111 protein-coding genes, 3 tRNA genes, 1 pseudogene and 2 riboswitches (1 of these 117 cut by a window edge) are annotated in these 115343 nt (G+C 55.6%); of the genes and pseudogenes, 69 read left to right on the plus strand and 46 right to left on the minus strand.

Annotated elements, in window-relative coordinates:
- From M2119_RS03025 to M2119_RS03050, 6 genes are all read left to right on the plus strand, one after another.
- Positions 1-107, plus strand: the 3' portion of a protein-coding gene (locus M2119_RS03025; protein WP_280803483.1) for a DUF3817 domain-containing protein. The gene continues 412 nt to the left of window position 1, outside the view; 107 of the gene's 519 nt are visible here — the last part of the coding sequence; its start codon lies beyond the left edge, outside the window; it ends in the stop codon at positions 105-107.
- A complete protein-coding gene (guaA, locus tag M2119_RS03030; protein WP_280803484.1) occupies positions 104-1669 on the plus strand; it encodes a glutamine-hydrolyzing GMP synthase in 1566 nt (521 codons plus the stop codon). Before M2119_RS03025 ends, guaA begins: the two co-directional genes overlap by 4 nt.
- Positions 1670-1780: 111 nt before the next feature.
- The gene (locus M2119_RS03035) at positions 1781-2101 is read left to right on the plus strand and encodes a nucleotide pyrophosphohydrolase (protein ID WP_280803485.1); all 321 of its coding nucleotides are present in this window, start codon (positions 1781-1783) and stop codon (positions 2099-2101) included.
- Positions 2088-3821: a DUF2075 domain-containing protein gene (locus M2119_RS03040; RefSeq protein ID WP_280803486.1), complete on the plus strand. Its 1734-nt coding sequence runs from the start codon at positions 2088-2090 to the stop codon at positions 3819-3821. Before M2119_RS03035 ends, M2119_RS03040 begins: the two co-directional genes overlap by 14 nt.
- Positions 3818-4324 (plus strand): hypothetical protein, encoded by a 507-nt coding sequence (locus tag M2119_RS03045; protein ID WP_280803487.1) that lies wholly within the window; start codon positions 3818-3820, stop codon positions 4322-4324. The genes M2119_RS03040 and M2119_RS03045 overlap by 4 nt, the downstream gene beginning before the upstream one ends.
- Positions 4324-4938, plus strand: coding sequence for a BglII/BstYI family type II restriction endonuclease (locus M2119_RS03050; RefSeq protein ID WP_280803488.1), 615 nt, complete (start codon positions 4324-4326; stop codon positions 4936-4938). Before M2119_RS03045 ends, M2119_RS03050 begins: the two co-directional genes overlap by 1 nt.
- Here the strand turns inward: M2119_RS03050 and dcm are convergent.
- Positions 4935-6221 (minus strand): DNA (cytosine-5-)-methyltransferase, encoded by a 1287-nt coding sequence (gene dcm, locus M2119_RS03055; protein ID WP_280803489.1) that lies wholly within the window; start codon positions 6219-6221, stop codon positions 4935-4937. The two genes, M2119_RS03050 and dcm, sit on opposite strands and share 4 nt — an antisense overlap.
- 137 nt (positions 6222-6358) lie before the next feature.
- On the opposite strand from dcm, the gene M2119_RS03060 reads away from it, so the two are divergent.
- Genes M2119_RS03060 through M2119_RS03075 form a run of 4 tightly spaced genes read left to right on the plus strand, consistent with a single transcriptional unit; the run spans position 6359 to position 11061 of the window.
- Entirely contained in the window at positions 6359-8449 is a 2091-nt protein-coding gene (locus M2119_RS03060; protein ID WP_280803490.1) for a DEAD/DEAH box helicase family protein, read from the plus strand.
- The gene (locus tag M2119_RS03065; RefSeq protein ID WP_280803491.1) at positions 8446-8628 is read left to right on the plus strand and encodes a hypothetical protein; all 183 of its coding nucleotides are present in this window, start codon (positions 8446-8448) and stop codon (positions 8626-8628) included. The genes M2119_RS03060 and M2119_RS03065 overlap by 4 nt, the downstream gene beginning before the upstream one ends.
- Positions 8609-10621, plus strand: coding sequence for an AAA family ATPase (locus tag M2119_RS03070; RefSeq protein WP_280803492.1), 2013 nt, complete (start codon positions 8609-8611; stop codon positions 10619-10621). Before M2119_RS03065 ends, M2119_RS03070 begins: the two co-directional genes overlap by 20 nt.
- Positions 10621-11061 carry a hypothetical protein gene (locus tag M2119_RS03075; RefSeq protein ID WP_280803493.1) on the plus strand — a complete coding sequence of 147 codons (441 nt, stop codon included), beginning with the start codon at positions 10621-10623 and terminating at the stop codon, positions 11059-11061. Before M2119_RS03070 ends, M2119_RS03075 begins: the two co-directional genes overlap by 1 nt.
- On the opposite strand, the gene M2119_RS03080 is transcribed toward M2119_RS03075, so the two are convergent.
- The 6 genes from M2119_RS03080 to M2119_RS03105 all read right to left on the minus strand — a co-directional run bounded on the left by M2119_RS03080 (position 11049) and on the right by M2119_RS03105 (position 14735).
- Entirely contained in the window at positions 11049-11603 is a 555-nt protein-coding gene (locus M2119_RS03080) for a hypothetical protein (protein ID WP_280803494.1), read from the minus strand. The two genes, M2119_RS03075 and M2119_RS03080, sit on opposite strands and share 13 nt — an antisense overlap.
- A gap of 192 nt (positions 11604-11795) precedes the next feature.
- A complete protein-coding gene (locus tag M2119_RS03085; RefSeq protein WP_280803495.1) occupies positions 11796-12269 on the minus strand; it encodes an NYN domain-containing protein in 474 nt (157 codons plus the stop codon).
- A gap of 143 nt (positions 12270-12412) precedes the next feature.
- Positions 12413-12898 (minus strand): hypothetical protein, encoded by a 486-nt coding sequence (locus M2119_RS03090; RefSeq protein ID WP_280803496.1) that lies wholly within the window; start codon positions 12896-12898, stop codon positions 12413-12415.
- A gap of 66 nt (positions 12899-12964) precedes the next feature.
- A complete protein-coding gene (locus M2119_RS03095) occupies positions 12965-13513 on the minus strand; it encodes a hypothetical protein (RefSeq protein ID WP_280803497.1) in 549 nt (182 codons plus the stop codon).
- Between the two features lie 27 nt (positions 13514-13540).
- Positions 13541-13867, minus strand: a complete 327-nt coding sequence (locus tag M2119_RS03100; RefSeq protein ID WP_280803498.1) for a hypothetical protein — start codon at positions 13865-13867, stop codon at positions 13541-13543.
- Between the two features lie 115 nt (positions 13868-13982).
- Positions 13983-14735, minus strand: coding sequence for a hypothetical protein (locus M2119_RS03105; protein WP_280803499.1), 753 nt, complete (start codon positions 14733-14735; stop codon positions 13983-13985).
- 42 nt (positions 14736-14777) lie between these two features.
- Positions 14778-14896, minus strand: a riboswitch (SAM riboswitch).
- 155 nt (positions 14897-15051) lie between these two features.
- Here M2119_RS03105 and M2119_RS03110 point away from each other — a divergent pair.
- Together M2119_RS03110 and M2119_RS03115 are read left to right on the plus strand one after the other, a co-directional pair.
- On the plus strand, positions 15052-16071 hold the full coding sequence (locus tag M2119_RS03110) for a hypothetical protein (protein ID WP_280803500.1): 1020 nt from the start codon (positions 15052-15054) through the stop codon (positions 16069-16071).
- A complete protein-coding gene (locus tag M2119_RS03115; RefSeq protein WP_280803501.1) occupies positions 16071-17012 on the plus strand; it encodes a hypothetical protein in 942 nt (313 codons plus the stop codon). Before M2119_RS03110 ends, M2119_RS03115 begins: the two co-directional genes overlap by 1 nt.
- Before the next feature lie 71 nt (positions 17013-17083).
- On the opposite strand, the gene M2119_RS03120 is transcribed toward M2119_RS03115, so the two are convergent.
- Complete coding sequence (locus tag M2119_RS03120) at positions 17084-17443, minus strand: hypothetical protein (protein ID WP_280803502.1); 360 nt, start codon at positions 17441-17443, stop codon at positions 17084-17086.
- Between the two features lie 262 nt (positions 17444-17705).
- Between M2119_RS03120 and M2119_RS03125 the strand changes: the two genes are divergently transcribed.
- On the plus strand, positions 17706-19361 hold the full coding sequence (locus tag M2119_RS03125) for an alpha/beta fold hydrolase (RefSeq protein ID WP_280803503.1): 1656 nt from the start codon (positions 17706-17708) through the stop codon (positions 19359-19361).
- A gap of 115 nt (positions 19362-19476) precedes the next feature.
- Positions 19477-19863 carry a hypothetical protein gene (locus M2119_RS03130; RefSeq protein ID WP_280803504.1) on the plus strand — a complete coding sequence of 129 codons (387 nt, stop codon included), beginning with the start codon at positions 19477-19479 and terminating at the stop codon, positions 19861-19863.
- 282 nt (positions 19864-20145) lie between these two features.
- Here the strand turns inward: M2119_RS03130 and M2119_RS03135 are convergent, their stop codons facing one another.
- The 3 genes from M2119_RS03135 to M2119_RS03145 form a co-directional block, all read right to left on the minus strand.
- Positions 20146-20418 (minus strand): hypothetical protein, encoded by a 273-nt coding sequence (locus M2119_RS03135; protein WP_280803505.1) that lies wholly within the window; start codon positions 20416-20418, stop codon positions 20146-20148.
- A 359-nt stretch (positions 20419-20777) separates the two neighbouring features.
- Positions 20778-21167 (minus strand): hypothetical protein, encoded by a 390-nt coding sequence (locus M2119_RS03140; RefSeq protein WP_280803506.1) that lies wholly within the window; start codon positions 21165-21167, stop codon positions 20778-20780.
- A gap of 114 nt (positions 21168-21281) precedes the next feature.
- A complete protein-coding gene (locus M2119_RS03145) occupies positions 21282-22076 on the minus strand; it encodes a Bax inhibitor-1/YccA family protein (protein WP_280803507.1) in 795 nt (264 codons plus the stop codon).
- A 164-nt stretch (positions 22077-22240) separates the two neighbouring features.
- Here M2119_RS03145 and M2119_RS03150 point away from each other — a divergent pair, with 164 nt between their 5' ends.
- Together M2119_RS03150 and M2119_RS03155 are read left to right on the plus strand one after the other, a co-directional pair.
- Complete coding sequence (locus M2119_RS03150; protein WP_280803508.1) at positions 22241-23239, plus strand: glycerophosphodiester phosphodiesterase family protein; 999 nt, start codon at positions 22241-22243, stop codon at positions 23237-23239.
- Between the two features lie 12 nt (positions 23240-23251).
- On the plus strand, positions 23252-25579 hold the full coding sequence (locus M2119_RS03155) for an ATP-dependent helicase (RefSeq protein WP_280803509.1): 2328 nt from the start codon (positions 23252-23254) through the stop codon (positions 25577-25579).
- A 34-nt stretch (positions 25580-25613) separates the two neighbouring features.
- Here the strand turns inward: M2119_RS03155 and M2119_RS03160 are convergent, their stop codons facing one another.
- Positions 25614-26336 carry a VIT1/CCC1 transporter family protein gene (locus M2119_RS03160; RefSeq protein ID WP_280803510.1) on the minus strand — a complete coding sequence of 241 codons (723 nt, stop codon included), beginning with the start codon at positions 26334-26336 and terminating at the stop codon, positions 25614-25616.
- 187 nt (positions 26337-26523) lie between these two features.
- On the opposite strand from M2119_RS03160, the gene sucC reads away from it, so the two are divergent.
- From sucC to ddaH, 7 genes are all read left to right on the plus strand, one after another.
- Positions 26524-27687, plus strand: coding sequence for an ADP-forming succinate--CoA ligase subunit beta (gene sucC / locus M2119_RS03165; protein WP_280803511.1), 1164 nt, complete (start codon positions 26524-26526; stop codon positions 27685-27687).
- A gap of 28 nt (positions 27688-27715) precedes the next feature.
- Positions 27716-28603: a succinate--CoA ligase subunit alpha gene (gene sucD, locus M2119_RS03170; protein ID WP_280803512.1), complete on the plus strand. Its 888-nt coding sequence runs from the start codon at positions 27716-27718 to the stop codon at positions 28601-28603.
- Between the two features lie 168 nt (positions 28604-28771).
- On the plus strand, positions 28772-30097 hold the full coding sequence (locus M2119_RS03175) for a hypothetical protein (protein ID WP_280803513.1): 1326 nt from the start codon (positions 28772-28774) through the stop codon (positions 30095-30097).
- 9 nt (positions 30098-30106) lie between these two features.
- Positions 30107-31378 carry a cell division protein PerM gene (locus M2119_RS03180; RefSeq protein WP_280803514.1) on the plus strand — a complete coding sequence of 424 codons (1272 nt, stop codon included), beginning with the start codon at positions 30107-30109 and terminating at the stop codon, positions 31376-31378.
- Positions 31379-31401: 23 nt separating this feature from the next.
- Positions 31402-31992, plus strand: a complete 591-nt coding sequence (purN, locus tag M2119_RS03185; RefSeq protein WP_280803515.1) for a phosphoribosylglycinamide formyltransferase — start codon at positions 31402-31404, stop codon at positions 31990-31992.
- Positions 31992-33590, plus strand: a complete 1599-nt coding sequence (gene purH / locus M2119_RS03190; RefSeq protein ID WP_280803516.1) for a bifunctional phosphoribosylaminoimidazolecarboxamide formyltransferase/IMP cyclohydrolase — start codon at positions 31992-31994, stop codon at positions 33588-33590. Before purN ends, purH begins: the two co-directional genes overlap by 1 nt.
- A 14-nt stretch (positions 33591-33604) precedes the next feature.
- Positions 33605-34801 (plus strand): dimethylargininase, encoded by a 1197-nt coding sequence (ddaH, locus tag M2119_RS03195; protein ID WP_280803517.1) that lies wholly within the window; start codon positions 33605-33607, stop codon positions 34799-34801.
- A gap of 57 nt (positions 34802-34858) precedes the next feature.
- On the opposite strand, the gene M2119_RS03200 is transcribed toward ddaH, so the two are convergent.
- Positions 34859-35311, minus strand: a complete 453-nt coding sequence (locus tag M2119_RS03200; RefSeq protein WP_280803518.1) for a GNAT family N-acetyltransferase — start codon at positions 35309-35311, stop codon at positions 34859-34861.
- A gap of 377 nt (positions 35312-35688) precedes the next feature.
- Here M2119_RS03200 and M2119_RS03205 point away from each other — a divergent pair, with 377 nt between their 5' ends.
- Positions 35689-37578: a heavy metal translocating P-type ATPase gene (locus M2119_RS03205; protein WP_280803519.1), complete on the plus strand. Its 1890-nt coding sequence runs from the start codon at positions 35689-35691 to the stop codon at positions 37576-37578.
- Here M2119_RS03205 and M2119_RS03210 read toward each other — a convergent pair.
- The 5 genes from M2119_RS03210 to purU all read right to left on the minus strand — a co-directional run bounded on the left by M2119_RS03210 (position 37487) and on the right by purU (position 42061).
- Positions 37487-38248 (minus strand): FAD:protein FMN transferase, encoded by a 762-nt coding sequence (locus M2119_RS03210; RefSeq protein ID WP_280803520.1) that lies wholly within the window; start codon positions 38246-38248, stop codon positions 37487-37489. The genes M2119_RS03205 and M2119_RS03210 overlap by 92 nt on opposite strands.
- Positions 38249-38250: 2 nt before the next feature.
- A complete protein-coding gene (locus M2119_RS03215) occupies positions 38251-38787 on the minus strand; it encodes an FMN-binding protein (protein ID WP_280803521.1) in 537 nt (178 codons plus the stop codon).
- Entirely contained in the window at positions 38787-40202 is a 1416-nt protein-coding gene (locus M2119_RS03220) for a ferredoxin reductase family protein (protein ID WP_280803522.1), read from the minus strand. Before M2119_RS03220 ends, M2119_RS03215 begins: the two co-directional genes overlap by 1 nt.
- Before the next feature lie 126 nt (positions 40203-40328).
- Positions 40329-41117: a dioxygenase family protein gene (locus M2119_RS03225; protein WP_280803523.1), complete on the minus strand. Its 789-nt coding sequence runs from the start codon at positions 41115-41117 to the stop codon at positions 40329-40331.
- 89 nt (positions 41118-41206) lie between these two features.
- A complete protein-coding gene (gene purU / locus M2119_RS03230) occupies positions 41207-42061 on the minus strand; it encodes a formyltetrahydrofolate deformylase (RefSeq protein ID WP_280803524.1) in 855 nt (284 codons plus the stop codon).
- 33 nt (positions 42062-42094) lie between these two features.
- Positions 42095-42179, plus strand: a riboswitch (ZMP/ZTP riboswitch).
- A 48-nt stretch (positions 42180-42227) separates the two neighbouring features.
- Between purU and glyA the strand changes: the two genes are divergently transcribed.
- Both glyA and M2119_RS03240 read left to right on the plus strand, forming a co-directional pair.
- Entirely contained in the window at positions 42228-43508 is a 1281-nt protein-coding gene (gene glyA / locus M2119_RS03235) for a serine hydroxymethyltransferase (protein WP_280803525.1), read from the plus strand.
- On the plus strand, positions 43502-44383 hold the full coding sequence (locus M2119_RS03240) for a bifunctional methylenetetrahydrofolate dehydrogenase/methenyltetrahydrofolate cyclohydrolase (protein ID WP_280803526.1): 882 nt from the start codon (positions 43502-43504) through the stop codon (positions 44381-44383). The genes glyA and M2119_RS03240 overlap by 7 nt, the downstream gene beginning before the upstream one ends.
- 18 nt (positions 44384-44401) lie before the next feature.
- Here M2119_RS03240 and M2119_RS03245 read toward each other — a convergent pair whose 3' ends face one another.
- From M2119_RS03245 to M2119_RS03260, 4 genes are all read right to left on the minus strand, one after another.
- Positions 44402-44644, minus strand: a complete 243-nt coding sequence (locus M2119_RS03245; RefSeq protein WP_280803527.1) for a toxin — start codon at positions 44642-44644, stop codon at positions 44402-44404.
- Positions 44641-44904: a ribbon-helix-helix domain-containing protein gene (locus tag M2119_RS03250; RefSeq protein WP_280803528.1), complete on the minus strand. Its 264-nt coding sequence runs from the start codon at positions 44902-44904 to the stop codon at positions 44641-44643. The genes M2119_RS03245 and M2119_RS03250 overlap by 4 nt, the downstream gene beginning before the upstream one ends.
- Before the next feature lie 77 nt (positions 44905-44981).
- Positions 44982-45521, minus strand: coding sequence for a gamma carbonic anhydrase family protein (locus M2119_RS03255; RefSeq protein ID WP_280803529.1), 540 nt, complete (start codon positions 45519-45521; stop codon positions 44982-44984).
- A gap of 17 nt (positions 45522-45538) precedes the next feature.
- Positions 45539-47086: a glycosyltransferase gene (locus M2119_RS03260; RefSeq protein ID WP_280803530.1), complete on the minus strand. Its 1548-nt coding sequence runs from the start codon at positions 47084-47086 to the stop codon at positions 45539-45541.
- A gap of 61 nt (positions 47087-47147) precedes the next feature.
- Between M2119_RS03260 and M2119_RS03265 the strand changes: the two genes are divergently transcribed.
- The 5 genes from M2119_RS03265 (at position 47148) to M2119_RS03285 (ending at position 52032) form a co-directional block, all read left to right on the plus strand.
- Positions 47148-48347 (plus strand): CapA family protein, encoded by a 1200-nt coding sequence (locus tag M2119_RS03265; RefSeq protein WP_280803531.1) that lies wholly within the window; start codon positions 47148-47150, stop codon positions 48345-48347.
- A gap of 67 nt (positions 48348-48414) precedes the next feature.
- The gene (locus tag M2119_RS03270) at positions 48415-49461 is read left to right on the plus strand and encodes an LLM class flavin-dependent oxidoreductase (RefSeq protein ID WP_280803532.1); all 1047 of its coding nucleotides are present in this window, start codon (positions 48415-48417) and stop codon (positions 49459-49461) included.
- 77 nt (positions 49462-49538) lie between these two features.
- Complete coding sequence (locus tag M2119_RS03275) at positions 49539-50243, plus strand: hypothetical protein (protein ID WP_280803533.1); 705 nt, start codon at positions 49539-49541, stop codon at positions 50241-50243.
- A gap of 108 nt (positions 50244-50351) precedes the next feature.
- Positions 50352-51335 (plus strand): pirin family protein, encoded by a 984-nt coding sequence (locus M2119_RS03280; protein ID WP_280803534.1) that lies wholly within the window; start codon positions 50352-50354, stop codon positions 51333-51335.
- Between the two features lie 55 nt (positions 51336-51390).
- Complete coding sequence (locus M2119_RS03285; protein WP_280803535.1) at positions 51391-52032, plus strand: DUF998 domain-containing protein; 642 nt, start codon at positions 51391-51393, stop codon at positions 52030-52032.
- 42 nt (positions 52033-52074) lie between these two features.
- On the opposite strand, the gene M2119_RS03290 is transcribed toward M2119_RS03285, so the two are convergent.
- The 4 genes from M2119_RS03290 to M2119_RS03305 form a co-directional block, all read right to left on the minus strand.
- Positions 52075-52148 (minus strand) — tRNA-Lys (locus tag M2119_RS03290).
- Positions 52149-52196: 48 nt separating this feature from the next.
- Positions 52197-53807, minus strand: coding sequence for a sialidase family protein (locus tag M2119_RS03295; RefSeq protein ID WP_280803536.1), 1611 nt, complete (start codon positions 53805-53807; stop codon positions 52197-52199).
- Entirely contained in the window at positions 53804-55489 is a 1686-nt protein-coding gene (locus M2119_RS03300) for a hypothetical protein (RefSeq protein WP_280803537.1), read from the minus strand. Before M2119_RS03300 ends, M2119_RS03295 begins: the two co-directional genes overlap by 4 nt.
- Positions 55473-56117, minus strand: a complete 645-nt coding sequence (locus M2119_RS03305) for a response regulator transcription factor (protein ID WP_280803538.1) — start codon at positions 56115-56117, stop codon at positions 55473-55475. Before M2119_RS03305 ends, M2119_RS03300 begins: the two co-directional genes overlap by 17 nt.
- A gap of 153 nt (positions 56118-56270) precedes the next feature.
- Here M2119_RS03305 and M2119_RS03310 point away from each other — a divergent pair, with 153 nt between their 5' ends.
- The gene (locus tag M2119_RS03310; protein WP_280803539.1) at positions 56271-57458 is read left to right on the plus strand and encodes an LPXTG cell wall anchor domain-containing protein; all 1188 of its coding nucleotides are present in this window, start codon (positions 56271-56273) and stop codon (positions 57456-57458) included.
- 70 nt (positions 57459-57528) lie between these two features.
- On the opposite strand, the gene M2119_RS03315 is transcribed toward M2119_RS03310, so the two are convergent.
- Together M2119_RS03315 and M2119_RS03320 are read right to left on the minus strand one after the other, a co-directional pair.
- Entirely contained in the window at positions 57529-58227 is a 699-nt protein-coding gene (locus M2119_RS03315) for a disulfide bond formation protein B (RefSeq protein ID WP_280803540.1), read from the minus strand.
- Entirely contained in the window at positions 58227-58385 is a 159-nt protein-coding gene (locus M2119_RS03320; protein ID WP_280803541.1) for a DUF5993 family protein, read from the minus strand. The genes M2119_RS03315 and M2119_RS03320 overlap by 1 nt, the downstream gene beginning before the upstream one ends.
- Positions 58386-58417: 32 nt before the next feature.
- On the opposite strand from M2119_RS03320, the gene M2119_RS03325 reads away from it, so the two are divergent.
- Positions 58418-59047 carry a DNA-directed RNA polymerase subunit beta gene (locus M2119_RS03325; RefSeq protein WP_280803542.1) on the plus strand — a complete coding sequence of 210 codons (630 nt, stop codon included), beginning with the start codon at positions 58418-58420 and terminating at the stop codon, positions 59045-59047.
- A 115-nt stretch (positions 59048-59162) separates the two neighbouring features.
- On the opposite strand, the gene M2119_RS03330 is transcribed toward M2119_RS03325, so the two are convergent.
- Genes M2119_RS03330 through M2119_RS03340 form a run of 3 tightly spaced genes read right to left on the minus strand, consistent with a single transcriptional unit; the run spans position 59163 to position 62996 of the window.
- Positions 59163-60113 carry an NUDIX hydrolase gene (locus tag M2119_RS03330; RefSeq protein ID WP_348520939.1) on the minus strand — a complete coding sequence of 317 codons (951 nt, stop codon included), beginning with the start codon at positions 60111-60113 and terminating at the stop codon, positions 59163-59165.
- On the minus strand, positions 60110-62269 hold the full coding sequence (locus M2119_RS03335; RefSeq protein ID WP_280803543.1) for an RNA degradosome polyphosphate kinase: 2160 nt from the start codon (positions 62267-62269) through the stop codon (positions 60110-60112). The genes M2119_RS03330 and M2119_RS03335 overlap by 4 nt, the downstream gene beginning before the upstream one ends.
- Positions 62270-62306: 37 nt before the next feature.
- On the minus strand, positions 62307-62996 hold the full coding sequence (locus tag M2119_RS03340; protein WP_280803544.1) for a winged helix-turn-helix transcriptional regulator: 690 nt from the start codon (positions 62994-62996) through the stop codon (positions 62307-62309).
- A gap of 247 nt (positions 62997-63243) precedes the next feature.
- On the opposite strand from M2119_RS03340, the gene M2119_RS03345 reads away from it, so the two are divergent.
- Entirely contained in the window at positions 63244-64392 is a 1149-nt protein-coding gene (locus tag M2119_RS03345) for a YgfZ/GcvT domain-containing protein (protein WP_280803545.1), read from the plus strand.
- On the opposite strand, the gene M2119_RS03350 is transcribed toward M2119_RS03345, so the two are convergent.
- Positions 64389-65201, minus strand: a complete 813-nt coding sequence (locus M2119_RS03350) for a class I SAM-dependent methyltransferase (RefSeq protein WP_280803546.1) — start codon at positions 65199-65201, stop codon at positions 64389-64391. The genes M2119_RS03345 and M2119_RS03350 overlap by 4 nt on opposite strands.
- A 33-nt stretch (positions 65202-65234) precedes the next feature.
- Here M2119_RS03350 and M2119_RS03355 point away from each other — a divergent pair, with 33 nt between their 5' ends.
- On the plus strand, positions 65235-65984 hold the full coding sequence (locus tag M2119_RS03355) for a phosphoglyceromutase (RefSeq protein ID WP_280803547.1): 750 nt from the start codon (positions 65235-65237) through the stop codon (positions 65982-65984).
- Between the two features lie 70 nt (positions 65985-66054).
- On the opposite strand, the gene M2119_RS03360 is transcribed toward M2119_RS03355, so the two are convergent.
- On the minus strand, positions 66055-66549 hold the full coding sequence (locus M2119_RS03360; protein ID WP_280803548.1) for a DNA modification methylase: 495 nt from the start codon (positions 66547-66549) through the stop codon (positions 66055-66057).
- A gap of 189 nt (positions 66550-66738) precedes the next feature.
- Here M2119_RS03360 and M2119_RS03365 point away from each other — a divergent pair, with 189 nt between their 5' ends.
- The 11 genes from M2119_RS03365 to groL all read left to right on the plus strand — a co-directional run bounded on the left by M2119_RS03365 (position 66739) and on the right by groL (position 76030).
- Positions 66739-67221 (plus strand): CarD family transcriptional regulator, encoded by a 483-nt coding sequence (locus tag M2119_RS03365; protein WP_110234421.1) that lies wholly within the window; start codon positions 66739-66741, stop codon positions 67219-67221.
- Between the two features lie 28 nt (positions 67222-67249).
- Positions 67250-68425, plus strand: a complete 1176-nt coding sequence (ispD, locus tag M2119_RS03370) for a 2-C-methyl-D-erythritol 4-phosphate cytidylyltransferase (protein ID WP_280803549.1) — start codon at positions 67250-67252, stop codon at positions 68423-68425.
- Positions 68426-68450: 25 nt separating this feature from the next.
- Positions 68451-69857: a cysteine--tRNA ligase gene (gene cysS, locus M2119_RS03375; RefSeq protein WP_280803550.1), complete on the plus strand. Its 1407-nt coding sequence runs from the start codon at positions 68451-68453 to the stop codon at positions 69855-69857.
- Entirely contained in the window at positions 69847-70842 is a 996-nt protein-coding gene (gene rlmB, locus M2119_RS03380; protein ID WP_280803551.1) for a 23S rRNA (guanosine(2251)-2'-O)-methyltransferase RlmB, read from the plus strand. The genes cysS and rlmB overlap by 11 nt, the downstream gene beginning before the upstream one ends.
- An 81-nt stretch (positions 70843-70923) precedes the next feature.
- Positions 70924-71835 (plus strand): DsbA family protein, encoded by a 912-nt coding sequence (locus M2119_RS03385; RefSeq protein WP_280803552.1) that lies wholly within the window; start codon positions 70924-70926, stop codon positions 71833-71835.
- 36 nt (positions 71836-71871) lie between these two features.
- Positions 71872-71944 (plus strand) — tRNA-Thr (locus M2119_RS03390).
- Position 71945: 1 nt separating this feature from the next.
- Positions 71946-72212, plus strand: a complete 267-nt coding sequence (locus M2119_RS03395; RefSeq protein ID WP_280803553.1) for a DUF3263 domain-containing protein — start codon at positions 71946-71948, stop codon at positions 72210-72212.
- A gap of 4 nt (positions 72213-72216) precedes the next feature.
- A complete protein-coding gene (locus M2119_RS03400) occupies positions 72217-72765 on the plus strand; it encodes a LytR C-terminal domain-containing protein (protein WP_280803554.1) in 549 nt (182 codons plus the stop codon).
- 128 nt (positions 72766-72893) lie between these two features.
- Positions 72894-73097 carry a cold-shock protein gene (locus M2119_RS03405; RefSeq protein ID WP_110234406.1) on the plus strand — a complete coding sequence of 68 codons (204 nt, stop codon included), beginning with the start codon at positions 72894-72896 and terminating at the stop codon, positions 73095-73097.
- Positions 73098-73167: 70 nt separating this feature from the next.
- Complete coding sequence (locus tag M2119_RS03410) at positions 73168-74208, plus strand: DUF3048 domain-containing protein (RefSeq protein ID WP_280803555.1); 1041 nt, start codon at positions 73168-73170, stop codon at positions 74206-74208.
- Between the two features lie 202 nt (positions 74209-74410).
- A complete protein-coding gene (gene groL, locus M2119_RS03415; protein ID WP_280803556.1) occupies positions 74411-76030 on the plus strand; it encodes a chaperonin GroEL in 1620 nt (539 codons plus the stop codon).
- Positions 76031-76106: 76 nt separating this feature from the next.
- On the opposite strand, the gene M2119_RS03420 is transcribed toward groL, so the two are convergent.
- The 6 genes from M2119_RS03420 to M2119_RS03445 all read right to left on the minus strand — a co-directional run bounded on the left by M2119_RS03420 (position 76107) and on the right by M2119_RS03445 (position 82610).
- Entirely contained in the window at positions 76107-76397 is a 291-nt protein-coding gene (locus tag M2119_RS03420) for a WXG100 family type VII secretion target (protein WP_280803557.1), read from the minus strand.
- Between the two features lie 140 nt (positions 76398-76537).
- Positions 76538-77989: a sensor histidine kinase gene (locus M2119_RS03425; RefSeq protein ID WP_280803558.1), complete on the minus strand. Its 1452-nt coding sequence runs from the start codon at positions 77987-77989 to the stop codon at positions 76538-76540.
- A gap of 92 nt (positions 77990-78081) precedes the next feature.
- On the minus strand, positions 78082-78774 hold the full coding sequence (locus M2119_RS03430) for a response regulator transcription factor (protein ID WP_280803559.1): 693 nt from the start codon (positions 78772-78774) through the stop codon (positions 78082-78084).
- 123 nt (positions 78775-78897) lie between these two features.
- Positions 78898-80532: a DNA repair helicase XPB gene (locus M2119_RS03435; protein WP_280803560.1), complete on the minus strand. Its 1635-nt coding sequence runs from the start codon at positions 80530-80532 to the stop codon at positions 78898-78900.
- A gap of 49 nt (positions 80533-80581) precedes the next feature.
- Positions 80582-82321, minus strand: a complete 1740-nt coding sequence (locus tag M2119_RS03440; protein WP_280803561.1) for a helicase-associated domain-containing protein — start codon at positions 82319-82321, stop codon at positions 80582-80584.
- A gap of 25 nt (positions 82322-82346) precedes the next feature.
- The gene (locus tag M2119_RS03445) at positions 82347-82610 is read right to left on the minus strand and encodes a hypothetical protein (protein ID WP_280803562.1); all 264 of its coding nucleotides are present in this window, start codon (positions 82608-82610) and stop codon (positions 82347-82349) included.
- Between the two features lie 69 nt (positions 82611-82679).
- Between M2119_RS03445 and M2119_RS03450 the strand changes: the two genes are divergently transcribed.
- Positions 82680-83060, plus strand: coding sequence for a cold-shock protein (locus tag M2119_RS03450; RefSeq protein ID WP_280803563.1), 381 nt, complete (start codon positions 82680-82682; stop codon positions 83058-83060).
- The gene (locus M2119_RS03455) at positions 83053-83679 is read left to right on the plus strand and encodes a DUF3027 domain-containing protein (RefSeq protein WP_280803564.1); all 627 of its coding nucleotides are present in this window, start codon (positions 83053-83055) and stop codon (positions 83677-83679) included. Before M2119_RS03450 ends, M2119_RS03455 begins: the two co-directional genes overlap by 8 nt.
- On the opposite strand, the gene serC is transcribed toward M2119_RS03455, so the two are convergent.
- Entirely contained in the window at positions 83676-84788 is a 1113-nt protein-coding gene (gene serC / locus M2119_RS03460) for a phosphoserine transaminase (protein WP_280803565.1), read from the minus strand. The two genes, M2119_RS03455 and serC, sit on opposite strands and share 4 nt — an antisense overlap.
- A gap of 65 nt (positions 84789-84853) precedes the next feature.
- Between serC and M2119_RS03465 the strand changes: the two genes are divergently transcribed.
- The 5 genes from M2119_RS03465 to M2119_RS03485 all read left to right on the plus strand — a co-directional run bounded on the left by M2119_RS03465 (position 84854) and on the right by M2119_RS03485 (position 88029).
- Positions 84854-85552 carry a metal-dependent transcriptional regulator gene (locus tag M2119_RS03465; protein ID WP_280803566.1) on the plus strand — a complete coding sequence of 233 codons (699 nt, stop codon included), beginning with the start codon at positions 84854-84856 and terminating at the stop codon, positions 85550-85552.
- Positions 85553-85768: 216 nt separating this feature from the next.
- Complete coding sequence (locus tag M2119_RS03470) at positions 85769-86551, plus strand: hypothetical protein (RefSeq protein WP_280803567.1); 783 nt, start codon at positions 85769-85771, stop codon at positions 86549-86551.
- Between the two features lie 299 nt (positions 86552-86850).
- Positions 86851-87348 (plus strand): HNH endonuclease, encoded by a 498-nt coding sequence (locus tag M2119_RS03475; RefSeq protein WP_280803568.1) that lies wholly within the window; start codon positions 86851-86853, stop codon positions 87346-87348.
- 28 nt (positions 87349-87376) lie between these two features.
- Positions 87377-87448, plus strand: a tRNA-Arg gene (locus tag M2119_RS03480).
- A 122-nt stretch (positions 87449-87570) separates the two neighbouring features.
- A complete protein-coding gene (locus M2119_RS03485) occupies positions 87571-88029 on the plus strand; it encodes a prevent-host-death protein (protein ID WP_280803569.1) in 459 nt (152 codons plus the stop codon).
- An 8-nt stretch (positions 88030-88037) separates the two neighbouring features.
- Here M2119_RS03485 and M2119_RS03490 read toward each other — a convergent pair whose 3' ends face one another.
- On the minus strand, positions 88038-88871 hold the full coding sequence (locus tag M2119_RS03490) for a hypothetical protein (RefSeq protein ID WP_280803570.1): 834 nt from the start codon (positions 88869-88871) through the stop codon (positions 88038-88040).
- Positions 88872-89044: 173 nt separating this feature from the next.
- On the opposite strand from M2119_RS03490, the gene M2119_RS03495 reads away from it, so the two are divergent.
- The 5 genes and pseudogenes from M2119_RS03495 (at position 89045) to M2119_RS03515 (ending at position 97562) form a co-directional block, all read left to right on the plus strand.
- Complete coding sequence (locus M2119_RS03495) at positions 89045-89545, plus strand: NYN domain-containing protein (RefSeq protein ID WP_280803571.1); 501 nt, start codon at positions 89045-89047, stop codon at positions 89543-89545.
- The gene (locus tag M2119_RS03500; RefSeq protein ID WP_280803572.1) at positions 89542-91578 is read left to right on the plus strand and encodes an N-6 DNA methylase; all 2037 of its coding nucleotides are present in this window, start codon (positions 89542-89544) and stop codon (positions 91576-91578) included. Before M2119_RS03495 ends, M2119_RS03500 begins: the two co-directional genes overlap by 4 nt.
- Positions 91579-91669: 91 nt before the next feature.
- Positions 91670-93239 (plus strand): annotated as a pseudogene (locus tag M2119_RS03505) (N-6 DNA methylase).
- A complete protein-coding gene (locus M2119_RS03510) occupies positions 93232-94434 on the plus strand; it encodes a restriction endonuclease subunit S (RefSeq protein ID WP_280803573.1) in 1203 nt (400 codons plus the stop codon). The pseudogene M2119_RS03505 and the gene M2119_RS03510 overlap by 8 nt, the downstream one beginning before the upstream one ends.
- Positions 94434-97562, plus strand: a complete 3129-nt coding sequence (locus tag M2119_RS03515; protein WP_280803574.1) for a type I restriction endonuclease subunit R — start codon at positions 94434-94436, stop codon at positions 97560-97562. Before M2119_RS03510 ends, M2119_RS03515 begins: the two co-directional genes overlap by 1 nt.
- A 1-nt stretch (position 97563) precedes the next feature.
- Here the strand turns inward: M2119_RS03515 and M2119_RS03520 are convergent, their stop codons facing one another.
- Together M2119_RS03520 and M2119_RS03525 are read right to left on the minus strand one after the other, a co-directional pair.
- Positions 97564-98886, minus strand: coding sequence for a hypothetical protein (locus tag M2119_RS03520; protein ID WP_280803575.1), 1323 nt, complete (start codon positions 98884-98886; stop codon positions 97564-97566).
- 20 nt (positions 98887-98906) lie between these two features.
- Positions 98907-99068: a hypothetical protein gene (locus tag M2119_RS03525; protein WP_110234363.1), complete on the minus strand. Its 162-nt coding sequence runs from the start codon at positions 99066-99068 to the stop codon at positions 98907-98909.
- 109 nt (positions 99069-99177) lie between these two features.
- Here M2119_RS03525 and M2119_RS03530 point away from each other — a divergent pair, with 109 nt between their 5' ends.
- The 5 genes from M2119_RS03530 to M2119_RS03550 all read left to right on the plus strand — a co-directional run bounded on the left by M2119_RS03530 (position 99178) and on the right by M2119_RS03550 (position 106118).
- Positions 99178-100005, plus strand: a complete 828-nt coding sequence (locus tag M2119_RS03530) for a hypothetical protein (RefSeq protein WP_280803576.1) — start codon at positions 99178-99180, stop codon at positions 100003-100005.
- A 2-nt stretch (positions 100006-100007) separates the two neighbouring features.
- Positions 100008-100553 (plus strand): DUF6036 family nucleotidyltransferase, encoded by a 546-nt coding sequence (locus M2119_RS03535; protein ID WP_280803577.1) that lies wholly within the window; start codon positions 100008-100010, stop codon positions 100551-100553.
- Positions 100554-100580: 27 nt separating this feature from the next.
- A complete protein-coding gene (gene rlmN, locus M2119_RS03540; protein WP_280803578.1) occupies positions 100581-101825 on the plus strand; it encodes a 23S rRNA (adenine(2503)-C(2))-methyltransferase RlmN in 1245 nt (414 codons plus the stop codon).
- Between the two features lie 70 nt (positions 101826-101895).
- Complete coding sequence (locus M2119_RS03545; RefSeq protein ID WP_348520940.1) at positions 101896-105921, plus strand: AAA family ATPase; 4026 nt, start codon at positions 101896-101898, stop codon at positions 105919-105921.
- A complete protein-coding gene (locus tag M2119_RS03550) occupies positions 105921-106118 on the plus strand; it encodes a hypothetical protein (protein WP_280803579.1) in 198 nt (65 codons plus the stop codon). The genes M2119_RS03545 and M2119_RS03550 overlap by 1 nt, the downstream gene beginning before the upstream one ends.
- A 6-nt stretch (positions 106119-106124) precedes the next feature.
- Here the strand turns inward: M2119_RS03550 and M2119_RS03555 are convergent, their stop codons facing one another.
- Positions 106125-106355: an FmdB family zinc ribbon protein gene (locus M2119_RS03555; protein ID WP_280803580.1), complete on the minus strand. Its 231-nt coding sequence runs from the start codon at positions 106353-106355 to the stop codon at positions 106125-106127.
- 26 nt (positions 106356-106381) lie between these two features.
- Positions 106382-106963 carry a 5-formyltetrahydrofolate cyclo-ligase gene (locus M2119_RS03560; protein WP_280803581.1) on the minus strand — a complete coding sequence of 194 codons (582 nt, stop codon included), beginning with the start codon at positions 106961-106963 and terminating at the stop codon, positions 106382-106384.
- A 55-nt stretch (positions 106964-107018) separates the two neighbouring features.
- On the opposite strand from M2119_RS03560, the gene M2119_RS03565 reads away from it, so the two are divergent.
- From M2119_RS03565 to M2119_RS03585, 5 genes are all read left to right on the plus strand, one after another.
- The gene (locus M2119_RS03565) at positions 107019-107657 is read left to right on the plus strand and encodes a GNAT family N-acetyltransferase (RefSeq protein ID WP_280803582.1); all 639 of its coding nucleotides are present in this window, start codon (positions 107019-107021) and stop codon (positions 107655-107657) included.
- A gap of 72 nt (positions 107658-107729) precedes the next feature.
- A complete protein-coding gene (locus M2119_RS03570; protein WP_280803583.1) occupies positions 107730-108620 on the plus strand; it encodes a hypothetical protein in 891 nt (296 codons plus the stop codon).
- A 39-nt stretch (positions 108621-108659) separates the two neighbouring features.
- Positions 108660-109433: an SDR family oxidoreductase gene (locus M2119_RS03575; RefSeq protein WP_280803584.1), complete on the plus strand. Its 774-nt coding sequence runs from the start codon at positions 108660-108662 to the stop codon at positions 109431-109433.
- Positions 109434-109435: 2 nt separating this feature from the next.
- Positions 109436-110074, plus strand: coding sequence for a pyridoxamine 5'-phosphate oxidase (pdxH, locus tag M2119_RS03580; protein ID WP_280803585.1), 639 nt, complete (start codon positions 109436-109438; stop codon positions 110072-110074).
- A 9-nt stretch (positions 110075-110083) separates the two neighbouring features.
- Entirely contained in the window at positions 110084-111226 is a 1143-nt protein-coding gene (locus M2119_RS03585) for a MalY/PatB family protein (protein ID WP_280803586.1), read from the plus strand.
- Between the two features lie 20 nt (positions 111227-111246).
- On the opposite strand, the gene M2119_RS03590 is transcribed toward M2119_RS03585, so the two are convergent.
- Positions 111247-112452 (minus strand): MFS transporter, encoded by a 1206-nt coding sequence (locus tag M2119_RS03590; protein WP_280803587.1) that lies wholly within the window; start codon positions 112450-112452, stop codon positions 111247-111249.
- A 239-nt stretch (positions 112453-112691) separates the two neighbouring features.
- Between M2119_RS03590 and M2119_RS03595 the strand changes: the two genes are divergently transcribed.
- A complete protein-coding gene (locus M2119_RS03595; protein ID WP_280804446.1) occupies positions 112692-115193 on the plus strand; it encodes a ribonucleoside-diphosphate reductase subunit alpha in 2502 nt (833 codons plus the stop codon).
- The last annotated feature ends 150 nt before the right edge of the window (positions 115194-115343 follow it).

Raw genomic sequence — 115343 nt, forward strand, 5'->3', positions numbered from 1 at the left:
TCCCCGTGCTGTCCTTCATCGTTGAAAGCATTTATGCAAAGCAGGTGGTGGCTTTTCTTGCGCAGCAGAAAACCCCGACCGACCCAGTAAAAGGAGAGGCCGCGTGACGCAGCCCCAGCCCGTACTCGTCGTTGACTTCGGCGCCCAGTACGCACAACTCATTGCCCGCCGAGTTCGCGAAGCAGGTGTCTACTCCGAGATTGTTCCTCACTCCATCAGCGCAGCTGAGGTCTCTGCCAAGAACCCTGTGGGTATCGTGCTCTCCGGTGGACCCTCTAGCGTCTATGAACCGGGCTCTCCCACCCTGGACCCCGCCATTCTCGAACTGGGTATTCCTGTCTTCGGCATTTGCTACGGTTTCCAGGTCATGGCCCAAGCCTTGGGTGGCACCGTCGCCCAGACCGGTGGCCGTGAGTATGGCGCCACCGACATGACCATCCAGGCTGATCACGCCCTCGTGGGCGGTCAGCCTCAAGCCCAAACCGTCTGGATGAGCCATGGCGACCAGGTCGCCACCGCCCCCGCCGGTTTCACCGTCGTCGCCTCCACCGAGGCCACCCCCGTGGCCGCCTTTGCGAACGACGAACGTCACCTCTACGGCGTGCAGTGGCACCCCGAGGTCAAGCACTCTGAGTGCGGTCAGGACCTGCTTGAGAACTTCCTGCACAAATGCGCTGGCCTCCCCGCGGACTGGAACAGCGAGAGCGTCATCGAGACCCAGGTCGCTGCTATCCGTGCCCAGGTCGGCAGGGGTCGTGTGATCTGTGGACTCTCCGGTGGCGTGGACTCCGCCGTAGCTGCCGCCATAGTTCACAAGGCTGTCGGTGACCAACTGGTCTGTGTCTTTGTTGACCACGGTTTGCTCCGCCAGGACGAACGCCGTCAGGTCGAAGAAGACTATGTCAAGGCCACCGGCATTCGCCTCGTCACCGTCGACGTGCGCGAGCAGTTCTTGAACGCCCTGGCCGGGGTCAGCGACCCCGAGACCAAGCGCAAGATTATTGGCCGCGAATTCATTCGCACCTTCGAACAAGCAGAACGCGACCTCATGGCCGAAGCTGCTGCTGATGGGGAACCCATCAAGTTCTTGGTTCAAGGAACCCTCTACCCTGACGTGGTCGAATCCGGTGGCGGCACTGGCACGGCCAACATCAAGAGCCACCACAACGTGGGTGGTCTTCCTGAAGACCTCCAGTTCGAACTGGTCGAGCCATTACGTGCCCTGTTCAAGGACGAAGTCCGTGCCATTGGCCGTGAGCTGGGTCTGCCCCACGAAATCGTGGGACGCCAGCCCTTCCCCGGACCCGGTCTCGGTATTCGTATCGTCGGTGAAATCACTCAGGAACGTCTGGATCTCTTGCGTGAAGCAGACGCCATCGTGCGTCACGAGCTCACCGCAGCGGGCCTCGACGACGAGATCTGGCAGTGCCCTGTCGTTCTGTTGGCAGACGTCCGCTCCGTCGGTGTCATGGGAGACGGTCGCACCTACGGTCACCCCATCGTCCTGCGCCCCGTCTCGTCCGAAGACGCCATGACCGCCGACTGGACGCGTCTGCCCTACGACCTGCTGGCCAAGATCTCTAACCGCATTACCAATGAGGTTGCCGGCGTGAACCGCGTCGTGCTGGATGTCACCAGCAAGCCACCAGGGACTATTGAGTGGGAATAGTTTCCCGAACACAAACGCCTGGGTTTTCCTAGGCTTTTGTTTTTAAACCATGTGTTTTTGGCTTTCCTGTGCATCAGACGGCCTGTGATTGTTCTGCGCTAAGTTTGGAATATGGAACAACGCGATGTGATTCAAGCTCTGCGTGAGTTTGTTCTCGAGCGTGATTGGGGTCAGTTCCACACTCCAGAGAATCTCGCGAAAAGCGTGAGCATTGAAGCTGCTGAACTTCTGGAGAATTATCAGTGGGGAAACCCAGCCAACCTTGAAAATGTTCAAGATGAATTGGCTGATGTGTTGACCTACTGCCTACTTTTGGCAGACAAACTGGGTATGGACCCCTATGAAATAGTCCTAGAAAAGCTGGCTAAAACTCGACAGAAATACCCTGTTGAGAAAGCGCGGGGGCGCAGCGATAAATATGACCAGCTTTAACATCGAGCGACTACCTTTCAACAAGGACGCTGTCGGCGTGTGGGCTGAAGCCGACACACGCCACAAGAACTGGCCCGTTGTTTACACAATCGAAGACACCGATGAGATTTACATTGGTGAATCCACCAATGTGGCCAACCGCATGTTTCAACACCTTGCTGTTGAACAACGACAGCACCTCAAGAAGATTATGGTCATCCTCGATGACCGATTCAATAAGTCTGTTTGTTTAGACCTCGAGTCACAGCTGATTCGCTATCTCGCTGCTGACAGCAAATACAAGGTTCTGAACGGGAACCACGGCATCACAGATGCCGACTATTACGACCGGGATAAATACCGAGAAACGTTCAACGAGCTCTTTGAGGAACTACTGCAAGAAGGGGTCTTCACGCGAAGCATCCCTGACATTGTCAACAGCGACCTCTTCAAGTTCTCACCATTCAAGGCTCTCAATACAGATCAATCTGTTGCCATTGAAGGTGTGCTTGAGAAACTCTTTGATGATCTCGAGAACAAGACAGATACCCCCATCGTCATCCAGGGAGACCCCGGCACAGGTAAGACAATCGTTGCCGTCTATCTCATGAAGCTCTTGGTCGACATTGCGAAAAGTCAGCCTGATGTGCAGCTGGACAGTGACTCCATGTTCTCTGACTTCTTCCAACAGGGTTACCGTGAACAGCTCACAGACTTCACCATCGGGTTGGTGATTCCGCAACAGTCATTGCGGAAGTCCATTGAGAAGGTCTTTGCCAAGACACCTGGGCTCTCGAAGTCGATGGTGCTCAGTCCTTTTGATGCTGGTGCTTCGAAGGAGCACTTCGACCTTCTTATCGTTGATGAGTCACACCGACTAGGGCAGCGATCCAACCAGCCTTCTGCTGCGCAAAACAAGAAGTTCACCGATATCAACACCGCTTTGTTCGGTAATGATGACTTGTCGTGGACACAACTTGATTGGATCAAGGCCAAGAGCACTCACCAGCTCTACTTGTTGGACTCAGCACAAAGCGTGAAGCCTGCAGACCTCCCTGCAGAGGTCACAAAGGCCCTTGTGGAACAAGCCCGAAACGCAAACAGTTTCTTCCGTCTGGTCTCCCAGATGCGCGTGGCGGGAGGCACGGACTACATCGAGTTCATTGGCCGGGTGTTTGCCGGAACACAACAAGGTCCGGAAGTCTTCGGAAACTATGAACTGCGTTTCTTTGACGACATTGCAGAGATGCGCCAAGCAATCTTCGAGAAAGACAAAGAAGTAGGTCTTTCTCGAATGATTGCTGGCTATGCCTGGCCGTGGGCGAGCAAGAACGACCCGAGTGCCGTGGACATCCAGATCGGGGACGACGGTCTCACCTGGAACAGAACGGCAACTGACTGGATCAACTCTCCAACCTCACTCGAAGAGGTTGGTTCAATCCACACGGTTCAGGGCTATGACCTGAATTACGCGGGAGTCATAATTGGGCCAGACCTCGGATATGACCCAATAACCAAGAAAGTCGTCTTTCATCGTGAGAATTATCACGATAAGAAGGGCAAAGAAAACAACCCCAGGCTCGGTATCGAGTACTCAGATGAAGATCTTCTCAACTACGTAGTCAATATTTATCGGGTTCTATTGACTCGTGGGATCAAGGGGACATTTGTGTATGTTTGTGATTACAACTTGAAAGTCATGCTCAAAAGATACTTTTCGTATAACAAAGGTGAAATTTGATTAATTGGCATACCTTCCCAAAATCTGCACAAACTACCCCAACTGTTGTTGCTGTTGTGAAGGCTTTTGAGAAGAACGATAAAAGCATTAGTTCGGAATCAAACCAGTTGCCCTCAGATGGAGTGCTTCGAGAATTGCGGACGGACTTGGAGTCAATTGGTTTCCAAATTGAGAAAGATAAAACTTCCGAAGGCAAGATAAAGTTGCCGGTTTTATTTGGACTAAATGGAAAAGTGGAGAAATCCTTTGAAGCAGACGGCTATCACCCCGGCGAAAAAATAGTCTTGGAAGTTGAAGCAGGACGTGGGGTTACAAATTACCAATTCCTAAAAGACTTATTTCAAGCATGCATGATGCAAAACGCTGAGCACTTGGTTGTTTCCGTTAGAAACGATTACAGAGGCAGTGGAGATTTTGCAAAGGTAGTGAATTTTTTTGAAACTTTGTATGCTTCGGGTCGACTTACGCTACCTTTAGCGTCCATAACGATTATTGGTTATTGATGAAATTTGTAACTTTCTCACATAAACAAGGTGTTGAGCTTTTCAACACATCGCCTCGTTATCAGCACCAGTGGGATGAAGTTGAAGCAGCAATTTCAAACGTCAGCGATACAGACATCATTGAATATTTTGAGAACAATTTTTCGGGTGGACAAAAATCGCTCTCACATGCAATAAATGCATTACTTAAGAAAGAATTCATCGAATTCGGTTGGCACCCTGAGAGTTATATTTTCGGTGAGAGTGAGTACCAGACTTCTCGCTGGAGGCTTGACTTCGCTAAAGATGATGTCTCTATCGAGGTTGGTTTTAACCACGGTGGATCGGTTGCCTGGAACCTTATCAAGCCAGTGTTGGCTAGTCAGCTAAACCATGTTCAAAAGGCAATTCAGACTGAAGTCGGGGTCATAATTACGGCAACTCGTGAGCTTCAAATTGCCGGGGGTTTTGATAATGCAATAGGTACTTTCGAAGACTACGTACATTACCTCAAGCCGTTACAAGGAGTCCTAAACGTTCCGATGGTGATTGTTGGCTTATTGCCCCCAGAGTCATTCAAAATTCAGCACACAACAACTAATCGCCGAACGACTGGGTCAATTCAGAAGTTCTAAACGTTAACCAGAGACCAGTCGTCTGCGAGTTGTTTCCCAATACGTTCCACAACTCCAACCACAAGAGCGTTTCCCATAAAGAATGCGCGCTTTACGTCAGAAATTATTTCACCGTTATTTCCGGTTGACGTCCAGTTATCCGGGAACCCGTTGAGGCGTTCGAGTTCTATAGGAACAAGACGACGGAATCTGCCGTCTTTGGTTTGAATGATGTGCTTGAAACGAGAAGCGGAGGAGCCACCTTCACCTGTGAGAATGGTCCTGGAAGGGTTGCTTTGCAGATCAGGGAAAGCCATAGATCCTTCAGCGTAGAAGTATTTTGTCCCACTGGCTTTGTGAGTGCGCTCTTCGCGCTTTGCACCCTTGAGGTATTTCCAATTAGGGAGTTGTTCTTCTGAAACAAAATATTCGGAAGGAACTTCTTCATCGGGTAGCAGAACACTTCCGAGTGAGCCCAAGTTCTGTTCTGCGGCGGACACATCCGAAGTAAATACGTGCCGGTTAACCATGTAGCCGCATTTCTTGAATGGACTGAACTTTCCGCCCAAGTCGAAGTTTGCAGTTAGCTCTGAAAGGTCCCCCTCGAGCTGAAATTCGGAAACAAGTGAACCTGTTGGAATTGATTTCACAGGAAGAGCTTTTGCAATTGTGCTTTCGCTATCTAAGAAAGTTGCTGGCTCAGATATTTGCGGTCTCCCGAAAACAGAGACGTCCTTGGCGACGATGAAAACACGTTTACGGCGCTGTGGGAAGCCATACTCAGCTGCATTAATTACGCGCCATTCAACAAAATAACCTGCGTCACTCATTGAAGCGAGCATGATTGCGAAGTCGCGTCCTCTTTGGCTTGCGGGCGACTTGAGGAGCCGGTCAACGTTTTCTAAGAAGACGATAGGTGGTCGATTAGCTTCGACAAGTCTCAGAATCTCCCACCACAAAACTCCCTTTTTACCTTTTAGTCCAGCTGAGCTGGAAAGGGTCTTTGCCACCGAATAGTCCTGGCAAGGGAATCCGCCAACAACCATAGTCGTCTTAGGAATTACTCGTTTGCCTGAAATGTACTCGTCAAGAACAACAGCGATGTCTTCGTTTGTGTGACCTTCATCACCAAACCGCGCTGAGTAGACCGAGGATGCATGTTGAGTCTTAGTCGAGGGTTCCCACTGGTTCGAGAAGGAAGTCTTCCATCCGCTGCGTGAAAGACCGATACGAAAACCACCAACGCCCGCAAATAGTTCGCTAACAGTCCCAATCGGGTTCTGTGGCTCGATGTAATCGCTCAAAAGTTATTCCTTTAGATGTGTTCTTCAAACGTACTTGATCCGAGAAGAAAACATGAGATCCGCGCCGAGGAAGTCTTGATGTCAGTGGTGTGTATTTATATTCAATACAGCATTTAGAATTACCAGAGGGGGTGAGAATGTCGAAACAAAGTGGTTTTGAATTTCTAGAGTTTGACCAAACATACGATCCTGGGGTTGCCGGGGTCGATGTGGTTGAAAATTTTTATAGCCCCGTACTTCGAGAAGCAGTCCAATATGACCGTGCTGCGGGATATTTTTCCTCGCGAGTATTTGCGAGCGTTGCTAGGGGAATAGCTGGAATCGTTGAAAAACGCGGGAAAATTCGCCTAGTAACGAGCCATGCGTTTACTCCAAGCGATACGAAAAACTTGCAAGATTATTTTGCTGATGATGAGTTTGCATCGAAGCTCTTTTCAGAATTTGAAGATTCATACTCTCATTTAGGAGATGTCGCTGGCGCCATTGCTAAAGATCATGTCGCAGCAATGTGTTGGATGCTCCGCGAAGGACTATTAGAAATAAAAATTATTGTTCCGATTGGAGCTGACTTAACTGCTTTATCCCCAGCAGAGATAGACAAATTTCACCCTAAATTCGGAATATTGACTGACGAATTCGGGCAAAAAATTGCATTTTCGGGTTCCGTCAACGAAACGGAAAGTGCTTGGAACCGAAATATAGAAAACATCGATATATATCGGGAATGGGTTGAAGGCCAAGCAGGCTATGTAGCTCCGAAAATCAGAAGATTCGAGAACTATTGGAATAACGAGAATCTTGGTGGGTGGGCATGTATCGATTTACCGAGTGCCGTCAAAGACAAAATTGTAAGTGCCTTTGCCCCGGAGGACTTCCCCACAAGCTTGTCAGCAAATGTTGATCCAACATCCTTACCCGGTGGATTAAGGCCATATCAACTTGAAGCAGTTGAGTCATGGAAGCGACTTGGTCGCAGAGGTTTCCTCGAGATGGCAACCGGTACAGGTAAAACCCGAACAGCAAAACACTGTATTCAAAGCTGTTATGAGCTCGGGAAAATTCTCACTCTTGTGGTTGTGCCTTACAAACATATTGGCGATCAATGGGTAACTGAACTCGCAGAAATTGGCGCAAGGTTAATCGAAGGGGATTGGAAGTCGGAATTCTCTGAGTTACTGCTTGATGCCGACATGGGAAGATTCGAAAATCTAACGCTAGTAGTGGTGAAAAACACCGCTTCTAAGCCAGATTTTGTATCAAGAATTGAAGAACTTTCATCAAGCTTTAATCACACTTTATTAGTCGGAGACGAGGTTCACTGGCTCGGTGCCACTGCATTCCAGGCAGCGCTTCTTCCCTTTGCTGATTTTAGATTAGGGCTAAGTGCGACTCCAGAAAGATATTTTGACGAAGAAGGGACAGGAGTTCTTTATCGCTACTTTGGAGAGACAGCCTATAGTTTCGATATCACCCGTGCACTTGCCTATAAAACACCAGCAGGAGAAGCAATTCTCACCCCCTACGAGTATCACCCTAGATTTGTTTCTCTTTCAGAAGATGAAATGACCGAGTACCGACTCCTTTCAAAAAAGATTGCTTCGATTATGGGTAGCTCCGAATCGAAAAGAATTGACTCAGATCAACTCGAAGCTTTGCTCATCAAACGGTCGAACATTAGTAAGTCCGCTTCGGCGAAGATTCCAGCTCTAAGAGAAGTCCTTCTGCAATTTTCGGGGAACCTTACTCAGTGTTTGATCTATTGCTCAGATTTTAACCAGATGGAGAGTGCTGGTGAAGTATTGAGTGAATTAGGGATTGATGCTCAACGAATTACTGGCCGGGAGAGCGCTAGTAAATCAGCCAAATATGGAAATATCTCTGAACGCCAGCACATAATTGACAATTTTGCCAAAGGAAATCTTGACGTGCTTTTGGCTATAGATTGCCTCGACGAAGGGGTAGATATTCCTTCTGCAAGAGTTGGAATCATTCTTGCAAGTTCTGGTAATGCAAAAGAATTTATTCAAAGGCGGGGGCGTTTGATGAGGACCTTTCCAGGTAAGCAGCTCGCTCAAATCTTTGACATCTGTGTTTTACCAAACGATAACGATGAACTCATTAAGTCAATTAGAGATGTTGAGCTAAAACGAATAGAAGAGTTCGCAAAAGACGCGATAAACGAATTACAGGTTCTTGATGAAACTGCTTTCTTAAGGGGAGAAGAATGATTGGCAAGGCAAAAAGGTTAACTGAATTTGTTGAGGAATCAGAATTCCCGCAACATGTAAAAGAGGCACTCCTAACCGCAATCCAATTAGAAGTTTCAGGATCTGGTATTTCGGAGTTTTCTAAGCTTGTCGCGAAGTATTCGTCAGAAGGGGCAGCTCGTGAAGATTCAGAAGCTTGATATCCATAACTTCGGAATCCTTGCCGACGTATCGTTCGATTTCAGCGAGCCTAGTGGGAACTTCGCATTCGTGAATGGAAGAAACGGTCGCGGCAAAACATCACTACTCTGGGCCCTCAAATGGTGTCTACTCGGGGAAAACCCACCTAAATCCTTTGTTTCTACCTGGAAAATCGCCAATTCAAAAGTGGGTAGTACTTTTCCAGTAGAAGTTGAGATGGATCTCTTACTTGACGATGGTGAATCCACTGCAAGTGTTAGAAGGAGCCAACTTTTCGAAGTTATTGATTCAAACACCGCAAGGCCATTAGGCGAGGTCGATCTCTCAGTGAAAAGCCGGGATTCTTCTGGATTTCTTACGACTCCAGAGGTTTTTCCTGCAGTCTGGCTAGAAAAACATTTCCCCGTCAGGCTGAAGAATTTCTTCTTATTTGATGGCGAACTAATGAAGAATTTCTTTGATGTCAAAGTCCAAACCGCAGTTGCAGACTCCGTTCGCGAAATTGCTGGTGTTGATCTTTTCGAATCTATAGCTAACAAACTTGACGGAATACACGGCACTTTAAATTCCAAAATTGCCAAATTGGCTGGTAGCAAAGCACAACTTGCTGAAGAAAAATACTCTAGAGAGTCAAAACTCTTAAATCTGTTGGTTACTGAGCGTGACGTAAAAGAAGCAGAACTTGTTCAAGCCAAAGAAGAGCATCGAGTCATAATGGATGCCAGAAAAAATAGTGAGCTAACACTTGATCAAGCGAAGCGGGCTCAGGAATTATTGAAATTAATTGAGGAGACTCAAGCAAACAGACAAATTGCCACCGAAGAATTTGGTAAAGAAGCTCTAAGAAGAGGATTGGTTGCCCTTTTCCATAAATCCTTCAACTCAGTTGATGAAGAGTATGAACGAGCAAAGGCTGCAGGAATTCAAGTACCTCCGAAATTCGAGCCATCTGAGGTAAAGACCCTATTAGTTAGCGGGACTTGTATATGTGGAACTCACTTCAAGGAAGGTTCTTCAGAAGAAAAATGCTTGAGTCAGTTAATTAGCGACTCAACAACAGCTAGCCAGATAGGCAAAATACTTGCAGAGACTTCTAGAGAAATTGAGTCTTTAAGGGCAGCAATTCCAGAAGGACGAGCTCTAATTCAAGTTCGAAATGACAAAATCAAACAACTTGCAGGAGAGTATGAACGCCTGAAGAAAGAACAAAACGAACTGAGCGGTGTAGCCACCAATTCAGAGCTCCTTGCTGCTGGCGACTTGGCTCGCAAGCAGAACCTACTTGAAAGTTCAATTGATGATCTTCAAAGAGACTTGGGAGGGCTCAAAGCTCAAATAGAGCGTCAAAGCCCTGCAGTCGAGAGGCTGTACAGGGAATTCGAAAAGGCATCAGTTGGTGAAGGTGGTGTTAGAGAACTTCAAGATGAAGCTGCATTCTCACTAGAGCTCGCTACAGCGGCGAGAAAGATTCACAGTATTGCTCTCGCAATGGTGCGTGAGCGACTCGAGAATGTAATGAACGATAAAATTTCAACAATTATTTCTAAGGAATTTAGAACAGAAATTACTGCAAACTTTGAGGTTCAAACCCTTGACTCCAATGGATTAATTGCTGGTTTGTCAGAAGGTCAAGAAATGATGAAGGCCTACATATTCGCCATTGCGCTTAGAGAAGTTATGGATTTAGGTTTTCCTCTCGTAGTTGATACTCCATTTGGCCGGCTTGACGCTTACCATCGTGAGGAACTTTCAAAATCACTTGTTCAACTTGTTGAGAAAGAAATTTCTGTCAGTAACAGACAAGTGATTTTTCTGATGCACGATGAGGAATACACTCCGTACACCAGGAAGAATTTCATTGAAGCGAGCCCTTTGGAGACTTACCTTGCATGGGAAGTTGAATCGAAAAAATCAATTTCTGGTATCGGAATAGACCCTGTCTGGTATGAAATTGGCGCTTGGAAAGATTACAAGGCAGGAAAAATCAAATAATGGAAATCACATCTAAACGTTCGGCATTTTCCTGGGATCCTGAGTTTCGACCTTTCGTAGACGATTTAAGAGATTTCCTTAGATTCAAAGAAGGCGGCCGTCCAGGCAACCCTGAGACATTCATGATTTGTCTTGCTGTGGGCTTTGATTCTGGCGTGAAGAGAGATGTTCCCCCCAGGAAATCCGATTCGATGCGCGTAGCAGACTTGAAAAAAGACCAATTTGCAATGATGAGAGCAGTAGCACTTCGCGAAACAAAGGATTCAAGTGTTTTGCTAAATGATGATGATGTTTTTGATATCGCCGAGCAATACGCAGCAGGAGGATTAATGCTCCTTGCGCAGAAAGCAAAAGAGGGTGGAGATTTCAGGCTCGATCTAATTCGAATGTTTGCTGCCGCTTCAACATCTGCCGCAAACCTTGAAGCTCAAGGCGAGTGAAGCTCTAGGACAACAAGTGGGTTCTTAACCAACTGAAAGTATGCACCTCGAAATGATTCAGCATATTCTGAAGCATCTGCATACGCTTTGTCCCAGCCCCCTAAATTAAGGGTTTCACGGGACAAGCAAACCATTACTCCGGTAGTTTCTTGCGCCGCAGAATTTGTTGAGAAAAAGTTATTTGCAAGTTCAACCTTCAACAAATTAGTTCCAATGGCTTCTCTGTTATTGAGACAAAGAACAATTGAAATAACGTGCTTGCCACAACTGCATGATCCCATTCCGTCCAATTTCAAAATGGATTTTTGGCTTACTCCCGTGCTTGGGCTGACTGTGGCAACTTTTCCCCAGGAAATTCTTGTTTTGCTTAAGCGTCCGTCCTCAAGAGCTTTTTGAATTCCTCTTGTCCTGTTTCCCAATAGCTCAGGCAAACTCATATTTTCAAAGATTGAACTCAACTCAGAAATGATTGGTTCGAAACAAGTCTGATTTTTTGGAGCCCATGGGTTGAGAACAATTTGCTGGACATACACACTCTGCATACATTCATCATGCACGAAGTTGAAGAACTACATTTCGAAAAGAACAAGAAGTTTTCAAATTGATTCCTTGATTCATTTTTGTTGTTTTTCAAGCTGCGCCAGCACCGCAGCCTGATTCCACAGAGTGTTTCGGCGGCTTCTCCATTTTGACAAATATTAAGAACAAGTAGAGTTTTGAGACTATTTGCTGGGCTAAGCTGCCAGACTAAAGTCTTTTCCTGTGTATAGCGCTGTATCTTTACATGCTGATTGAAGAACGGCACTGACGAAAACAGCGCGGGCAAAGACCCTGACCTTCACACCCAAGTTTTGGAGTGCTTCAGCTGCTTCGGCAAATATGTGGTCCCCGGAAGCGAACACAACTTTGTCATAGCGCTTTTCAACATTCTCTTCGTAGGCAATTTCGAGAAGTGCACGGTCCGCACCGTCGTGACCTGGCAACCACACGGTGCGAGCCCCTGGCCAGCCGAACGCTGACTCAAGTAGGTTCTGAGAACTACTTGAAGCGACAACGATGTGTGCATCTGCAGGTACATTATTTGCTTTTAGGTAGAAGGTGCGAAAGCGAGCAATGTCTGCTGCTTTAACCTGCCCTGTGCCTAGCTCGTTTTCGATATCGATCAGGTGCAGTTCGCGATTAGCGGTGTTGATGTGACGAATATTCATGTGGATTCCCCTCCGGTTGATGTTGTGACATCAACCTACGGAGACCCACTGACATTCAAACCTCTGACCTATCCCTGAGAGCTTTAAGTAGTTGTGCCTCCTGCAACTTTCAATGCAGGAGGCACAACTGTTTGAATAACTCGTTACTTCTTCCTAGCTAGGTAGATCAACCTGCCACCCAGGCTTGCCATCAGGCCCACGATGATGAAAAGCAGCCCAGTCATCAAGCCCAACACTGTAAGCATCGTGTTCTGAGCTTTGATGAGGTCTTGGGACATTTGCGACAGAGCTTCTGTTTGGTCAGCGACAACCTTCACCATGTCTTTGATTGCCCATTGAGCAGTGACTTGTTGCTGGTAAACGGTGTCTGAGCCCGCTTCGTTTAACACAAAGTCTTCTTGAACATTCGTAGCCGCTTCAGAGCCAGAATAGTTGTGTGATTTGATGCTGTCAGTTGTGTTGGAAACAGCGTAGACAGCCATCAACGTGAATATAAAGGCCAGAGCAACGGGTACCACAAGCCTTAATATTTTGAGCTTGTCTCGGGGTTCCTTTGTTTTCTTTGTTTGATGAATTGCTTCTAATTTTTCCTGTATTACTCCGTCTTCTGTTTTCTTTTCTGTTGCCATGGGTTCCCCCTCTATTTGTGGTCTCGCAATCTGTGAGACCAAGGTCTGTGTGTATCTGATGTATTGCTAAGGATGGAGCAGGTTGCTTTTATCTAGTTCCCCAGGTCGTTTGCGAATGATGATGTTCTTGACCCACATGGAAACTACTGCGCCCTGCACCTCAATCGGGATGACGAGGGTTTCTCTCCAGAGTTGAGGGTCTTTCACTCCCCGAGCCGAGAGTGTTCCACCGACCCCATCAAGTACAAGGCTGAACTCGGGACTTTCGTGTTGGAGTTGCTTGACCAGGCCTTTGAAGATTGTGGCCTGTGCTGAGCGGGCCTTGTTCCAGATTGCATACTGCTGAGGATTGTTCTTCCTACTGGGCCAACCTGTCTCTTCCATCATGGTTTGAGCAGCCAGCATGGCAGGCAAAATCTGATCTATTTCAAACATGACCGTGGTTTTTGCATTTCGATCACGGTATTCGGCGGGAACGGCAACAGCGTCCGCAACAATCGAGGGTGTCTCGAAGCGGCGCACAAGTTTGTATTCCCCAACGGGCCGCCAGCCGGTGCTGACTCCAAAGGTGAAGTCTTTCAATCCATACAGTTCTTCATCTGACCAGACAGTCATTGTTCCCCTCCTTCATGGGATGAATAGTTATGAGTAACCCGATTCCCATTCGTAGAGGGTCACGGTGATGGCTGCGTCATCCCACGCGCCACTTCGTATCTGAGAAGTTATTGCTTCGATGTCTTCTTTGTGTCTCCAGAGATCCAAACTGTAGTTTTGGATCTCTTCTCGGTTGAGATCAACGAATTGCTTCAGAGTGAGCTTGGCAATCCAGTCGGTGTAACTAGGGACATCAACTCGAGTAAAGAGAGGGTTCCCGGTCAGAGGCCGAGGGTTCCACCACCACAGCTCTCTCGAAAAGAGGTTTTTGTTGTTGGCGTCTTTCACGACAAGCGATGTTCCCAGTGCAGGCATTTTTGGCCTCCTTGCCCTCCGGTAATTCCAGACTCACATGACCCACTGACATTTGAGGTGCTGTTCGCTGCCAGGAAGTAATCCCTTCAGCGAACAGCACTTGCGCAAAACAGCGTTACTGGCCTGTTTGAGGCGCAGTACTAATCCAATGCGGTTCAAGCAGTCCCTTGGTCAGCTCAACTGAATCTTCACCTGCTCGGTAACGCTCTAGCCAGTGCGTCCACTGCTGAGCATCCAGCCGGACGTACTGGATATTGCGCAGACCCCACGTTGTGGTGATGAGGGTGTTGGTGTGATCTCGTTTGTGGAACTTCCTCACGTGGGTGTTGAGCACGACGAACTCTTCGGGAGTGAAGCCCGCAGCTCGGAACTCGAGAGCCAAGTCGATCCAGGTCTTACTGTTGGTCATGCCCGTCTTTCGGGCATGGTTGTTATGCAAGCCCATGACGGTGGCACCAAGGAACTGAGGCGGGAACCTTAGAGTGGCCGTGGTCCATTCTCTGCGTTCCTGTTCGGTGCAGTCATCCCAGGGATCTGTTGGTTCCTGGTTCCTGTCCAGGTTTCTCTTGTATTCCGCAATGTCCACCAGGGTGGTGCGTTGCAAGAGCCACTCATAGGCGGTCAGGCCGCGGTCGTCCCAGTATCTGGCCACCGCCACCCAGAGCCTGTTCATGACAATGCCGTCACGGTCATAGAGCTGCATGTTTTGGAGCTTGCCGTTGATGTTGAGATCTGTGGGTGGGTTATCCAACAGAGCGTTGCTCCACAGCCTGCGCTCGTGCGGAAGGATGGGTCCCCAGAGTTCTTCTCTAAGCTGACGCAGTTCCCTGGAGAGGGATCCTGCGCTGCTGTTTTCGGGTGCGAACATTGCTGCCTCCTTGTGGCGTGATGGAGGCAGATAGTTCTGCACTCCATTGACTTATATGTCCGCTGATGCGGACATATCCGTTCTTCCCCTAGGGCACCCCACTCAATGGTTAGAGGGTTGCCGGATAGCAAGCTAGGTACTTGGCGCTATCACTCTGGAACGTGGAATTGAGTATGGCACAGGGTGCGGACAGTCTGAAAAGCGGTGGCTCAGACGGTTCTACAATGACTGGCAAATTCTGTGAATCGGGTGTGATTTGCTCCACATTTAGGGAGCCACGTGTCAAATCTAGACTTTTGGTCTATAGAGTGTGCTTATGGGGAAATCAAAAATACTAATGGGGGTTACGGCTCTCGTGCTGGGGCTCGGATTGCCGCTTACCGTTGCCGCTTCGGCATTTGCAGAGGAAGGGACATGGTCGTTCGTAACACCTAACGGTGCTGTTGTCCCGATTCAAACAGCTGAAGATGGTTCACAATTCTGGGATTTTCAAGTTGAAGGAACCGGCAGCTATATCGGGAGTTGGTCGAGGAAAACCGGCAGATGGACTTCCGGCAATGAGGCGTTGACGGCGGCAAATAACTATAGAAGCTGCTACACAAACGCCAAGGAAAGCTACGTAAATCGATTTGATACCTATGACGCCTTCAACAACGCTGCAACGACTCAAGGAAAAGACAATGAGGATGGTTCACATTCATGGTGGGTTGAAGGTGACGCGGAGATAGACGTGGCTTTTGCAGCGTGTGAAGAAAATACAGAGTGGAGTAACGCCCAGGTCACCTCTTCGAAGGACGAGGCAACCGGGATAACAACTTTTCATGTGCCGCTCAGCGTTTATGGCTCAGGAACCCACTCGTTATTCATTCAAAATTTGTATTATCCCGACGACACATTCGGCATGTCCTGCAAATCTCGAACGTGGGACGGTGGGGGCAAAGCATCAATGGGTTGTGAATACTCCGAAGGGTATTTCGAGCGAATTACTGTCAATGTGGAATATCCCATGGCAGATTCCGGGCATGTAGTTGCGGGGCCACAAGTGACACGGGACACGTGGTTTGACCAGGGGGTCTACTCGGATCTCACTCCAATTGATTGGAACTTCTTTGGAAACTTTCAAAAATTTGCTGGCCCCGTAGCAGCTACGTTAGGCGTGACCTCGGTCTTTGCTGTTCTCATTGCATTGCCCACAGCGCTTGTGGAATCGAGCTTAGAAGCCAATCACGGACGCGTGGAGAGTTTGTTACGAAAGTACATGCCTGGATATAAGCGCAGACAAGAAAAAATGAACACCGATTCTCAGCAGAATGACTCGAACACGGGGGAGAAATAATGGAGCGTCGATTAGAGAAATACGGAGATCCGCTCTTCACTGAACGTGAATCGGTTGACCTCAAGGCAACCTCACCAGAACTGCCCCAACCGCTCCCCAAAGAGAAGTTCAAATTTACATTCTTTGGTCAGATGTACGGTTTCCCCGCATTTCTCATTGTCGTGTTGGGTGCGATCATCGCGGGATTTAGCGACCCCGGTTTCGGGTGGAATGAGAAATCTGTTCGTCTCCTTATCTCATTCTTCGGCGTATTTATTTTGCTCAACTACGGTGGAGCAACTATTCGCGGCTGGGTAGTGAAGCGGCCCGAGCGAGGATTCTTCCCCCGCGTAGCCGCACGTCCGGTCTACCTGTTATTTCTGATTGTCACGATGTTTTTTGCTCGAGCAACAGGTATAGAGCCAGCTTTGGTTTTCGGTTCTGTGTTAGCGCTTGATTATGGTCTGAACACCACTCCCGTGAAATCGAAACATGCGGGCGGAGCCGCTCTAGCAGGCGCCATCTATGCAGCTGTTCTTGGCGTAGGCGCGTGGCTACTTTATAGCTCCCTCGCGGTAAGCCCTGTGCAGACCGTTATTCCTTGGAACCTGGTCCCCAGTGCTGGGGAAGTTGATTTCTATTCCATCGCGGTTTACGGGAACGTCGCTGCTGGAGAATTCCTCTCCATTCTGACCATTGCTGCTTTAGCGTCGCTCCCCATTGGTCTTTTGCCATTCCGCTTCTTAGAGGGAATCAACATTTGGCGATGGAGCAAAGTTGCCTGGGTGTTCATCTATGCAGTCGGGGTGTCAATTTACAGCCTTGTCCTTATGTCACTGCCGCAATCGTGGAAAGAAATTTCAGTGCCATTCGCCTGGTGGGTTGCCATATATTTCATTTATTCGGCAATCGCGCTCGGCATTTGGGCATATTTTCGTTTCACCAAACCAGAAGCACGATAACTTCTCGGCTGATCGAATATGCAACGCAAAAGTGGAGGGCCCCTCAGGGGGCCCTCCACTTGTTTGTAACGTTAGTTACCCAAAGAGCAATTGATATTCACTGAAATTTGCATGCCACCGTCTGCGCTAACTGATTCAGAGTTATCGACACAGTTTGGTTCAGCAGCGGGTGCTGGCGGCAGCGGTTCTGCAGCAGGAACTTCGACCACAGGTGCAGGTGCAGGTTCAGGCGCAGGTGGTTCTGGTGCAGGCTGCTCTGCAACGGGGGGCGCCTCAACTGCAGGTTGTTCTGTTGTGGTCACAAGCACGGGACCCTGAGTGTTTTTGGGCGACGCATTTTGTTCTAGCTGGCAACCGGTTAGTGCCAACAGGGTTATCAAGCCTGTAGTTATGGCAGCAACTGCCTTGAACTGTGTTTTGTTGTGTGTCATTGTGACATCCCCCATCGTTATTAGACTTTTAGTCTAATTCGAGAGGTGGGTCTCAAACTGTGAATGCCCTGAGTACATTTTCGTCAAACACTGTGATGCACAATCAATACATTCGGTGCACTGAGTATTCCCAGAAGTTTTGCTCTTTGATAACGAGCGCGATTCATTATTGGGTCCGCTTATTTCGTAGTGTCCGTCCCCACTGACAGACTGATGTTCTGACATAGTCAGCATGTTCGTTAGCCAGAGATTCGGGGGAGTCATGCGTCAAGGAATACAGGCTGTAGGTCTCAGCGTTGTAGGGGTTGTTGTTCTAGCAGGGTTATCAGGATGCACTGCTGCCCCCACCCTCGATTCCTACCTGTCCCAGGAGGTGAGCTGGTCTTCCTGTGATGCCGAGCTGCTCTCTCCTGCAGAGATGCAGGGTGAGGTGTTTACGGCTGCGTTGGATGCTGGGGAAGTGTCCTGTGCACATGTTCGCGTTCCTGCCACCTATGCCGGGGAGTCCACGGGGGCAGAGTTTGACCTGCAGCTCATGCGGGTAGGTTCTGCGGATGCCGACATGGGAACAGTGTTTATCAACCCCGGTGGCCCGGGAGGGTCGGGTGTGGAGCAGGTGCAGTATTCCGAATTCCCTGCAGAACTGTTGGACCACTATTCGTTTATTGGCTTTGATCCCCGGGGAGTCAACTTCTCTCCTTTCTCGGATGGACGAGAGATTCGCTGTGATGACGAAGCTGATCTGGTGACTTACTTCACCGGAGAAGTGTCCCCGTCGACGGTGGCGGAGTATGAAGAGAACGTTGTGATGAGCAATGAGGTCATCACCGCCTGTGAAGAAGCGAACCCTCTGTGGTGGACGCTGTCCACCGCCAATGTCGTGCAAGACCTCGAGGTGCTGCGCAGCGTGGTGACCGGGGATGCGCCGTTGAACTTCATCGGGTCTTCGTATGGCACCACCATTGCCGGTGCTTATGCCACCGAATTTCCTGAGCATGTGGGCAAGGTGGTGCTCGATTCCCCCACCACCGTGGACGATGATCTCATCGCCTCGGCGGCAGAAGATGCTGCCGGGAACGAAGCCAAGCTGCGGTTATATCTGCAGGGCTATGCCGACTATGCCGGGATCAGCTTTGACGAGGCGTTCGCTCGTCTGATGGAAATGAAGCAGCTCGCTGATGAGGATCAGCTCATTGGCTTTGCCGGTATCGAACCGAATCCCGAGTATGAAACAGCGATGGTGAGTTCGGAGGCACTGTTTCTCCACGGTATTCAGTCGTTGAACTACTATCCCGAAGCTGACGCCCTGGAGGCGTTCAACATCGCCATGGACAATCTGATCTCGGACCGCTGGAATGCAACCTTTGAGTGGATTGCCCTGGATATGGACGGCTATGACGCCGATGGTTTAGAGGGTGGCACCCTGGAAGACAAGACCATTATTCGCTCCAACGAGTATGAAATTATGTCCATTGTTAACGCGATGGACTATTCACCCGACGAGCTTTCGGCAGAAGATGAGGACCGGCTCGAAGCAGCCCTGGTAGAGGCAGCACCGCTGTGGAGTCAGCTCACGGAGGATGCGTCCGGGTTCGAGTATGACGGGGAGGAAGAATTCCTCGACTGGGCGAGCTTCGCCCGCGAGGATGATTCCATTCCTGATCCACCCACCACTCCCGTGCCACGCAGCAATACCTCGGGGAAGCAACTGCTCATTATTGGGTCGCTCTATGAATCCGTGACGCCCTATTCCTTTGCCCAAGACACCGCAGAACTATTTAAGTCACCGTTGATCACGGTGGAAACGGGTGTGCATGCACCTGCTGCGGGATACAACAACGCGTGTATCAACGACGTGCTCATTCGCTATTTCGTTTCGCAGGAGAACATTCAGAGTGTGACCTGTCCTGAGGAGTAATGCCGTTCACTTCGTGTGAAACAACCTGCCTTCACAGGCATTGAGCTCGCCGTATTCTCCACAGTGTGGGGTGCTCGTGGATTTGTGGTGCTCCTGCGTCTTTACTGTGGCGCGCATGGTGTTCGAATCCTTTGCGCATGTTCCGGTAACTGAAGAGCTCTTGCGGCACGTCTGGGAGGGGGAAGAAGATCTTTCCAAGGGTGGACACAGAAGTGGTTTAGGCCGTGAGGGTAAAACTGAATTTCCAGCACATTGGTTACGAATAGATATGGAGAAGGCAATCCGCACGATTCTTGAGAAACCACAGTTCGTGGGTCATTACGGAAATGTCGTCGTTCTTGGCAGCAAAGTCAGAGGAATTATTGTGCTGGTCAAACTCAAGATGAAAAAGAATGTCCTATTTGTAGAAACTGCTTTTCCTGACTCAGGACCTGGGGTTGTTCGAATAGAGAGAGGCGTCCCCAGGGAAATTCCACTCAACAATTACATCTTGGAGGCGTAAAATGCACCGTATGGACGAATGCACGCTTGTGGCACATGCACTGAGGGACTACCTGAGGCCCTTCATTGGGCCGGTCGAGATGCAGTTCATTGATATGTCGATGAACGCTGGTGAACCCTATTCAGCCATATCGACTTCCTTGGGGATTGCACAGCACTTCTCAGTGGCTATTCCACCCATTTTTATTCCAAGAATCCAACAACTACCTGGTTGGAACGAATCTGATCTTGACGTTCTATCCGAACAGTTCGCTAGTTTGCCCACGTGGTGGGAACTAGCTTCTTAGTCATGCTCTTCGTGGTTCCATTCGGCATCAGGGTTGAAGCCTGAGCCGTATTGGGTTTCGGGATAGCCGGTCATGGGAGAGTAACCGTGGGGGCCGTTGTAGTAGTCGCCGTTGTTCATGCCGTCAATGTCATCTGAGGTAGGCGGTGTCCTGGTTACGGTGGTCGGGGTACCCCGCAGTGCTTTGCCGATGGCAAAGATGAAGGCAAAGAAGCCCCAGATAATGAGTACGGCTGCCCCCAAGAGCAGTAGTCCGAAGAAGATGTCCATGTGTTGTTCCCTCCAGAATTCACTCTAGGTAGCACCACGGACAGGGGGAGGTTCATCCTGATGTCCGTGGGTGCTGGGAAGCTCACTGTCGTGACGGGGAATCGGTATCGGGGGGCTCTGCTGAAACCGCCGGGGAACCGTCACCAGTGAGGGGTGATCAATGATCATCCCTCACTGCAGAAAAGATTCTCCATCTTGAGAATCTGACAGATGAAGAGGTAACAGAGTTCACAACTGACTTCTCACACGTTCCCTGCTGGTTTCAATGAGCTTCTTAGCAGCTCATGGACGAGAACCTAAATCCCGGTGGCCAGCAGTGGTTCTCAGATATACAGATAACTACTCGTGGTTGCTCTTCGTTAGTTCAGCGCCACCAGCAACGTGCACACCGTACTCACGAGGAGAACAGGAACCCAGAGGTTCCGTTCTTTCTTACTGCGTGAGATCGAGTTCATGATCAGTCCCACCAGGGTGAAGGCAAACCATGCCCAGTTCACGACGGTGTTCCAGTCTGGGCTGAGGAGCGGTGTGAGAACTCCTGCTTGGGCCAAGTAGTGGCCTGCTTGGGCCAGCATGATCACGGCGGAGACGGCTGCGCCGATCCGCAGTGATCGGGGGAGCACGCCTGTGTTCTGACCACCCATGGTGTATTCGCCCCAGGGAGCGCCAGAAGCGATGGCTATCTGAAAGACAGTCACCCCGAGCGAGATCACGACCTGGAGCAGTGCGGCAACGGCAACAGCGTTCATGTTCACAGTTTAGGGAGCGGTGTTGTGGTTCTAGGTGGGCCTCAAGCTTCCCGACAAACGTCATGGCCCCCACCTGGTGGTAGAGGCCATGACGTGTTCAGTGGTGCTTCGTTGTTAGTTGCGGCTCAGTGCCAACATCTGAAGAATCTGCATGTAGAGCCAGATCACGGTGACCATGATGCTGAAGGCACCAGTCCAGGCGAACTTCGCAGGGGCCTTGTTGTTCACTCCACGCTGGATCATGTCGAAGTCAAGAACCAGGGAGTAGGCAGCTAGCAGAATCACGATGGGGCCAATGAGTAGACCCAGGGGAATTCCGAAGATCTCAACACTGTTGAGGCCGAACTGGCCGGTGGTGGCACCAAACATGGACATCACCAGGCTGACCAGGCTGAAGACCACGTAGGCCACGATGCCGATGAGGAAGATCTTGGTGGCACGAGCGGAAGCGCGGATCTTGCCGCTAGCAAACAGTGCCAGCGTGACACCGACGACCACGATGGTGGCAATCACGGCCTGGGCAACAATGCCACTCCACTGGGCATCGAAGATAAGGGAGATGGCACCGAGCAAGAAACCTTCGAGCAGTGCGTAAGCGAGGATCAGTGCGGGTACTGGCTCCTTCTTGAAAATGTTGACCATAGCCAGCACGAAGCCACCGATAGCGGCGAAGGTGACAATACCCATACCCAGGGAAGGGTTGGCGGTGGTGATGGTCCAGCCACCCACAGCACCCAGGATCAGCACGGCGAAGGAGATGAAGGACTTCGCAATAGTTGCTTCGTAGGTCAGTGCCTTTTCGGGTGCACGGTTCGCAGAAGGTGCATCGTAGAGAGCCTGGAGTTCTTCAGCGGTGGCGTTAGGCGAGAAGGCCTTGCTGCCGTTGAATGCGGGGTTCTTAACAGCCATGACGGTTGTTTATCCTTTCGGGAAGTTGAGCACCGTGAAGTGCTACCTCCACGATACCGAGTGGGGGTGGTGTGTTTCCCGAGTATTTGCTGTGTTTTTCCCTGTTCGTTCAGCGCGAAAACAACTCTTCACCATACGTGTGCACACCATGGCATCCTTGAAACATGGCCACTTCCCCCCTCGTGATCGCTCACCGCGGTGCTAGTGGCTATCACCCCGAACACACTCGCGCTGCCTATGACAGCGCGATCGCGATGGGTGCAGACGCCATTGAGCCAGACTTGGTTATCTCCAAAGATGGCGTGCTCATCATTCGTCACGAGAATGAGATCTCCGGCACGACCGATATTGCCGAGCGGCCAGAGTTTGCTGATCGCCGGACCACCAAGGTGGTTGACGGCGAGGAGCTCACGGGCTGGTTCACCGAAGACTTCACCTGGGCAGAGCTTGCCACGCTCACCTGCAAGGAACGTTTACCTCTCCTGCGTCCCGAGAATGCGAAACAGGATGGGCAGTTCGGAATTCTGCGCTTTGTGGATCTGCTCGACATAGCCGACCAGGCTGGACATGACTTCACATTGGTGGTGGAGATTAAACACCCCACGTATTTTGCCGGCTTGGGTTATAGCTTCGAGGGTCTGATTCTGCAGGACCTCTTTGTGGCCGGCTGGAAACAGAACGATCCCCGCCTCATTATGGAGAGCTTTGAAAAGAGCATCATTGTTCGGCTCAAGGAACTGGGCATTGGCGCCCAGCACTTTTACATCTTGGATCACAACCATGTCGCTTTCGACGAGCTGGTGTGGTCCCGCTCAGAAGGCGTTCCCCCGATTAGTAATGAGGATGAATTCTCCGATGCCGGCTTGGAAGCCTTCTCGGGACGTCTCGATGGCGTGGCTTTAGCCACCAGCATGATCTTTGACGGCAGCGCAGTAGAACTCGAGCACGGCCGTGCACTGGTGCAGAAGATGCACGACTTGGGGCTCAAAGTCTTTGTCTGGACGCTGCGGGCAGAAAATGAGTTCTTGCCCGTGCACTATAAAAATCTCGAACTGCCCGGGTCATATGGCAACTGGCAGGACTACTTCAGTCATGTGTGGGATCTGGGCATTGATGGTGTCTTCTCGGACCAGCCCGATCTGGCTGTCCGTATGCGCCCGTAGACTTGACGGGCTATGACTGAGCTTTCTTCTGCCGATCCGCTGCTGAATGGATTGAACCCCCAACAGCGCGAAGCTGTGGAGTATCGCGGCCCTGCTTTGCTCATCGTGGCGGGTGCTGGGTCGGGTAAAACAAGCGTGCTTACCCGCCGCATTGCTTCTCTCATTCGCGGCCGGGAAGCATGGCCGAGCCAGATTCTGGCCATTACCTTCACGAACAAAGCAGCCGCTGAAATGCGCGAACGTGCCGAGCAGATGCTCGGCGCAGCTACGGAAGGGATGTGGATCTCAACCTTCCACTCCAGCTGCGTACGCATTCTGCGCCGGGAAGCCGAGAACTTTGGGTTTACGAAAGCATTCACCATCTATGACTCGCACGATTCCCGCACGCTGATTAAGCGACTCATTAAAGAAACTGAAGCAGACACGTATGGGCTCTCTGTCTCGGGCGTCGCAGGGAAGATTTCCCGGCTCAAGAACGAGCTAACAGATGTAGACAGCTATTCGCGGAACGCCAATGTGAACGACCCCACCGAGGTGAAGTTCCTCGAGATCTTCCGCGGCTACACCCGCGCTCTGCAGGCAGCGAACGCCTTCGACTTTGATGACCTCATTGCGCAGACAGTGTTCTTGTTCCGGGCGTTCCCGCACGTGGCCGACCACTACCGCAAGCAGTTCCGCCACGTCATGGTGGACGAGTACCAGGACACCAACCACGCGCAGTATGCGCTGATTCACGAGCTCACCCGGGAATGTGCCGATGGCACTCCCGGTGGCTCGCTCACCGTGGTCGGTGACTCGGACCAGTCCATCTATGCCTTCCGTGGCGCTGATATTCGCAACATCTCCGAATTCGAGCGCGACTTTAAGGGCGCGCACGTGGTGATGCTCGAGCAGAACTACCGCTCTACTCAGACGATTCTGTCTGCGGCCAACTCGGTCATCTCGAACAACTTTGACCGCAAGGACAAGAAACTCTGGACTGATGTGGGAGACGGCGACCTCATTGTGGGCTTCACCGGCTACTCCGCCCACGATGAGGCCCAATTCGTCGTTGATGAAATCAGTGCCCTGCATGCCCAAGGCATGGGCTACAACGAGATGGCGGTGTTCTATCGCACCAACTCGCAGACTCGTGCGTTGGAAGAAATCTTTATTCGCTCGGCCCTGCCGTATCGCATTCTGGGTGGCACCAAGTTCTACGAACGCGCAGAAATCAAAGATGTTCTGGGGTATTTGGTCACCATTGCCAACCCGGCAGATTCATTGGCAGTGCGCCGTATTCTGAACACCCCCAAGCGGGGCATTGGGCCGGCCACCGAGACCGGCCTACAGAACTACGCGGACACTAACCAGATCACGCTGCGCGAAGCGTTGCGCTCAGCGGACTCTCTGGGGTTGGGGCCTAAGGTTTCCGGCGCGATCGCCAAGCTGTCAGGCCTCATTGATGAGGCCACGGCTCTGGCGGAGTCGGGCCCCGTGGCCGATGTGCTCACCAGAATTCTTGAAGAGACCGGCTATGTGGATCTGCTGCGCGCAACCCGTGACCCGCAAGACGAAGCCCGCGCCGAGAACGTGGAAGAACTTCTGGCGGTGACCAAGGAATTCGATAAGAACAACCCTGAGGGCACCCTCATTGACTTCCTCACCGAGGTCTCTCTTGTGGCGGCTGCCGATGAGCTCGACGATGCCAGTGGCACCGTCTCGCTCATGACCCTGCATACCGCCAAGGGTCTGGAATACAACGCCGTCTTTATTACCGGCGTCGAAGAAGAGCTCTTGCCCCACCGGATGTCTGCGGGGGAACCCGGTGGCCCGGCTGAGGAACGACGCCTTTTCTATGTGGGCATTACCCGTGCCCGCAAGCGCCTGTTTGTGTCTTTAGCCATGAGCCGTGCGCAGTTTGGGCAGACCAACGTGGCCATGCCGAGCCGCTACCTGCAAGAAATCCCCACCGAGCTGATCGAATGGCGCCAGTCACCGGGCATGGCTAATGGCCGTGATGGATACCAGTCCCGTGCCCTCAACGCCCGTGGCTCCCGCTATGACGGTGGCTTTGGCTCTGGTGAACTCGGCGGCTGGGGCAGCACCGAGGGCGGCTGGAACTCGCTCGAAGCATCGCCCAAGCCGAAAACCGAATGGGCCAACCGTGTGACCAACAAGATCCGCGACAACGGTGACCTGGAGCTCGTCGCCGGGGATCGTATTTCTCACGCTGACTTTGGTGAAGGAACAGTGAACCAAATCACTGGTGAAGGCGCCAAGCGCGTGGCCCACGTGAAGTTTGATTCCGCCGGCGCCAAGAAACTCCTGATCAAGATCGCTCCGATCGAGAAGCTCTAACACCTCACTTACGTGAGCTGGCTGGATCTCTGCCTCAGAGTGCTACCCCGCCGCCGATGAGCGTTCCGATCAGGTAGGTAATCCCGAGGGCTACTGCTCCACCAATGGTCACGCGCAGGATCGCACGAGGCATGGGTGCGCCACCGATGTAGGCGCCCACACCTCCGGTGAGGGCGAGGGCCACAAGGGTGGCCGCAATGGTGACACCAATCTTGTAGGGCTCAGGGGTCAGCAAAACAGCCAGTAGAGGCAGGATTGCACCAAGGAAGAAGGAGACTGCCGAGGAGATCGCTGCGTGGATGGGGTTGGTCAGGTCGTCCTGGTCAATGCCAAGCTCCACCTCGAGGTGAGTTTTGAGCGCATCCTTCTCGGTCATCTCCACAGCAACAAGGCGTGCCGTGGTGGGCTTGAGGCCTTTATCTATATAGAGCTCGACGAGTTCTTCGAGTTCTGCTTCCGGGAACATATCGAGTTCGCGCTGTTCCTTGTTGACCCAGGCCAGTTCGGAGTCACGCTGGCTGGAGACAGAAACATATTCCCCGAGTGCCATCGAGATGGCACCCGCGGTCAAACCGGCGATACCGGTCAACAGAATGGCGGCCGGGTCGCTGGTTGCCGCGGCCACACCCACGACCAGCGCCGCGATGGAGACAATGCCGTCATTGGCGCCGAGAACACCGGCACGAAGCCAGTTCAGTTTGGCGTTGGAGGCTGCATCATGGGGCTCAAAACCGTGTTCGAGTGTGGGTTCCGTCATGTCTCTAGCTAAACAGGTTATGAATTCCTCTGCTAGCGAGGTTTGCCTTACCTGTGCCGCGGTGACATCTGGTTTAAAACGCGCTAAAGTCGAACTGGTCAATTTATCTTGATATCAAGTTACTTTTAACTGTCGGGGAATTGACAACACCACTTATTTGAACGCTCAACGCGGATGAGGACATCACGTGGATCTTTACGAATACCAAGCCAGGGACCTATTCGAGAGCTACGGTGTTCCCGTGCTCGCTGGCATCATTGCAGACACTCCCGCTGAGGCTCGCGCCGCAGCAGAAAAGCTGGGCGGCGTTGTCGTCGTCAAGGCTCAGGTCAAGGTCGGCGGCCGCGGTAAGGCGGGCGGCGTCAAGGTCGCGAAGTCCCCTGAGGAAGCTGAAGAAGCAGCCAAGGCCATTCTGGGTCTGGACATCAAGGGCCACGTGGTCAAGCGCGTCATGGTTGCCGCGGGTGCCCGCATTGCCGAAGAGTTCTACTTCTCCGTGCTGCTGGACCGTGCCAACCGCTCCTACCTCTCGCTGACCTCCTACGAGGGCGGCATGGAGATCGAAATTCTCGCAGTAGAGCGCCCCGAGGCACTGGCTCGTATTGAAGTCAACCCCATCAAGGGCATCGACTTGGCTGAAGCCAAGCGCATCGCCGTGGAAGCCAAGTTCCCTGCCGAGCTCGTGGACAGGGTTGCTCCTGTCTTTGTGAAGCTCTACGAGGTTTACACCGGCGAAGACGCCACCCTGGTTGAGGTCAACCCCCTCGTGCTCACCGAAGAAGGCGACATCATCGCTCTCGACGGCAAGGTCTCGCTCGATGAGAACGCCGAATTCCGTCACGAGAACCACGCAGCCCTTGAAGACAAGGCTGCTGCTGACCCCCTCGAGGCCAAGGCCAAAGCTGCAGACCTCAACTACGTCAAGCTCGACGGTGAAGTCGGAATTATCGGTAACGGTGCAGGTCTCGTGATGAGCACCCTCGACGTTGTTGCTTACGCCGGCGAAAAGCACGGTGGCGTCAAGCCCGCGAACTTCCTCGACATCGGTGGTGGAGCTTCTGCTGCTGTCATGGCTGCTGGTCTCGACGTGATCCTCGGTGACCCTCAGGTCAAGAGCGTGTTCGTCAACGTCTTCGGCGGCATCACCGCCTGTGACGCGGTAGCCAACGGTATTGTCCAGGCGCTCGAGACTCTCGGGTCTGCCGCGAACAAGCCCCTCGTTGTTCGCCTCGACGGCAACAACGTCGACGAGGGTCGTCGTATCCTCGCCGAGGCAAACCACCCTCTCGTAACCATCGCAGACAGCATGGATGACGGCGCCGACAAGGCCGCCGCACTCGCCGCCCGCTAAGCCCCCACGACTACTCAAGGAAAAGACAATGTCAATCTTTCTGAACAAAGACTCCAAGGTCATCGTGCAGGGCATCACCGGTGGTGAGGGCTCCAAGCACACCGCTCGTATGCTCGCAGCTGGCACCCAGATCGTCGGTGGCGTGAACGCTCGCAAGGCCGGCACGACCGTCACCCACGGTGACGTCGAGCTTCCCGTGTTCGCCACCGTTGCGGAAGCAATGGCCGCAACCGGTGCTGATGTTTCGATCGCCTTCGTGCCCCCCGCATTCTCCAAGGATGCTGTCATCGAAGCAATCGACGCCGAGATTCCTCTGCTCGTGGTCATCACCGAAGGTATTCCTGTGCAGGACTCCGCTGAGTTCTGGGCATATGCCAAGGACAAGGGTGGCAAGACCCGCATCATTGGTCCTAACTGCCCCGGCATCATCACTCCTGGTGAAGCACTGGTCGGTATTACCCCTGCCAACATCACCGGCAAGGGCCCCATCGGTCTGGTGTCCAAGTCCGGTACCTTGACCTACCAAATGATGTTCGAGCTGCGCGACCTCGGCTTCTCGACCGCCATTGGTATTGGTGGAGACCCCATCATCGGCACCACGCACATCGATGCACTCGCTGCATTCGAGGCTGACCCCGAGACCAAGGCCATCGTCATGATCGGTGAAATCGGTGGTGACGCGGAAGAGCGTGCCGCAGACTTCATCAAGGCGAACGTGACCAAGCCTGTTGTGGGCTATGTCGCGGGCTTCACTGCTCCCGAGGGAAAGACCATGGGTCACGCCGGTGCGATCGTCTCCGGTTCTGCCGGAACAGCTCAGGCCAAGAAGGAAGCCCTCGAGGCTGCCGGCGTCAAGGTGGGCAAGACTCCTTCGGAGGCTGCTCGCTTGATGCGCGAAATCATGGCAAACCTGTAATACATAGTTCTCATCAGCTCAGGGCGTTCTCCATTCGGGGGACGCCCTGAATCGTTAACACAGCACACACTGTTCATGTGTTTTTCCCTCAGGGGTTTCTTCATGGGTTGGGCTCAGGTGCTGGTCAATGGCAGACTGGTCAGACCAAGATTTTCAAAGGGGAACACTGTGTCTACTGCTGTGAAGAAGAATGCTGGCCGCGCCTGGATCTCAGCCGTCCTGCTGATTGTGGCCATGGTGCTCACACCTGTCGCGATTGTTGCCCACTGGGCCACCAGCGAGGTGACCAACACCGAGCGCTTCGTCTCGACCCTTTCTCCGTTAGCTTCGAACCCTGAGGTTCAGCAAGTCATCATCGACGAGGTCACCGGCCTCATTACCGAACAGGTCGACATCCCGGAAATCACCGACTCCTTGTTCACCGGCCTGGGTAAGGCACTGAACCTGCCGGAGAAGGCCCAGAAGGCTCTTGATCTCCTGGTTTCCCCCGTGGCCAACGGTGTGGACTCTCTCATTACCAACGTGGTGACCACCGCAGTGGAGTCTGAAGCTTTCCAGAAGGCCTGGACCAAGACGTTGACCCTCACTCAGGAGCAGACCGTTGCATTGCTCTCCGGTGACCCTGACTCCATGCTGCAGCTGTCCAACGATGGAACCCTGTCGCTTCCTCTCAAGCCCCTCATCGTGGAAATCAAAGCCACCCTGGTCAAGCAGGGCGTGGGTTTCGCCAGCGCTATTCCTGAGGTGGACAAGTCCATCGTTCTGGGACAGATTCCTGAGCTCGCGCTGGCCCGCGTGATCTACCAGGTCGGTGTCGGTGTGGGTACCTGGTTACCCTGGATTGTTGCTGGTCTCTTTGCTGCTGGTATTGGTTTTGCGCGTAAGCGCCCCCGCGCCATTCTCGCGACCAGTGTTGTCTTTGCAGTTCTGATGGCCTTCTTGGCCTTCCTGTTTGGCAGTGGACGCATCGTGGCTACCACCGTAATCGATCCTGGCTACTCCGCAGCTGTCGGTGTTGTCTATGACGCTCTGGTCAGCTACGTGGTCAACGTGGTTGCTGCGCTGGGTCTCATCGCCATCTTCACCGCCATTGCTGCGTGGGCATTTAGCACCTCGGAAACCGCAGAGAAGTTCCGTGGATTTGCCAACAAGCAAATCAACACTGTGCGCAGCTTCGTGGACCCCGAGAACGCTCGTCTAGGCGCCGCAACACCTGTCCTGCACAAGTACCGCATTGTTGCCCGCGTGATCATCCTGGGTGGTGTGGCCCTGATCCTCACGGCCATCCAGCCGGCAACGATTGCTGCCGTGATTTGGCTGGGCATTCTTGCTCTCGTTCTGCTCTTTGTCTATGAAGTGTTGCAGCGTGCAACGCTTACGCCAGTGGTGGTTGCTCCTGCTGCACCTGCCACGAAGACCACTGCGGCAGCAAAGAAGCCTGCAACTGCGGCAAAGAAGCCTGTCGCGAAGAAGCCCGCCGCCAAAAAGTCATAGCATCAAGGGGTGAACCGCACCCTCATTGCACTGCTTGCTGCGCTGGAGTCCTTCCTCGCAGTGGCCATTGGGGTCGGTATTTCCCTTGTTCCGCTCAGCATTATGTGGGCGGCCCGGCTTGATCTTGATATTGGCTGGGATGTGTTCTGGCGTGCCTCGGCAGATATTTGGCTGGTCGGTCACGGCGTAGACCTCACCATCACTCTCGATCCTGCACTGGCCGCGGCCATCGCGTTGCCCGGGGCAGAACTTCCCTTCTTAGTTTCGATTGCACCCTTGAGTTTCGCTCTGATCACGATATTGATGGGGGTGCGTCTGGGGCGGAAGTCACTGGAGTCTGGCGCTCGCTTTGTGGGCCCCGTGGCCGCCATCAGTACCTTCGGCGGCCTGACGGTGCTCATCGCGATTTCTGCCCTGCAGGCTAGCGCGATGCCCACGATGTGGATGGCACTGTCCTTCCCCACGGCCTTCTTTGCTCTGGGTGTCTTTATTGGTGCCCGCGGTGAAGTCGGTCACTCCGGTGGCCGGGCGGAGCGCGTGCAGAAACGCGTGGTGGGCTGGGCAGGTAGCTTGCCCCAACAGGTTCGTATTGTCGGTGCGACTGCCCTGCGCGGCGGGGTGATTGTGGCCACCTCGGTGATCGCACTTTCTGCGGTGACCCTGGCCATCTTGGTCATTGGGAACTTCTCCACCATTCTGGGTCTCTATGAAGGCCTGCAGGGCGGTGGCGGTGGAAGCTTAATCTTGACCGCAGCCCAGCTCATGTTCATGCCGAACTTTGTCATCTGGGTGGCCTCGTGGTTTATTGGCACCGGGTTTGCACTTGGGTCAGGTTCCCTGGTCTCGCCCGTGGGCACAGACCTGGGCCTCCTGCCATCGCTGCCTGTCCTGGGCGCTTTGCCCACGGCAGATATGGCATTTGGCTTCTTAGGCCTGCTGGTCCCTATCGCCTCTGCTTTTGTGGCTGCCCTGCTCTTGCGGCCGAAGCTCGTGCATGCGCTGGGCACAGGACCGCAGCTGCGCTGGATCTTTGCCACCGTTGTCGGTATTGCACTCGTGGGTGGGTTCCTCATCGGTTTCATGAGCTGGGCCAGTGGGGGAGCAGCAGGACCTGGCCGTCTGATGGATGTCGGGCCGAACGCGCTGCGGACCGGCGGCATCGCGGCTATTGAATTCCTGATCGCTGCCAGTTTGGGCATGCTTGCCAGCTCGCGTTCAGACCACCGGGAACCCCGCGAGAAGACTGCCACCGCTTCAGACTCCGCGCAGAAAATCAGCTGAGTTCACCGCGGTAGAATTATTGAGTGCTCAAACTCGTCGTCCTGATCTCTGGATCAGGTTCTAATCTCCGTGCGCTCCTCGAGGCATGCAGTGACGAGGCCTACCCCGCGCAGATCATGGCCGTCGGTGCCGATAATAACGCCTCGGGTTTGGCACACGCTCGCGAGTTCGGCATCCCCAGCTTTATCGTTTCTCCCGCTGACTACGCCAACCGTGTGGCCTGGGGAGAAGCACTCATTGCGGAGATACAGACCTATTCTCCCGACATGGTGGTCTGCGCTGGTTTCATGCGTATTCTTCCTGCGAACGTGGTCACTGCGTTCTCTCCCAACCTGATCAACATGCACCCCGCACTGTTGCCGCTGTATCCGGGAGCGCACGCGGTGCGTGACGCTCTCGCGGATGGCGCAACAGTGACCGGAGCAACAGTCCACATTGTCGACGAGGGCGTCGACACTGGCCCCGTGATAGCTCACGTGGAGGTGGCCATCAACGCTGATGACACTGAAGCAACGCTGCACGAGCGCATCAAGATTGTCGAGCGTGAACTTATTGTTCACACCGTTCGCAATATCGCCCACGCCCACGTCAACCTTCAGGAGCTAGCACGCTGATGAGCGGCCCTTCACACGATCCCAGCCTGTACAACCACCGCGACCTCATTCCCGTGCGTCGCGCACTGATCTCGGTCAGTGACAAGACCGGACTGCTCGACCTCGCCGGCGCACTCAGCGCTGCTGGTGTCGAGCTCATCTCCACCGGTTCCACCGCACAGACCATCCGTGACGCCGGTCACGCCGTCAAGGACGTCAGTGAGATTACCGGATTCCCCGAGTCTCTCGACGGCCGTGTGAAGACCCTGCACCCGTCCGTGCACGCGGGTATTCTGGCCGACCTGCGTCTGCAGACACACGCTGACCAGCTCGACGAGCTTGGCATCAAGTCCTTCGACCTCGTTGTGGTCAACCTCTACCCCTTCCGTGAGACGGTGGCCTCCGGTGCTGCTGACTCTGACGTGATTGAGCAGATCGACATTGGCGGTCCGGCCATGGTTCGTGCGTCAGCAAAGAACCACGCCAACGTCGCTATCGTGGTCTCCCCTGCGCGCTATGGCGAGATCATGGAAGCAGTGGCCACCGGGGGAACGACCATTAACCAGCGTCGCTCGCTTGCCGCTGAAGCATTCGCTCACACCGCTGCCTATGACTCGGCTGTGTCATCCTGGTTCGTGCGCGACGAGAAGTTCCCCGAGACCTTCTCTGTCTCAGCTCAGCGCGGGTCTGTTCTGCGCTACGGCGAGAACTCGCACCAGGAAGCTGCGCTGTATCTCGAGCAGGGCGGTCACGGCATTGCCCAGTCCACTCTTCTCGGTGGCAAGGAAATGTCCTACAACAATTTCGTAGACGCAGATGCTGCGGTGCGTGCAGCTTATGACTTCATTAACCCTGCCGTCGCGATTATCAAGCACGCAAACCCCTGCGGTATTGCTGTGGGCCGCGACAAGGCAGTGGACCAGATTGCCTCTGCCCACCGCCTCGCTCACGAATGCGACCCCGTTTCTGCATTTGGTGGTGTGATTGCGGCCAACCGCCCCGTCACGCTCAAGATGGCCGAGCAGGTCAGCGAAGTATTCACCGAGGTTCTAGTTGCTCCAGACTTCGACGATGACGCCCTGACCTTGCTGCGCACCAAGAAGAACTTGCGTCTGCTGCGTCTGCCGGAGAACTTTGGCCGTGAAGCCACTGAACTGCGTCAGATCTCGGGCGGCTTCCTGCTCCAGGACGCTGACCTGTTCGATCCAGACGCAGAGGTCGGCGCATTGCGCAGTAGCTGGCAGCTCGTCTCTGGCGAACCAGCGGACAAGGAAACTCTGGTTGACCTTGAGTTCGCCTGGAAGGCGTGCCGTTCGGTGAAGTCCAACGCCATTCTTCTAGCTCACAACGGTGCGTCCGTGGGCGTGGGCATGGGCCAGGTCAACCGTGTTGACTCGTGCCACCTCGCGGTGAACCGCGCCGGTGACCGGGCTGCCGGTTCGGTTGCGGCATCCGATGCGTTCTTCCCCTTCGCAGATGGCCTGCAGGTTCTCCTCGCAGCGGGCGTCAAGGCTGTTGTTCAGCCGGGTGGCTCCGTGCGCGATGAGGAAGTTATTGCGGCAGCTCAGAAGGCTGGCGTCACCATGTATTTCACCGGCGAACGCCACTTCTTCCACTAAAGGATACAAACACTATGTTCACTACCCGTCGCCTCGTGGCAGCTATTTTGTCGGCACTGGCCGTCTCGGCCATTGCGCAAAATGCCACCATTCTGACTTTCTTCATTGGCCAGAACCCTGACCCGACAATTCTGTGGCAGGCCAGCTTCTTCTTTATCTATGCCAGCATCGTGCTGTTTATTCTGGTGTTCTTTGCCGGCATTCTCGGTTTCCTTGCTCGTCGCCGCTATGCCTGGGTTGCCGGTCTGGTTGCCTCGGTTCTGGCTGCGGTACTGGGTATGTTCATTCAGGCTGCGTTGCAGGGCGCATCAGGTCCTGACCTGGTCGCTGGTGTGATTGCGTCGCTTTTTGGCGTGAACCTCATCTTTATCGTTTTCGGCACCGTGGCGACCGTGACCGCAGGTTCCGGTATCTGGCGTTCACTGATCTCCCGGGACGAGCAGAACGTGGCCACCAAGGTGGCGCTGGTTCGTGCCCCTGCCTCCACGCTGGCTGACGGCCTCGTGACCCACATCAAGCGTAAGCAGGTGGACCTCGAGCTCGCAGACAAGCAGTGGGACGGCTATGTTTCTGCACTCAACGCTGCTGGCTGGCAGACCGTGGAGGTTGCTCCTCGCGATGACCTCGCTGACAGCGTCTTCGTCGAAGACACTGTTGTCATGCTCGGCAAGCTTGCTGTGATCACCAACCCTGGTGCCGACAGCCGCAAGCCTGAAGTTGAGGCGACCGAGGCTGCTCTGGTTGATCTGGGTGTGAGGGTGGACCGCATTGTCAGCCCCGGTGCTCTCGATGGCGGCGACGTGCTCAAGGTCGGTAAGACGGTCTATGTGGGCCGTGGTGGTCGCACCAACGGCGAAGGTATTCGCCAGCTGCGTGCGATCGCGGCAACTCAGGGCTACACCGTCGTTGCTGTTCCTGTGACCAAGGCTCTGCATCTCAAGACCGCGGTAACCGCGCTGCCTGATGGCACCGTCATCGGTTACCCACCCCTGGTGGATGACCAGGGCATCTTCGAGCGCTTCCTACCCGTTCCCGAGGCTCACGGCACCGCCGTGGTCGTGCTTTCTGCAGACACCGTGTTGATGTCTGCATCGGCACCCAAATCTGCAGAGCTCTTCCGTGAACTCGGCTACCGCGTCATTACCGTGGACATCTCCGAGTTTGAGAAGCTCGAGGGCTGTGTCACCTGCTTGTCGGTGCGTCTGCGCTAGAACACTCTGTCAACACAAAAGGACCCGGGAAACCGGGTCCTTTTGTGTTCTGCTTCGTTACAGAGAAAGCTCACCAATCGTCTCGCCAAAACGCGAGGTGCCAATGTCAACAAAGCCCAGTTTGTTGAAGAACTTTCCAGGCCCGTCATCCCCGCCCTCCCAGAGCACGGTGAGGGTGGTGAATCCACGAGACTTGGCTTCCTGGGCGAGGGCTTCGATGGCGAAGCGACCCACACCTTTGCCCTGGGCCGTGGCGGCCACGGTAATGCGCCAGATGCAGGAGCGGAACTCAGGCTGGTCAGAGGAGGGATCGAAGTGGCCACGAATAAAGCCCACAACGGTGTCGCCTTCCAGGACAACGCGAGGCCATTCGGTGGCGGGGTTGAAGTAGGACTCGGCGAGTGCGTAGGACGTCGGGGCGACAAACTGTTCTTGGCCGGGCTTGAGCGTGAGCGAGTTGGCCGCGACGATGGTTTTTGCTGACAGTTCTTCTAATACGTAGTTCCCCATGTCTTTAGAGTATTCCTCCTTGCTGAGAATCAACAGTTTCGGTGTGTAAAAGGCAGGTAAACATTTTCTGTCCGAAAAATCATGTAGATTCACCTCGACAAATACGTGATTTTGATATACCCTGGGGGGTATACGGATTACCGTAAACAATCACCTTCGGAGGTAACTATGTGCAGCCCAGCTAATTGTGGCTCATGCGGAAAAACCACGTGGACTGGTTGCGGCCAGCACATTGAAGAAGCACTGTGGGGCGTTCCCGAAAACGAGCGCTGCACCTGCAACTAGGTTTTTCGCAGTATCCCTGAAGAATGGGTCCCCACGTGGGGACCCATTCTTCGTTAACACCTGCCCTTCACCCGATGTGACAGAGTAGAACCGTGACAAGCCAGAAGCCCTTCGTTCTGCGATATCCCGTCTTCGCGTCGACGATTGTGCTGGCCATCGTGGGGGGAGTCCTGGCATTGTCGGGGCTGGAGGGTGCCGCCCGCTGGACCATCAGCATCTTTGCCCTCGCTGTGGCGGCCAAAGAATCCGTCAGGATGGTGCGCTCGATTATGAAGGGCAGCTGGGGCATTGATGTCCTGGCCGTCACGGCGATCATCGCCACCGTGTTGGTAGGTGAATACTGGGCCAGCGTCATCATCGTGTTGATGTTCACCGGCGGTGAAGCCCTCGAAGACTATGCCGAGAGCCGTGCCAAACGGGAACTTACCTCTCTGCTCAACAACAGCCCTCAGATTGCTCACCGCGAAGTTACTGCCGGAGCAACCACCGAAGACTGCCCCGTCACCGAACTGGCCCTTGAAGATGTCGTGGTGGTGAAGCCCGGTGAACTGATCCCCGTGGATGGCATCCTGCTCTCGGATGAAGCCACCCTCGACGAATCCTCGCTGACCGGTGAAAGTATTCCGGTTGAGCGCGTGCGGGGGGACCAGGTCATTAGTGGCTCGGTCAACGGTTCCGCTGCCTTCCGCATGAAAGTGACAGCCCGTGCCGAAGACAGCCAGTATCAGCGCATCGTGGCACTGGTCACCGAGGCCGCAGAGAGCAAGGCCCCCTTTGTCCGTTTGGCTGACCGTTATGCCGTGCCGTTCACGGCAGTGGCCTATGTGTTGGCGATCACCGCCTGGGTGATGAGTGGAAACCCCACACACTTTGCCGAAGTGCTCGTTGTGGCTACGCCGTGCCCTTTGATCATTGCGGCCCCGGTGGCGTTTATTGCTGGCATGAGCCGGGCTGCTCGTCACGGCATCATCGTGAAAAACGGGGGCACACTCGAGAAACTGGCTCGTATCAAGACTGTCGCGTTCGACAAGACGGGAACACTGACCCACGGTCAGCCGGTGCTCAGCTCTGTGGTGAGCGTGGGGGTTGTGGACGAGAACGAGCTGGTCCGCTTAGCCGCGATCGCGGAGCAATACTCAGCGCACACCCTCGCGCAGTCGATTGTGCAGGGGGCGCGGCTTCGATCCCTTACGGTCACGCCCTGTGAGGACGTGGTGGAAACCACGGCAGCAGGACTGACCGCGAACATCGAAGGCCACACCGTCGTCGTGGGCAAATACAGTTTCATTGCGCAGCAGGATCCTGCCGCGGTGAGAGTGGATATTGCTGCCGGGGAACTCGCTGTGTATGTCGCCATCGACGGCAAATTCGCCGGAGCTTTACTGCTCCGCGACGAATTGCGCGCCGATGCACCCGACACCTTGACATGGCTGTCTTTGCTGGGTATCACACACACCCTCATGCTCACCGGTGACGGGAAAGTCACCGCCGAGCATGTGGCGAAAAGCCTCGGTGTGACAAATGTGCAGGCCGAATGTCTGCCCCTGGACAAAGTCCGGGCAGTCGAGGCCGTCACGGACCGCCCCGTGATGATGGTGGGAGATGGCGTCAACGACGCCCCCGTGCTGGCCGCCGCTGATGTGGGTGTGGCGATGGGCGCCCGGGGCTCCACCGCTGCCAGTGAATCCGCGGATGTCGTGATCATGAAGGACGATCTGCACCGTGTAGCCCGGGCCATTGAGATCGGTCAGCAAACCATCCGCATTGCGCTGCAGAGCATCTGGATCGGGATCTCGCTGAGCCTGATCCTGATGATCCTGGCCACCTTCGGCCTGATTCCTGCCGTGGTGGGGGCAGGATTCCAAGAAGTCATTGATGTGGTGGCGATTCTTAACGCGCTACGAGCTCTTGGAACCTCGCGTTGGCTTGCAAGGCTCCATCTGGCGCAACGGTCAGTACAGCCACAGCAAAGTTCTGTGTGATCTGATCCAGGGTCGCCTGTCCGCCAGAGATGATGGCGGTGGCCAACACGTCTGCGGTGATGATGTCACCGGCCATGACGGTGGCTTGCACAAAGTCTGTGGTGGTTTCTGGTCGAGCCCAGATGTGTTCCCCGCGCTCGGAAGTGCCTGAGGTTGCCATGGCGGGAAATTCTGCGGTCACTCTCACCGCGGCGAGCATGACGGCCCGGTCAGCTGGATCCACGATGCCGGTTATCCAGCCCTGTTCTTCCGGGGATTGATCACCCGAGGTCGTGAGGTCACCGCCGACGTTGACGGAGAAGTTCTGGAACCCGGCCTGGGTCAGTATCTGCGCTGCAGAGTCGATGGCCACTGCCTTGATGGTTCCGTTGAGGTCTATGACGCCATCGGGACGGTGAGGAGTAAACGCCCCATCGGTCTTTTCGCGCCATTCCAGTGCACGCGCATATTCAGTGCGCATGTCATCGCTGGAGTTAGCCAGAGTCAGTTCCCCACGCGCAATCTGGGACAACTCAGAGTCATCCCGATAGAGGCTGAACTTCTCGTTGAGTCGACCGCATTCCTGCTCCACCGCAGTAACCGCTGCCTGGGCGTCGCGCTCGCTGAGAGCAGTATCCGCGATGCGGATACTGACCATGGTGCCCATGGTCTCGAACGCGTGCACGGACATGATTAGCCAGTGAAGCCAGCAGCGTCCAGAGCGGACTGCAGAGACTGCATGTAGGACTGGGAGGTGTAGGTCGCACCACTCACGTTGGCAATCTTGGCAGATTGTGCGGTGAGGGCTTCCTCGCGCAGAATGGGGTTTGCGCGGGAGCTAATCTGTTGAGATTTACGGTCGGCTGTTTGAGTTTGTAACACCACGACGTCAGTGAGCTTTCCTCCCGCAACAACAACTTGAACTTGTTGTGCTCCATAGCGGGTGTTGATCACGGCGCCGTCAAAGGTGCCATTTGTCACACCGCCGGTCGCAGCGGCAGGAGCGGCAGGAGCGTCAGCAGCGGGTGTGGTCAGCGGGTCAGTAGGGACGTTGCCCCATTCGTCTGCTCCGGTACCCGCTGTCCCTGACGCTGCCGTGGTGGTTGTTCCCGACGCGGCAGCCTGGCTCTGTGGCAGGGACGAGACGAGAGTTCCCACCCCGGCCTGCCAGCCGACGGCGATGATGGCTGCTGAACCGAGTCCAGCGAAGAAAGCAGTACCTGCGCGCATTAGAAATCAAACCTTTCTGCGTGGATCTGGTGTTCTTTGAGTCCGAGACGCTGTGCATCTCGAATGACGAGTTCGGTCCAGGGTGTGGGACCACAAATGTAGAGATCGGATTCTTTGATCTGGGGGGCCAGGCTCAGCAGGGTTTCACCCTTGCCGTAGGCCTCGGCAGAGAGCCACGTGTTAATGCCCCGAGGACGGTGACCGACCAGGACGCGCAGCGACGCTGCCTTCTCCACGCAGAGGTCGTAGGTCTCCTGCCAGAGGTAGACGTCCGTGTCATCGCTGCCGCGGAGGATCACGGTGGCCTCGTGAGGAGCCAAGTCGGAGCCTTCGAGCAGGGCACGAATGGGGGTGATCCCAATACCGGCACCAACAAAGACAGCCTTCGTCGTGGTGCGAGCCTCATCGGTGAACAGACCGTAGGGGCCTTCAAAGCTCACCCGGGTTCCGGGTGTGAGCTGAAGAAGCCGGGAGCTTCCTGCACCGAGATCACGCACGGTAATGCGCAGTGAACGACCATCGGGATGAGCAGACAAGGAGTAAGGGTGGGCATCCCACCACATCCGCGCGTTCCAGAAGCGCCAGTTGAAGAACTGGCCACCCTGTGCACGTAAGACTTCGAGGTTACGGCCGCGCATGGTGATGGAGACCACACCAGGTGCCTCGACGACGACCTCGCTCACGCGGAGGTCGTGACGCAACGAGCTCGCCACGGGGATGATGACGCGGTAGATCGTGATAGCAGCCAGTGCGCCGGCATAGAGGGCCATCCAGTATCCGCGAGCCCAGGTGCCTTCCGCAAACATGGAACCCTGAGTGAACTGGTGGGGAAGTGCCAGGAGAACAGCCGCATAGCTCAGCAGGTGCACCACATACCAAAACTCATAGGAGAGCTTCTTGCGGACGATAACCAGAGACGTCACCACAACCAAGATGAGCAGACCCATCGAGATAAATGCGATGGACATGTCTTGTTGGTTGACGATCATGTCGATGGCTTCAGCGAGGGGGTTGAGTCCCTGGGCAATGCCATACCCGATCATGAGCAGCAGCATGTGAGCCAGGATCAAATACAACACGGGCTTGCCTAGCTTGCGGTGCAGGGCAAGAGCCTTGTCGTGACCGAACGTGCGGTCAATGACGGGGATACGTGCTGCCAATACCAGCATGACCAGAAGCAGGTCAGAACCGACCAGGCCGGTCACGATTCCGAGCCCGGTGGTCACGTCCTTGATGTTCAGGAAGTAGGTGGCGCCCCCGTCTGCAAGGAACAGTGCCAGAACGATGGCGACGGAGAAGTAAACAATGGTTTCCAGCAGATCGCCCCGGCGCAGACGCGCCTTATAGCCGCGCTTGATCGCCACGGCGCGTGCAGGCGTGGCTGGAGAGCGGCGTTCGGTGCGTGATGAAGGCATAGGGGCGAGGGTGGTCTTGGAACAAACATGTCAGGTGACTCTGGAGGAACCCTATGGGGAACCTATGAATTACTTATGAATGTAATTCTACGGTTTGTAGAACTTGCTGGGGAGCGGAGTACAGAATTATGAGGTGAACTGCCACGACCGCTTGGACATGCCATACCAGAAGCCCTCAATCGCGCTGGTGTTCTCGAAACCAGAAGCGCTCGCCGCCCCCAGGGCAACATACAGAGGCGCCCAATGTTCAATCCGAGGGTGGGCTTCCTGCGCTGCAGGGGCCACCTCCCAGAAGTTCAGCAGAGCGTCGACGTCTTTGTTCTCCAGTGCTTCGGCAGCCCAGTGATCAAACTCGGCAGAGGCCTGAGGTGGAGCAGTGTTGGGGCCTAAGCCAGGGTTGAACCACCGCAGATTGTGGGTGGTGAAACCCGACCCCACGATAAGAGTTCCCGCATCTCGCAGAGGCGCCAGCTTCTGACCCATTTCGAACAGGTCAACGGGGTTCAAGCTGGGCAGTGATAGCTGCAGCACAGGAATATCTGCGTCTGGATACATCTCCGCCAGAGGCACATAGGCCCCGTGGTCGAGACCGCGGCCCAGATCTTGCTGGACGTCCTGGCCTAAGACGCCCAGAACATCCTGGGCAAGCTCGGTCGCCGGAGGAGTGTTGTATTCCACCTCGTAGTACTTGCTAGGGAAACCATAAAAGTCATAGACCAGGGGAGTATCGGCACGAGTGGAGCTCACCGTGGCGGGGGCTTCCTCCCAGTGAGCCGAGACCATGAGAATCTGCTGCGGCTTGTCCATGGTGGACGACCAACCTGCGAGCTCACTGGACCAGGTCGCATCATCGGCGAGCATGGGGGCACCGTGGCTCATAAAGAGCACGGGTTGGGTGCTAGATGATGCCGCCATGATGATCCCCATTCTCAGCGATACTGTGTCACCGCTGTTGAGAGAGTAAAGCGTGCAGCGGGCGGGATTATTCCCGCACCAGTGCTGACCTACTTGAAAATAATGGTGCGCTGACCATCGCGCAGCACGCGGTCTTCGGCAAACCACTTGACCGCTTGGGTCAGCGTGCGACTTTCTTCATCCTGGCCGATGGCGACAAGTTCTTCGGGTGAACGCGAGTGATCGACGCGGACCACGTTTTGCTCAATGATGGGGCCTTCATCCAGGTCGCTGGTGACAAAGTGTGCGGTGGCACCAATGAGTTTCACGCCGCGCGCGTGGGCCTGCTTGTAGGGGTTGGCGCCCTTGAAGCCGGGCAAGAAGCTGTGGTGAATGTTAATGATCTTGCCTTCGAGCTTGCGGCACAGTTCAGGTGAGAGCACCTGCATGTAGCGGGCGAGGACAACGAGTTCGATGTCGTGCTCTTCGACAACGTCCAGCAGACGCTGTTCAAAAGCTGCCTTTTGTGCGGGGGTGGTCACCGGCATGGATTCGAAGGCAACGCCGTAGAAGCCTGCCAGGCCACTGAGTTCATCGTGGTTGCTGAGCACCAGAGGGATGTCAACCGGAAGTTGGCCTGCACGCTGACGGAACAACATGTCATTGAGGCAGTGAGCTGCTTTGGTGGCGAGGACCAGGGTGCGCAAGGGGCGACCGACAACGTCTAGACGCCAGTCCATGTCGTACGCAGAGGTGACGGGCTGCAGAGCAAGCTCAAATTCTTCGCGGCTCGCAATGGTCTCCACCTGCAAGCGCATGAAGAAAGTTCCGGTGTCCTCACTGGAGAATTGCTGGCTCTCGGTGATGTTTCCGTTGGCTGCAACAATGGCGCCACTGACCGCGTGGACAATGCCGGGTTTATCGGCACAAACAAAGGTGAGTACCCAGTGCGTTGCAGAAGTCATGCTTCAAGATTATTGCCTCCAGCCTTGGTACACTTACAAGGTCGCAACTGGCGTTGAGATGGGTATCCATCAGGGAGCGATTAATGAGCGGATCTAGCCGAACGCCTGGGCTATGAACGACAAAACCTGTACCGGGTTTGTCCCGGTCTATCCCTAGGAGCCCACTGTGTCTTCATATAACACCTTCAACGCCCCCCTCTCCGAGGTAGACCCCGAGATTGCTGCCGTGCTGCAGGATGAACTCGGCCGTCAGCGCGACTTCCTCGAGATGATTGCGTCCGAGAACTTCGTTCCTCGTGCTGTGCTCGAATCACAGGGTTCAGTCCTCACCAACAAGTACGCGGAGGGCTACCCCGGCAAGCGCTACTACGGTGGCTGCGAATTCGTCGACGTGGCTGAAAGCCTCGCCATCGAGCGTGCCAAGAAGCTCTTCGGTGCCGCCTACGCCAACGTGCAGCCTCACTCGGGCGCCACCGCAAACGCTGCCGTGCTGCACGCTATTGCTCAGCCCGGTGACACCATCCTCGGCCTCGAGTTGGCTCACGGTGGTCACCTCACCCACGGTATGAAGCTGAACTTCTCCGGCAAGGTCTACAACCCCGTGTCCTACGGCGTGGACCCCGAAACTTTCTTGGTCGACATGGACGTGGTGCGCCAGCTCGCTCACGAGCACAAGCCCGCCGTCATCATTGCGGGCTGGTCGGCCTACCCTCGCCACCTCGACTTCGCTGAATTCCGCAAGATTGCGGATGAAGTAGGCGCCAAGCTCTGGGTCGACATGGCTCACTTCGCCGGTCTCGTTGCAGCAGGACTGCACCCCAACCCCGTGCCTTTCGCTGACGTAGTCTCCACCACCGTGCACAAGACCCTTGCTGGTCCCCGTTCTGGTTTGATCCTCAGCCGCGACGAAGAACTTGCCAAGAAGCTCAACACCGCGGTGTTCCCCGGACAGCAGGGTGGTCCCCTCATGCACGTCATCGCAGCGAAGGCCACCGCCTTCAAGCTCGCGATGACTCCTGAGTTCAAGAACCGCCAGGAGCGCACCCTGCGCGGCGCACAGATCATTGCTGACCGTCTGACACAGGCCGACATGAAGGCTGCGGGCGTGGACGTACTCACCGGCGGAACCCAAGTTCACCTGGTGCTCGTTGACCTGCGTAACTCTCCTCTGGATGGTCAGCAGGCAGAAGACGTGCTGCACGAGTCCGGCATCACCGTAAACCGTAACTCTGTTCCCTTCGACCCACGTCCACCGATGGTCACCTCAGGACTGCGTATTGGTACTCCTGCACTGGCCACTCGCGGCTTCGATGACGCTGAGTTCACCGAGGTGGCGGATGTCATCGCCGAGGCTCTCAAGCCGGGTGCAGATGTCTCTGCACTCAAGGCTCGCGTCAAGGTTTTGACCGAGAAGTTCCCCCTGTACCCAGGCCTCGAGCAGTGGTAGCAGTCACTCTGGACGGCATCGCAACTGCGACTGCCGTCAAGGGTGAACTCGCTGGCCGTATTGCAGCGCTCAAGGCCCAGGGGATCACCCCTGGCCTGGGTACGCTGCTGGTGGGCGATGACCCTGGATCGCGTTCCTATGTCGCGGGTAAACACCGCGACTGTGCAGAAGTAGGCATCAACTCGATCCGAGTTGATCTGCCTGCCACAGCAACACAGGCTGATGTTGAAGATGCGATAAAGAAGCTGAACGCAGACCCTGCTGTCACCGGCTATATCGTGCAACTCCCTCTTCCCCAGGGCTTGGATGAGCATGCAGCACTCGAGCTCATTGACCCTGCCAAAGATGCCGATGGTCTCCACCCCATGAATCTGGGGCGTCTGGTGATGGGCATTGAAGGCGAACTGGCGTCGCCCCTACCCTGCACACCTGCCGGCATCGTGGAGCTTCTCCAGCGCTATGACGTTCCCCTCTCGGGCAAGCACGTCACGGTGGTGGGCCGCGGTCTGACCGTAGGGCGCCCACTGGGACTTCTACTCACCCGCAAGGGCATCGATGCGACAGTAACGCTGACGCACTCCCGCACCGTCAACATCGAGGAAGAGATTCGTCGTGCTGATGTGGTGGTGGCTGCGGTGGGCGTTCCCCACTTCGTGAAGCCTGAGTGGGTCAAGCCCGGTGCTGCTGTTCTGGACGTGGGGATTACCCGCGTGGAGAACGCAGAAACCGGCAAGGCGAAGCTCACCGGAGACGTGGACCCCGCAGTTGCCGAGGTTGCCGGCTACTTTTCGCCCAACCCGGGTGGTGTCGGACCCATGACCCGCGCGATGCTGTTGGCCAATGTGGTTAAGGCCGCGGAGCGTGCTCCGCACTAATCAGTGCTCTGGATTGACTTACTGATCAAGTAAATCCAGAAGATGGGGACGTGCCTTCATCGCGTGGATGATGAGTTCGTTACCGCTATCAAACACGAGAACAACTGTTTCAAGCATTCGCCCCTGGGTATCAAAACCTAATCGCAGTTGACGCGATGGAGATTTGGCGTCGAGATAATCAACCCACAACGGCCACGAAGCCACCTGGATGATGTCTTCTGCGGTGATTCCGTGTTTGAGTGCGGAAGGGTGAATATTCATGCAGAGTATTGCAAAAGCGCACTTCGGATAAAGTCTGATCGACTGGAGTGGTTTCGCTGCGCCTGCTCATCGACTCGGGCAAGTTCCTCGGCTGTCAAACGGACTGCAATGGTTTGAGATGCGGCCGCACCTCTTCCTGGCCGTCCGCGTCCCCGCTTCTTGAGGGCGGGGACATCAATGCCTGCTTCAGCCTCGGCGACCCATGCTGAGATGTCCTCTTCGGTGACAGGAACCCCATTGATCGATTCGTTTTTCAACATACGAATATTGTAATACGATATTCGATTTCCGTCCAGAGCATTCTGACTTTCACGCTACGCCGGAAAATCATCAAGCCTTATCGTGGAGCTTCAGCCTTATAGATGCCTAGACGCATCCGGTAGTTCGCTGCGTTCTGGCGGACCTTCTCCTGCTCGTCGGGAGTGAGTTCCCTGCGCACCTTGGCAGGAACACCAGCGACCAGTGAGCCGGGAGGAACAATCATTCCTTCCAGCACCAGAGCGCCGGCAGCAACGAGAGAACCCTTACCGATTACGGCGCCGTTCATCACGGTGGCATGCATACCGATGAGGCAGTCATCTTCCACGGTGCAGCCGTGGATCACGGCGTTGTGGCCAACGGAGACGTTCTTGCCCAAGGTGAGGGGATAGCCAGTGTCGACGTGGCCACTGACGTTGTCCTGGATGTTGGAGCCCTCACCGATCACGATCGGTTCGTAGTCGCCACGCAGGACGGCATTGTACCAAATACCCACGTTGGCCTGCAGCGTCACGTCGCCGGCGATGCGGGCACCGGCGGCGATGTAGCACGACTCATCAATAACGGGTGTGCCGAAGGTGGGTACTGAAATGATCTGGGCTGAATCCTGAGACGTCATGTTCTCAGCCTAGAACCCTAACGCCGGGGAGCGGGAGGGGCTTTGCTCCCAATTTCTGGAGCAGTTCGCGCAAACTTCCGTGCCGAGTTCGATGCCTGCCACTTCCGCAGTGCGCGCCACCACGCCGCGTGCTTGTGCTTCCATGCGGAGGAGAGTTCTTTTTCCCACAGTTTCAGCACGGCAGCATCGTTGAAGGACTGCACCGAGGCCATCGCTGCTCGGCGCATGACCGTGACCTTTTCGGCAGGCATGGCCTGCAGCTCAGCGATGGCGGCCGCCATACTGGCGGTGTCGCCATCGGGGATGAGGAAACCATTAACGCGGTCACGAATGATGCCGCTGGGACCATAGGGAATATCAAAGGCAATCGGAATACACCCTGCAGCCATTCCCTCCAGCAGCACCAGGGGAGTGCCCTCGGTCTCGGAGGTAATCAGAATGAAGCTCGCGGTTTTCGTCTGCTCGAGAGCCGTGGTGCTGTAACCGTGCAGAGTGACAATGTCTTGTGCGGAGCTGGCCTGAATTTGTTGCTCAACCCGGAGTCTGGTTTCGCCCTCGCCATAGACATCGAGGTGAAGATCTGACGTACCAGGGTGTGCGGCCGCGACAGCTTCGAGAGCGAGATGCACGCGCTTGCGGGGAACAAAGGCGGCCACCACGATGCCGGTGTTCACGGGCCGCTCCACCTGAATGCTGGTGGGGTCGGGAAGCGGAACTGAGTTGGGAATAACAACCAGGTTGGGGCTGGCCCCCACGATGCTCGTCACGTCAGCCCTTTGTCGCTTCGTCAGGGTAGCGACGAGGTCAAAGGCAGCAATGCTCTCGATGCCGCGCTGCCGTGCTGCATACAGCACGGGGCGACCCTCTGGCGTGGTGCGCTCGATGTGTGCACCTTGGATGACGTGGACCGTGAGGGCATTTCTGCGGCGATAGCCCACGAACATTCCCACCGCGGTTTTACTATCCACGATGTAGGTGGTGGGAATAGTGCCGTACATGCGATCGAGTAGCCAGTGATAGAAATCGTTCGGGAACTTCCATAGCTTCACCGGTGCTCCGGTGCTGTCACAGAGCACGATGCGGCGACCGCCCGTGACGCCGCGCTCGCGGAAATCCCGGCGGTCGCTGAGCATCAGCGTTCCGTCTTCACGGAAGTGATCCACCTGCAACACGGTGAGGTTGTCGGCGGCATAGCGGGTACGACTGAGTACCTGTCCTGCGCGTTCGGTGGTCTCGAAGTTCTCGGTATCCTCGAGGGGGCTGAACGCTGCATTCACTGCCGTGGAGGCGCCAGTTGTGCGGGCAGGAATGCTTTCGGTGCGCAGCCAATCCCAGACATTTCGCAGGGAAACATCGCCGATGAGGCGACCATTGGCCCGCAGTTCTTTCTCGACCTCGGCATAACCGGCGTAGTTATCGAAGGTCAATACGGTCACGTGTCCAGCACCGGCCTGGCTCATGATGCCGGCGCGGTGGAGCAGGGTGATGGTGAGGCCACCGGATTCTGTGCGAATATCCCAGGCAACGCTGACATAGTTCGAGGGGGGAAGCTGGGTTGAACTCACCAGCTCATGCTACTTGTTCAGCATGAACTTTCTTCTCAGGCTGCTCTGCCAGAATGGAGCTATGAAACGGGGAATTATTGCAGGCGTGCTGGCCGCCGTCCTGATCGGAACGATGGCGGGCTGTGCTCCAGAAGCGGCGCCCGTGGTGAAAGCAGCACCTACCCCGACAGCGACCCCCACTCCCACGCCCACCCGCAATCCAGGGGTGGGGCCGGAATGCCCCACTGATGAGTGCTTCTCCATTACCGCCACCGGAGACATGCTCTTCCACGCAGGCCTCTGGAAGCCCGCAGTGATTCCCACCGACGCCCAGGGGCGCAACTATGACTTCATGCCTCTGCTCCAAGGACAGAGCGCATATCTGAACAAGGCAGACCTCGCGATCTGTCACCAGGAAACTCCGTTAGCTCAGGTGGGTGAAGCTCCCCAGGGCTACCCCATTTTTAACACCCCATGGGAACTCGCGGTGACCACCAAGGCCTTGGGCTATGACGCCTGCACGACCGCCAGTAACCACACCGTCGACATGGGGTATGCCGGAGTAGTCCGGACGTTGGATGTGCTTGACCAGAACGGCCTCCAGCACACTGGTTCTTACCGTAGCCCCGAAGAAGCTGCGGGAGTTCTCATCATGGAGACCCCAGCCGGCAAGGTGGCCTTCATCGAACACACCTTCTCCGTCAATGGCAATTACAACGAATTTGAGTGGCAAGTGAACTACCCCCTCGATGCGGATGTGATGATCGCTCGCGCCGCACAGGCACGTGCTGCCGGCGCCGATGTGGTCATCGGCGTGCAGCACGCCGGGACCGAATACTCCAGCGAGGCAGACATTCAACAAATCAACAATGCTCACGCCTTGATTGATAGTGGTCAATTCGACATGGTTTACGGCCACCACCCGCACTCAATCCAGCCCATGGAGTTCTATAACGGCAAGTGGATTGTCTACTCATTGGGGAACGGCATTAGCGAGTCGTCGGGTGACTACCCCGTCAACAACGAATTCCTCATCATGCGTGCACAGTTCAGCAAGGCCCAAGATGGCACCTGGAGTGTGAGCGACATGGCCTGGGCTGCCGCGACCAATAAGCAAGAAGGCGTCTATCGCTGGTGCTCGGTTGCATCCGATGCACCTCAGGGCATCTGCCAGTCCCCAGAGTTTGATGCGGGAGTGCGCGAGCGCACCCGTGCAACCGTGAACGCCATGGGTGCCGAGGCAGCAGGTGCTCACGAATGGCTCGTCACGCAAGACAAGTAATACCCACTTTCGGGAATAGAACAGTCTCTCCGCGACTTGTCCCCTGTAGGGGACACAAGGGACGGTCATGGAATTAGGGCTTTATAGCTTTGGCGATAGCAGTATCGATCCCGCGACCGGTCGCTATGTTCCCGAGCACACCATTTACAAAAATCTGCTCGAGCGCATTCGTCTCGCAGATGAAGTGGGTCTGACCTCCTTTGGCGTGGGGGAACACCACCGCGTGGATTACCCGTTGTCTGCTCCGGTAACCGTGCTCGCCGCCGCTGCGTCCGTGACGTCACAGATCCGATTGGGATCTGCCGTCACGGTGCTCCCCACCGATGACCCTGTTCGTGTCTTTGAGCAGTTCTCTAGTTTGGATTTGCTCTCGGATGGGCGTGCGGAAGTCACCCTCGGCACGGGTGCATTTTTCGAGTCCTATGACCTCTATGGCCACGACCGCACGGGTGTCCAGTCGGAGTTCACCGAGAAACTGCACCTGCTCAGGCAGCTCAACCAGGGCGGTCAGATTTCCTGGCAAGGAAAGCACCGCCCGCCCATCGACGTTCCGGGAGTGTGGCCACGGCCGATGGACGGAGCACTGGATATGTGGGTCGCTACGGGGGCAATACCTGAATCCTCCACCCGTGCTGCCGAGCTGGGCTTCAGTGCGATCTATTCCTTCCTGGGTAATCCACCCGCTGCGAATGCTCACCTGGTTGATCACTACCGTGCAGAAGCCGTGGCCGCTGGCCACGACCTTTCTCGGTTGAAGGTCGCCGTGGCTGGCCGGGGTCTCGTTTCCCGTGACTCTGTGCATGCCGCAGAGACCATGTATCGGCACTGGCTTCCCTCCGTTGTCAAAGCTTCAGAAGAACGCGGGCGTCCCATGCCGGACCGTGACCTGTACGAAGAGCAGTCCACGGGCATCGGCCCCATCATCGTGGGAACGCCCCACGAGGTGGCCGATCGCATCGAGGCCATTCACGACTCCCTTCACCACGATCGCCACATCCTGCACATGGACATCGGTAACGTTCCCCACATCGATGTCATGCGGTCGATTGAACTGCTCGGCACTGAGGTTCTGCCTCAGCTGGCGCATCTCGGCAATGTGACGGCTCGCGTCTAGCCGAAGGCTTCTCAGGAAACACTCGGGTTACGCTTAAAACCTAACTTTTCCTCAATCGAAATGAGTGTGTTTCCCAGATGGCTCAGTCATCATTTCTTTCCTCTTTGAAAAAAGCTTTTGGCGTTGGCGCTAAGAAGACCGGCGCGACCGCCGCTGTTGTCGTGGACAAGGTAGAGAACATCTCTACTGATGTTGCTTCAGCAACCAAGACTGCTGCAACCACCACCAAGAAGGTCACCGCAACCGTGACCAAGGATGCATCCAAGACCGCAACCTCCGTGAAGAAGGATCTCGCTCACGCAGCCGAGACCATCAAGAAGGATGCAGCAAAGACCACCGCAACGGTGAAGAAGACTGTTGCTGCAACCAAGAAGCCTGTTGCGAAGAAGCCTGTTGCGAAGAAGCCGGCAGCAAAGCCGGCAGCAAAGCCGGCAGCAAAGCCAGCGGCGAAGCCTGCTGCAAAGCCTGCAGTTGCCAAGGCTCCTGCCAAGTCGGCAGCTAAGCCTGCAGTCAAAGCAGCGCCCAAGGCTGCTGCAAAGCCCGCAGCAACTAAGGCACCTGCTGCAAAGGCACCTGCGAAGCCTGCTGCTAAAGCCCCTGCGAAGCCTGTAGCCAAGAAGCCTGTACCTAAGGCAGCTGCAAAGCCAGCAGTAACCAAAGCTCCTGCGAAGCCAGCAGCAGCGAAGGCAGCTCCCAAGGCAGCAGCGAAGCCTGCGGCTAAAGCACCAGCAAAGAAGCCAGCAGCTGCAAAGCCTGCTGTGAAAGCTCCTGCAAGTAAGTAGAACGTTAGTTACAGAGAAACGGCACCCTTCGGGGTGCCGTTTCTTGTTGTCTGGGGAATACAGCCGGCTCGTTCCGAGTTATCGTGAGATGAACCTAAGGAGCAGCACATGCCCGCAGTAACCGCCGATACCTTCACGCTTCCCCACCTCTCGCCCGCAGTAGGTCGAGCACGTGCAGTGAAGTCAGTGACACGTGGACCACAGGCGTTCGAAGGTGACGGGTTCCCCGTCACCCGCGCATTCGCAGGGATTCCTTATCAAGACCTTGACCCTTTCATTCACATGGATCAGATGGGTGAGGTCGAATACGCACCCTATGAACCTCGGGGAACGTCGTGGCACCCTCACCGAGGTTTCGAGACCTTCACCTACATGATTGATGGCACTTTCCAACACCAGGACAACCACGGTGGTGGCGGAATCATTGAAAATGGTGCCACTCAATACATGACTGCTGGTTCTGGCGTTCTGCACATCGAAACTCCACCCGACGAACTGGTCATGGCTGGCGGTTTCTTCCACGGTATTCAGCTCTGGATCAACCTGCCGTCGACCAAGAAGATGTCTGCACCCAACTACCAGAACCTTGCCGGTGGCGACGTGGAACTGATTTCCAGTCAGGACGGCGGAGCACTCATTCGTGTAATTGCTGGTGAAATTGATGGACATGTGGGACCGGGGAAGTCGCAGACCCCGATGACCATTGCCCACATCACCCTGGCCCCGGGAGCTTCAGTGTCGATTCCCTGGAACCCTGAGTTCAACGCACTGGCCTATGCACTTGCCGGACAGGGCACCGTGGGTGAAGGCGAGCTGGGAGGAACTTCCGCACCGATCAGTGCCGGCATGCTCGCCGTGTTTGTGGACGGAGACCGTCTCGTTCTCACGGCAGACAGCATCCAAGATGCACGTAATGGCGCTTTTGATGTCCTGTTACTGGGAGGCCAGCCCATCAAAGAAACCGTGGTTGCCTACGGGCCCTTCGTGATGAATACCAAGGCAGAAGTGATTCAAGCCATGGATGACTTCAACTACGGGCGCTTTGGGCAAATCCCCGAGGATGCCCTCCAGCCTTTCCATCACCGACACTAATTTCGCTGAGCAAGTAATTGGATAGTCCCGTAAGCTCTCACGCGAAAGGGGCAACATGACTGGCGCTGATATTCACCCTCACCAGGTCACTCGATTTTTGCTTTTCTTAGCTGTATTGGGGCCCGTCCAGTCCGTAGTGGGGTGGAGCTTGTCAGCCGCCCTCTGGCCTGGATATGACCCCATAGCCCAAACCATCAGTGAATTGGCATCACCTGAATCCCCGGTGAGGTATCTCCAATCAAGCTTTTTTATCCTTGGCGCACTCATCGACATCGTTGTCGCTCTGAGATTTACGGTGATAGCTTTACCTGCTCGAGTGTTGATATTTCTGGGCGGGCTAGCAACGATTGGTCTCACGATTTATCCCACCCCGCTGGTTGGAGTTTCTGAGCCTCACAGAGTTTTTGCCACAATTTCGTTTGTCATCTTTTCAGTGTGGCCCGTGTTTGGCATGCGGTTTAGTCGTGAATGGCCCCCCATCGTTCGACCGCTTGCTTCTATTGTCTCGACGCTCATTCTTGGAGCTATCGCAATCGGGTTTTTAGGCGTATGGACGAATCCCGACATCCACACTGCAGGCTTGTGGGAACGAGTAGTCACAACAAGTCAGGCCGTCTACCCAGCTCTCGTGATATTCCTGTCCTGGTGGTTTTTGAAACACCACAGCCGTAACCTGACCCGAGGCAACAAGGCTTGAAACACAGAATCCCTCACCAGGAGGTGAGGGATTCTTGATGTGTAGGCCCCAAGGGGATCGAACCCTTGACCCTCGGATTAAAAGTCCGATGCTCTAACCAACTGAGCTAGAGGCCCGCCGCACATAAAGTGCGCTTCTAGTTTAGAACAGAAGAGAGAGGGTTCTTATCGCCGAGAGCGAGATCTGGCGGTGACGGCCCAAAAGATGAGGCCGCTTCCAAAGAACGCAACACTCAGGAGGCCTGTAGTCCACAGAACAGACCCGGTTGCGGGCAGGGTTGGCGCGGGCGTTGAGGAGGGCGAACTGGATGCAACCCAGCCATAGGTTCTGACGTAACTAGTGGCAGGGTTGTTGTTTGAAAGTGTTTGCCACCCATACGCAAAACCTTGACCAGTGAGGGCGTGAATAGAAACCGCACCCACAGTGATCGGAGAGCTGAGCCAGCTAGAAAGTGACCCCACACCTTGTGGCCAGGTCACGCCATTGTCTGTGCTCTCCGCGAAGCCGGTGGAGATTGTCGAGTTCACGTTTTGCACCAGTACCATCGCGACCGTTCCGTCGGGGCTCACAGCCAATTGGGGGTTGGTGTAGAACTGGCCTGTCCCAACAGGAGACACATCAACAAGGGGTGTCCAGGATATGCCGGCGCCGGTCGACGTGGGAGTGGAAGAGGAGGAGGAAGAGGGAGAGGACGACGAGGAGGAAGAGGGGGACGGAGAGGGTGAAGCCGTCGGTGAGGAGTAGCTGCTTTGGATATAGGTATATCCGCCGGTGCCCATACTCCAGGCAGCTGAAATTCCGCCTTCGGGGGTCACTACCGCAGTAATCTCATTGGGGAAGGCGGCTGAGCTGATGCCGATGCCAACATCCCAAGTGAGTCCGGCGTCTGAACTTTTTTGAGCAGTGACGACAAAGTTTGGATTGGAGGCTGCATCAGGATCAGCCCACAAGACAACGAAGGCGCCAGTGGGCAAGGCCACCACTGCGGGAACCCTCGCTATGCCACCAATGGCGAAGCTGGTGAGAGTAGTCACGGTATTCCAGTTGGATGACCCCGCAACTTGGGTTTGTTTGGTTGAATCCGACGCAACCAGAATCCAGCTCACCACAACGGCGCCTTGTGAGTTGACCACGGGGGTCACGAACTGAGCATCTGAGCCTGTCGCAGAGAGGGTCTGACCCTGAGTCCAACTCTGTAGGGACGATGAACTGGTTCGAACGAGAGCTCGGTCGTGTGTGCCATCACTCTGCTGAAAACCCACAGCCACCTCAGAAACGCCAAAGGCTGCCAGGTGAGGTTTGGTGGCGGCATAGGCATTGCTGCCTGCGGTACTGATGGTCTGAGTTGTCGACCAACTCGCCCCGTTATCGCTGCTCGAGATCAGGCGGATTTGATTCACGGCAGATGGCCCGGAAGCTTCTGCCCAGGCAACGGCAAAATGACCGTTGTTGAGTCGCACGGCGGTTGCATCAGAACTGGCAATACCGCTGGCAGACAGCGCCACCGGGGAACTCCACGTTGCGCCACCGTCACTACTTCGTCGGGCCAGAACCGAATACACAGAATTCACTGTTTCGACGGTAATGGCGGTGAGAGATCCGTCACTTCCGCTCAGAAATTGAGGAGCTTGAGATGTTGTTGAGCCGGAAGCGTTCAGGACGGTCACGGGTGTCCAGCTGGCGGTTGCCGAAGCTGGCATCGCGAACGTCAGCACGAGCAGAGCGGCCCCCAACATTGTGGAGAATGTTCGAAGCACTGCATTTTTCACAGTCATGATGCGAAGTCTTTCACTCGTGGAATTTGACAGATGACGGTGGTTCCGGGATGTACAGGGGAACTTGTTCGAGACCAGTTCCCCCCTGACAGAGAGTTCAGTAACGCCGTTCCTAACCCGTCACGCCCAACACCGAGTCCGATTCCATCATCGTGCGCGCGCAAAGTAAGAATATCTGCTGTGCAGGTGAGGTCAATATGAAGCGAGGTGGCGTTACCGTGTCTTCTGGCATTAGCCGCGAACTCAGAGACAAGTTTGTCGACGAGAGAAAATTCAGCCGGTGACAGTGAAGCTGTGGGGGGATATGAAATCGTGATGTCCATCACCCCTCGCCACAGTTTTGCGATGTAGTGGGCCAGTTCGTCGAGCGTGGAGACAGAGCTTTCCGACGGGCTGGGACGACCCGCTGCGAGGTCATCGAGCATGCCAGAGATGTGTTGCTGGACCTCACGGAAACTACTGCGCGAGGAGGAAAGTGCCACTGCGCTGGAGAGGAGTTGGTTGTGAACGTAACCATGGAGGAGCTCTGCCGTTTCCCGGCGTTTGATGAGGCTCACAATCGACGCAGCGTCCTGAGTAGTGGAGATAGAACGGAGTTCTGCAATTTGTTTTTTAATATCTTCGTGAGTTCCTCGAGCGACGAAGACGGCGCCGAGTATCAGGAGCGACGTCACGAAGCAGAGATACAAAATGGACTCCACCACCCAGCCAGAGATTCCTGGAAGTGGGCCAAAAACTACTAACGTCATGACCTCTATACAGATCACAATGGCTGCCGGGGTGAGGAAGAAAACCAGGGGACCGCTTACTTTTCCTCGAAGAGGCAGTGCCCGCCCTGCCTGAAGTAACGCATAGGTGATGAGGCTCTGTACGGCACTTCGGGCAAGAGCATCCGTGAAGCCAACCAACGGGATTTGTAAGGAAAGCAAGGACACAAACAACGTCAGACTTGTCCACCCTGCCGGAAACTTATGTTGGGTCAGTGCGCTCACAATGATGTCTCGGAAGCCGAAAGAACTTATCTGCGAAGACTCTTTCTGCCACAGTTCATGGCTCATGGGGCGGACGTCTAATTCAGCGAGTTCTTTCAAGGTTGCCGTGAAATCGGATTCCGAAGAAGATGCTTTCTCCAGCTGCTCACGTGCGCGGGTCACGAAGTGGGCGAGATCCTGTTCCACATATTTCGAGGTGGCTGAGGTGAGCTCTTGAGTGACCATTTCATTGATCAGTTGATTGCGTTCGCGGTCATATTCAGCACGCAGAGATCCGATGATTCCAAAAGCAGGCAGCAACCAGGCTCCTGTGACCGCTGCAGGAAGTGTGCTTTGGAGGAGTTCGGCATAACTGAACTCTGTTTCAGTCAGCAGGTTGAGAACAAGATTTGTGGTCAGTCCTTTCCCGAGACCCACAACTATGCCCATCGCAACCACGCACCAGGCAGAAACTAATCCATCTTTCTGAAGTACGCGAAAGAGTGACGACCACAGCAGCCACAAAGCCAATACGACAACAATGGAGCAGAGATTCGCCACCAAGGCGGGGATAAACCTGCCCGCATCCAGGGCAATACCCAGTAACAATGTGGAGGTTAAGCTCCACACCACGAGACTGATAATCCACAGCGGGAGAAAGGTACTCCAGGTGGACCCAACGCGAATAAAAAAGCTAGTTTTCGCTGTCATCGAGGTTCAAGCCTTGAGATTCAAAATACAATCTGGCCAGTTGGACTCTCTGGTTGGACTGCTGAGTTTTGGGAAGATCCAGCGATTTGAGGAGTCGAGTAATGCTTGCTTCGATTGATTTTTCTGCCACGTGTCGTCGACGAGCTATTTCGGTATTGCTCAACCCCTGCGCAATCAATCGAAGTGTTTCCAGTTGCACATCACTCAACTGGCTCATAGTGCTGGCGAGCTCGGTTCTCACCCTGCGGTTTTTCCCTTCGAGTGATGCGTCCAGGGAAGCCACGATGTGATCAATGCTAGACACGTCTTTTTTCAAAAGGTACTGGCTTCCCTGAGGCAGAGGCCGGGTCTCGGCGATGAGTCGGGGATCCTCGAAAGAGGTGAGAAAAACGATGCCCACACGCGGGTCGATTTTTCGCAGCTCGTGGGCGACATCGATGCCGGTGGGTCCTTTGCCGAGGTGGAGATCGACCAGGGCAACATGTGGGAAATGAGTTCTGGCGAGGTCGATTGCTCCGGCGCTCGTTTTGGAGCTTGCCAGGACATTGATACCCGCGGAAGACAGAGCAGCAACCAGGCTCACACGCATGAGGTCGTCATCTTCGATGACAAGAGCAGAGGTGGGCATGTTCTAAGTATTGCCATTTTGGAGAAGAAAGCACTCTGCTCGGAAATGTATTAGGGATAACCCCTATATTTCCTCGACAAATAGAGACGCAAAGAGAAGCGGGGAAACAATGTGATCATTACCCGTGATCAATAATGTAGAAAGTTCAGACTGATGAAGCGTCTCAAAAACAAGACTTTTCTATCCACATTTGGAGTTCTGCTGGCTTTACTACTGCTCGTGCTCCCAACTCAGTCAGCACATGCAACAGAACTTGAATGGCCTACAGATGGGGATTTTGTAGTAGGAGATGCTCAATGGCGGGTGGATGAGTACGGGTTGGCATACGGGTGGGACGTTGCAGACATCTGGAACAACGATGGCTACATTTACTACCCGAACGAGTTCAGGTTTGGTTACGACGCTAATACTGACGATCTAGTTGAATATTTCATGTGTGGTGACCCCAGTAATTTTTCTGAAGAGACAGTCGTGACGACGCTTCCTTCAGGGGCTATTCAAGTCGCGTGTCCGGAAGTAAATGTGCCGCTTCACTCTGCATTGACCGCGAAACTAACATTTTTGATCTATCCAGAAACCGAAACAGGTTATCTGGTTCGTCAAGTTGTAGCCGTAACCAACACAAGTTCTCAAGTTGTCTACATTCCAGATCTGGAGATGTATAACTTTCCCAATATTCATACGGACTACACGGCAGGGTCTTATAGCCCGGGATTCGACGCTTGGTTTCTAGATTCCGTAGCACTGGACAACGGATTTACTGACAGCTCTGTATTGAGTGCAGGATCGAATTGGTACTCGCAGGGAATGCTCAATGGCGACTCTGTGTTTTTGACAAATAGTTGGTCCGTTTCTGGATCTGCACAACAGGCAAACTACGTCCCAACGCTGGACTATGAATCGCCATATATCGGTGCCAGCCTGAGAATGCGAACATCTGCCCCCAATGCTTTTGCGCCAACGAAAACTACAAACTTACTGACTTTTACAAATATGGTGCTGCCTGCTTCGAATGACCCAGCTTCGGCAACTATTGCCCAGACGGCAGCACTGACACAAACGCAGGAATTTGATTCATTCAGCGGGAGATTAATTGATGGTTTGCCTGAATGCACCGAGTTCATCGGATGGGGAGTTACTCCTGGAACCTGTGAACTTTCAAGTGGGGTTGGAGGCACTCCAAATTCTGAGCCTTGCTATGCAGAACTTGCACAAACAGGAATCAACTTGTTCGTCATGACCGCTGGTGGAATTACAGCTGCGGCTATTGGCACGTGGCTTCTTTTCAGAAAACGCAAGACTGATAAATCTAGTCATTCGCAAGTCCATGCGACCGTGTAGTTCGATACCTCAGTTAGTGAGAATGCCTACTGAAGAACCTGACTTATTCCCTAGGGTTTAGAGAAAAGTACTAATTCCACCCGAGCTGCGTGAACAACTCGTAGCCAGTGGGGTCATCGGGCAGGTACCAGTTGAAGCCTTCGAGAGCGAAGACGGAGATGAGGTTCGCCACCACGGTGAAGAGGAAGACGCCGATCACAATCCAGGCCAGCACCTTGCCGAAGGTGGAGCTGGGGCGAACAGGCAAGAACTCCGTTCCGAAGGTGAGCAGCACACCGGCAAAGACCAGCACCACAACGAAGCTCACGAGAGCCCAGGTGTAGAGGTGGAGTCCCAGTACGGCTCCGCCGTAACCGGGGTCACCGGGCATGATGTGCAGCAGAATCTGTCGGATTGACATGAATGCACCCAGCAAGGCGCCCAGAATCGAGAAGCCGAGGCCGGTCATGAAACCAGATGGCGACAGCGTTCCGCGCAGGGAGTTCACGATCACATAGAGCGCACCCAGTGACGAGAGCATCATGCCCATGCGCTGGGTAATACACAGTGGGCACGGGAATTCACCCAGCCCGAACTGGAAGTAGAACATGGCACCGGAGAGAACACCGATATAGGCGAGCATGAAGCCCACCTGTGCCCAGAAGCCCAGCTTGCCCAGCAGGATGTGGTGGGGCTTGGTGGGTGGGGGAACAACAATGCGAGTGTCACCAACTACCACGGTGGTGGTGCCGGACTCGGTCTCGAGAGCAGATACGTGAATCTCACTCATCAGAAGCTCAGATCTAACGTGCTGGTCACGTGGTGCGCAAAGAGCGCAGCAGAGGCAACGAAGGCGACGGCGAAGCCGAGGACAACAATCCAGCGCTTCTTAACAAAAATGATGATCAGCGCTGATGCCAAGATGAGCGCAAACACGATGGTGTCCATATCTTCACCCTAGCGAGGAGGAGAATGGTTCCATGACTGCGCCCTACCGTAAGCCGGCACTTTTTGCCGGACATGAGTTCAGCGCATTCCAGGGCGGGGACGATCCGGCCGAGGTTTCTGCCATCGCTCACGACACTGCCCGGGCTTTACTTTCCCGTGTGCGAGACGAGTCACAGCCTGACATTGTCCAAAAGGTGGTGTCCTTCGCCGATGACAACGGCATCGACACCTTGGCAGAGTTGTGGTCACGCTCCAGTGCCCATTCATTGCCGGGGGCACTGTGGCGGATGTATCTGATCCGTGATCTCATTCGTGCCCAGGCACCCCAGATGAGTGTCTTGTTCAGTCAAGGACTGTCCGTTCTCAGCACGGCAGATGTCGTCGTTGCGGGCGCCCCGACTCCCGCAGGGCCGGACGAGATGGTCTCATTGGCTGACACTATTTTGCATGGAGCTTTCACGGGTGATTTCAGCGGTGCCCTTGACCGCTCGGCGGCATTCTGCCGAATCATCTCTGCGGGCTGCACGGCAGTGGCCAACGAGTCCGATGCCACGCATCCAGAGCGTGCCAGCACGCTCACGGTGCAGGCGTCTCGCCTGACGCAGACTGCCCATGAATTGGCTGTGTGTGCACGGTTATGGCGAGATAGCTCACTCGACTAATTGCTATTGTGGATGTGCCGGACCGTAGTAACCCCGGGCTCCAATATTTCGCCGCTGCGAGCGGCCTTCCGCCGAGAGGCGTTCACTACGGTTCGGCATTTTCATGCCTGCCGCGTTAGAGCTGAGAGCTGTGGGTCTCCACCGCGATGATGCCGGAAGAGGGGTGTGTGGAGCTGAGATGCACCACGCTAAATGATGCTGTGTCGAGCATGCCAGCCATGTTGAGGTCTTCCGTGCGGAGCGTTCCGGTGGCCAGGGCAAGTTCGCGAATCACAGCAGGAGCAACGGGTCCGTGGGTGCAGACGACAGTGCTCTTGCGCGTGCGCACGATGTCGCCGACGATTCCGCGCACATCGGCTTTGCCATCTTCGAAGGCGTCTTGGCTGATCTTGTTGGTGGACTTCACGTCGCGCCCCAAAGCTTTAGCTAGCGGTGCAATCGTTTCCTTACAGCGCACAGCACTGCTGGTAATGAGGCGTTTGGGCTTCCAGGTTTCGATTGTGCGAACGATGCCGTAGGCCTGTGACTGACCTCGCTCGGTCAGTGGCCGGGTGTAGTCCGCCCCATCCCACTGGTCATGCGGAGTTGCTTTAGCGTGACGCAACACAACAACAGCGAAAGTCTGAGTTATTCCTTCTTTGACGAGGGCAGCGAACTTGTCCAAGATTTCTTTGTCTGGCTCGTAGCTGAGTTCACCGCGGGCTGAGGCGAGGGGGAGCCATTCCAGGGCAGCAACTTCATCGTTAGGAACAAACTTGGACTTCTGGATGGCCTTGGGGGTGACCTCGGCAGCCCAGTAGTGCACAACCTTGTCTTTGCCGTTGGGCATGCGGTATTCGGTGATGCCCACGGGAACACCGAGAGAGATCTTGATGCCTGTTTCTTCACGGATTTCACGGACCGCGGTCTGAGGAAGCGTCTCACCGGGGTCCACTTTGCCCTTGGGTAGGGAAATGTCTTTGTGCTCGGTGCGGTGGATCACGAGGATGTGAATATCGTCGCCGATTGTTCGCCACAGGACAGCGCCTGCGGCATAGACCGTCGTGGTGGGGCGGGTCATGCTCATCGAGGTCCTCCAGGGCGACGACGTTTACCAATTTGTTTCATCACGTGATCTTGCAGATCAACGAGAGTGTCACCGGCAGTGTCAGCAGTGTGACGTTTCCAGGAACCATCTGACTCTAGCCACCAGGAGGCAGTGCCGTTGTCCATGGCGAGGTTGAAGAGGTCGTCGAGCTCTGCAACATGGTCGGGATTGGTCAAGCGAACCAGGGCTTCCACGCGGCGGTCGAGGTTGCGGTGCATCATGTCGGCACTGCCAATGTAGACCTGGGGGACACCCTCATTCTCAAACATGAAGATGCGGGAGTGTTCGAGGTAGCGACCCAAGATGGAGCGTACGCGGATGTTTTCACTCAAACCGGGAACACCACTCTTGATCGAGCAGATTCCGCGCACCCAGATATCAACCTGGACACCGGCACAGCTCGCCAAGTAGAGGTCGTCAATGATCTTTTCATCCACCATGGAGTTGATCTTGATTCGAATGCGGGCAGGCTTGCCTGCCTGGGCATTCGTGGTTTCTTGGTGGATCAGCTTGAGCAGGCCTTTCCGCAGGTGCAGCGGTGCGACCAGAAGGCGCTTGAACTTCTTCTCGATGGCATAGCCCGAGAGTTCATTGAACAAGCGGGTGAGGTCCTTGCCCACCTGAGGATCATCGGTGAGCAGACCAAAGTCTTCATACAGACGAGAGGTCTTGGGGTTGTAGTTCCCGGTCCCTATGTGGCTGTAGTGCTTGAGTTCGCCCTTTTCTTGGCGGATGACCAGTGCCAGCTTGCAGTGGGTTTTCAGGCCGACCAGGCCGTAGACCACGTGCACGCCCGCCTTCTCGAGCTTGCGTGCCCACGAAATATTGGCTTGCTCATCAAAGCGGGCCTTGATCTCGACGAGGGCGAGAACCTGTTTGCCTGCTTCGGCCGCATTGATCAGTGCCTGCACAATAGGGCTATCGCCGGAGGTGCGATACAGCGTCTGCTTGATTGCTAGCACGTTGGGGTCAGCCGCCGCTTGTTCTAGGAACGACTGCACGCTGGTGGAGAAAGATTCATAAGGGTGGTGCAGCAGTACGTCACCGCGACGAATTGACGCAAAGATACTGCGCGGTTCGTTGGCTTCCGCTGTGGTCAGTGCCACGGCAGTGGTGGGAACGTGAGGTGCGTAATGTAGCTCGGGGCGCTTGATGCCAGAAATCTCAAACAGACCACCTAAGTTCAGCGGCTCTGGCAGGCGATAAACCTCCTGCTCGGTGATGTCGAGTTCACGGATGAGCAGGTCGAGCGTGGTGGGGTCCATGTTTTCGCCCACTTCGAGGCGAATGGGGGGACCGAAGCGACGCTTGAGCAGTCCCTTTTCCAGGACTTGGATCAAGTCTTCAGTTTCGTCCTCGTCGATCTGGACGTCCTCGTTGCGCGTCACGCGGAAGGTGTGGTGCTCGAGAATCTCCATGCCGGGGAAGAGGTCTTGCAACTGGTTCGCGATGAGGTCTTCCAGGGCGATGTAGCGCACGTTGGTGATGGCTTCGCGGCTGTCGACGCGCACGAAGCGAGGCAGCATCTGGGGAACCTTGAGGCGCGCAAACTCTTCCGTGCCCGTCTTGCCGTTGCGCACACGAATAGCGAGGTTGAGGGAGAGGCCCGAGATGTAGGGGAAGGGGTGGGCGGGGTCCACGGCCAGGGGCATCAGCACGGGGAAGATCTGGTCGGTGAAGTAGCGGTGCAAAATCTCATGGTCAGCCGCATCCAGTGCATCCCATGTCACCACGTGGATGCCGGCCTCAGACAGGGCAGGCTTCACGCTGTCGTGGTAGACGTGGGCATGACGCAGCTGCAATTCCTGCGCGCGGGCAGAGATATCTGCCAAGGCATCAGCCGGGGCGCGGCCAATGTTGGTGGGCACGGCCAGGCCGGTCATGATGCGGCGCTTGAGACCCGCCACACGAACCATGAAGAACTCGTCTAGGTTGCTGGCAAAGATGGCTAGGAAGTTGGCTCGCTCTAACAGGGGAAGTTGCTCGTCTTCCGCGAGTTCAAGGACGCGCTGGTTGAAGGCGAGCCAGCTCAGTTCGCGGTCGAGATAACGGTCGTCTGGGAGGTCTTCCGTGACGAGAACAGCCACCTCATCGAAGTCATCGTCGACGTCAGAATCAATCTCGTGCGGAGCCATATGTTCATATTGGCACGCGAAGGTGACCAGAAAGAAACTAGGAGGTTACGGAAGAACGTTCGTGGGACTCTTCCGCAACGTTGAAGCGGTAGCCCACGTTGCGCACCGTGCCGATAACCTGCTCCATATCGCCGAGCTTGGCGCGGAGGCGACGAACGTGGACGTCCACGGTTCGCGTTCCGCCAAAGTAGTCGTAACCCCAGACTTCACTGAGCAGCTGCTCACGCGTGAAGACGCGCGAGGGGTGGGTGGCCAGAAAGCGCAGAAGTTCGAATTCTTTGTAAGTGAGGTCCAAGGGCTTGTCGTGCACCTTGACCGAATAGGACGCTTCGTCGATGACAATGCCCGACGCGGAGATGCGCGCTTCCTGCGGAGCAGCCTGATCGGCGCGGCCCAAGGCCAGACGAATACGTGCGTCAACTTCAGCAGGTCCTGCGTTGTCGAGAATGACGTCTGCCACGCCCCAGTCGGGGCTGACAGCAGCCAGGCCACCTTCGGTAATGACGAGAAGCAGAGGGGAGCTCAGGCCGGTGGCCTGCAAAATCTTGCACAAGCTCTTGGCACTGGCCAGATCAGTGCGGGCATCCACCATGACGATGTCACTGTGGGGTGCGCTGACTAGTTGTGCGGGCTCCGCGGGAATGGTCTTCACCGAATGGGAAAGAAGTCCGAGCGAGGGAAGAACCTCAGCGTTCGAGCGCGCTGCGAGAATCAGAATGCTGGCCATCACGGTCACCTCGTCTCACTGGGGTTGATTACAGTCTAAAGGCGTTGTGTTTCGCAGAGGTTACGTATTCCTCTTTGTGGAATGCCGTATTACCTGTTTGGGACTACGCCCGGAATATGATGGTTACATGCTTCTCGGACTAGAACTCTTCTTTATTGGCCTCCTCGCTCTGGCAGGTCTGGCTATTGCGTGGATTTCCGGCATCGTCGTCTACAAGCTGTTCAAGGGTCAGCGCTAAGCGCAGATCATGGCTGACGAAAGCTCGTCGGCATCCCGGCAGTACACACGATCTCCCCTCGCCACACTTCCTGGTGCCCTCGTGGGGGACACCGGTATTGCTTCTGCCTATGGCAACTCTCTGACGGAGCAGCGGGCGCTGCGCGCGGGCGCTGCTCTGGTTGATCTCTCTGACCGTGGAGTGATTGCGGTCTCTGGTCCAGATCGTTTGGGCTGGCTGGACTCGTTATTGAGTCAACGCCTGGACCAGCTCGGCGCTGGTCAGTCCACCGAAACCCTCCTGCTCGATCCGCACGGTCACGTTCAGCACGCCATGCGCGTTGTGGACGATGGTGACACCACGTGGCTTCTCGTGGATGCCGGGGCAGCAGAGTCACTGACCGCGTGGCTTCTCAAAATGCGTTTCATGAAGCAGGTCGAGATTATTGACCGCTCGGATGAACTTCTCACCTTGGGTTACTTCGGTGAGCTGCCTGATGTTCTGGCACCACTCGTGTTGCAGCCCGCCGGTGTTCCGGTCATGTGGCAGGACCCCTGGAATGCGGTCGCTGAGGGTGGCTGGCAATATGCAGGGGAGAATCACCCCGGGACCGACTGGAACTATGCCGAGGTCCTTATTCCTCGAAGCGCTACTCAGGAACTTCTCGACCTCGCTGCCGCCGGGGTTATCTCGTTCGCCGGCAGCGATGCGCTCGAAGCGCTGCGCATTGCAGCCTGGCGCCCCCGGCTTTCCACCGAAGGCGACGCGAACGCCCTGCCACATGAGTTTGACTGGCTGCGCACCGCAGTTCACCTCAACAAGGGGTGTTACCGCGGTCAAGAAACCGTGGCCAAGGTGCACAACCTGGGACATCCGCCCCGGCGCTTAGCGTTCTTGAGCCTGGATGGCGTGGACGTAGTGATTCCTTCCGCTGGCTCGGTCGTGTTCGACGGTGAGACCGAGGTTGGTCACGTGACCGCGGCGGCCCGCCATTATGAAGAGGGCATCATTGCGTTGGCTGTGCTCAAGCGCAACGCCAATCCCGAGGCTGAACTGAGTGTGCTCTCGGAGGATGTGCGAATTCCTGCCAGCCAGGTCGTCATTGTTCCGCCAGATGCCGGGCGCACAGCACAGGTTCCCCGTTTGCCGCGCCTGGGCGCTGTCAAGCGCGAAGGCTAAATCGCACTCACCGCGGCATAGTCCACGGTGATTTCGCCCAACCGCCATCTGCTCTTACCGCCCAGGACGGGCCAGCCCGTATCTTTCATGCCCTGCGCGGTGGCAATCCAGCGTTGGGTTGCTCCGAAATTACTGAGGGGAGCGTGGGTCAACCACTGTTTGTCCAACGCGGTGAGGAAATCATGAATGCGCTCGCCTGGAACGTTGTGGTGAATGAGTGATTTGGGAAGTCGCTCGGCCACGATCGAAGGCAGTTCGATGGCATCGAGTTTGAGTGCAATGCTCAGCGTTTGGGGGCCCTCGTGGGTGACTGCAATCCAGCTCGAGATGCGTCCGATCTCATCACACGTGCCTTCCACCAGCACACCGCCGGGCTGAAGTCTTGCCACCATCAGATCCCAGGCTGCTTGCACCTCGGACTCGTCATATTGGCGCAGCACATTGAACGCGCGGATGACGACAGGTTTTCTGTTTCCGGGAACAGGAACTTCGAAGCCACCCCGAGCAAAGCTGATGCTCTGGGCTTGCTCGGGCGAGACGAGGCCTTCGCTGAGCCAGCGGGTCAGTTCCGTCTGTGCCACAGTGACGCGGTCAGGATCAATCTCGAGACCGAGGAGTTCTGTATCTGCTCTGGTCTTGCGAAGCCGGGTGGCCAGTTCCACCGGAGTAGCCGCGCTGGCGCCATAGCCCAGGTCAATCACGAGAGGGTCACTGCTGCTGCGCAGCGCAGGCCAGGTTTGAATCCAGCGGTCGACGCGGCGCAGGCGATTGGCGTTGGTCGTCCCACGCGTGATGTTTCCCACGGGCATACCTCTTAGTTAACCACCCAATAAACTGGAGGCATGACGACGCACACTTTGATTTTGCTCCGACACGGTAACAGCGACTGGAACCAGAAGAACCTTTTCACCGGCTGGGTGGATGTCCGCCTCAGCGAGAAGGGTGTGGGAGAAGCCAAGCGTGCGGGAGAACTTCTCGCCGAGTCCGGCGTTCTGCCCGACGTGCTCTACACCTCGGTACTGAGCCGTGCGATCCAGACCGCAAACCTCGCACTCGACACCGCTGACCGTCTCTGGATTCCCGTCAAGCGCAGCTGGCGCCTCAACGAGCGCCACTACGGTGCGCTGCAGGGCAAGGACAAGGCGCAGACTCTGGCTGAATACGGTCAGGACCAGTTCATGACCTGGCGTCGTTCCTTTGACACCCCACCACCACCTATTGCAGATGACAGCGAGTACTCGCAGATTAATGACCCCCGTTATGTGGGTATTGACGGCGCTATTCCTGCCACCGAATGCCTCAAGGACGTTATTGACCGCATGATTCCCTACTGGGAATCTGACATCACGGCCGATCTTGCTGCCGGCAAGACCGTGCTTGTCACCGCACACGGTAACTCACTGCGCGCACTCGTCAAGCATCTCGATGGCATCTCAGATGAAGACATCGCTGAGCTGAACATCCCCACCGGTATTCCTCTGGTGTACAAGTTGGACGAGAACTTCCGTCCGCTGGGTCCTGCTGAATACCTCGACCCTGAAGCTGCCGCAGCTGGCGCTGCCGCCGTCGCTGCACAGGGCAACAAGAAGTAAATTCGTCTTCACGGAACGAAGAATCCCCCGGCCATCAGACCGGGGGATTCTTGTATGTCTGGGTGACGAGTTACTTGCTCATCTTGAGGGCGCTCTTCGGGTTCAGGCCTTCGTATTCGGGCTGTGCCGAGGTGAGAACAGGAACCATCACGGTCTTGGTTTCGCCATTGACTTCAAAGCCCAGTTCTAGCAATCCGCCGGGCTGCGTGTCGATGCCGGGAAGAATAATGAGGTCTTCTTTATCCGCACCCCACGAGGTGGGGACCTTTTCGTTGTTGGGAACATCAACGTGGCCATCAACGAGGTCTCCGCCGGAAACGAATCCGATGTGCAGTTCAACGTCTTCGCCCGTGGCGTTCGTTGCGCTGAGCAGCAGGTTTCCTGCCTTACCGGTGTCGCTGATCACGAGGAGGTTGCGCAGCTGGATACCACCCACGTTGAGGCCAACTCCGTCGCTGGCGTCGTACTGGTTAGTCGTTGCCTGAGGCTGGATCAGGTTGCACCCTGCGGTGCCTAGAGCAATACCTGCAGCTAACGCGACAGCAGCAACAATACGAACCTTCACGACGAAAGCCTCCCGAGTGTGGTTGCGGTGCCCGTAGGGCGATATTTCCCGCAAAATCTTCTCTTTGACTCTACCGTATTGACTTCTGCTGGGCCGCAGAATCGGCACCGCTCAGTGGGAACGCGAGCCCGAAATGACTGTCAGGAACCCGTGGTAAACTGGGGGTATATATAAGGGAGCTTCACACTAATGCAGTTCATTGTTGGCGAAACAGTTGTTTACCCTCACCACGGCGCAGCGAAGATTACGGAAGTACAAAAGCGCGTTGTGAAGGGTGTTGAGAAGGTTTATCTCACTCTTCACGTTGTCCAGGGCGACCTCACGGTCAAGGTTCCTGTTGAAAACGTAGACCTCGTCGGCGTTCGTGACGTTATTGGTAAAGAAGGCCTCGAGCAGGTCTTCGAAGTTCTGCGCGCACCCTTCACCGAAGAACCCACCAACTGGTCTCGCCGCTACAAGGCGAACCTGGAGAAGCTGGCTTCCGGTGACGTAATCAAGGTTTCTGAGGTTGTGCGTGACCTGTGGCGTCGTGACCAGGACCGTGGTCTTTCTGCCGGTGAAAAGCGCATGCTCGCGAAAGCTCGACAGATCCTGATTTCTGAGCTCGCTCTGGCAAAGAAGACCGACGAAGAGAAGGCTTCTGACTTCCTCGACGAGGTCCTCGCTTCCTAACCACGCAAGTGGTCAGGCGAGTTTTCACATGTCTGCACACCTGCAGCTGGGAACGGCTGTCATTGTCGTTGCTGCCGGCAGTGGGACGCGCCTCGGCGCGGCACTGCCGAAAGCGTTCGTAGACCTCGCCGGCCAAACACTGTTGGAGCGTTCCTTACGCTCGATTATGTTGCTGCCCAGCCCCGTTCAGGTGGTGGTGGTAGCTCCAGCTGACTTCGTTGTCGATGCACAGGCCATCGCGAACACAGTAGCTCCGGGCCTGGAAGAGATAGTTTCTGTCGTTGTGGGCGGTGCGACCCGTCACGATTCGGTCGCTGCCGGTCTTGCCCAGGTGTTGCCGTCAGTAGATGTGGTGCTTGTCCACGATGCAGCCCGGGCCCTCACCCCCACCACACTTTTTGCCGATGTCGAGATGGCTGTTCGCGCCACTGGTGCAGGTATTGTGCCCGCGCTGCCGGTCGTGGACTCGCTCAAGCAGGTCGATGTCACCGGGGGAGTGCTCGGCATCGCGGACCGCGCCCAGCTTCGTGCGGCACAAACTCCCCAAGGTTTCCCTCGCTCCGAACTCGATGCTGCTTATGCTGCAGCGAGCGCTTCCGATTTCACCGATGACGCGGCCGTTTTTGCCGCGCAGGGGGGAGCCGTGACGACTATTCCAGGAGATGACGTGGCTTTCAAGATCACCACCGCGTGGGATCTAAACCGTGCACACCACGTTCTGGGTGGAATCCCCGATGCCCACCGCGTGGGCACCGGCATTGACGTGCACGCCTTCGGTGAGGCAGAAAACCTCTGGCTCGCCGGGCTGCACTGGCCAGGTGAAAAAGAACTCTCGGGCCACAGTGATGGCGATGCCGTGGCGCACGCCATCTGTGATGCTTTGCTGTCAGCAGCAGGACTCGGCGATATTGGATCTTGCTTTGGCACCGATGACCCGGCCTATGCCAATGCCTCGGGTGAAGTCTTTGTTCGTGGCACCGTGGAGTTACTGGCCGCATCCGGTTTCGAACCCATCAATGTTTCTGTCCAGATCGTAGGCAACCGTCCTCGTTTCAGCGCGCGCCGCGAGGAAGCTCAGGCCGTGCTGACCAAGTGGGTGGGCGCTCCCGTTTCTGTCTCTGCAACGACCACAGACGGTCTCGGTTTCACCGGCCGCGGTGAGGGCGTTGCGGCCATCGCGAACGCCCTCGTTCGTCAGCGCTAAGTAGACCCGCAGGTAGGCTGGAAGCGTGAGTATTCGTCTGTTCGACTCGAAGGAGCAAGCCCTTCGGGACTTTTCTCCTCTCGTGCCCGGTCGGGTCGGGATGTATGTCTGTGGACCCACCGTGCAGTCGAGCCCTCACGTGGGACACCTGCGCAGCGCCCTGGTCTACGACCAGCTGCGCCGCTGGCTCATCCATGAAGGTTTTCAGGTCACCCTGGTGCGCAACGTCACCGATATCGATGACAAGGTGCTCGATAACGCCCAGGCTGCCGGCGTGGAGGAATGGTGGGCTTTGGCCTACCGCATGGAAGCAGAGTTCACGGCCGCCTATGACCTGCTCGGTATTCAGCGTCCGACGTATGAACCCCGTGCCACGGCCAGTATCCCGGAGATGATCGCCCTCATTTCCCGCCTCATCGAACGCGGTCACGCCTACCCCGCAGCGGATGGTTCCGGAGATGTCTACTTCAACACCGCGAGCTGGTCTGCCTACGGTGAGCTGACCAATCAGAAGCCAGCCGAGATGGAAGCAGCAACAGATGCTGATCCACGCGGCAAGAAAGCACCGCAAGACTTCGCCCTCTGGAAGGGCCACAAGGCCGGCGACCCCGCATCTGCATCCTGGGCATCGCCCTGGGGCACAGGACGTCCCGGGTGGCATATCGAGTGCTCGGCCATGTCCACCAAGTACTTAGGGGACACGTTCGACATTCACGGCGGCGGACTCGATCTGCGCTTCCCCCACCACGAAAACGAACTGGCCCAGTCTGCTGCGGCCGGTGACGGCTTCGCGCAGTACTGGCTGCACAACGGTCTGGTCTCTGTGGGCGGGCAGAAGATGAGTAAGTCTTTGGGTAACTCTGTCTTTGCTGCTGATCTGTTGGATAAAGCCAAGCCCGTAGTGCTCCGCTATCTGTTGGGTTCAGCCCAGTACCGTTCGACGCTGGAACTCCACGACGGCTCCATCGAGGAAGCGAAAGCCTCCTTCGAGCGCATCGAAGGATTCCTCGACCGGGTCCGTCGTGACGGTGGCGAAATTGTCTCCGCAGATGTTCCTGCTGCGTTCCGTTCGGCCATGAATGACGATCTCAACATTCCTGCCGCGCTCGCCGTCGTCTTTGACCTGGTCCGCTCGGGCAACAGTGCCCTGGATGGAGGCGATGCCTCCACGGCCGCTTCCCTGGCAGCTGAGGTTGTCGCCATGCTCGATGTGTTGGGTGTGAACCCCTTAGATGCCGCCTGGGCACCAGACTCTATTCAAGGCGATGCCGCCTTGGACCTTTTGATGGCAGAACTCCTTGAGGCACGTGCCAGCGCACGTGCGAACAAGGACTTTGCCACCGCAGACCTTCTCCGTGAGCGACTTGCTGCGGCTGGAATCACGATCGAAGACACCCCCCACGGGGCACATTGGAGTTTCAATGGCAGGTAAGCCTCGGGCTGGAGCAGTCCGCAAATCAGGTAAGGGTCCCGTCAAGGGCACCGGTGGCCTTGGCCGTCGCGCGCTCGAAGGGAAGGGCCCCACCCCCAAGGCCGAAGACCGCGAATGGCACCCCGCCGGCAAGGCGAAGATTCGTCGCGAGAAGCTGGCCTCGATGGGCAAGCTCAACCGCAACACGGTTGATGGTCAGCGTAAGGCTGCACCCAAGCGCAGCAAGGCATCGGATGACACCGAAGTTGTCACCGGTCGTAACTCGGTACTCGAAGCACTGCGGGCCAAGATTCCTGCGACCGCGATGTATATCGCGACCCGTATCGAGATGGATGACCGCGTCAAGGAGATGCTCTCCATCGCGACTCAGCGTGGCATTCCCATCATGGAAGTGATGAAGCCCGAGCTGGACCGCATGGGTGGATACGACTCTGTGCACCAGGGCGTGGCATTGAAGGTTCCCCCCTACGAATACGCTCACCCTAACGATCTGTTGGAGAAGGCGTTTGCGTCGAAGACGGCACCGCTCTTTGTGGCACTCGACGGCATTACCGATCCTCGTAACCTGGGTGCGATTATTCGCTCCACCGCTGCCTTCGGTGGCGATGGCATCATCCTGCCTCAGCGTCGCTCCGTCGGTGTGACGGCAGCCGCGTGGAAGACCTCCGCCGGTGCAGCAGCACGCTGCCCGGTCGCGATGGCATCCAACCTCACGGCCACCATCAAGTCGTTCAAGGACCAGGGTGTGTTTGTCATCGGTCTCGACGGCGGCGGAGACACCATGCTTCCAGGGCTTGCCCTGGCAGATCGACCCTTGCTCATCATCGTGGGGAATGAAGGTAAGGGGCTGTCTAAGTTGGTCACCGACAATTGCGATGCAATCGTCTCGATTCCCATCTCGGCCAGCACGGAATCACTCAATGCAGGTATTGCTGCATCAGTGACGCTCTATGAAGTTGCACGTTTACGCTCAGCTTCCGTTTAGTAAATTCCCAGCGTTCGGACATACGCTTGTCCGAGCGTGTTGACCACAGTCACACGTCCCTCACAGATTGGAGATTAACGAATGAGCACCGGAGCCCACGGCAACCGACCCACTCGAAACCAGCAGCGTGAAGCAGCACGCGCGAAGGCGAAAGAACTTCGCGAACAACAGCAGAAGCACGACAAGCGCAAGAAGTGGATCCTGCAAGGCAGCATCGGCTTGGCTGTGATCGCTATTGCCGCCATCATCACCATGGTGGTCACCACCTCAGCCCCCACCACCGGTCCACGTCCGGCCAACATGGCCAGCGACGGCATTGTTCTCAGTGGCGCCGACATGGCGGGCGTGCTCAGCGACGCGGGTGCTCCAGGTTCGGACCCCATTGCAACTACCCCAACTCCAGGTTCCTCCACCGTGAACATCGTGGTGTACCAGGACTACATTTGCCCTGCGTGTAAGGCCTTCGATGAGGCAAACGCAGACACTCTGCAGACCCTCGTTGAAGCGGGTGCCGCCACGCTCGAGATTCACCCCATCGGCATGCTCTGGTCAAAGTCAGCGGGTACCGAGTACTCACGCCGCTCGGCAGCAGCAGCTGCCTGTGTTGCTGACTTCTCGCCCAACACCTTCTGGAAAGTCAACCAGGCCTTCTATGCAAACCAGCCACAGGAAGGAACTCCTGGTCCCACCGACGAGGAGCTCGCTGCCCTGATTGGAAAGCAGAAGCCAGAGAACCAGTCCAAGATTGACAAGTGCATCACGGACAAAACCTTCATCCCCTGGGTGAAGCAGGCCACGGACTACGCGCTCAACGGTCCGATGACCGATGCAGCGGTCGCATCCGGCAGCACCGGTGTGGGAACCCCCACCATCTTGGTGAATGGCAAGGTCTACTCGGGATCCATTGTGGATTCCAAGGAGTTCCTCTCTTTCATTACTCAAGTAGCTGGCGAGTCTGCAGCAACGCCAACCCCCACTCCTGCCGCAGGTTAGGATTGAGGGGTCGTGGGGTGGCAACACCTCACACAAGCCGACTTGGCGCAATTGGTAGCGCACCGCTCTTGTAAAGCGGGGGTTGTGGGTTCGAGTCCCATAGTCGGCCCGTGTTAACCGAACGCGACCGAGCCATTCTCGATTTCGAGCGTGAATGGTGGCAGCACCCTGGTGCGAAAGAGGACGCGATTCGTCAAACCTTCGAACTCTCACCTGCCCGGTTTTATCAAATTCTGGGACAGCTGATGGATTCGGAAGAGGCGCTGGCATATGACCCGATGTTGATTAAGCGTCTTCAACGGGTCCGCGACGAGAGACGCCATTCTCGGGATTCTCGGGTTAACCCCGAATCCTCAGGAAAAGAACTGAAAGAATAAAGCGATGGCTGACAAGACAGAGCACGATCAGTTCGATGACCTCGCCCCGGGGCTCGAGCGCCGTGGTGCGCACCGCGCACCCGCACGCCCAGGCGCAGGCTGGATCAAGTTTGCCTGGGCAGCTCTGGCAACCGGCGTGCTTGTCGTCGCGGGTGTGGGGACACTCATCGTGACCAGTGACTCCATCAGCATGAAGGACTTCGAGTCCATCTTCGCGGTACCTGTTGCGTCTGCAACCCCTACCCCGAAGGCCACAGCGGAACCGACTGTGGACCCTGCCTCGCTGGTCAGCATCATTAACGCCACCGGTGAAACCGGTATTGCAACCCAAGCAGGTGACGCTCTCAGCGCCGAAGGCTGGACCGTCGCCGCAAAGACGAACTCCGAAACTGTGGTCGAAGAAACCATGGTGTACTACGTGAACCCCACCTTCGAAGGTGCTGCTCGTGGCCTGGCTGAATCCCTCGGAGTGGGTGGAATTAAGCTCACCGACAAGTACGTTGACAGCAATTCTCAGCTCACTGCAGTGCTCGGATCTGACTACCTCCAGTAAATCGTTGCGTTAACGCGACATTAATTAGTGCCTCAGGACTATCTGTTCTGTGCTATGGGCAGTAGGGTGAGAGCAACGGCACAAGCGATTTGTGTGTGTCGGTTGGGATACTGCAATTGGAGTTACACATGGCCACTGGAACCGTTAAGTGGTTCAACGCTGAAAAGGGCTACGGTTTTGTGACCGTAGACGGCGACGAGCAGGACGTATTCGTCCACTACTCCGCTATCGACATGAACGGCTACAAGGTCCTCGAAGAGGGCCAGAAGGTTGTTTTTGAAATCGGTACCGGAAACAAGGGTCCTCAGGCTGAGTCGGTTCGACTGGCTTAAAGCCTCGTAATATTCGGGCACGCCCGAACTAACGCCGTCCAAGAGAGTGGGCGGCGTTAGTCTTTTGGGCGTGACTACTTCTTCGCGCATTCTCACCCGTGTAATTGGACTGGCTACGGCTGGTGCCCTGGCTCTGACCTTGGCTGCCTGCTCTGGCGGTTCTTCGTCTAACCCTTCGGACCCTGCCTACACGTCCAACTACAAGACTCCTGCTCCCGTGGCCTACGCACCGCTGACCGGTGTTGCGCTAGCCGCTGGCACCACGGTGGGACCTGCGCTCTCGGTCAAGATCTGTAACGTCTTTGCGTGTGAGCCACAAGATGGTCTCAACCAGGCAGACGTTGTCTTCGAAGAAATCGTAGAAGGTGGCATCACTCGCTACGTCGGTATTTGGAACGCTACCGTTCCCGTCTCTGTCGGTCCGGTGCGTTCCTTGCGGCCCATGGACGCCGATATTGCTGCCCCGTTTGGCGGCATCATTGCCTACTCCGGATACGGAGCGCAGGAAACACGTGACCTCGCGGTCGACACCGGTCTCGTCAACGTCACCGAGAATGACCCTGCGATGTACCGCAACGACTACAACGTTGCTCCCTACAACCTCATGTTGCACGCGCAGGAAGTCATTGCGGCAAATCCTGGCCTCGCTCCACCCGCACAGCAGTGGGCATACTCCGCAACGCTGGCTTCGTCGACAGCTGCACAGGACGGCACTCCCGCTTCTGCCGTGCAAAGCATCTTTAGTAACCAGAGCGACAACACCTGGACCTACGACGCAGGCTCGGGTCGTTACCTCCGCACCCAATGGGAAGCAGCAGACGTTGACCTCACTGGTGCCCAACTCTCCGCCGCCAACATCATTGTGATGCGCGTCAACGTCGATGAATTCGTCGGTGTTCCCCGCACGCGCATGGTCGACTCCGGTGAAGCCTTCGTGCTCAGCGGTGGCAAGGTTGTGCACGGAACCTGGAGTAAGGCCTCCACGGCTGCTCCTATCCAGTTCAAGGCTGATAATGGCGTCACCATCCGCCTCGCTCCCGGCAACAGCTGGATCGAGATGGTTCCCAACGAGTCTTACGTGCCCGGTGGTAGCGTCACCATCACCCCCTAGGCACGGACACTGTTCCTCACGAACCCCTTCCTGAAAACAAGAGGGGGTTCGTGCATTCTCGTGAGTACTCGAAACGCCTTTCGCTGACCGCGGACGCACTTGCACTCAGGTCATGAGAGTGCCAATATTGAGTTAGCACTCGATTGATTTGAGTGCTAATCCTTGCAGTATTTCTGACGTCCGGGAGGGACGAAAAACAACCATGGCAAAAATCATTGCTTTTGATGAAGAGGCACGTCGCGGTCTAGAGCGCGGTCTGAACATCCTCGCTGACACCGTCAAGGTCACCCTTGGCCCACGCGGACGCAACGTCGTCCTCGAGAAGAAGTGGGGCGCCCCCACGATTACGAACGATGGTGTATCCATCGCGAAGGAAATCGAACTGGACGACCCATTCGAAAAGATCGGCGCAGAGCTGGTTAAGGAAGTTGCCAAGAAGACCGATGACGTCGCTGGTGATGGAACAACCACCGCGACCGTTCTCGCTCAGGCACTCGTTCGCGAAGGTCTTCGCAACGTTGCTGCTGGCGCAGACCCCATCTCGCTCAAGCGCGGTATCGAGAAGGCTGTCGAAGCCGTTTCTGCTGAGCTCATTGCGAACGCAAAAGAGGTCGAGACCAAGGAAGAGATCGCAGCTACCGCTTCTATTTCTGCTGCGGACCCTGAGATCGGCGCACTGATCGCGGAAGCTATCGACAAGGTCGGTAAGGAAGGTGTGGTCACCGTCGAGGAGTCCAACGCATTCGGCACCGAGCTCGAGCTCACCGAAGGTATGCGCTTCGACAAGGGTTACCTCTCCGCGTACTTCGTCACTGACCCTGAGCGTCAGGAAGCAGTCTTCGAAGACCCTTACATCCTCATCGTGAACAGCAAGGTCTCCAACATCAAGGACCTGCTGCCCATCGTGGACAAGGTCATCCAGACCGGCAAGCAGCTGCTCATCATCGCGGAAGACGTCGATGGCGAAGCACTCGCAACCCTGGTTGTCAACAAGATCCGTGGCATCTTCAAGTCGGTCGCCGTCAAGGCTCCTGGCTTTGGTGACCGCCGCAAGGCAATGCTTCAGGACATGGCTATCCTCACCGGTGGTCAGGTTATCGCTGAAGAAGTGGGCCTCAAGCTTGAGAACGTCGAACTCGACATGCTCGGTAAGGCACGCAAGGTTGTCATCACCAAGGATGAGACCACCATTGTTGAGGGTGGCGGTGACGCAGAACTCATCGCAGGTCGCGTTGCTCAGATCCGCGCTGAAATCGAGAACTCGGACAGCGACTACGACCGCGAGAAGCTCCAGGAGCGCCTGGCTAAGCTCGCCGGTGGTGTTGCAGTGATCAAGGCTGGTGCCGCAACTGAGGTTGAACTCAAGGAGCGCAAGCACCGCATTGAGGACGCCGTCCGTAACGCAAAGGCTGCTGTTGAAGAGGGCATCGTCCCCGGCGGTGGTGTTGCACTGATCCAGGCTGGCAAGATCGCTTTTGAGAAGCTCTCGCTGACCGGTGACGAAGCAACCGGTGCGAACATCGTTCGCGTCGCTATCGAAGCTCCACTGCGTCAGATTGCTCTGAACGCAGGACACGAGCCCGGCGTTGTTGTCGACAAGGTTCGTTCGCTGGCTATCGGTTGGGGCCTCAACGCTGCAACCGACGAGTACGTTGACCTCATGGCTGCGGGCATTATTGACCCAGCTAAGGTCACGCGCTCGGCTCTGCAGAACGCAGCCTCGATTGCAGCACTGTTCCTCACCACCGAGGCAGTCGTTGCGGAGAAGCCTGAGAAGGCTGCTCCAGCAATGGGTGACCCTTCAGGTGGCATGGACTTCTAAGTCTCACCAGAACACCACAGAACGCCTCCCCGTCGATGGGGGAGGCGTTCTGTTGTTTGTGGAGGCGTGGCTGGGGCTAGGCCCGAAACATTCGCGCAGTGGCCTGTTCGATGTCCATGTATTGCTGGGCGGCGAGATTCAGTGCCTGGTTGATAGAACTCAGACTTTCATCGACGCGGCGGGCGGTGAGGTGCCACTCGGTCACCACGGCTTGGAAGGCATCTGCTGCTGCTCCACCCCAGGAGGACTGCAGGTTGGTCAGCTGGGTGTGGAGCGCCACCACCTCGGACTGAATCCGGGCGATGGACTGTTGTGCTGCTGAGCTGGCGTGTGCGACGGCGTCGCTATCAACGTGGAATACGGGCATGGCTTCTCCTCACGGGTTGGTGTGGGCGCACCCAGCCCCTGAGCGGAGGGGGAGGTGCTGCGGGCCGGGCGCGCTCACACAGGTGAGAGTATGTGACCCGTCACAGTGGAAGAAGTCAGCTGGTGGAGGCTGTGGAAGGTCTAGATCTCAGGAGAGATGTGGATGACAGGCAGAGTCACCGTGAACGTGGCACCGCCACCCTTGGTTGCGGATACTTTCACGCGGCCGTTGTGAGCCCGCACGATCGAAGCCACGATAGCCAACCCCAGACCGCTGCCGCCGGTTTCACGGGCGCGCGAGTTATCGGCACGGAAGAAACGCTCAAAGATCTTGTCGCGCAGTTGCTTGGGAATTCCATCACCGTGGTCCACGATCGAGATACTGGCTTCGCCAGCTGCCTCGTGCTTCGCCACAATGAGTTCTAGTGGTGTGCCCACCTGGGTGAAGCGCAGAGCATTGCCCATCAGGTTGGTTACCACCTGGCGGATCTTGTTCTCTTCTCCACAGACCGTCACGTCGTCCCCCGAGACGGTGATGGTGCGCTCAGGATCAAAGGCGCGAGCATCCAGAGCAGCATCGTGAGCAATGCTGAGCAGATCGAACTGGGAAATCTCCAGTGGCCTGGTTTCGTCCATGCGAGCAAGCTCCAGGAGGTCCTCTACGAGGGCTCCCATGCGGATGGCTTCCTTCTCGATGCGATCCATAGCCTGGGCTATATCTTCGGGGGTCTGCAGTGCCCCCATGCGATACAGCTCGGCATAGCCACGGACAGAAACCAGGGGAGTGCGCAGTTCATGGCTGGCATCGCCGACGAAGCGTTGCATCTGGTCGATTGTGCGGGCACGGTCAGCGAAGGCGCGGTCAATACGTCCCAACATGATGTTGAGGGAACGGTTGAGCCGACCGACCTCGGTGCTGGTGGGGAAGGTGGAGGGCAGACGCAGGCTGAGATTGCCGTCGGCAATCTCCGTGGCGGTGTCTTCCACTTCACGCAATGGCGCAAAAGTGGTGGTGACCAGGAAACGGGTGAGCAACGCCCCCACGATCACGATGGCAATCCCCAGGCCCAAGAAGATCGAGAGGTAGGTGGTCATCAGCTTGTCCACGCTCGAGGTGGACAGGGCCACGACGACCGTGCCGAGGGTTCCGGTGGCATCGTCGAAGGTGACGGGGACAGCAATGGCGTGGAAGAGGACGCGACCGTTGTTCGAGCGGATGGGGAAGATTGCCCCGTCGAGAGTGGTTGCTTCGTCCAGGGTGATGCCGTTGGGAATGTTGGGGCGCGCAGAGAGGGCCTTATCGGTCCAGTTTTGCTCGAGCAAAATACCGCTGGCGCTATAGACCGCATAGTAGTAATCCGTGGGGGCCGCCTGCTGGGGCGTACCTGACTCGCTCAGCTGCAACACATTAGAAAGGTCTTGCTGCACCGATTGCAGTTGGGTATCCAGCTGACCAATCAGGGCGGGCTTGAGCATCGCCATGGTTCCAATACCGGAAACCAGGAGGCCGATCGTGAGCAACAACACAGTGACGCCGGTCACCTTGGTGCGCAAGGAGATGGCGTTCCATCGTTCGTTGAATTTGAAAGGCATCACAAGCAATCTAAGCAGGAATGAGGTGTGTAAATGCTGAAAGGGCGAGACCTTGTCAGATCTCGCCCTTGTCGTGCACTGGAGGTGTGTGGTTAGGACGCCTTCGCGACCTTGAGCATGTATCCAAAACCACGCTTGGTGGTGATGAGGGGTTCGGTGGAGACAGCGTCCAACTTGCGGCGCAGGTAGGAAACATAGGACTCCACAATTCCCGCATCACCGTTGAAGTCGTATTCCCACACGTGGTCCAAGATCTGGGCCTTGCTCAGCACGCGGTTGGGGTTGAGCATCAGGTAACGCAGCAGCTTGAACTCGGTCGGGCTGAGGTCCACCACAGTGTCGTTGACGACCACTTCGTGGGTGTCTTGATCCATGGAGATTTCCCCGGCACGGATGAGGGCTTCTTCGTCGGCTTGCATCGTGCGGCGCAAAATGGCCTTGATACGGGCCACGATTTCATCGAGGCTAAAAGGCTTGGTCACGTAGTCATCGCCACCGACGGTCAAACCCATGATCTTGTCCTGGGTGTCGTCCTTAGCGGTGAGGAAGAGAATGGGGGCGGTATATCCGGCCGAGCGCAGACGCTTGGTCACGGAAAAGCCGTTCATGTCCGGAAGCATCACGTCGAGCACGATCAAATCGGGCTCTTCTGCGAGGACTGCCGAGATCGCGGCTGCGCCATTGCCAACAGCCTGCACGTTGAACCCGGAGAACCGAAGACTTGTGGTCAGGAGGTCTCGAATGTTGGGTTCGTCATCAACTATGAGGATTCGTGGGTTTTCCATGTATCCAGTATCTGACTGTTTCCTGAATGTAACCTGAGAGTTATTAGACAGCCGACTGTGTGCACGCTGAGGAACAGCACTCTCTCAGTGCTTTGGTGGGAAATCAGCAGAAAGAAGCCACACCTAGACGGTGTGACCGTCCACGATTTCATAGGAATAACCCTGCTCAGCCAAGAACCGCTGGCGATTAAGAGCGAAATCCTGATCCACGGTGTCGCGGGCAACCAGAGTGTAGAAGGTCGCGGTGAAGCCGCTCTTCTTCGGCCGCAGCAAACGCCCCAGACGCTGAGCTTCTTCCTGGCGGGAGCCAAACGCTCCCGAGACTTGGATGGCCACACTCGCTTCGGGCAGGTCGACGGAGAAGTTCGCCACCTTGCTCACGACGAGCACAGGCTCACTGCCGTCGCGGAAAGCATTGAACAGGCGCTCACGCTCATCTACGGGAGTTGCCCCGGTGATCTCAGGAACGCCCAGGGCGGTGCCCAGTTCTGCCAGCTGGTCCAGATATTGCCCGATGACGAGCACCCGTTCACCCGGGTGCTGCGCGAGCAGCTTCTTCGTAATCTCAATCTTGCGAGGTGACGTCGCGGCCAGGCGGTACCGTTCAGCATCGCTAGCGGCGGCATAGATCAAGCGCTCGTCAGGATCGAGATCAATGCGGATCTCTTTGCACTCCGCAGGAGAGATGAAGCCTTCTTGCTCAATCTCTTTCCAGGGCGCATCAAATCGCTTCGGGCCAATGAGACTAAACACGTCGGACTCGCGGCCGTCCTCGCGCACGAGCGTCGCGGTCAAGCCCAGACGGCGGCGAGCTTGCAGCTCCGCCGTCAGCTTGAATACCGGTGCGGGAAGCAAGTGCACTTCGTCGTAGATGACCAGACCCCAGTCGAGTGCATCGAGCAGGGCGAGGTGAGCAAACTCGCCACCGCGCTTGGCCGTGAGAATTTGGTAGGTCGCAATGGTGACCGGCTTGATCTCCTTGGTTGCGCCCGAGTATTCCCCGATCTCGTCCGGGGTGAGGGAGGTGCGCTTGAGCAGCTCATCACGCCACTGACGCGCCGAGACGGTGTTGGTCACCAAGATGAGAGTGTCGGTCTTGGTGGCCGCCATGGCGCCAGCACCGACCAGAGTCTTTCCGGCACCACAGGGGAGCACCACAACTCCTGAGCCACCTTCCAGGAAGTTCGAGACGGCTTTCTCCTGGTAGTGACGCAGTGCCCAGCCATCGGTGGCCAGATCAATGTCGTGGTGAGCTCCCGGCTTGTATCCGGCATTGTCTTCCGCCGGCCAGCCGAGCTTGAGCAGCTCCTGCTTGAGCTGGCCACGAGCCCACGCTTGGACTTCGTAACTACCGTCCTCGCGCTTGCCCTCGAGCAGGGTCGTAATCTTCTTGGACCGCGAGACTTCAGAGAGCACCGCCGCATCACTGCCCTTGAGGATCAGAACACCCTCAGCATCGCGCTCAATCGTGAGGCGGCCATAGCGGTTGACGGTTTCTGCAATGTCGATGGTGACGCTGGCAGGGACCGCATACTTCGAATACTTCTCGAGTGTGCCCAGAATTTCATCCGCGGTGTGACCAGCGGCACGTGCATTCCACAGACCCAAACGGGTAATGCGGTAGGTGTGAATGTGCTCAGGTGCGCGTTCAAGCTCGGCAAAGACAGCGAGGTCATGTCGGGCATCCGCAGCCTGCGGATGGGCCACCTCGAGCAATACAGAGCGATCGCTTTGAACGATCAACGGTCCTTCAGGCATCTCTCTACGTTACTCCGGTTGAGAGCAGGTTCAGGACGTGTGCGCCCGACTAGGCCGGACGCACAGCGGTGATGTGCGAGGCGGGCAGGGTGCGCTCCACCTCAGTGGTGCGATCCAAGCAGCGCAGACGGCCATTCGAGAAACCCTTTGGTTCGATCGTGAACTCACGTTCGCCATCGGGCATCTGCACGGTCACAATGAGAATGCTCTTCTCGCGCACGGCTACATCGAGCTGACGTGCAATCCACGTGGCATCGTCGGTGGTGGCCGCTTCGCGGCTACCGCGCAGACGCTCAATCAGAGCGGTGTATGGACTGACGGGTTCTGAGTGCAGCTCAGCGCGGGAGTGCCGACCCTCGGGCTGGATGAACCGGCCCTGGGCATCCACGAGTTGTGCCGGATACTTCGCTTCAATCAACGCGGCGTGCACAACCTGAGCAGGGTGTGCGCAGAACAGCGAGTTCTGTTCGTGCGGACGCAGATTCAGGGCATGGAGAGAATGATCGGCCGCAATGCTGCGGAGCACGAGAGGATCCACCGCCGTGACGATCGTGAGGCTGTTCTTTTCCGTAACCTGGATGGAGCCAAAGCGCTCGCCGAGGTCGGTGATGAAGTAGCTCACCGCTTGGGGAATATCTGTTGCGGCCAGGTTAGTCAGGCGCTGCAGAATCTCTTCGGCGGTCGTGCCCTGAGCCAACAAACGGTTCACGCCTTGCGCCGTGATGCGGAAGGTTGTGGCCAGGCCGCGGGATTCCACCGTGCACAGCTGACGCATGAAGACGTCCTCGACGGGTTGCAAGGGTCCAGGTGCGACAACAGTGAAGTCGTGCTGCACGAACACATGCTCAGCGAACGGGGGAACGACGGCCGTGATGGCTGTCACTACGTCCTCCCAGTTCCCGGCCAAGACATGACTGCCCACGGCCGTGACGTTCCCGAGGGTACTGATGCCCATCAGTTCTGCTTCGCTGAGGCGGGCGGCCAGATCTGCATCCAGCCAGTCATGACCGAGGGGATACTGGGCATCAAGCCAGCTGGAAAGTTCCGGACCCCACGTGGGTTGAGCAGTGAACACCGCCGTGACGTCGGGGCCGAGTTCCTCTGACCACGCTTTCGCCACGGTGAGCCAGCGCTGGGTCAGTGGCAGAGCAAGCCAGGCGTCGAGCTGGATAGTGCTGATCCACCAACCACCGTTCTTGATCAGAACGCCGGCAAGCTTCGCCAAAGCAAGCAGTGCGGTGGGGGTGAGGTCAGGGCTGGGCATCAGGGGCGCCAGACGGGCAGAGTCCTGGGCACTCAGACCACCGCGAGCTAGTTCCTTGACCGGATGGGCAGCAATGGAGCGAGAGAGCTCATCCAAGGAGGTGATAACCGCCAGGGAGTGCTCCAGTGCAGCGGTGTCTCGGGTGTGATCGGTTGTGCTCTTTTTCTGCGCAGCGGTTGCCCCGGGGGCAGATAGAGAGGCAGTCACCTCGAGAAGGACAGCAGAAACCTCGGGGTAGAGAGCAGGGGAGGATTCAACGGGACCAAGTACAGCACTCTCGATGACGCCGGACACATTCGTGTTTGCTTGTGAGGAATCGTGGGCAAGTGCTTTCAGCTGGACTAACTGATCAACCGGCAGTCTGCGCAGGGCAGCCAGGATGCTGTCGGGGGAGAGCAGAGCATCAGCTAAGTCAAAGTAGTCACGCAGAGAACTCGTGGTGCCGAGGCGAATAGCGACCAGCTCGATGAGCTGATCGTCACTGAGCGCCCGGAGGCGCTTGGACATTTCTAAGGAAGAGGACACAGGCGCCTACTTGCCTGTGAGCGCGTTAACGAGAACCCGCAGATGCGTTTTTGCGGCGTCGAATCATATTCAGAATGAGGAGAGCAATCATCAGAACGAAGGCGATGGGAAGACCGATACCGGGCAGGACCAAGATCGCAGAACCGATGGGGCTGGTGAGATCAAGTTGGGTAATTCCTGCGGTGATGATGGCGATAAACGCGAGAACGGAGAACACGACAATCGTGATCACCATGGTTCCCAGGATGCGTTCTGCTCGTGTTGCGACGTAGGTATCTTCTGTTGCCATACCTCTAAGGATAGGTGCCAGTTGTTACTCCCCGGTAAACTGAGGGTCGTACCAACCGCAGGAGGAAAAATGCCAACCGGCAAAGTGAAGTTTTACGACGAGGAAAAGGGCTTCGGCTTTATTTCCACGGACGACGGCCAGGAAGTATTCCTGCACGTTTCCGCCCTGCCCGAAGGGGCGAAGGTTCGCCCCGGTTCACGCCTGGAATTCGGCGTAGCCGAAGGCAAGCGTGGCGCACAGGCACTGTCCGTGCGCGTGCTCGAAACCCCTGCAGGTCGCGAGAAGCTCGACCGCAAGCCCGCTGATGACATGTCGATCATCGTGGAAGATTTGGTCAAGCTGCTAGACGGCATTGGCAATAACCTCAAGCGCGGCAACTACCCCGACAAGGCACACAGCAGCAAGATTGCTGCCCTGCTGCGTCGCGTAGCCGATGATTTTGATGCCTGATTCAACATTCCCTCACCTCACTGACGCGCACCAGAACCTCGCTCTGGCTGCGCTCAAAGAGATCACCACGGAGGAGAGCATCGGCGAGCTCGAGGTAGAAACCATCGACCACGACGGTATTGCCACCCTGCAATACGCGTGCAAGCTTGATGGCTACCCCAACTGGCGCTGGAACGTGAGCTTGGCCACGCTGCCTGGCGAAGAGCCCACGGTGATGGAAGCTGAACTACTTCCTGTCGAAGGCGCCCTGGTTGCACCCGAGTGGGTGCCCTGGTCGGTTCGTTTGGCTGAATTCCTCGAAGCCCAAAAGCAGGCTGCCGCAGCGGGCATCGAACTTGATGAAGAACTTCCTGAAGGACTCCTCGACCTCGCCGAAGGCGCCCTCGATGGCACCGTGCTCGGTGATGAACTCGAAGACCTCGACGATGACTCTGATGAAGACGATGACGATGACGAGGACGACGAAGACGACCTCGATGAAGATGAGGATGACGAGGACGACGAAGTTGCTCTCATGTCAGCTCCCACCCATGGTGGAGATATCGACGGCGTCGATATCGATGACCTCGACGACAGCCTCGAAGCTGACGACGAGGACGCCTCAGAAGACGACGACTAGAGCTTCTCGACCACGTACTCAATCGAGCTGATCAACGCGGCTATGTCGCTGGGCTCAATCGCAGTGAAGGTCGCAACACGCAACTGGTTACGTCCGAGCTTGCGGTAGGGCTCGGTGTCCACGATGCCGTTGGCGCGAAGCACCTTAGCGATAGCTGCAGCATCAATGTCCTCGGTGAAGTCGATCGTGACCACAACCTGCGAACGGTGGTCAGGATTTGCCACAAATGGAGTGGCGTAGTCCACGCGGTCGGCCCAGCTATAGAGCAGGTTCGATGATTCCTTCGTGCGTGCATCGGCCCAGTCCAGACCGCCAGAGTTGTTGATCCAGTCGATCTGGTTTTCCAGCATGACGAGCGTTGCCACGGCAGGGGTGTTGAGGGTCTGCTCGAGACGCGAGTTGTCAATCGCATTCTTGAGACTCAAGAACTCAGGGATGTACCGATCGGTTGCGGCGATGCGCTCCACACGTTCAATCGCAGCAGGGGAGAACAGAGCGAACCACAGGCCGCCGTCCGAGGCGAAGTTCTTCTGTGGGGCGAAGTAGTAGACGTCCGTTTCCGCAGCGTCAATTTTCACACCACCGGCAGCGCTGGTGGCGTCGATCACGGTCAATGCACCGGCGTCGCCGTGCACGCGGGTGACAGGGGACATGACACCGGTGGAGGTTTCGTTGTGAGCCCAGGCGTAGACGTCGATGCCGTCGGTGGCGACCGCATCACTGCGCGAACCGGCAGGAGCGTTGATCACCTGAGGGGCAGTCAACCATGGCGTCGTGGCGGCGGCAGCGAACTTGCCGCCGAATTCACCACAGACCAAGTTCTGGCTCTGCTTCTCGATCAGAGAAAATGCTGCGGCATCCCAGAATGCCGTGGAGCCACCGTTACCGAGCAGCACTTCGTAGCCGTCTGGCAGGTTGAACAGTTCAGAGAGGCCTGAACGCACGCGGCCCACCATGTTCTTGATGGGTGCCTGGCGGTGGCTGGTTCCCAGAAGCTCTGCTCCGATGCCGGCCAGGGCAGCGACCTGTTCGGGACGGACCTTAGAAGGACCGCAGCCAAAACGGCCGTCGACGGGAAGAAGTTCGCGGGGGATGGTGATGTCAGCCATGACTCAATTCTAGGCTTTGAGCACAGCCGATAATTCCCCGAGGTTGGCTCGGTAAAGTAGTGACTATGACAGATCTGATCGACACCACCGAGATGTATCTGCGCACCATCCTCGAACTCGAGGAGGAGAACATTGTTCCCCTGCGTGCGCGCATCTCCGAGCGCGTGGGTCACTCAGGCCCCACCGTGTCTCAGACGGTCGCCCGAATGGAACGTGACGGACTTGTCCTCGTTTCGGATGACCGGCACCTCGAGCTGACCGAGGATGGCCGCTCGAAGGCTGTGCATGTCATGCGCAAACACCGTTTGGCCGAGCGTCTGCTCAGCGACATCATCGGACTGGAATGGGAATACGTCCATGACGAAGCATGCCGCTGGGAGCATGTGATGAGCGAGAAGGTGGAGCGTCGCATCCTGGAGCTGCTCGGCAACCCCACCGAATCCCCCTATGGCAACCCCATTCCGGGCCTGAGTGAACTGGGTCTCGAGAACGCCGAAGCTTTCATGGATGGCGTGGCCAACCTGGTGGACTTGCTCAAAGCCTCGGGCGAGGAGAGCACCGGTGTCGTGCGTCGCCTCGGCGAACCAGCCCAGATCAGCCCCGAAACCTTGAGCGAATTCGCCACAGCAGGACTTGTTCCTGGTTCGGAAATCAGCTTTAAGTGCGATGGCAACCGGGTGAGGGTTTCAGCCAGCGGATTCTCAGAATCTCTTGATTTACCACTAGATGTTGCGGTTCACGTCTTCGTCACCCACAGCCTGTAGTTTTTTGGCCGTTATCTTTTTGTGATTTTTGCGTGTCGCGGATGTGACTTTTCCCCTCACTTCCCGTAGTCTGGGGAAGCTTTCCCGCCACCAAACGGTGAGAGAGACTCATAACGAGACGTCCCAACCCCCGTCTCTCGGTATGAACAATGACGCGGAATTCGCATCGTGACGGGGTAAGCAACCTAGCTTGTTGGGGCGCCGGAGGTTTCAACTTTGGCCGAATTAGGTAACGACGAATTTTCGTCACGTCGCGAACGCAAGCTCGCGGAGAAAAAGACACTCAGTAAGTCAGCACGCTCTTTCGCATCCTCTGCACGTGAGCGTGGTTCTGCACTCGTCTCCGCAGCACAAGACATTGTTGCTGCAACTCCTGCACCCGCTCGCGTGGCTGCACCCCAGCGCACCAACCGCAACATTGTTCGTGCCGCGGTGATGGCTGTCGCCCTGGGCGTCATGGCAACCTTCTCTCTACCTGCTTACGCTATTGACGCAAGCGATCACGTCGACGTGGAGGCCTACAAGGCTCAGCTCGCTGCAAACGCGCAGGCACTCGAAGTTTCTGGTGACGCAACTGCGTCCGCTAGCCGCGATGGATATTCCACCGCTGCAGCTGTCACCGTCGCCTCCGCAGCTCGTGCCTCGTCTGCTGCACGCGTCTCGGTAGATGTCTCTGGTATTTCCTCTAACTCTGGTGTTCTCAACACCGCGCTGAACTTGGTCGGTATGCCCGGTGACTGCACCGCATTCGTCGAGCAGACACTTCGCAACATGGGTCACTCTGTCCCCGACTTGGGCCCCATGCAGTTCGGTGGCTACGGAACCGTGTTCAGCGATCCTTCGCAGGTTCAGCCCGGCGACATCATGATGCGCGGCAATCACGTTGCCATCTACGCAGGTAATGGTCTTGCTGCACAGGGTGGTATCGGGGGAACTTCGGTTCTGACCTCCATCTCGGCAGACCCAAATAGCTACGCACTCTTCGTTCGCGTCGGCTAATTCAGCGGGTTTTCACCCGTTGACGCTTCCGTGAACAACGGATAACGATTCGGCGTGCCGTCTAGCGGTCGCTGGCGCAGCTCAATACTCTAAGCCCTAAGCATCGTGAGAGATCACGGGAGGGCATGATGAGAAAACACGAACGAATAGGTGAGCGTATATACGCACGTCTTAAGTGAGGGCATTGTCTGTTTCAGGCGGTGCCCTTTCACGTTTTTATCAGCACTCACAAGATGGATGCGACCAATCGGCAAGTAGCCTGCACGCCATGCAGGCCCCAACTCGGAAGGCTCCACACCGTGCGCACCTTGGTACTCAACGCAGGATATGAACCCCTGGCCATCGTCTCGTTCCGTCGAGCTCTCATGCTCGTGATGAGCCAGAAGGCCACCGTCCTTCGAGCGGATGCGGCTCACCCCGTGGAAGCGATCTCGGCGAAGTTTGATCGCCCCTCCGTCATCGTGCTCTCGCGCTATGTGCGTGTGCCCTATAGCCGTCGCGTTCCCCTCACGCGACGTGGAGTGTTGCGCAGAGACAGCCACCACTGTGGGTATTGCGGCAAGAGCGCCAACACCATTGACCACGTTCTACCGAAGTCCCGTGGGGGAGCCGACTCCTGGGAAAACCTGGTCGCATGCTGCTTCAAGTGCAACAACATCAAGTCTGATCGCACGCCCCAAGAGATGGGCTGGCGACTGAGAGTCACGCCTCGAATGCCGGCAGGCCCGAGCTGGTTTGCCATGGGACTTGATCACCGTGACACTGCCTGGGACGACTACCTCGCTCCCGCAGCCTAGATATCTCCAGCGCGTAGACTGGATATACGCCTCTGTAGCTCAATGGAAGAGCACCTCCGTCCTAAGGAGTTGGTTGGGAGTTCGAGTCTCTTCAGGGGCACTGCACATGGTCAGTGACAAGACGTCCAGGGGGTGTCTTATTCCGGGAGGAAAATAGCTGACCATTTGTGCTGTGCTGAATAAAGATTGAATTCAGAATATGTTCTGAAGTATCATGGAGACATGTCCATCACTCTTGACCGCAAGGTATTCCAGTCTTCTGAGCTTTCTCGCCAGCCCCTCCCCGTTTTTGCTGCAGCGACAGATGCGCCCGTTGAGATCACACGCAGGGATGATACTCCTTTGGTTTTGATGTCTCTGCGAGAAAACGATGCTCGAGATAGCCTCCTCGAACTCGCAGCTCAGATCATCGCCATCACTGTGGATGAAGATCCTCGCCCCTTGGGGGAGAGATTCGCGGATGTCTTTAACTGGATGTGGGCTCTCGATGCAGTTGATCGCGAACAATGTGCAGTGGACCTTATTCGTTCCTCGCGTGCATCTTTTGCTACGAAGAAGGCATATCTCGCCATGGCTGAGCTTGCCTCGTGGCAAGCAACAGCTGCAGCGACTGCTGACGGTCTCACCAATGCTGAGGTCGAGTGGATGAAGAAACCAGTTAGCGTTAAGCGACCTGAGTGATTTCGCCGCTATGAAAAATTGGGAATGTTCTTTCTGCCTTGTTGTCCCAATAACTCAAGCAATCTCTCTGCATTTTCGATAGCAACTAACAGGAACATGCCGGTAACGGTAAGTCGTGACGTCATTAAAAATGTCTGCCCATATTCAGATTCAGAACCTATGGGTTCACGTTCTAATAATGCAGTGATCACTGCACCATTACCGTGAGCTGGTCCACTGCAGGCTTTCCAGACCTGCAGGCCAGACGTTTCGTGTTTGCGTTTACCGAAACTCTTATCTGCATTGGCAATTACATCTGTAGTAGTTGAGCGCTGTGTAATGTCATGAGTTCTGTAAGCCTTCAGATTTTGCTGTAGTTCGATGAGGCGCTGCTTGATTGGTTCTCGATCAGGTGCTGGCATCGATGCTTGAAGGAAAACTTTCTCTAAACCATCGAGCTCTTGGGTATTTTCGTAGCTGAGCCTGAGTGATAACCAAGCTTGTTTTTCTTTTCTTCCTGCACTTAAAAGCCAAATGCCATAGGAAGAAGCTTCTACCGATGTCCTGATTAGTGAGTAGTGAGCAACCATTGGAATCTCGTTGGTTACTTCCACGTATCTAAGAGTTGTTCTTATTGAATCAATAGCAACATTGAGAAATGTTCTCAGCTGATAGCTCAGCGGGTTGTAGGGCGTCAATCGATCAACCGAACGCAAATGGCTCTCCTCATCAGGCGAACTATAAGTAATCCACGATTCGATAAGCGGTTTTGCTCTGTCTTTAGCCTCCTGGAGCATCAGATGCCCAAGCCGTCGCTCTTCTTCTGTTTCCTGGTTGTCAATTCTGAAAGTTGATTCGCCCATAAGAACATTGTTCCAAGTGCTACTGACAAAATGTGAAGATAAAATTGTGAATAATAAAACTAAGAATAATTAGTGTGAACTCGATTCACACTTGACAAATGATATTGATGTGCATTACTTTGAAAATACGAAGAAGCCGAAAATCGGATTCACACTAATTTTCAGGAGTTATAATGTTTTCAGTACCATTGGCTCAAGAGCCACAGATCCACAACCAACTGCGAGGCCGCCGTCTCGTATTAGTAGATATAGAAAACGTCGTTGGAGGAGCAGTCCACACGGCAGAAGAAGCCCTTTGGGCCCGGCAAGAAGTAGAGAGCATGATTGGTCTTCAGGAACTCGATCAGGTGATTGTGGGAACTAGCCACATCGGTCTATTCTCTGCGTTCGCAGCATGGCCAACTTCTCGCCTGGTCGTTCGCTCAGGTGAGAATGGTGCAGACCTTGCGCTTCTTGAAGTTATGGAGAGTGAAAACATTCATCAACGCTTTGAAGAGCTTGTGCTTATCTCAGGAGATGGGATCTTCACCGAAGAAGTTTCTCGTCTTGGTGGCTTGGGCGTTGAGGTCACTGTTGTCGGACACAACGATGGTGTTTCCAAGCGATTGAGCATGGCAGCTTCAGAAACCTTGAACTTCACGAGCGTTATCGCTCAGATCGGAGATGTAGCTTGAGCGGGAACAACATTCAGGGGCAAGTTTCCCCCAGTGATATTGCAGAACTCGCAGGAGTTTCTCGCGGTGCTGTGAGTAACTGGCGAAAGCGCATAGCTGACTTCCCAGAGAAAGTTGGTGGCACAGATGCCAATCCGCTTTTTGACAGGAATCAAGTTATCGCTTGGCTCACGGCTCGGGGTAATGAAATAAACCAACCAAATAGTGGGGCAATTGTTTGGTCCATGATGAATTTGCTTCGTGGAAACATGGATGTTTTCGAAGCCCAAGAATTCTTGTTAACTTTGATGACTATCAAGAAAATTTCAGATACCCACAACACGGATTCATGGAATCTATTGATCGGTGATCTGAAAAGTGGAACATTTCATAAAGAACAGCTAACAACACTCTTTAATCTTGAGCCCAAACTTCTTGGGGTGGAACCACTTATTGCCACTCAACTTGCTGGCCAACAGATACTTGAGATTGCCCTTGCTATCTCGCAAGTACCATCTGATCAACTGGATGAAGCATCAGACTACGTACTAGAGAAAAACATTAAACTTCAGGGCAAATTTGGTGCACAGTCAGGTTTTATTGGCTCTCGCATTTCTACACTTCTTGCTCTAATTGCCACGCAGCGCCCCAAAAACGAAATTTTGTATGACCCTGCATGCGGGATTGCTTCAGCGCTGATTAGTGCAGTGAACCTGGGTGCAGAGCCAAGCATGATTTATGGCCAGGACTTTTCGCCTTCTGCAATTTATGTGGCAAAGCTCCGCGCCTACTTGCACGACATTGACATCAAGATCTTTGAGTCTGATGTTCTTCGCGAAGATCGACTGCCTGAAATGAAGGCAGACACTGTGATTCTTGAGCCCCCATTCGGCCTTCGTTTTGATACCACACTGGGTATTTCTGACCAGAGATTTATTTATGGGACTCCCCCTAAATCCAGTGCTGACTTTGCGTGGATACAAGATGCAATAGCTCACCTCTCGGAAACGGGTCGTGCTTATGTAATCACGCCTCAAGGGTCACTCTTCAAAAAGGGAGCTGAGGAGGTAATTCGTTCGGGATTGGTTCGAGCTGGCTGCATCGAAGCAGTGGTTGCTCTTCCAGGGAAAATGCTTCCTCACACGTCAATTCCTCTGGCTTTATGGGTACTTAGACGACCAACAAACTATGCGGAAGAGAAGATCACTTTTTTCGATGCAACCGAAGAATCAATTCCTGAGTTGCTGATTCCTCAATGGCTTAGTAGTTCATCAGAAAGTACAACATCGAGCCGGATCACAGTTTTTGCTTCGGAAGTTTTGGCGAGTAATGCGAACTTGCTTCCACAGAACTGGGTATTCAGAGAACCAGCGCAATATGAGGAGCTTGAAGAAGATTACTCTTGGAGCTTTGAAAAGATTGAATATGCACTTCAAGAGACTGAAGAGTTACTTGAAAAGCTTCGTCAACCAACTCTCGAAGGGGCCACGAGAGTCGTCACTGTAGAAGAGTTATTGATGCAAGGGGTTGTAAAGGTTCAACTTGGTAGAACCCGCGTTAGTGCAGGTGAAGAAGAATCAAAATCTTGTTTCACAAACACTCGAGTTCGCAAAGGAATCCTTCCACAGGAGATCTCTAGCGCTAAAAATCAAGAATTGACTTCGGCTGGGGATGTAGTTGTGGCAACGATTAATTCCACAACTGCTCTTGTGGATCCAACCGGGGGACATGAAGTAGCAAACGGACTCCACCGATTCACTCAATTTAATGAAAATGTCTTACTACCTGAATTCTTTGTGAACGTCATCGCTGGTAACTGGAACAAGCGCTTTCAAACCGGTGCTGCTATCCAACGTGCAAGTATCAAGAGCCTTGAGATTCCACTTCCGCCACTTGAGGAACAAAAGCGCTTAGTTGAAGTTATTTCGATTGCTAAAGAACTAGAGAAATACGCCAAGGAAATCATCGAGAGTTCTGCCATAATCACCAATTCGATTTTGGTTGGCATCCGTTACGGGGTTGGAATTGAAGTCACCGAAGAAGGTTCTGAATGAGATTCGTATTCAAAGTACATTCGGCACTGTCAGGGGCCGTAGTTATGCTAAAAAATAGATTTCAAGCTTGGGTATAAGGGGAAATATCAAGATGGCGAAGACCACAAAGACTCAAAAAACTCTTGAGCAAACCCTTTGGGTTACCGCGGACAAACTCCGCGGTAACCAGGAACCAAGTGAATACAAGCACGTAGTGCTTGGTTTGGTTTTCCTCAAATACATTTCTGACCGTTTTGAAGAACGTCGTGTCACCCTCACCAGTGAGCTCGAGGCAGAGGGTATTCGTGAAGAACGCTTGGCTCAGTTCCTCGAGAGCCGTGATGAGTACACAAGCCACAATGTGTTCTGGGTTCCTGAGAATGCTCGCTGGGGTTACATCCAGGATCGAGCGAAACTTCCTTCTGTCGGTGAGGACATTGACAAAGCTATGGACCTCATCGAGAAGGAGAACCCGTCACTTCGAGGAGTGCTTCCTCGTAACTTTGGTCGTGATGGTCTAGATAAGCGCCGCTTGGGCGAGCTGGTAGACCTCATTGGATCTATTGGATTCACCAGTACAGATGACCATGGTTCAGATGACGTCCTTGGTCGCGTCTATGAGTACTTCCTTGGCCAATTCGCTGGAAAAGAAAGTGGCAAGGACGCAGGTGCTTTCTACACACCACGTTCTGTTGTGAGAACACTTGTAGAAATGCTTGAGCCTTACAAGGGTCGTGTCTATGACCCTGCAGCAGGCTCGGGCGGAATGTTTGTTGAGTCGGCTGAGTTCGTCAAAGCTCATGGTGGTAAGCGAACAGACATCTCGGTCTATGGCCAAGAGTTCACTGACACTACCTGGAAGCTCGCCAAGATGAACCTCGCATTACGAGGAATTGAAGCTGATTTTGGCCCTAAGTCGGCCGATACTTTCACGGAAGACCTTCACCCAGACCTTCGTGCTGACTACATCATCGCGAATCCCCCTTTCAACGTCTCTGACTGGTGGGATCCGAAGCTAGCTGACGACCCCCGCTGGAAGTACGGAGTTCCTTCAGAAGGCAATGCCAACTTCGCTTGGGTACAGCACTTCATTCATCACTTAAGCCCAACAGGTACCGCCGGGTTTGTACTCGCGAACGGTGCACTTACTTCGAATCAAAACGGTGATGATCAAATTCGTCAGAATTTGGTGGAGCAAGGTCTAGTCGACTGTATTGTCGCGATGCCGGACAAACTGTTTTTCAATACAGGAATCAGTGTTTCACTTTGGTTTATTTCAAAGGATCGCAACGGAGTCAATCATCGTAAGAGGAATGACGAAGTACTTTATTATTGATGCCAGGACAATTGGAACAATGGTAAGTCGTCGACTTCGCCAATTTTCAAATGAAGATATTTTGAAAATCGCAAACACATATCATTCATGGCGAAATATTGATGGCAAACATTTAGATATTCCAGGGTTTGTCAAGTCAGCAACTATTGACGAAATTCGGACAAACAACTTTGTTCTTTCCCCGCAGAGGTATGTCGGAGTACCAGACGCAGAAATAGATGATGAGCCTATTGAGGACAAAATCTCCCGGCTCTCATCAGAATTATTTCAAGAACTTGCCAGGGGGCATCAATTAGAGGAAAAGATCAGAAGCCAATTGTCTGTTGGATATCAAATTCATGAATGAAGTTAGATTCACAGAATTATTAGAAGATATCGTCGATAATCGTGGAAAATCTGTACCCACTTCAGAAACTGGCACTGCACTAATTGCAACCAATTGCATAAAAGAGGACTCGCTCTATCCAACTTTTGAAAATGTTCGATTTGTTGATGACGAAAGGATGGAAACCTGGTTTAGGGGGCACCCGATTCCGGGAGACATTCTGTTTGTCTGTAAAGGATCCCCCGGTCGTGTCGTCATGGTTCCCGAAGAAGTGAACTTTTGTATTGCTCAAGATATGGTTTCGCTTCGACCGGATGCAACATTGGTTTATCCGAAATATCTATTTGCAGCTCTTCGTTCTAATCTCGTCCGAAAAAGAATCGAAAGCATGCATGTAGGTTCCTTGATTCCGCATTTCAAAAAAGGTGATTTTGATCAACTGATGATTCCTTTGCCAGAAATGAAAGTTCAGGTTTCTATTGGTGATCAGTATTTTGCCATTTCGGAAAGAATTCAATCAGGTATTTCTTCCATCAACTTGCTAGAAAGACTCGGAGCTGCGCTCCTTGAACAATCAATGGCAAATGATGAATTAACAACTGACATTACGGTTGGGGATGTACTTGGAATTATGGAGACTGGTTCTCGCCCCAAAGGAGGAGCTACTTCAAAAGGTGTAGTGAGCCTAGGAGCTGAATCAGTCAAGTCTGCAGGGATCACAGGAAATAGAGAAACTAAATTCGTTCCAGTTGAATTTGCATCCCAGATGAAACGGGGGCATCTTGCTGACGGGGATATTTTGGTTTACAAGGATGGGGCGGCTTTAAGTACCTCTAACTCAATAGTGAGCGCATTTGGATTCGGATTCCCAACCAATGAAGCAGTTGTAAATGAACACGTCTTCAGGTTGCAGGGAAACGAGTTTGTATCTCAGGGGCTTCTTTATTGGCTACTACGTTCACCACGCATTGATGCTGAAATCAGGATGAGGGTAACTGGCGCTGCCCAACCAGGATTGAACTCCGAAAATCTGAGATCGGTACCATTACCAAGCAAACTTCACGAATTAAAACGCGTTTTAGGTTCGCAGTTGGATCAAATGCTTGAGTTGATGTTGAAACTTGGTTCACAAAATAACAAGTTGATTCTTCTTAGGGATTCCCTTTTAAATTTGCAAATTGCAGCACGCATTTCGAATAGAGGGGCCTCAATTTGATGCAGAATTTCAACGAATCCACAATTGAGGATGCAGCTCTCGAGTATTTTCGTGAACTTGGCTTCCAAACTGTTTGGGGCCCTAACCTCGCTCCTGGCGAGCCTGGTGAAGAACGTTCTTCATTTGACCAGGTGTTCTTGTCAGGCCGACTACGTGAAACTACTGTCCGCATCAATTCTTCATGCTCACCAGAGCTCATTGATGAGGCTCTCAAAAAGTTGGATCGCGCTGAGTCTCAGAATCCAATTGATGAGAACTATAGAGTTCACAAACTCATAACCGAAGGTGTTCCTGTTGAGCATCGTGGTGAAGACGGCCAGGTGCGCACCACGCGAGTTTGGCTAATTGATTTCGAGAATCCCGAACGTAATGACTGGGTGGCAATCAACCAGTTCACCATTATCGAAAACGGTAAAAACCGACGACCTGATGTGATTGTGTTTCTCAACGGAATTCCGGTCGGTCTCCTTGAGCTCAAGAACTCTGCTGCTGAGCATGCAACATTGCGAAATGCCTGGAATCAGGTTCAGACCTACCGCAAAGACATCGCTTCGCTCTTTGTGCCTAACGCCGTAACCGTCATCTCCGATGGCATCAGTTCTGCGATGAGTTCCTACACAGGAGCATTCGAGCACTATGCACCTTGGAAAACCATCGAGGGCCGTGAAGTTGTAAGTAACCTCCCTTCGCTTGAAGTACTCATCAAGGGTGTTTTTGAACCAGCTCGATTCCTTGATTTACTGCAGAACTTTGTAGTGTTCTCTGACGAAACGGTCACAGAACAAAGTTCTGGACAGCCCATTCGAACGTTGGTGAAGAGAGTTGCGAAATATCACCAGTATTGGGCCGTGAATGCAGCAATTGAGAGCACCGTTGAGGCTTCTGGCCCCAACGGGGACCGCCGGGGTGGTGTTGTGTGGCACACACAAGGATCTGGGAAGAGTTTTGAGATGGTCTTCTATGCGGCCAAGATCATGCGTGATCCACGCATGAGTAATCCGACCCTGGTATTCATCACAGACCGCAATGACCTCGATGATCAGCTCTTCGGAGAAACGTTTGCACCTGCGCGGATTTTGCCTGAGACTCCTGTTCAAGCAGAGACGCGTCAAGATCTGCGAAGCAAACTCAAGAGAGCTAGTGGCGGCATCGTTTTCTCCACTTTGCAGAAATTCAGACCTGGCGAAGATGGGGACGAAAACCCTGTACTGACAGATCGCCGAAATGTAATTGTGATTGCTGATGAGGCACACCGATCTCAATATGGTTTCAGTGAGTATTTGGATAGCAAAGGGCAGCTTCGTGCTGGCCTGGCCAAACATCTTCGTGACGCATTGCCAGGTGCTACCTATCTGGGCTTCACAGGGACCCCCATCGAGAGCAACGATAAATCGACCCGCTCGGTCTTTGGTGATTACGTCGACGTCTACGACCTCACTCGCGCTGTTGAGGACGGCGCGACAGTCCGTATTTTCTTCGAACCCCGCTTGATCAAGGTTGAGCTCCCTGAAGATGAGCTTGAAAACCTCGATGAACTCGCAGATGAAATCACGGAGCAGGTTGAAGAAGATGCCGCAACTGCTGCGAAGTCGCGGTGGTCACGGCTGGAAGCAATCGTTGGTGCTGATGCGCGCCTTGATATTGAAGCAAAGTTCATTGTGGATAACTGGGAGAAACGTCGCGAGGCTGCCTTTGGTAAGGGCATGATCGTGGTGATGAGCCGCCGTATTGCGGTGAAACTTTACGAAAAGATTGTTGCCCTGCGACCGGAATGGCACTCTGATGACCCCACTCAGGGCAAAATCAAGGTTGTCATGACAGGCTCCGCTGCAGATCCTGCAGAGTTTCAGCCGCACATCCATGACAAGCAGACGCGACGCGAACTGAAGCTTCGAGCAAAGAACCCGGATGACTCGCTCGAACTCGTGATTGTTCGAGACATGTGGCTCACTGGATTCGATGCCCCTTCCATGCACACCATGTATGTGGACAAGCCCATGCGCGGTGCGGGCCTGATGCAAGCAATTGCTCGCGTAAACAGAACCTTCCGAGACAAGTCCGGCGGTTTGATCATCGACCTCGTGGGAATTGCTACAAACTTGCGAGCTGCATTGGCGGAGTACTCTCCAACAGATCAGGAACAAGCTGGCGTTCCCATTGAAGAGATCATTGCTGTGATGTTGGAGAAGCACGACATTATTCGTGGCTTGCTCCATGGGCTTGATTTCGACTCGAGTCCAAACCTCTCAGCTGCGCAACTCTTGGGGCAGCGTGCAAAAGTTCTGGACTTCGTCATGGCAGATCCTGACAGAACGTCCCGATTCAATGACCAGGTGCTTGCCCTCCTCAAGGCTTTCATGCTTGCAGGTGCGCGCGATGAAGCAAATGTCATTCGTTCAGACATCCGACTCTTTGCCGATGTAAGAACCGCAATCTTGAAGATTCAGAATCCAGACTCTGGACGCGGTGGCTCTGGGGCAATTGAAATCGACACCGCCATCGGTCAGCTCGTCAATGAGGCAGTTTCAGCAGACCAGGTCATCGATATTTACGAGTTGGCAGGAATTGAGAAGCCTGAGTTGTCGATTCTCTCTGACGAATTTTTGGATTCGTTAGAACACAAAGACAAACCCAACCTCCAGATGGGGCTATTGCGTCGTTTGCTCAATGATCAAATTAAGACGATATCCAAGACGAACCTTGTTCAGTCAAGGAAGTTCTCGGAACTCCTGGATGAGGCAATCAAGAAATACACCAACCGTTCCCTCACGACCGCAGAAATCATTGCTGAACTTGTAAAACTGGCCAAGGAATTGCGAGATGAGCAGGCCAGGGGAGCGGAACTTGGTCTCGAAGATGACGAAGTCGCCTTCTATGACGCGGTGTTCCAAAACGACACCGCTGTTCTCAAACTTGGGGATGAGACACTCAAAAAGATTGCCAGGGAGTTAGTCGTTGCGGTTCGTGAATCAGCAACAATCGACTGGAATCTCAAAGACAGCGTTCGAGCAGCTATGAGATCAAAAGTACGCAGGCTGCTTGCCAAGTATGACTACCCACCAGATGCTGAAGAGATCGCGGTAGAGCTGGTGCTTGAGCAAGCAGAGCTTCTTGCTTCAAACTCTTAACTCATTGAGGAAGATTTCGCTCGTTCCATCTTCTTAATGATTCAGACACAAGACCTTGCTCTTTATGTTTTGAAGAAATTATGTCCACCTTTTTGGGCAGAGAATTATCCCTGGGGAATAGTTCATCTAATTGAAATTTTCCTTGCTGTAAGACTTCGAATCCCAATGTTTTCTCAGGCATTTTGTCTATTAAGAAATTAACTAACTCAAAAGTAGACCGGGCTGCTTTAATTGCTTTTTCTGCAGTAAGTTTTGAAAATTCAAGGCCATGAATTAACTTATTTCTTTCGTCACGACAATCTTTCTGCCATCTGGTAACCAGCTGATTGGTGCTAATCCCAAGGGAACTTAAAACTAAATTCAAAACACCAGGATTACTATCTTCAACAGGTTTTCTATGCAGTGCCCGATTTTTTAGGATTGTGTCTGGGGAGTCACTGTAAAGCTCGACCCCGATTAGGCGGATAGTCAGTTCTGAAAAACGGTCAATAGTCAGTACCGCATTTGCAAAATTCCCTTCACAAATAAGGCGAAGAGTTTCAGGGATTAGTGCTGAAGTTTCTCGAAAGGCAGGGCTCAGTTTAGGAAGAGTTTCAGCTATTTCGCGGAATAGATCTAATGATTGCTTTTCTGTGATTAACCTCTTTGATAACCATCCACCCAGGTCTGAGGAATTGTTTGGAATTTCTATTCGACGAAAAGCTCTCTTCTCCGAAAAATCAAATTCGACACACCTCAGGTCCGCTGAAATAGAAGAAGAAGTGATCAAGTGAACGGAATGATCGTGTCTGATAAATCCATAAGCGTTCAAAATGTCGTTGCAGTAATCAATTGCAGCTCTAAACATTTTTTTGATTGATAGAGATTCCTCAGTTTTTTCGAATTGCGAGGCGAAAACAAAAAAATGAGAAAGTCCTGCAAATGTCTTTTGGTTGCCACCGGCCGAGACTTCAGTAGCGAAATTCTTTGGCATCCAGCCGAGTGCCATATTCGAAGGAATGTCCAGTCGCAAGGCTAAATATTCTGGTGGCAGAGCAATCATTGAAGGAAATGTGAAAGAGAAAACAAAGCCCGATGTTGGAGCTTTTATCTGTTTAGAAAGCCCTAGGTATTCAATTTGGCTAGCAATTTTTTCAATCGCTCTCGTCGTAAATGTTGTCAGAATTTCCGGCGTTATTAGGTGAGAGATCGAAACCGCTTGAGCATCCAGGGCAGAAGAAAAAATGACATTCTTCTCACCTGAAGGATGGAGCATATAGAAGTTAACACTGTCTAGATACAAGGGATCCGTAAAGTCTTCAAAACCTAAATGAAACGTGCTCACACATTCACTTTAGGTCAGTGCTACTTCTTGCCGCCAAAGAGCTTGGCAAAGAAACCGGGTTCTGCTTCGTGACCCTGGCAACGCTGGTTCTTGGGGATACCGCGCATGACCTGGTCTACGTGCTGACCGCAACCGGCCCAGGTTGCTTTGCCGCACTTACGGCAGGTGACTTCTCTACACATTCAGTGACTCCTAACGTCTGCATTTATTATACCCCCGGGGGTATGTAAAGCGCATCCCTTTCACTCGAACACATTACATGCCATAATTGTTCCGTTAGGAGGTAAAGTGATGGCAGGAATTGCACTGTCTCGTGCGGCAGAAATGCTCGGCATTACCCCTAGGTATGCCCGTGAGCTGCTGAAGCAGGGAAAACTCATATCAATAGGCCACGGAGAGATCGATCCTCGATCACTCGACACCTTTCGCCAACTCCGTCTCCCAGCAGGTAGGCCTACGTCTCCAACCAACGCCGCCGCACTCGCGGAGTTGTTGCGAGGACGAACACCTCAGATTCCTGCTCGCTCCCTTGCTCGTTTGCGAAATACAATTCGAAATGCTGGGCCGTGGGATCTCGCCCTCGATCTGCTCACTAGTTCAGATAAAGAACTTGCCCAACTGGCAGAATTAACTGTGAATCCAGAGTCCTTTCTGGAGGGGCGACGTGCTCAAGCGCAACTCAAAGAACTTCAACACGAGTGGATTCGGCGTAACCCAGCACGGCAGGGAGAATCACTGCCGCTTGCTCTCGTGGGGCTGAAAACGTCGGCCCAGGTGGCAAAACTCATCAAGTCCTCGACCGTTCCCGATGAGAGGCGGCGATTAGCCCTTGACCACATTGCGGATCTGTTGTCGACGAAACAGGAGATTCTTCAGGCGCTCACTGCAGAACCGGCTAGGACCGGTTTTGCGGAGAGTGACGCCATTCTGGCCGCGGGAATCTCCTGGGCGGCGCGCGAGAAAGAGATTGCGGTGCCGGGATGGGTCACCATCACACCACTTCCCGAATTACTGTGGGCTGAACTGATGCCGGTCGCTGGCCAGCGGAATTCACAATGGATTCCGGAATTTAGACACGCCAACATCTTCGCAGAGCCAGCTCACTTTGCGAGGGCATAAGCGTGGCTAGACCAGCAACCCTCGATTACGCAGCACTCATCGAACTTTTCACCGCAATGGGTGAAGGTCTCGAGAGGAAACATGCCACGGCAACGGTGTATGTGTTTGGCGGGGCAGCAATGTTGATGCATGGCTTGCGCCGAGGAATGACCGAGGACATTGATGTGTACTCGCTCAGGAGCGATTCACTGAGGGAAACAGTGGCCCAACTCACTGCAGAATACGATCTTGCTCCTGAGTGGGTCAGCAGCACAGGCTCTGGTTTTGTCCCGGGGCCAGGAACAGACGAATTAATCCAGGAGAAAGTTTTCGGTGGCTTAACCGTCCAGATAGCCTCGCCTAGAAATCTTCTTGCCCACAAACTCACCGCCCTGCGCCCCAAAGACCTGGACGATCTCCACGAGCTCATGAAGATCAATGAGATTTCACACTCTTCACAAGCTCTCGCCATCGTCACTGAGCTCTATGACGAGGAAACGAATGTCCCGCAGATTAAGCTGGAGGATATTGAACGATGGGTCTCAGGCTGGCTTGCCCGTCATTCCTAGTTCAGACCGTCGTGGGAGAATGGGCCTATGACCGAACAGCGTGGCGCGAGAAACCTGACAGATCGCTCGCAGGAGCGCCCTCAGGTTCGCCCCACCGCAGAAGGCTGGAAGCAGAACGTCGATGCAGACGGTCGCCCCACGCTCCAATTCGAACAGCCCACGCGGGGAGCGAAGCCTCCCGTTCACCTGGCTGATCTCACACCCGACGAGCGTAAAGCGAAAGTCACCGAGCTTGGTCTCCCTGCATTCCGCGCCAAGCAGATCAGCACGCACTATTTCTCCCACTACACGAGCGACCCCGAGAAGATGACCGACCTGCCTGCGGCAGGACGAGCAGAGCTCGTGGAGTCTTTGTTACCTCCGCTCATGACGGAGGTCAAGCGCCTGAGTACAGACAACGGGGACACCATCAAGTTCTTGTGGCGCTTGTTTGACGGTGCACTGGTGGAGTCCGTCCTGATGCGGTACCCCGGCCGCATCACGCTGTGTGTCTCATCCCAGGCGGGATGTGGCATGAACTGTCCGTTCTGCGCAACCGGCCAAGCTGGGTTGACACGAAACATGTCGGCGGCGGAAATCGTGGATCAGGTCGTCCGCGCGAATGCTGTTATTGCTGCCGGTGAATTGGGTGGCAAACGTCGCAACGAAGGTAATCAGGATGCCGACGGCCAGCCTGAACGCGTGAACAACATTGTGTTCATGGGCATGGGGGAGCCACTGGCCAACTACAACCGCCTGATGACCTCGGTGCGCACTATGCTCGCTCCTCAGCCCGAGGGCCTGGGCATGTCAGCCCGTCACATCACGGTGTCTTCGGTGGGTCTTGCCCCCGCGATACTCAAGCTCGCAGACGAAGGTCTGCAGCTCACCTTCGCCCTCTCTCTTCATGCGCCCGATGACGAACTTCGCGATGAGCTGATTCCGGTGAACTCGCGCTGGAAGGTCGATGAGGCGCTGGATGCGGCCTATAACTATTACGAGAAAACAGGACGTCGCGTTTCGATCGAATACGCCCTGATCAAGAACATGAATGACCATGCGTGGCGTGCTGATTTGCTCGCTGACAAGCTCAATGAGCGTGGTCGTGGTTGGGTGCACGTCAATCCCATTCCATTGAACCCCACCCCCGGATCTATCTGGACGGCGTCGGAACCTTCTATCACCCGCGAATTCGTGCGCAGGCTCGAAGAGCGTGGAATTCCGACCACCCTGCGCGATACCCGAGGCAAAGAAATCGATGGCGCCTGCGGCCAGCTCGCCGCAGCGGATTAGCTCCGTTCAATAGCCTGAAAACCGGTGTCACTACAGGGTTTCTTCCCTGCCCCCACATAGTGTTTTGGATGTGTGGCAACGCAATCGTAAGTCCGGTGAGGACTCCCCCGAAGAAGAGCAGGTTCCGTCGAATATTGGCGAAGCCATCTCCCTCGGTGATGACCCCTTCCCGGAGCTCACAGCAGAAGCTCCGGACGAGCCTGCCGTTGATTTGCTCGCCCCCGCAGTGGGAAGCCTGAGCTCTGCACTGTCCAACATCAACGTGGCGGAACCCGTCTGGAACCAGTGGCGTGAAGAGCTTGCTGTGGTCGGCGGAACGTCGCCTCTGCTGCAGTTCGTGGACACCCCCCGCACTCGGATCGAGCTCACCGCCATCCACCCCGGTGGTCTTCCCTCTTTCATTTCTGGCAAGCCAACTCTGCTCTCGAACCTCATCCGTGAAGAGTTCGCGCTGCGGAATGCACGACTGGCTGCTGCTGCGATTACCGCCAAAAGCACAGAACTGCGTTCGATGCGCAGCATCGAATCTGTCTACCTTGCCTTAGGCCTGGCGAAGTGGACCTTCCAGGACCGCGAATACTGCGGCCCGGTGTTACTGCGCCCGATGTCGCTGCGTCGCTATGGCAAAGACTTTGAACTCAAACTTTCTGGCCAGCCATTCCTGAACCCTCAGCTTGCCCGTGCACTGGAAAGCCAGTTCGGCGTTGCCCTCGATGCTGATTCGTTTGTTGCGCTGGCAAGCCTGGACGGCATGTTCAATCCGCTACCGGTGATGGAGCGACTCCGCGGACTTACCTCTCACCTCAGCGGTTTTGAGGTCGAGCCCCGACTGGTTGCTTCGAGTTTCTCCGATCTGTCCGCCGCTATGGTGGCGGACGTGCGCGAGCTCGCTCACCCCGTCCTTGATGCGCTCGCGGGTAACATCACCGCCCGGACTCGTCTGACCGAAGGTCACAAGGACGCCCACGTTATCGATCAGGATGCCCGCCCACCGGCGACCGACACTCTGTTGTTGGACGCCGATGCGGAGCAAGAGAGCATCGTGGCAGAAATCGGTGCCGGGAACTCTCTGGTTGTGAAGACTCTGCCGGGTACCGGGGGAACGCAGACCATCGTGAACGCCATCGGCGTTCTCGCTGGCGCTCACAAGCGCGTGTTGGTGGTGGGCGCTCGACGCTCCAGCCTTGACTCTGTCGTGCACCGCCTGAGCCAGGTTGGTCTCGACGGACTTACCGTCTCTCCCCGCACGCTGCGCCGTGATCTCATCAACGCCATTTTGCGCAACGAGAAGGCCACACGCCCCAACGTCTCCGACGTGGATGACGCTCTGCTGCGTCTGCGGAAGGTTCTGCTCGATTACCGCACCTCGCTGAGCCGTCAAGATTCTGTCCTGGGTGTCTCGGTACTGGATGCTCTGGAAGAGCTGTCACGCCTCAGCCTCCTGGCCACGCCTCCTTCGACCACGGCGCGGTTGCCGCGCCGTGCCATCGAAGGACTCGCGAACAGCCGCCCGCAGGCCGCCGCCAGTTTGATCAAGGCTGCCGCTCTCGGCGAATTCCGTTACGGTCCCGACGATTCACCGTGGTACGGCGCGAACTTCCCCACCTCGGAGGAAACCACGGCAGCCCACGAGCTGGCGAAGCGTCTGCATCAGACAGAACTTCCCAAGCTGATCGAACGTGCCGAAGAAGTCTTCAGTCGCACCAAGATGCGCCCCTTCGAGACTCTCGAAGAACTCGGCGTCTACCTCGGTTTGCTCGTTGATATTCGCGAGACTCTGGATAAGTTCCTCCCCGCGGTCTATGACCGTCCCCTGACTGAGCTCATCACCGCGACCTCTGGTCGCGGCAGCGGCATGAACGGTGGCGACCGTCGTCGCCTGAAGAAGCTCGCCTTCGAATACGTTCGTCCCGGATCTTCGGTTCCTGACATGCACGAAGCGCTCATCGCGATTCAGCAGCAGCGTGTGCTGTGGCAGCGCTACGTTGTCGCCGGGGCAGTTCCTGAGGTTCCCGTCGGCGTTGCAGATCTGCAGGCTGCCTATGGCAAGGTCATCGCCGACCTTGCATTGCTCGATACGGCGCTGGGCCAGACCGGCACGGAGAGCTCCTTCCTCAAACTTCCTCTCCCCACGCTGACAAACAAGGTCTCTGGCCTCGCTGCAGAGTCAGAGGTTCTGCACAACCTGCAGGAACGCACCACATTGCTGGCGCACCTGCGCGAGATGGACCTGGATGTTCTGCTGGCAGACCTGTCTGCCCGCCACATCCCCGAGAACCAGGTTGCGGACGAACTTGAACTGGCCTGGTGGCAGTCGGTGCTCGAAGGCATGCTGGCCAACGACAAGGCGCTCCTGAGCGCTAACACGGCAATCCTGGACCGTCTCGAAGCAGACTTCCGACTCGTCGATGACGCTCACGCGTCGGCCAATGGCGGGCTGTTGGCAGCCCGGTTAGCCGAGCTATGGAAGATCGGACTGGTCGACCTTCCCGATGAGGCCGAACGTCTGCGTCAAAGTCTGCGTGCTGATCACATCAGCCCGGACGAATTCATCGCCCTTGCTCCGCGTCTGTCGAAGTCCATTGCTCCGGTCTGGCTGTGCTCGCCCTATGAGGCACACCTCATTCCTGACTCTGTTTCCTTCGATGCCGTCTTCCTCGTGGATGCCGGTGCCACCACCGTGGCAGAGAACGCGGGAGCGATTCGTCGCGGTGCCAGTGTTGTCGTCTTCGGTGACCCGGTCACGCAGACACCGTCACGTTTTGAAACGGGCATGGGTGAATTTGAAATCCCACTCACCCCCGCAACCGATGCCGACACGTGGCATAGCAAGTCGGCATTGGCCCAGTTCTCCGGCATACTCCCCTCGCGTTCGCTGACGAAGAGCTACCGTGCCGGTGGCGAAGACTTGGCCGATGTGGTCAACCGTCGTTTCTATGGCGGCAAGATTTCTTCCCTGCCCTGGGCCGGTACGTTCCTGGGTCACTCAAGCCTGCGCCTGCACTACATCGCTGATGGAACGGGCATGCCCGACTCCACCACCGGTGCGGTGGAGAGTGTGGATGCAGAAGTCTCCCGCGTCGTCGAGCTTGTTCTCGAGCACGCCATGGAGCGCCCCACCGAGTCCCTCATGGTGATTACCGCGAGTCCCAAGCATGCGGTGCGTGTGGAACAGTCCGTGCTCTCGGCATTTGCGCGCCGTCCAGATCTCGCTGAGTTCATCCTTGAGGACCGCGCAGAAGCATTCGCGGTCATGACCCTCGAGCAGGCCGTGGCACAAAGCCGCGACCGTGTTATCTTCTCGATCGGGTATGGGCGCACCCCTCACGGCCGCCTGCTCTCTGACTTCGGCGCTTTGGCGCTGCCTGGCGGTGAGCGTCTACTCGCTGTGGGCATGACCCGGGCACGTCGCTCGATGGAGATTGTCTCCTGCTTCCGCCCTGGAGACATTGACGAAAGCCGTCTCTCCGATGGCATGCGTGCATTGGCAGAGGTATTGGCCGAGACGGACGCTCCACGAAAGAGCTCCAGCTCGCGTGAAAGCGCAGAGCCCATGCTCATTGATTTAGCACAGCGACTCGAGCGCCGGGGACTCACCGTCTCGCTCAACCACGCTGATGAGATTGCCCTGGCTGCCTCCTACCAAGGCCGTGCCGTGGCGGTAGAAACCGATGCTGTTCTAGCTCGCGGCAGCCTGCGCGAGTCTTTGCGTTTGCGCCCGGAGATGCTTCGTCGACTCGGCTGGCACTACATCCGCATTCACGCTTTTGAACTCTTTGCAGATCCTGATGCTGTCGCCACCCGCATTGCGGCCCTCATTGGTGTGGACCCTCTCGAAGAGGTTGACATCACCGGCCCCATCGAGATTCCTCGTGTTGACGTGCAAAGTGAGTCTCCTGAGGTTGCTTCCCTCGAGATCGTGGAAACAGTTGTTGTTGAACAGGTAGGCGACACTCTCTTCATTGAAGAGGAGATCGTCGAAACCATCACCTATGACGCACCACCTGCTGCACCCCCTGTAGAACCTCGTTCGGTTTCAGAGCCCGATGCGGTGACTGAACCCATCAACCTGCCCACCCCTCAGCCCGAGAACTAATGTCTGAGAAATCTGCTGCGCAGTCGGACGGACAAGGCAAGCGGGTTAATCGCCGCGTGCAATGGAAGCCTGAGGGTGTGGACGTGGACCCGAGCTTTGACGATCAGCCATTGGAAACAACCGCCGAAGACTGGGCAGAACGGTCATTGAGTAATGACGAACAGCTCAAGCGCGACAAGCCACCCCATTGGGGCTAGCTAAATCTACGAGCTGGGTGTGGGAGCCGAGCTCGACGAGCCGGATTCTTTGCGGGAATCTGAACGTGAGTCCGTGCGGTAGAAACCTGAACCGTTAAAAGTCACGCCGACCATGTTGAACACTTTGCGCAGCTTGCCGTGGCACTCGTGGCATTCCGTCAGCGATTCATCGCTGAGGGCTTGCTGAATATCGAATGCGTTCTCGCATTGCGTGCAGCGGTAAGAGTAAGTAGGCACAAGTGTCTCCGGTGGGTGGTGCGTCTTTAGAAAGTTATCAGTGCGGAGGGAGTCACGACGCCGGTCACCGGCTGGTCGTGAACTTCCCGGGGAAGTTCGTCGACCAGTTCCGAGTCAAACACAATGGCATAGACCGGGGGGCGTTTGCCCATCGATCCGAGAGTTTTGTCGAAGTAGCCGCGGCCCCAGCCCATGCGGACACCTCGCTGATCTACTGCGGAGGCGGGGACGACAATCAAATCCACGCTATTGATGGCGATGGGTCCGAGGAGATCTCCGGTGGGCTCGGGCAGGCCGTAGAGTCCAACATTCTCATCGTCGGTGTTGTTCGCCACAGCCCAGTCCAAAAGTCCATCATTCCGAGTGACCGGAAGCAGCACTTCGATGCCGTTGTCATACGCCCAAGACAAGAACGGTCTGGTTTCTGGCTCGGTGGGAGTGGCGAGATAGCAGGACAGACGCTTCACCCCGCGAGCAGCAACGAGGTGCTGGAGGTGTTCGGTAATGGCCGCGGTATCCGCATCACGCTCATGCGCGGGGATGGTGCGGCGCCGTTCACGAATCTCGGCACGCAAAGCCTGTTTGGCGGCGACGAGATCCTCAGGCATGTGTCACAGTCTAATTGGCTGTTCATCTGCGAACCGGCTTCGTTAGGCTGAGTGCATGGCCGCCATCATCCCGACCCTCAGCGAGGGTCGCGTGAGCATTCGCGCCATCAAGCCACGCGATGCCAAGAAGCTCGAAGAAGAGCTCATGCGCAACCGTGCGTGGCTGCGCAAATGGGAAGCCACAGCACCCCAGTCTTTTGTGAGCTTTGACACCCGCGCGGGTATTCGTAATCTGCTTTCTCATGCCAAGGTTGGCTCAGGGTTACCGTTCGCCATCGAATACGACGGCGAACTGGTGGGTCAGCTCAATGTCTCTGGCATTGTCTATGGCTCGCTGTCCTCGGCGCAGCTGGGCTATTGGGTGGCTGAACGTGTGGCGGGCAAAGGGGTGACGCCCACGGCCGTTGCCCTGGCCACGGACTATTGCCTTCTCAGTTTGGGACTGCACCGGATGGAGATCTGCATCCGTCCAGAGAATGCCTCTTCTTTGCGCATCGTGGAGAAACTCGGCTTTCGGTATGAGGGGCTCCGCCGCCGTTACATCCACATCAATGGGGATTGGCGCGACCACTTTGCGTTTGCCCTCACCCAGGAAGAAGTTCCCGGCGGAGTACTCTCCCGCTGGAAGGCGGGACTCGTTCCCGAGAACGCGGCGGTCGTGCCTGCCGCAGATTACGACGCCTTGTCGTCCTGAATGCAACACGCCGCAGGTGACACACCACGGGCTTAAAGCACTTTCCTCACAGGGACTCGTACCTTAGTAAACATGAGTGGTGGATTATTTGGTGGCGGGATAGTTTTCGCTATTGCAGCCACGTTATGGGTGCTGTATTTGATTCCGACCTACCTGCGTCGTCGCAACTTCGATGCGACCGAACGTAATGCCGTGCGCATGCAGCAAACCATTCGCGCATTGGCGGAAACCACCGATGTTCCCGAGGAACTCCGTGTGGAAGCATCTGCTCGCGCCGTGATCGAACAAAAGCGTGTGCTGCGCCAGGCTGAAGCGGCTGCCCGCGCAGAACTGCGCAAAGCAGCCGGTCGTGCCGTGGGCTATGACGAAGACGCCATCAGGGCTGCTCGTCGCGCTCGCCGAAACCGGTTGGTCAGCGCACTGTTCCTCTTTATTACTGTGGCCGGTATTGCAACCGGGATTGCGCTTCTGGCAACCGGCGGAAGCTGGGAGACACTCGCGATCTCGTGCATCGCTTTTGCCGTTGCCCTCGCGATCCAAGAAGTTGTGGTCTCCAGCTCTGAAACCGCAGCTGCACCGGTTGCTCTGGCTTATAACTCTGCAGACATCTTTGACCAGACACACTTCAAGGCTGCTCCTGCGTCACGCACCTGGACTCCGACCCAGCTTCCTCGCCCCCTCCACCTTTCTGAAGGAACACTGGCACAGGCTGTTGTGCAGTCGCAGATGGCAGCGGAGCGCATGCGCGCGAACGCTGCAGAATCTGCGCTGGTTGAACGAATGAACCTCGGCGACGCAGGCCTCGACGGCATCCGTCGCACCGCACAGGCTGCCCCGGTGCTACCGGCAGCACCTGCAGCGGACGCGGTCACCGCACGCCTGGCAGGGATGGGCGTTGTGGCAGAAACAGAATCTGGTCAGATAGACCTCGATGCTGTGCTGCGCCGTCGTCGCGCGAGCTAAGCTGCTTTTCTCTCTCGACTCGAAGAGTAGATTTGCTCTATGAGCACTCGACGCGTTGTTATCACTGGAGCAAGCTCCGGCATTGGTCAGGCCACAGCGAGGCTGTGTGCTGCACGCGGATGGCAGGTCGTCGGAGTCGCCCGCCGCGCTGATCGTCTGGCCCAGCTCGCGGCAGAAACCGGCATGGATACCTTCGTCGCCGATGTGACCCAGCAGTCCGATGTGGATTCTCTGCGCGACTACCTCGCGCAGACCGGGCCTGTGCACTCGCTGGTCAACAACGCCGGGGGTGCGATCGGCACCGACTCTGTCGAAGACAGTAACCCTGCTGACTGGATGCGGATGTTTGATGTGAATGTGCTGGGCGTCCAGCGTGTGACCAGCGCACTGTTGCCGCTACTGCGCAAGGGTTCCGAAGGTGGTCATGCTGACATCATGACGGTGACCTCCACGGCAGGTTTTGTCCCCTACGAGGGCGGCGGCGGATATAACGCAGCCAAGTTTGCCCTGCACGGTGTTGTGGGCGTGCTGCGGCTGGAGCTAGCTGGTGAACCCATCCGGGTGATGGAGATTGCTCCCGGAATGGTCAAGACCGATGAGTTCGCCCTCAACAGGTTTGGGGGCAATGCCGACAAAGTTGATGCCCTCTATGGCGGCGTCCTCGAACCGCTGGTTGCCGAAGACATCGCCGAAGCCATCGTGCATGCTCTGGAGCTCCCCGGTCATGTCAACATGGACCAGATCACGATTCGCCCCGTGGCACAGGCTGCTCAGCACAAGCTCATCCGCGGCGAACTGAAGGCCAAGGCATAGTCATGGAATCGCTGACCCGTCACACCGACTACGGCAACGTGCCCTTCGATGAGAGCACGGCACGGGCTAATCCCTTCGAGCAGTTTGCACAGTGGCTGAAACAAGCCGAAGACGAGGATGTCTTTGAGCCCAACGCCATGGTGGCCAGCACGATTGATCCAGACGGTGCGGTCTCTTCCCGCACCGTGCTGCTCAAAGGCATGGACGGCGCCGGTTTTGAGTTCGTCACCAACTACACCTCCCGCAAGGGCAAGGCTCTGTTGGAGAATCCCAGTATTTCGCTGCTCTTTCCCTGGTATGGGCTCAAGCGACAGATCATTATTTATGGCGACGCCCAGCCCACTGTGGACGCCGTGAGTGATCTCTATTGGCAGCGCCGCCCCCAGGGCGCGCAGTTGGCTTCTGCTGCGAGTGACCAGTCCCAGCCCATTGCGTCCCGGGACGAGTTGGATGTGCAGCTGGCAGCACTGGAAGCTCAGTATCCGGAAGGAACGACCGTTCCTCGCCCGGCACACTGGGGGTCTTTCCGCGTGATCCCTCACGCCATAGAGTTCTGGCAGGGTCGCTCGATGCGGTTCCACGACCGTTTGCGCTATGACCTAGTGGGCGGGGAATGGAAGCTCACCCGTCTCCAGCCCTAGGCTGACACTATGAGCACCCCGTTCACGACCTATAGCCTCGAGCAACTGCGTACCCGCACGAGCGACAAATGGGTCAAATATGGCCCGGATGTGTTGCCGTTGTGGGTGGCCGAGATGGACTCCACCCTTGCGCCCTCCATTGTCGAGGCTGTGACGAAGGCTATGCAGGCCGGGGACACCGGGTATGCCTCGGGCAATCTCTACGGAGAAGTTTTTGCAGAATATGCTCAGCGCCACTGGGGTCTGGGGATTGACCCCACCTACACGCTCCCCGTGATTGACGTTATTCGTGGACTGCAGACGGTCATTCAGGTTGCCACCGAACCGGGAGCACCTGTGGTGATTACTCCGCCGGTGTATTACCCGTTCGGCATGATTATCAACGGCTCAGGTCGCACACTGGTGAATGCCCCGATGACTGCCGCGGGGCGTTTCGACCCCGCAACCTTGGAGCAGGCCTTCAGTGAAGCTGCTGCCCTCGGGAAGGGGGGTCTGGTCCTGATCAGCAACCCCCACAACCCCACGGGCGTCGTGCACACCCGAGACGAGCTCACCACACTAGCCATACTGGCCAGCAAGCACGGTCTGCGTATTCTCTCGGACGAGATTCATGCCCCGTTGACCATGCCCGGTCACCCTTTTGTGTCCATCCTGGATATCCCTGAAGCTGCCGATGCCCTCGTGGTGACCAGTGCGTCGAAGCCTTACAACCTTGCTGGGCTGAAAGCCGCAATCATTGTGGGAAGCAGAGGCTCGGCGGACCTCATCGCGGAGATCAGAGCCACTCGATACGAAAGTCCCAGTCACCTCGGCACCATTGCCCACGTGGCCGCCCTGCGCGGGGGAGACGAATGGCTGCTGGCCGTGAATAAGGACATTGATCGCAACCGTCACCTTGTGACCGAGCTCGTGGAGCGTTTCCTTCCCGGTGCTGCCTATACGCCGGTGGAAGCGACGTATCTGGGCTGGGTGGATTGTCGCGCCCTGGGATTGGGAGATAACCCTGGCCAGGTTTTCCTGGAAAAGAGCAAGGTTGCCTTCAGTAGTGGCCACACCTTCGGCCCGGGCGGCGAAGGCCACATTCGCGTCAACATGGCGACCAGCCCCGAGATCCTCACCGAGGCGTTCCGCCGAGCTTCGCTTGCGCTCTAGCTCTAGCTCTAGCTCTAGCTCTAACTAATCGTTTCGATAGGCCCGGTGTCCGGCAGCGGAGCACCGTGGGAGCCACGCAAGTCGGGGCTCCAGCGCTTGGTCACGAGGGCACCGAGGGTGGTCAACACTGCAAAGATTCCGGCGGCGGCAATCGCAGAGACGGCTCCGAAGTGGTCGATACACAGACCTGCCACTGCAGAACCTAAGCCTGCACCGACCAGCTGACCGCTGCCGATCCAGGCATAGGACTCCGCGGTTTCGCTGAACTTCATGGTGGCACTGACGTTGGCAAAGAGCACGGTCAAGGCCGGGGCAACACCGAGGCCTGAAATAAACAGAGTGAGGCTCAGCCACCAGAAGTTGGGGAAAATCAACGCGGCCGCCAAGCCCACGGTGACCAAGAGCAATCTGCGCGTCATCGACCACGGCGCGATGGGGAGGTGGCCCCAGGCCAGACCTCCCACCAGAGAACCCAGTGCATAAATGGCCAGGATCCAGCCCGCTTGCGGGTCTTGATCGCCGAAGAGGCCAATAATGCCCGCCTCTACTGCCGCAAAGCAGGCCACCAGGGTCAGACCCAGCAGGGTGCTGATGATCACTGGTGGTCGGCTGAGCACGCCGCCCAGGCGGCGCTTGCTCAGGGGGATACGAACCTGTCCGACCGAGGGGGAGGTAATAAACCAGATGCCACCACCAACCAGGAAGGCCATGGCGGTGAGCACGGCCGTCACGCTGCCAATTTGCACGGCAATAAAGGTGGTGAGCACAGGGCCCACAATCCAGATGATCTCCTGCGCCGACGCATCGAGCGAGAACAAGGGGGTGAGCAGACGATCCGGAACCAGCTTGGGGTAGATGGTGCGCACGGCGGGCTGGATAGGGGGGAAAGCGCAGCCCCCAATGAAGCCCAGCAACACGAGCACCGGAACGGAGAGCGGGAAGATGGCCATCACAGACAGGGTGAGGGCAGCAACGACCATCATGGAGAACAACAGGGGCCTCATGCCCCAGCGGGCCATGAGACGCGAACTGATCGGGCCGGCGATAGCCTCACCCAGGCTGATCGCACCGACGACCAAACCCGCAGCGGCATAGGAGTGGTGCACGCTTTCAACGTGAATGAGGAAAGCGATGGAGAGCATGCCGTGGGGAAAACGGGCCACAAGTTGGGACAACAGAACACGGGTTACGCCATTAACCCGGAACAGTTCTAGATATGTCTTCACAGCGTGTTCAGTCTATGGGGGCACATCGGGGCGGTCTGTTTGTCCGTGGGTGGCGCAATGATGGCATTTCCGGGGAAACAGAGCGCTGGGAGGCTGTGTATATGTGCACAAACGAGGAAAAGTTATCCACAACTGGGGATGACACGCCCACAACATGTAGGGATTCACTTTCGCCCACAACCCCTTATATAGTGGTCAAGCACCAAGAGTGGGAAATCGCAGAGGAAGAGACAACAGACGTGGGAATTACCGTCGTAAAGCGCAATGGACAGCGCGAACAGTATGACGCCAACAAGATCAACATGGCGATCGAAGAGGCTACGCATGGCCTGCACGACAACATTGCGTGGGTGACCCAGATCGCCACCGAGCTTGAGATCACGCTCTTCGACGGCATCACCACTCAGCAGCTCGACGAAGCTGTGATCCAGGTTGCACTGCAGAACGTCAAGGATGACCCTGCATTTGACGTGGTCGCTGCTCGTCTTCTCCTCAAGACCATCTACAAGCGCGTCCTCGGCGACTTCACCACTCCTGAACAGCTGAAGAAGCTCCACCGCGAACACTTCGCCGAGAACATGAAGCGCGGTGTGGAAGAAGGTCTGCTCGACCCACGTCTGACCGAACTCTTCGACCTGAACAAGCTCGCCGACGAAATCGACCCCGGGCACGATGACTTGCTCAAGTACATCGGTGTTGTCACCCTCAACAACCGCTACGCCATCAAGGGCCGCAACGGTGACCCCCTCGAGGTCCCTCAGTATTTCTGGATGCGTATCTCCATGGGCCTCTCGCTCAACGAGGCGAACCCCACCGAGCACGCGATCAAGTTCTACAACAAGATGAGCCAGCTCGAGTACCTCGCGGCAGGTTCGACCCTGGTCAACGCCGGAACCATCTACCCCCAGCTCGCAAACTGCTTCGTCATGGAAATGCAGGACGACATGGAGCACATTGCGAAGACCACCCGCGATGTCATGTGGTTGACCAAGGGCACCGGTGGTATCGGCCTGTCCGTGACCAAGCTTCGTGCACAGGGCTCACCTATCCGCTCAAACAACACCACCTCGACCGGTCCTATCCCGTTCATGCACACCATTGACTCCATCCTGCGTGCGGTTAGCCGCGGTGGAAAGAAGTTTGGTGCTCTCTGCTTCTACATGGAGAACTGGCACATGGACTTCCCCGAGTTCCTAGACCTTCGTCAGAACTCTGGTGACCCCTACCGTCGTACCCGTACCGCTAACACCGCGGTGTGGATCTCCGATGAGTTCATGAAGCGCGTGCAGAACGACGGCGACTGGTACCTCTTTGACCCTCTCGAGGTCACCGACCTCAACGAGCTCTACGGCAAGGAATTCTCCGAGCGCTACAACTTCTACGTAGCTGAGGCTGAAGCCGGTCGCATGAACCTCTACAAGAAAATCGGTGCGCGCGAGCAGTTCAAGCAGATCCTCATCTCCCTCCAGTCCACCAGCCACCCCTGGTTGACCTGGAAGGACACCATCAACCTGCGTGCCCTCAACAACAACACCGGCACCATCCACTCCTCGAACCTGTGCACCGAAATCACACTGCCCCAGGACGAGGACAACGTCTCGGTCTGCAACCTGGCGTCGATCAACCTCTCTCGCCACCTCACGGCCGACAACAAGATGGACTTCGCCAAGCTCGCAGAAAGCGCCAAGCTTGCTGTGCGTCAGTTGGATAACCTCATCGACATCACCCGCTCCTCAGTGCAGGAAGCTGACTTCTCCAACAGCGAAAACCGCGCGATCGGCCTGGGCCTCATGGGCTTCACCGACATCGTCGAGCGCATGGGCTACTCCTACGAGTCCGAAGAGGCCTACGACCTCATCGACGTCGTGACCGAGCACATCTCCTACGCGGCAATCGAAGCATCGGTTGAGCTGGCCAAGGAACGTGGCGCTTACAACAACTTCGCCGGTAGCCGCTGGTCGCAGGGTCTCGTTCCCTTCGACAGCATCGACCTGGCTGAAGCTGACCGCGGCGTTCCCATCACGGTCAACCGCAAGACCACTCTCGACTGGGACAAGCTCCGCACAGAGGTCAAGAACGGTATCCGTAACGCCACCCTGATGGCCATTGCACCCACCGCATCCATCGGTCTTGTTGCCGGAACCACTCCAGGTCTGGACCCCCAGTTCTCTCAGATCTTCAGCCGTGCCACCAGCTCGGGTAAGTTCCTCGAGGTCAACCGCAACCTGGTTGCCGACCTGCAGAAGCTCGGCCTCTGGGAGTCCGTCCGTGAAGACCTGCTGCGCAGCCAAGGTGACGTCCAGGGCCTGCCTCAGGTTCCTGACCACATCAAGGCTGCCTACAAGACCAGCTTCCAGCTCTCGCCATCCTCCTTCATTGAGGTTGCCGCGCGTGCACAGAAGTGGATTGACCAGGCCATCAGCCGCAACATGTACCTGGAAACTCGCGACCTCGGCGACATGATGGAGATCTACTCCGAAGCATGGAACCGTGGCGTGAAGACCACCTACTACTTGCACATGAAGCCTCGCCACACTGCCGAGCAGTCCACCGTCAAGGTGAACAAGTCGGAAGACATCAACGCAGGTGGCGGCGCACCCAAGAAGGGCTTCGGCTTCGGCAGCGGCTCGGGTGCGAACCCAGAACCTCACTCCGTTTCCGCCGTTGCTGCGGCAGAGCCAGCTGTTGCTGCTCCTGCACGCAAAGGCTTCGGATTTGGCGCTTCGGGAGGTGGAAACTAATGAACTACACCACAGCAGTAGACGAGTACATCGTTCCCGTCGACCCGATGGAAGACCTTCAGTGCGAGTCCTGCCAGTAGGCAGCTCGTTCTGATCCCAGACACCCCTGCACCACCAGCAGTAACCGCACCACCGCTCTATCTGTCACCC

Origin of the sequence: Aurantimicrobium minutum (genome assembly GCF_029894165.1) — a bacterium.
GTDB classification, from domain to species: domain Bacteria; phylum Actinomycetota; class Actinomycetes; order Actinomycetales; family Microbacteriaceae; genus Aurantimicrobium; species Aurantimicrobium minutum_A.

Excerpts from the sequence above, each read along its gene's own strand:
- M2119_RS03035 (WP_280803485.1), top strand. The coding sequence starts at position 1,781 with ATGGAACAACGCGATGTGATTCAAGCTCTGCGTGAGTTTGTTCTCGAG.
- M2119_RS03040 (WP_280803486.1), top strand. The coding sequence starts at position 2,088 with ATGACCAGCTTTAACATCGAGCGACTACCTTTCAACAAGGACGCTGTC.
- M2119_RS03050 (WP_280803488.1), top strand. The coding sequence starts at position 4,324 with ATGAAATTTGTAACTTTCTCACATAAACAAGGTGTTGAGCTTTTCAAC.
- M2119_RS03060 (WP_280803490.1), top strand. The coding sequence starts at position 6,359 with ATGTCGAAACAAAGTGGTTTTGAATTTCTAGAGTTTGACCAAACATAC.
- M2119_RS03065 (WP_280803491.1), top strand. The coding sequence starts at position 8,446 with ATGATTGGCAAGGCAAAAAGGTTAACTGAATTTGTTGAGGAATCAGAA.
- M2119_RS03075 (WP_280803493.1), top strand. The coding sequence starts at position 10,621 with ATGGAAATCACATCTAAACGTTCGGCATTTTCCTGGGATCCTGAGTTT.
- M2119_RS03080 (WP_280803494.1), bottom strand. The coding sequence starts at position 11,603 with ATGCAGAGTGTGTATGTCCAGCAAATTGTTCTCAACCCATGGGCTCCA.
- M2119_RS03085 (WP_280803495.1), bottom strand. The coding sequence starts at position 12,269 with ATGAATATTCGTCACATCAACACCGCTAATCGCGAACTGCACCTGATC.
- M2119_RS03090 (WP_280803496.1), bottom strand. The coding sequence starts at position 12,898 with ATGGCAACAGAAAAGAAAACAGAAGACGGAGTAATACAGGAAAAATTA.
- M2119_RS03095 (WP_280803497.1), bottom strand. The coding sequence starts at position 13,513 with ATGACTGTCTGGTCAGATGAAGAACTGTATGGATTGAAAGACTTCACC.
- M2119_RS03100 (WP_280803498.1), bottom strand. The coding sequence starts at position 13,867 with ATGCCTGCACTGGGAACATCGCTTGTCGTGAAAGACGCCAACAACAAA.
- M2119_RS03105 (WP_280803499.1), bottom strand. The coding sequence starts at position 14,735 with ATGTTCGCACCCGAAAACAGCAGCGCAGGATCCCTCTCCAGGGAACTG.
- M2119_RS03110 (WP_280803500.1), top strand. The coding sequence starts at position 15,052 with ATGGGGAAATCAAAAATACTAATGGGGGTTACGGCTCTCGTGCTGGGG.
- M2119_RS03115 (WP_280803501.1), top strand. The coding sequence starts at position 16,071 with ATGGAGCGTCGATTAGAGAAATACGGAGATCCGCTCTTCACTGAACGT.
- M2119_RS03120 (WP_280803502.1), bottom strand. The coding sequence starts at position 17,443 with ATGACACACAACAAAACACAGTTCAAGGCAGTTGCTGCCATAACTACA.
- M2119_RS03125 (WP_280803503.1), top strand. The coding sequence starts at position 17,706 with ATGCGTCAAGGAATACAGGCTGTAGGTCTCAGCGTTGTAGGGGTTGTT.
- M2119_RS03130 (WP_280803504.1), top strand. The coding sequence starts at position 19,477 with ATGGTGTTCGAATCCTTTGCGCATGTTCCGGTAACTGAAGAGCTCTTG.
- M2119_RS03135 (WP_280803505.1), bottom strand. The coding sequence starts at position 20,418 with ATGGACATCTTCTTCGGACTACTGCTCTTGGGGGCAGCCGTACTCATT.
- M2119_RS03140 (WP_280803506.1), bottom strand. The coding sequence starts at position 21,167 with ATGAACGCTGTTGCCGTTGCCGCACTGCTCCAGGTCGTGATCTCGCTC.
- M2119_RS03145 (WP_280803507.1), bottom strand. The coding sequence starts at position 22,076 with ATGGCTGTTAAGAACCCCGCATTCAACGGCAGCAAGGCCTTCTCGCCT.
- M2119_RS03150 (WP_280803508.1), top strand. The coding sequence starts at position 22,241 with ATGGCCACTTCCCCCCTCGTGATCGCTCACCGCGGTGCTAGTGGCTAT.
- M2119_RS03155 (WP_280803509.1), top strand. The coding sequence starts at position 23,252 with ATGACTGAGCTTTCTTCTGCCGATCCGCTGCTGAATGGATTGAACCCC.
- M2119_RS03160 (WP_280803510.1), bottom strand. The coding sequence starts at position 26,336 with ATGACGGAACCCACACTCGAACACGGTTTTGAGCCCCATGATGCAGCC.
- sucD (WP_280803512.1), top strand. The coding sequence starts at position 27,716 with ATGTCAATCTTTCTGAACAAAGACTCCAAGGTCATCGTGCAGGGCATC.
- purH (WP_280803516.1), top strand. The coding sequence starts at position 31,992 with ATGAGCGGCCCTTCACACGATCCCAGCCTGTACAACCACCGCGACCTC.
- ddaH (WP_280803517.1), top strand. The coding sequence starts at position 33,605 with ATGTTCACTACCCGTCGCCTCGTGGCAGCTATTTTGTCGGCACTGGCC.
- M2119_RS03200 (WP_280803518.1), bottom strand. The coding sequence starts at position 35,311 with ATGGGGAACTACGTATTAGAAGAACTGTCAGCAAAAACCATCGTCGCG.
- M2119_RS03210 (WP_280803520.1), bottom strand. The coding sequence starts at position 38,248 with ATGTCCGTGCACGCGTTCGAGACCATGGGCACCATGGTCAGTATCCGC.
- M2119_RS03215 (WP_280803521.1), bottom strand. The coding sequence starts at position 38,787 with ATGCGCGCAGGTACTGCTTTCTTCGCTGGACTCGGTTCAGCAGCCATC.
- M2119_RS03220 (WP_280803522.1), bottom strand. The coding sequence starts at position 40,202 with ATGCCTTCATCACGCACCGAACGCCGCTCTCCAGCCACGCCTGCACGC.
- M2119_RS03225 (WP_280803523.1), bottom strand. The coding sequence starts at position 41,117 with ATGGCGGCATCATCTAGCACCCAACCCGTGCTCTTTATGAGCCACGGT.
- purU (WP_280803524.1), bottom strand. The coding sequence starts at position 42,061 with ATGACTTCTGCAACGCACTGGGTACTCACCTTTGTTTGTGCCGATAAA.
- M2119_RS03245 (WP_280803527.1), bottom strand. The coding sequence starts at position 44,644 with ATGAATATTCACCCTTCCGCACTCAAACACGGAATCACCGCAGAAGAC.
- M2119_RS03250 (WP_280803528.1), bottom strand. The coding sequence starts at position 44,904 with ATGTTGAAAAACGAATCGATCAATGGGGTTCCTGTCACCGAAGAGGAC.
- M2119_RS03255 (WP_280803529.1), bottom strand. The coding sequence starts at position 45,521 with ATGACGTCTCAGGATTCAGCCCAGATCATTTCAGTACCCACCTTCGGC.
- M2119_RS03265 (WP_280803531.1), top strand. The coding sequence starts at position 47,148 with ATGAAACGGGGAATTATTGCAGGCGTGCTGGCCGCCGTCCTGATCGGA.
- M2119_RS03270 (WP_280803532.1), top strand. The coding sequence starts at position 48,415 with ATGGAATTAGGGCTTTATAGCTTTGGCGATAGCAGTATCGATCCCGCG.
- M2119_RS03275 (WP_280803533.1), top strand. The coding sequence starts at position 49,539 with ATGGCTCAGTCATCATTTCTTTCCTCTTTGAAAAAAGCTTTTGGCGTT.
- M2119_RS03280 (WP_280803534.1), top strand. The coding sequence starts at position 50,352 with ATGCCCGCAGTAACCGCCGATACCTTCACGCTTCCCCACCTCTCGCCC.
- M2119_RS03285 (WP_280803535.1), top strand. The coding sequence starts at position 51,391 with ATGACTGGCGCTGATATTCACCCTCACCAGGTCACTCGATTTTTGCTT.
- M2119_RS03295 (WP_280803536.1), bottom strand. The coding sequence starts at position 53,807 with ATGACTGTGAAAAATGCAGTGCTTCGAACATTCTCCACAATGTTGGGG.
- M2119_RS03300 (WP_280803537.1), bottom strand. The coding sequence starts at position 55,489 with ATGACAGCGAAAACTAGCTTTTTTATTCGCGTTGGGTCCACCTGGAGT.
- M2119_RS03305 (WP_280803538.1), bottom strand. The coding sequence starts at position 56,117 with ATGCCCACCTCTGCTCTTGTCATCGAAGATGACGACCTCATGCGTGTG.
- M2119_RS03310 (WP_280803539.1), top strand. The coding sequence starts at position 56,271 with ATGAAGCGTCTCAAAAACAAGACTTTTCTATCCACATTTGGAGTTCTG.
- M2119_RS03315 (WP_280803540.1), bottom strand. The coding sequence starts at position 58,227 with ATGAGTGAGATTCACGTATCTGCTCTCGAGACCGAGTCCGGCACCACC.
- M2119_RS03320 (WP_280803541.1), bottom strand. The coding sequence starts at position 58,385 with ATGGACACCATCGTGTTTGCGCTCATCTTGGCATCAGCGCTGATCATC.
- M2119_RS03325 (WP_280803542.1), top strand. The coding sequence starts at position 58,418 with ATGACTGCGCCCTACCGTAAGCCGGCACTTTTTGCCGGACATGAGTTC.
- M2119_RS03330 (WP_348520939.1), bottom strand. The coding sequence starts at position 60,113 with ATGAGCATGACCCGCCCCACCACGACGGTCTATGCCGCAGGCGCTGTC.
- M2119_RS03335 (WP_280803543.1), bottom strand. The coding sequence starts at position 62,269 with ATGGCTCCGCACGAGATTGATTCTGACGTCGACGATGACTTCGATGAG.
- M2119_RS03340 (WP_280803544.1), bottom strand. The coding sequence starts at position 62,996 with ATGGCCAGCATTCTGATTCTCGCAGCGCGCTCGAACGCTGAGGTTCTT.
- M2119_RS03345 (WP_280803545.1), top strand. The coding sequence starts at position 63,244 with ATGGCTGACGAAAGCTCGTCGGCATCCCGGCAGTACACACGATCTCCC.
- M2119_RS03350 (WP_280803546.1), bottom strand. The coding sequence starts at position 65,201 with ATGCCCGTGGGAAACATCACGCGTGGGACGACCAACGCCAATCGCCTG.
- M2119_RS03355 (WP_280803547.1), top strand. The coding sequence starts at position 65,235 with ATGACGACGCACACTTTGATTTTGCTCCGACACGGTAACAGCGACTGG.
- M2119_RS03365 (WP_110234421.1), top strand. The coding sequence starts at position 66,739 with ATGCAGTTCATTGTTGGCGAAACAGTTGTTTACCCTCACCACGGCGCA.
- ispD (WP_280803549.1), top strand. The coding sequence starts at position 67,250 with ATGTCTGCACACCTGCAGCTGGGAACGGCTGTCATTGTCGTTGCTGCC.
- rlmB (WP_280803551.1), top strand. The coding sequence starts at position 69,847 with ATGGCAGGTAAGCCTCGGGCTGGAGCAGTCCGCAAATCAGGTAAGGGT.
- M2119_RS03385 (WP_280803552.1), top strand. The coding sequence starts at position 70,924 with ATGAGCACCGGAGCCCACGGCAACCGACCCACTCGAAACCAGCAGCGT.
- M2119_RS03400 (WP_280803554.1), top strand. The coding sequence starts at position 72,217 with ATGGCTGACAAGACAGAGCACGATCAGTTCGATGACCTCGCCCCGGGG.
- M2119_RS03405 (WP_110234406.1), top strand. The coding sequence starts at position 72,894 with ATGGCCACTGGAACCGTTAAGTGGTTCAACGCTGAAAAGGGCTACGGT.
- groL (WP_280803556.1), top strand. The coding sequence starts at position 74,411 with ATGGCAAAAATCATTGCTTTTGATGAAGAGGCACGTCGCGGTCTAGAG.
- M2119_RS03420 (WP_280803557.1), bottom strand. The coding sequence starts at position 76,397 with ATGCCCGTATTCCACGTTGATAGCGACGCCGTCGCACACGCCAGCTCA.
- M2119_RS03425 (WP_280803558.1), bottom strand. The coding sequence starts at position 77,989 with ATGCCTTTCAAATTCAACGAACGATGGAACGCCATCTCCTTGCGCACC.
- M2119_RS03430 (WP_280803559.1), bottom strand. The coding sequence starts at position 78,774 with ATGGAAAACCCACGAATCCTCATAGTTGATGACGAACCCAACATTCGA.
- M2119_RS03435 (WP_280803560.1), bottom strand. The coding sequence starts at position 80,532 with ATGCCTGAAGGACCGTTGATCGTTCAAAGCGATCGCTCTGTATTGCTC.
- M2119_RS03445 (WP_280803562.1), bottom strand. The coding sequence starts at position 82,610 with ATGGCAACAGAAGATACCTACGTCGCAACACGAGCAGAACGCATCCTG.
- M2119_RS03450 (WP_280803563.1), top strand. The coding sequence starts at position 82,680 with ATGCCAACCGGCAAAGTGAAGTTTTACGACGAGGAAAAGGGCTTCGGC.
- M2119_RS03455 (WP_280803564.1), top strand. The coding sequence starts at position 83,053 with ATGCCTGATTCAACATTCCCTCACCTCACTGACGCGCACCAGAACCTC.
- serC (WP_280803565.1), bottom strand. The coding sequence starts at position 84,788 with ATGGCTGACATCACCATCCCCCGCGAACTTCTTCCCGTCGACGGCCGT.
- M2119_RS03465 (WP_280803566.1), top strand. The coding sequence starts at position 84,854 with ATGACAGATCTGATCGACACCACCGAGATGTATCTGCGCACCATCCTC.
- M2119_RS03485 (WP_280803569.1), top strand. The coding sequence starts at position 87,571 with ATGTCCATCACTCTTGACCGCAAGGTATTCCAGTCTTCTGAGCTTTCT.
- M2119_RS03490 (WP_280803570.1), bottom strand. The coding sequence starts at position 88,871 with ATGGGCGAATCAACTTTCAGAATTGACAACCAGGAAACAGAAGAAGAG.
- M2119_RS03495 (WP_280803571.1), top strand. The coding sequence starts at position 89,045 with ATGTTTTCAGTACCATTGGCTCAAGAGCCACAGATCCACAACCAACTG.
- M2119_RS03510 (WP_280803573.1), top strand. The coding sequence starts at position 93,232 with ATGAATGAAGTTAGATTCACAGAATTATTAGAAGATATCGTCGATAAT.
- M2119_RS03515 (WP_280803574.1), top strand. The coding sequence starts at position 94,434 with ATGCAGAATTTCAACGAATCCACAATTGAGGATGCAGCTCTCGAGTAT.
- M2119_RS03525 (WP_110234363.1), bottom strand. The coding sequence starts at position 99,068 with ATGTGTAGAGAAGTCACCTGCCGTAAGTGCGGCAAAGCAACCTGGGCC.
- M2119_RS03530 (WP_280803576.1), top strand. The coding sequence starts at position 99,178 with ATGGCAGGAATTGCACTGTCTCGTGCGGCAGAAATGCTCGGCATTACC.
- rlmN (WP_280803578.1), top strand. The coding sequence starts at position 100,581 with ATGACCGAACAGCGTGGCGCGAGAAACCTGACAGATCGCTCGCAGGAG.
- M2119_RS03550 (WP_280803579.1), top strand. The coding sequence starts at position 105,921 with ATGTCTGAGAAATCTGCTGCGCAGTCGGACGGACAAGGCAAGCGGGTT.
- M2119_RS03560 (WP_280803581.1), bottom strand. The coding sequence starts at position 106,963 with ATGCCTGAGGATCTCGTCGCCGCCAAACAGGCTTTGCGTGCCGAGATT.
- M2119_RS03565 (WP_280803582.1), top strand. The coding sequence starts at position 107,019 with ATGGCCGCCATCATCCCGACCCTCAGCGAGGGTCGCGTGAGCATTCGC.
- M2119_RS03570 (WP_280803583.1), top strand. The coding sequence starts at position 107,730 with ATGAGTGGTGGATTATTTGGTGGCGGGATAGTTTTCGCTATTGCAGCC.
- M2119_RS03575 (WP_280803584.1), top strand. The coding sequence starts at position 108,660 with ATGAGCACTCGACGCGTTGTTATCACTGGAGCAAGCTCCGGCATTGGT.
- pdxH (WP_280803585.1), top strand. The coding sequence starts at position 109,436 with ATGGAATCGCTGACCCGTCACACCGACTACGGCAACGTGCCCTTCGAT.
- M2119_RS03585 (WP_280803586.1), top strand. The coding sequence starts at position 110,084 with ATGAGCACCCCGTTCACGACCTATAGCCTCGAGCAACTGCGTACCCGC.